The sequence below is a fragment of the Paenibacillus sp. AN1007 genome (assembly GCF_040702995.1).
Classification (GTDB): domain Bacteria; phylum Bacillota; class Bacilli; order Paenibacillales; family Paenibacillaceae; genus Paenibacillus.
Map to the genome: position 1 here is coordinate 5442501 of NZ_CP159992.1, position 115343 is coordinate 5557843.

At 48.0% G+C, this 115343-nt stretch carries 92 protein-coding genes, 17 tRNA genes, 3 rRNA genes, 1 pseudogene and 1 riboswitch (2 of these 114 cut by a window edge); of the genes and pseudogenes, 22 read left to right on the forward strand and 91 right to left on the reverse strand.

Annotation, left to right across the window (positions count from 1 at the left end; genetic code table 11):
* Together rocF and ABXS70_RS24440 are read right to left on the reverse strand one after the other, a co-directional pair.
* Positions 1–336, reverse strand: the beginning of a protein-coding gene (gene rocF, locus ABXS70_RS24435) for an arginase (protein ID WP_366291535.1). 645 nt of this gene lie to the left of the window's left edge; the window shows 336 of its 981 coding nt (coding positions 1–336); its start codon is at positions 334–336; its stop codon lies off the left edge, out of view.
* A gap of 72 nt (positions 337–408) precedes the next feature.
* The gene (locus ABXS70_RS24440; RefSeq protein WP_366291538.1) at positions 409–1611 is read right to left on the reverse strand and encodes an ornithine--oxo-acid transaminase; all 1203 of its coding nucleotides are present in this window, start codon (positions 1609–1611) and stop codon (positions 409–411) included.
* Between the two features lie 497 nt (positions 1612–2108).
* On the opposite strand from ABXS70_RS24440, the gene ABXS70_RS24445 reads away from it, so the two are divergent.
* Positions 2109–2753, forward strand: a complete 645-nt coding sequence (locus ABXS70_RS24445) for a GntR family transcriptional regulator (RefSeq protein WP_342553839.1) — start codon at positions 2109–2111, stop codon at positions 2751–2753.
* A 108-nt stretch (positions 2754–2861) separates the two neighbouring features.
* On the opposite strand, the gene ABXS70_RS24450 is transcribed toward ABXS70_RS24445, so the two are convergent.
* Positions 2862–3593 (reverse strand): class I SAM-dependent methyltransferase, encoded by a 732-nt coding sequence (locus ABXS70_RS24450; protein WP_342553838.1) that lies wholly within the window; start codon positions 3591–3593, stop codon positions 2862–2864.
* Positions 3594–3756: 163 nt separating this feature from the next.
* Between ABXS70_RS24450 and ABXS70_RS24455 the strand changes: the two genes are divergently transcribed.
* Positions 3757–4104 (forward strand): hypothetical protein, encoded by a 348-nt coding sequence (locus tag ABXS70_RS24455; RefSeq protein WP_366291542.1) that lies wholly within the window; start codon positions 3757–3759, stop codon positions 4102–4104.
* Positions 4105–4320: 216 nt separating this feature from the next.
* Here ABXS70_RS24455 and ABXS70_RS24460 read toward each other — a convergent pair whose 3' ends face one another.
* From ABXS70_RS24460 to ABXS70_RS24475, 4 genes are all read right to left on the reverse strand, one after another.
* On the reverse strand, positions 4321–4548 hold the full coding sequence (locus tag ABXS70_RS24460) for a cold-shock protein (RefSeq protein WP_111269572.1): 228 nt from the start codon (positions 4546–4548) through the stop codon (positions 4321–4323).
* A gap of 189 nt (positions 4549–4737) precedes the next feature.
* Complete coding sequence (locus ABXS70_RS24465; RefSeq protein WP_024633772.1) at positions 4738–4938, reverse strand: cold-shock protein; 201 nt, start codon at positions 4936–4938, stop codon at positions 4738–4740.
* Positions 4939–5377: 439 nt separating this feature from the next.
* Positions 5378–5614: a hypothetical protein gene (locus ABXS70_RS24470; RefSeq protein ID WP_342553836.1), complete on the reverse strand. Its 237-nt coding sequence runs from the start codon at positions 5612–5614 to the stop codon at positions 5378–5380.
* 117 nt (positions 5615–5731) lie between these two features.
* Positions 5732–6523 carry a CPBP family intramembrane glutamic endopeptidase gene (locus ABXS70_RS24475; protein WP_342553835.1) on the reverse strand — a complete coding sequence of 264 codons (792 nt, stop codon included), beginning with the start codon at positions 6521–6523 and terminating at the stop codon, positions 5732–5734.
* A gap of 310 nt (positions 6524–6833) precedes the next feature.
* Here ABXS70_RS24475 and ABXS70_RS24480 point away from each other — a divergent pair, with 310 nt between their 5' ends.
* Complete coding sequence (locus ABXS70_RS24480; RefSeq protein ID WP_342553834.1) at positions 6834–7505, forward strand: phosphatase PAP2 family protein; 672 nt, start codon at positions 6834–6836, stop codon at positions 7503–7505.
* 61 nt (positions 7506–7566) lie between these two features.
* On the opposite strand, the gene ABXS70_RS24485 is transcribed toward ABXS70_RS24480, so the two are convergent.
* Positions 7567–7971 carry a hypothetical protein gene (locus ABXS70_RS24485; protein WP_366291547.1) on the reverse strand — a complete coding sequence of 135 codons (405 nt, stop codon included), beginning with the start codon at positions 7969–7971 and terminating at the stop codon, positions 7567–7569.
* A 270-nt stretch (positions 7972–8241) separates the two neighbouring features.
* Positions 8242–9021 (reverse strand): AraC family transcriptional regulator, encoded by a 780-nt coding sequence (locus tag ABXS70_RS24490; RefSeq protein ID WP_366291550.1) that lies wholly within the window; start codon positions 9019–9021, stop codon positions 8242–8244.
* 113 nt (positions 9022–9134) lie between these two features.
* Between ABXS70_RS24490 and pyk the strand changes: the two genes are divergently transcribed.
* Positions 9135–10550, forward strand: a complete 1416-nt coding sequence (gene pyk / locus ABXS70_RS24495; protein ID WP_366291553.1) for a pyruvate kinase — start codon at positions 9135–9137, stop codon at positions 10548–10550.
* Positions 10551–10664: 114 nt separating this feature from the next.
* Here the strand turns inward: pyk and ABXS70_RS24500 are convergent, their stop codons facing one another.
* Both ABXS70_RS24500 and ABXS70_RS24505 read right to left on the reverse strand, forming a co-directional pair.
* Positions 10665–12188: a PAS domain-containing protein gene (locus ABXS70_RS24500; protein WP_366291556.1), complete on the reverse strand. Its 1524-nt coding sequence runs from the start codon at positions 12186–12188 to the stop codon at positions 10665–10667.
* Between the two features lie 177 nt (positions 12189–12365).
* Positions 12366–12815 carry an SRPBCC family protein gene (locus ABXS70_RS24505; RefSeq protein ID WP_366291559.1) on the reverse strand — a complete coding sequence of 150 codons (450 nt, stop codon included), beginning with the start codon at positions 12813–12815 and terminating at the stop codon, positions 12366–12368.
* A 175-nt stretch (positions 12816–12990) separates the two neighbouring features.
* Here ABXS70_RS24505 and ABXS70_RS24510 point away from each other — a divergent pair, with 175 nt between their 5' ends.
* Entirely contained in the window at positions 12991–13836 is an 846-nt protein-coding gene (locus tag ABXS70_RS24510; protein WP_366291562.1) for a helix-turn-helix transcriptional regulator, read from the forward strand.
* Positions 13837–13863: 27 nt separating this feature from the next.
* Here ABXS70_RS24510 and ABXS70_RS24515 read toward each other — a convergent pair whose 3' ends face one another.
* On the reverse strand, positions 13864–14397 hold the full coding sequence (locus ABXS70_RS24515) for an MOSC domain-containing protein (RefSeq protein ID WP_366291564.1): 534 nt from the start codon (positions 14395–14397) through the stop codon (positions 13864–13866).
* 264 nt (positions 14398–14661) lie between these two features.
* Here ABXS70_RS24515 and ABXS70_RS24520 point away from each other — a divergent pair, with 264 nt between their 5' ends.
* From ABXS70_RS24520 to ABXS70_RS24535, 4 genes are all read left to right on the forward strand, one after another.
* Positions 14662–15018 (forward strand): DUF1304 domain-containing protein, encoded by a 357-nt coding sequence (locus ABXS70_RS24520; protein WP_342553826.1) that lies wholly within the window; start codon positions 14662–14664, stop codon positions 15016–15018.
* Positions 15019–15079: 61 nt separating this feature from the next.
* The gene (locus ABXS70_RS24525; RefSeq protein WP_366291567.1) at positions 15080–15931 is read left to right on the forward strand and encodes a DUF4261 domain-containing protein; all 852 of its coding nucleotides are present in this window, start codon (positions 15080–15082) and stop codon (positions 15929–15931) included.
* Positions 15932–16196: 265 nt separating this feature from the next.
* Positions 16197–16556, forward strand: coding sequence for a hypothetical protein (locus ABXS70_RS24530; RefSeq protein ID WP_342553824.1), 360 nt, complete (start codon positions 16197–16199; stop codon positions 16554–16556).
* Positions 16557–17002: 446 nt separating this feature from the next.
* Positions 17003–18982, forward strand: a complete 1980-nt coding sequence (locus tag ABXS70_RS24535) for a methyl-accepting chemotaxis protein (RefSeq protein WP_366291570.1) — start codon at positions 17003–17005, stop codon at positions 18980–18982.
* A gap of 159 nt (positions 18983–19141) precedes the next feature.
* Here the strand turns inward: ABXS70_RS24535 and ABXS70_RS24540 are convergent, their stop codons facing one another.
* The 34 genes from ABXS70_RS24540 to ABXS70_RS24705 all read right to left on the reverse strand — a co-directional run bounded on the left by ABXS70_RS24540 (position 19142) and on the right by ABXS70_RS24705 (position 45843).
* Positions 19142–20170, reverse strand: coding sequence for a LacI family DNA-binding transcriptional regulator (locus ABXS70_RS24540; RefSeq protein WP_366291573.1), 1029 nt, complete (start codon positions 20168–20170; stop codon positions 19142–19144).
* Between the two features lie 115 nt (positions 20171–20285).
* The gene (gene iolB / locus ABXS70_RS24545) at positions 20286–21092 is read right to left on the reverse strand and encodes a 5-deoxy-glucuronate isomerase (protein ID WP_342553821.1); all 807 of its coding nucleotides are present in this window, start codon (positions 21090–21092) and stop codon (positions 20286–20288) included.
* A gap of 114 nt (positions 21093–21206) precedes the next feature.
* Positions 21207–22259, reverse strand: a complete 1053-nt coding sequence (gene iolG, locus ABXS70_RS24550; protein WP_366291576.1) for an inositol 2-dehydrogenase — start codon at positions 22257–22259, stop codon at positions 21207–21209.
* A gap of 92 nt (positions 22260–22351) precedes the next feature.
* A complete protein-coding gene (locus ABXS70_RS24555) occupies positions 22352–23827 on the reverse strand; it encodes a CoA-acylating methylmalonate-semialdehyde dehydrogenase (protein WP_366291579.1) in 1476 nt (491 codons plus the stop codon).
* 75 nt (positions 23828–23902) lie between these two features.
* Positions 23903–24913: a 5-dehydro-2-deoxygluconokinase gene (iolC, locus tag ABXS70_RS24560; RefSeq protein WP_366291582.1), complete on the reverse strand. Its 1011-nt coding sequence runs from the start codon at positions 24911–24913 to the stop codon at positions 23903–23905.
* A 147-nt stretch (positions 24914–25060) separates the two neighbouring features.
* A complete protein-coding gene (iolE, locus tag ABXS70_RS24565) occupies positions 25061–25960 on the reverse strand; it encodes a myo-inosose-2 dehydratase (RefSeq protein ID WP_366291585.1) in 900 nt (299 codons plus the stop codon).
* A 94-nt stretch (positions 25961–26054) separates the two neighbouring features.
* Positions 26055–27920, reverse strand: a complete 1866-nt coding sequence (gene iolD / locus ABXS70_RS24570) for a 3D-(3,5/4)-trihydroxycyclohexane-1,2-dione acylhydrolase (decyclizing) (RefSeq protein WP_366291588.1) — start codon at positions 27918–27920, stop codon at positions 26055–26057.
* A gap of 506 nt (positions 27921–28426) precedes the next feature.
* Positions 28427–28497: transfer RNA gene (locus tag ABXS70_RS24575), tRNA-Gly, on the reverse strand.
* A gap of 13 nt (positions 28498–28510) precedes the next feature.
* Positions 28511–28584: transfer RNA gene (locus ABXS70_RS24580), tRNA-Pro, on the reverse strand.
* A gap of 7 nt (positions 28585–28591) precedes the next feature.
* Positions 28592–28670, reverse strand: a tRNA-Leu gene (locus tag ABXS70_RS24585).
* Between the two features lie 21 nt (positions 28671–28691).
* Positions 28692–28768, reverse strand: a tRNA-Arg gene (locus ABXS70_RS24590).
* Positions 28769–28774: 6 nt separating this feature from the next.
* Positions 28775–28849, reverse strand: a tRNA-Gly gene (locus tag ABXS70_RS24595).
* An 11-nt stretch (positions 28850–28860) separates the two neighbouring features.
* Positions 28861–28941, reverse strand: a tRNA-Leu gene (locus ABXS70_RS24600).
* 12 nt (positions 28942–28953) lie between these two features.
* Positions 28954–29026, reverse strand: a tRNA-Lys gene (locus ABXS70_RS24605).
* A 12-nt stretch (positions 29027–29038) separates the two neighbouring features.
* Positions 29039–29124 (reverse strand) — tRNA-Tyr (locus ABXS70_RS24610).
* Between the two features lie 6 nt (positions 29125–29130).
* Positions 29131–29206, reverse strand: a tRNA-Thr gene (locus ABXS70_RS24615).
* Between the two features lie 20 nt (positions 29207–29226).
* Positions 29227–29302 (reverse strand) — tRNA-Phe (locus tag ABXS70_RS24620).
* A gap of 30 nt (positions 29303–29332) precedes the next feature.
* Positions 29333–29410, reverse strand: a tRNA-Asp gene (locus tag ABXS70_RS24625).
* A gap of 28 nt (positions 29411–29438) precedes the next feature.
* Positions 29439–29512 (reverse strand) — tRNA-Met (locus ABXS70_RS24630).
* Between the two features lie 18 nt (positions 29513–29530).
* Positions 29531–29606 (reverse strand) — tRNA-Val (locus ABXS70_RS24635).
* Positions 29607–29612: 6 nt separating this feature from the next.
* Positions 29613–29684: transfer RNA gene (locus ABXS70_RS24640), tRNA-Glu, on the reverse strand.
* Between the two features lie 4 nt (positions 29685–29688).
* Positions 29689–29764, reverse strand: a tRNA-Asn gene (locus tag ABXS70_RS24645).
* Between the two features lie 3 nt (positions 29765–29767).
* Positions 29768–29843: transfer RNA gene (locus ABXS70_RS24650), tRNA-Ala, on the reverse strand.
* A gap of 27 nt (positions 29844–29870) precedes the next feature.
* Positions 29871–29944 (reverse strand) — tRNA-Ile (locus tag ABXS70_RS24655).
* Between the two features lie 35 nt (positions 29945–29979).
* Positions 29980–30096 (reverse strand): 5S ribosomal RNA (gene rrf, locus ABXS70_RS24660).
* A 96-nt stretch (positions 30097–30192) separates the two neighbouring features.
* Positions 30193–33135, reverse strand: a 23S ribosomal RNA gene (locus ABXS70_RS24665).
* A gap of 397 nt (positions 33136–33532) precedes the next feature.
* A 16S ribosomal RNA gene (locus ABXS70_RS24670) occupies positions 33533–35084 on the reverse strand.
* Together the 16S, 23S and 5S rRNA genes with 17 tRNA genes alongside form the textbook arrangement of a ribosomal RNA operon.
* 748 nt (positions 35085–35832) lie before the next feature.
* Positions 35833–36396 (reverse strand): GNAT family N-acetyltransferase, encoded by a 564-nt coding sequence (locus tag ABXS70_RS24675; protein WP_342553815.1) that lies wholly within the window; start codon positions 36394–36396, stop codon positions 35833–35835.
* A 59-nt stretch (positions 36397–36455) separates the two neighbouring features.
* Complete coding sequence (locus ABXS70_RS24680) at positions 36456–38060, reverse strand: response regulator (RefSeq protein ID WP_342553814.1); 1605 nt, start codon at positions 38058–38060, stop codon at positions 36456–36458.
* Positions 38057–40012 (reverse strand): sensor histidine kinase, encoded by a 1956-nt coding sequence (locus ABXS70_RS24685; RefSeq protein WP_342553813.1) that lies wholly within the window; start codon positions 40010–40012, stop codon positions 38057–38059. Before ABXS70_RS24685 ends, ABXS70_RS24680 begins: the two co-directional genes overlap by 4 nt.
* Before the next feature lie 27 nt (positions 40013–40039).
* Positions 40040–40888, reverse strand: a complete 849-nt coding sequence (locus ABXS70_RS24690) for a carbohydrate ABC transporter permease (protein WP_342553812.1) — start codon at positions 40886–40888, stop codon at positions 40040–40042.
* On the reverse strand, positions 40885–41835 hold the full coding sequence (locus ABXS70_RS24695) for a sugar ABC transporter permease (protein ID WP_342553811.1): 951 nt from the start codon (positions 41833–41835) through the stop codon (positions 40885–40887). The genes ABXS70_RS24690 and ABXS70_RS24695 overlap by 4 nt, the downstream gene beginning before the upstream one ends.
* Before the next feature lie 129 nt (positions 41836–41964).
* A complete protein-coding gene (locus ABXS70_RS24700) occupies positions 41965–43296 on the reverse strand; it encodes a sugar ABC transporter substrate-binding protein (RefSeq protein WP_342553810.1) in 1332 nt (443 codons plus the stop codon).
* A gap of 207 nt (positions 43297–43503) precedes the next feature.
* Positions 43504–45843, reverse strand: coding sequence for a glycoside hydrolase family 88 protein (locus tag ABXS70_RS24705; protein WP_366291594.1), 2340 nt, complete (start codon positions 45841–45843; stop codon positions 43504–43506).
* Positions 45844–46175: 332 nt separating this feature from the next.
* On the opposite strand from ABXS70_RS24705, the gene ABXS70_RS24710 reads away from it, so the two are divergent.
* Positions 46176–47003: a methyl-accepting chemotaxis protein gene (locus ABXS70_RS24710; protein ID WP_342553808.1), complete on the forward strand. Its 828-nt coding sequence runs from the start codon at positions 46176–46178 to the stop codon at positions 47001–47003.
* Between the two features lie 224 nt (positions 47004–47227).
* On the opposite strand, the gene ABXS70_RS24715 is transcribed toward ABXS70_RS24710, so the two are convergent.
* Positions 47228–48046 carry an endonuclease/exonuclease/phosphatase family protein gene (locus tag ABXS70_RS24715; protein ID WP_366291597.1) on the reverse strand — a complete coding sequence of 273 codons (819 nt, stop codon included), beginning with the start codon at positions 48044–48046 and terminating at the stop codon, positions 47228–47230.
* A gap of 288 nt (positions 48047–48334) precedes the next feature.
* Between ABXS70_RS24715 and ABXS70_RS24720 the strand changes: the two genes are divergently transcribed.
* Together ABXS70_RS24720 and ABXS70_RS24725 are read left to right on the forward strand one after the other, a co-directional pair.
* Complete coding sequence (locus ABXS70_RS24720; RefSeq protein WP_366291600.1) at positions 48335–50203, forward strand: SWIM zinc finger family protein; 1869 nt, start codon at positions 48335–48337, stop codon at positions 50201–50203.
* A 5-nt stretch (positions 50204–50208) separates the two neighbouring features.
* A complete protein-coding gene (locus ABXS70_RS24725) occupies positions 50209–53238 on the forward strand; it encodes a DEAD/DEAH box helicase (protein ID WP_366296764.1) in 3030 nt (1009 codons plus the stop codon).
* 134 nt (positions 53239–53372) lie between these two features.
* Here ABXS70_RS24725 and ABXS70_RS24730 read toward each other — a convergent pair whose 3' ends face one another.
* Both ABXS70_RS24730 and ABXS70_RS24735 read right to left on the reverse strand, forming a co-directional pair.
* The gene (locus ABXS70_RS24730) at positions 53373–53861 is read right to left on the reverse strand and encodes a hypothetical protein (RefSeq protein ID WP_366291603.1); all 489 of its coding nucleotides are present in this window, start codon (positions 53859–53861) and stop codon (positions 53373–53375) included.
* Between the two features lie 161 nt (positions 53862–54022).
* A complete protein-coding gene (locus ABXS70_RS24735; RefSeq protein WP_366291606.1) occupies positions 54023–54670 on the reverse strand; it encodes a TetR/AcrR family transcriptional regulator in 648 nt (215 codons plus the stop codon).
* A gap of 209 nt (positions 54671–54879) precedes the next feature.
* Here ABXS70_RS24735 and ABXS70_RS24740 point away from each other — a divergent pair, with 209 nt between their 5' ends.
* The 5 genes from ABXS70_RS24740 to csaA all read left to right on the forward strand — a co-directional run bounded on the left by ABXS70_RS24740 (position 54880) and on the right by csaA (position 58965).
* Positions 54880–55566 carry a type 1 glutamine amidotransferase domain-containing protein gene (locus ABXS70_RS24740; RefSeq protein WP_366296766.1) on the forward strand — a complete coding sequence of 229 codons (687 nt, stop codon included), beginning with the start codon at positions 54880–54882 and terminating at the stop codon, positions 55564–55566.
* Between the two features lie 417 nt (positions 55567–55983).
* On the forward strand, positions 55984–56520 hold the full coding sequence (locus ABXS70_RS24745; RefSeq protein ID WP_342553804.1) for a sigma-70 family RNA polymerase sigma factor: 537 nt from the start codon (positions 55984–55986) through the stop codon (positions 56518–56520).
* A 43-nt stretch (positions 56521–56563) separates the two neighbouring features.
* Positions 56564–57646: a DUF4179 domain-containing protein gene (locus ABXS70_RS24750; RefSeq protein WP_366291609.1), complete on the forward strand. Its 1083-nt coding sequence runs from the start codon at positions 56564–56566 to the stop codon at positions 57644–57646.
* A 182-nt stretch (positions 57647–57828) separates the two neighbouring features.
* On the forward strand, positions 57829–58461 hold the full coding sequence (gene udk / locus ABXS70_RS24755) for a uridine kinase (protein ID WP_145336066.1): 633 nt from the start codon (positions 57829–57831) through the stop codon (positions 58459–58461).
* Between the two features lie 174 nt (positions 58462–58635).
* Complete coding sequence (gene csaA, locus ABXS70_RS24760; protein ID WP_366291613.1) at positions 58636–58965, forward strand: chaperone CsaA; 330 nt, start codon at positions 58636–58638, stop codon at positions 58963–58965.
* 96 nt (positions 58966–59061) lie between these two features.
* Here csaA and ABXS70_RS24765 read toward each other — a convergent pair whose 3' ends face one another.
* From ABXS70_RS24765 to ABXS70_RS24790, 6 genes are all read right to left on the reverse strand, one after another.
* Positions 59062–59901 carry a dipeptide/oligopeptide/nickel ABC transporter ATP-binding protein gene (locus ABXS70_RS24765; protein ID WP_366291616.1) on the reverse strand — a complete coding sequence of 280 codons (840 nt, stop codon included), beginning with the start codon at positions 59899–59901 and terminating at the stop codon, positions 59062–59064.
* On the reverse strand, positions 59891–60709 hold the full coding sequence (locus ABXS70_RS24770; protein ID WP_366291619.1) for an ABC transporter ATP-binding protein: 819 nt from the start codon (positions 60707–60709) through the stop codon (positions 59891–59893). The genes ABXS70_RS24765 and ABXS70_RS24770 overlap by 11 nt, the downstream gene beginning before the upstream one ends.
* The gene (locus tag ABXS70_RS24775) at positions 60709–62313 is read right to left on the reverse strand and encodes an ABC transporter substrate-binding protein (protein ID WP_366291622.1); all 1605 of its coding nucleotides are present in this window, start codon (positions 62311–62313) and stop codon (positions 60709–60711) included. Before ABXS70_RS24775 ends, ABXS70_RS24770 begins: the two co-directional genes overlap by 1 nt.
* Positions 62314–62331: 18 nt before the next feature.
* Positions 62332–63168 (reverse strand): nickel transporter permease, encoded by an 837-nt coding sequence (nikC, locus tag ABXS70_RS24780; protein WP_342553797.1) that lies wholly within the window; start codon positions 63166–63168, stop codon positions 62332–62334.
* On the reverse strand, positions 63169–64107 hold the full coding sequence (nikB, locus tag ABXS70_RS24785) for a nickel ABC transporter permease (protein WP_342553796.1): 939 nt from the start codon (positions 64105–64107) through the stop codon (positions 63169–63171).
* 157 nt (positions 64108–64264) lie between these two features.
* Positions 64265–64460, reverse strand: a riboswitch (cobalamin riboswitch).
* Between the two features lie 100 nt (positions 64461–64560).
* Positions 64561–65397, reverse strand: coding sequence for an AraC family transcriptional regulator (locus ABXS70_RS24790; RefSeq protein WP_366291626.1), 837 nt, complete (start codon positions 65395–65397; stop codon positions 64561–64563).
* 224 nt (positions 65398–65621) lie between these two features.
* Here ABXS70_RS24790 and ABXS70_RS24795 point away from each other — a divergent pair, with 224 nt between their 5' ends.
* Complete coding sequence (locus tag ABXS70_RS24795) at positions 65622–66920, forward strand: alpha-glucosidase/alpha-galactosidase (RefSeq protein ID WP_366291629.1); 1299 nt, start codon at positions 65622–65624, stop codon at positions 66918–66920.
* Between the two features lie 156 nt (positions 66921–67076).
* Here ABXS70_RS24795 and ABXS70_RS24800 read toward each other — a convergent pair whose 3' ends face one another.
* The 10 genes and pseudogenes from ABXS70_RS24800 to ytxJ all read right to left on the reverse strand — a co-directional run bounded on the left by ABXS70_RS24800 (position 67077) and on the right by ytxJ (position 79254).
* Positions 67077–67778 carry a response regulator gene (locus ABXS70_RS24800; RefSeq protein WP_366291632.1) on the reverse strand — a complete coding sequence of 234 codons (702 nt, stop codon included), beginning with the start codon at positions 67776–67778 and terminating at the stop codon, positions 67077–67079.
* Positions 67779–69389, reverse strand: a complete 1611-nt coding sequence (locus ABXS70_RS24805) for an ATP-binding protein (RefSeq protein WP_366291635.1) — start codon at positions 69387–69389, stop codon at positions 67779–67781.
* 17 nt (positions 69390–69406) lie between these two features.
* Positions 69407–71734, reverse strand: coding sequence for a histidine kinase (locus ABXS70_RS24810; protein WP_366291638.1), 2328 nt, complete (start codon positions 71732–71734; stop codon positions 69407–69409).
* Positions 71735–71798: 64 nt separating this feature from the next.
* Positions 71799–72365: a potassium-transporting ATPase subunit KdpC gene (gene kdpC / locus ABXS70_RS24815; protein ID WP_366291641.1), complete on the reverse strand. Its 567-nt coding sequence runs from the start codon at positions 72363–72365 to the stop codon at positions 71799–71801.
* A 150-nt stretch (positions 72366–72515) separates the two neighbouring features.
* A pseudogene (kdpB, locus tag ABXS70_RS24820) lies at positions 72516–74534 on the reverse strand (potassium-transporting ATPase subunit KdpB); the annotation flags it as partial.
* A gap of 116 nt (positions 74535–74650) precedes the next feature.
* Positions 74651–76324 carry a potassium-transporting ATPase subunit KdpA gene (gene kdpA, locus ABXS70_RS24825; protein ID WP_366296768.1) on the reverse strand — a complete coding sequence of 558 codons (1674 nt, stop codon included), beginning with the start codon at positions 76322–76324 and terminating at the stop codon, positions 74651–74653.
* Between the two features lie 111 nt (positions 76325–76435).
* Positions 76436–76513, reverse strand: coding sequence for a potassium-transporting ATPase subunit F (locus ABXS70_RS24830; protein WP_366296770.1), 78 nt, complete (start codon positions 76511–76513; stop codon positions 76436–76438).
* A gap of 331 nt (positions 76514–76844) precedes the next feature.
* Positions 76845–78041 (reverse strand): XRE family transcriptional regulator, encoded by a 1197-nt coding sequence (locus ABXS70_RS24835; RefSeq protein ID WP_366291644.1) that lies wholly within the window; start codon positions 78039–78041, stop codon positions 76845–76847.
* 221 nt (positions 78042–78262) lie between these two features.
* Positions 78263–78673, reverse strand: coding sequence for a hypothetical protein (locus tag ABXS70_RS24840; RefSeq protein ID WP_366291646.1), 411 nt, complete (start codon positions 78671–78673; stop codon positions 78263–78265).
* A 41-nt stretch (positions 78674–78714) separates the two neighbouring features.
* Positions 78715–79254, reverse strand: a complete 540-nt coding sequence (ytxJ, locus tag ABXS70_RS24845) for a bacillithiol system redox-active protein YtxJ (protein WP_366296772.1) — start codon at positions 79252–79254, stop codon at positions 78715–78717.
* A 228-nt stretch (positions 79255–79482) separates the two neighbouring features.
* On the opposite strand from ytxJ, the gene ABXS70_RS24850 reads away from it, so the two are divergent.
* Entirely contained in the window at positions 79483–80394 is a 912-nt protein-coding gene (locus ABXS70_RS24850; RefSeq protein ID WP_366291649.1) for a hypothetical protein, read from the forward strand.
* A 90-nt stretch (positions 80395–80484) separates the two neighbouring features.
* On the opposite strand, the gene ABXS70_RS24855 is transcribed toward ABXS70_RS24850, so the two are convergent.
* The 20 genes from ABXS70_RS24855 to ABXS70_RS24950 form a co-directional block, all read right to left on the reverse strand.
* Complete coding sequence (locus tag ABXS70_RS24855) at positions 80485–80913, reverse strand: VOC family protein (RefSeq protein WP_366291652.1); 429 nt, start codon at positions 80911–80913, stop codon at positions 80485–80487.
* A gap of 303 nt (positions 80914–81216) precedes the next feature.
* Positions 81217–81642, reverse strand: coding sequence for a hypothetical protein (locus ABXS70_RS24860; RefSeq protein WP_366291655.1), 426 nt, complete (start codon positions 81640–81642; stop codon positions 81217–81219).
* 122 nt (positions 81643–81764) lie between these two features.
* Complete coding sequence (locus ABXS70_RS24865) at positions 81765–81992, reverse strand: DNA-binding protein (RefSeq protein ID WP_342553785.1); 228 nt, start codon at positions 81990–81992, stop codon at positions 81765–81767.
* 191 nt (positions 81993–82183) lie between these two features.
* On the reverse strand, positions 82184–83056 hold the full coding sequence (locus ABXS70_RS24870; protein ID WP_366291658.1) for a sugar phosphate isomerase/epimerase family protein: 873 nt from the start codon (positions 83054–83056) through the stop codon (positions 82184–82186).
* 11 nt (positions 83057–83067) lie between these two features.
* Positions 83068–83943, reverse strand: coding sequence for a sugar phosphate isomerase/epimerase family protein (locus ABXS70_RS24875; RefSeq protein ID WP_366291661.1), 876 nt, complete (start codon positions 83941–83943; stop codon positions 83068–83070).
* 64 nt (positions 83944–84007) lie between these two features.
* A complete protein-coding gene (locus tag ABXS70_RS24880; protein WP_366291664.1) occupies positions 84008–87265 on the reverse strand; it encodes an alpha-mannosidase in 3258 nt (1085 codons plus the stop codon).
* Complete coding sequence (locus ABXS70_RS24885) at positions 87262–89577, reverse strand: glycoside hydrolase family 3 N-terminal domain-containing protein (RefSeq protein WP_366296774.1); 2316 nt, start codon at positions 89575–89577, stop codon at positions 87262–87264. Before ABXS70_RS24885 ends, ABXS70_RS24880 begins: the two co-directional genes overlap by 4 nt.
* A gap of 55 nt (positions 89578–89632) precedes the next feature.
* Positions 89633–91864 carry a helix-turn-helix domain-containing protein gene (locus tag ABXS70_RS24890; protein ID WP_366291667.1) on the reverse strand — a complete coding sequence of 744 codons (2232 nt, stop codon included), beginning with the start codon at positions 91862–91864 and terminating at the stop codon, positions 89633–89635.
* Positions 91865–92034: 170 nt separating this feature from the next.
* Positions 92035–93669 (reverse strand): ABC transporter substrate-binding protein, encoded by a 1635-nt coding sequence (locus tag ABXS70_RS24895; protein WP_366291670.1) that lies wholly within the window; start codon positions 93667–93669, stop codon positions 92035–92037.
* Between the two features lie 185 nt (positions 93670–93854).
* On the reverse strand, positions 93855–94763 hold the full coding sequence (locus ABXS70_RS24900; RefSeq protein ID WP_366291673.1) for a carbohydrate ABC transporter permease: 909 nt from the start codon (positions 94761–94763) through the stop codon (positions 93855–93857).
* Positions 94764–94778: 15 nt separating this feature from the next.
* Positions 94779–95756, reverse strand: coding sequence for an ABC transporter permease subunit (locus ABXS70_RS24905; protein WP_366291676.1), 978 nt, complete (start codon positions 95754–95756; stop codon positions 94779–94781).
* Between the two features lie 314 nt (positions 95757–96070).
* Positions 96071–97483, reverse strand: coding sequence for an alpha-L-fucosidase (locus ABXS70_RS24910; RefSeq protein ID WP_366291679.1), 1413 nt, complete (start codon positions 97481–97483; stop codon positions 96071–96073).
* A 626-nt stretch (positions 97484–98109) separates the two neighbouring features.
* Positions 98110–99168 carry a Gfo/Idh/MocA family oxidoreductase gene (locus ABXS70_RS24915; protein ID WP_366291682.1) on the reverse strand — a complete coding sequence of 353 codons (1059 nt, stop codon included), beginning with the start codon at positions 99166–99168 and terminating at the stop codon, positions 98110–98112.
* A 275-nt stretch (positions 99169–99443) separates the two neighbouring features.
* Positions 99444–100310 carry a sugar phosphate isomerase/epimerase gene (locus tag ABXS70_RS24920; RefSeq protein ID WP_366296776.1) on the reverse strand — a complete coding sequence of 289 codons (867 nt, stop codon included), beginning with the start codon at positions 100308–100310 and terminating at the stop codon, positions 99444–99446.
* A 109-nt stretch (positions 100311–100419) separates the two neighbouring features.
* Entirely contained in the window at positions 100420–102228 is a 1809-nt protein-coding gene (locus tag ABXS70_RS24925; RefSeq protein ID WP_366291685.1) for a beta-galactosidase, read from the reverse strand.
* Position 102229: 1 nt separating this feature from the next.
* The gene (locus ABXS70_RS24930) at positions 102230–103708 is read right to left on the reverse strand and encodes an alpha-L-fucosidase (RefSeq protein WP_366291688.1); all 1479 of its coding nucleotides are present in this window, start codon (positions 103706–103708) and stop codon (positions 102230–102232) included.
* A gap of 137 nt (positions 103709–103845) precedes the next feature.
* On the reverse strand, positions 103846–104754 hold the full coding sequence (locus ABXS70_RS24935) for a copper homeostasis protein CutC (protein ID WP_366291691.1): 909 nt from the start codon (positions 104752–104754) through the stop codon (positions 103846–103848).
* Positions 104755–104830: 76 nt separating this feature from the next.
* The gene (locus tag ABXS70_RS24940; protein ID WP_366291694.1) at positions 104831–105850 is read right to left on the reverse strand and encodes a sialidase family protein; all 1020 of its coding nucleotides are present in this window, start codon (positions 105848–105850) and stop codon (positions 104831–104833) included.
* A gap of 1373 nt (positions 105851–107223) precedes the next feature.
* Positions 107224–107799, reverse strand: coding sequence for a hypothetical protein (locus ABXS70_RS24945; RefSeq protein WP_366291697.1), 576 nt, complete (start codon positions 107797–107799; stop codon positions 107224–107226).
* A gap of 33 nt (positions 107800–107832) precedes the next feature.
* Positions 107833–108417, reverse strand: coding sequence for a hypothetical protein (locus ABXS70_RS24950; protein WP_366291700.1), 585 nt, complete (start codon positions 108415–108417; stop codon positions 107833–107835).
* A 197-nt stretch (positions 108418–108614) separates the two neighbouring features.
* On the opposite strand from ABXS70_RS24950, the gene ABXS70_RS24955 reads away from it, so the two are divergent.
* Positions 108615–108872, forward strand: a complete 258-nt coding sequence (locus tag ABXS70_RS24955; protein WP_366291703.1) for a hypothetical protein — start codon at positions 108615–108617, stop codon at positions 108870–108872.
* 1255 nt (positions 108873–110127) lie between these two features.
* On the opposite strand, the gene ABXS70_RS24960 is transcribed toward ABXS70_RS24955, so the two are convergent.
* The 3 genes from ABXS70_RS24960 to ABXS70_RS24970 form a co-directional block, all read right to left on the reverse strand.
* Entirely contained in the window at positions 110128–110298 is a 171-nt protein-coding gene (locus ABXS70_RS24960) for a hypothetical protein (RefSeq protein ID WP_366291706.1), read from the reverse strand.
* An 8-nt stretch (positions 110299–110306) separates the two neighbouring features.
* Entirely contained in the window at positions 110307–110678 is a 372-nt protein-coding gene (locus tag ABXS70_RS24965) for a hypothetical protein (RefSeq protein WP_366291709.1), read from the reverse strand.
* A 93-nt stretch (positions 110679–110771) separates the two neighbouring features.
* A complete protein-coding gene (locus ABXS70_RS24970; RefSeq protein WP_366291712.1) occupies positions 110772–110978 on the reverse strand; it encodes a hypothetical protein in 207 nt (68 codons plus the stop codon).
* 135 nt (positions 110979–111113) lie between these two features.
* On the opposite strand from ABXS70_RS24970, the gene ABXS70_RS24975 reads away from it, so the two are divergent.
* Positions 111114–111326, forward strand: a complete 213-nt coding sequence (locus ABXS70_RS24975) for a hypothetical protein (protein ID WP_366291715.1) — start codon at positions 111114–111116, stop codon at positions 111324–111326.
* Between the two features lie 178 nt (positions 111327–111504).
* Here ABXS70_RS24975 and ABXS70_RS24980 read toward each other — a convergent pair whose 3' ends face one another.
* Complete coding sequence (locus ABXS70_RS24980) at positions 111505–112215, reverse strand: hypothetical protein (RefSeq protein ID WP_366291718.1); 711 nt, start codon at positions 112213–112215, stop codon at positions 111505–111507.
* Positions 112216–112658: 443 nt separating this feature from the next.
* On the opposite strand from ABXS70_RS24980, the gene ABXS70_RS24985 reads away from it, so the two are divergent.
* Positions 112659–113243 carry a hypothetical protein gene (locus tag ABXS70_RS24985; RefSeq protein WP_366291721.1) on the forward strand — a complete coding sequence of 195 codons (585 nt, stop codon included), beginning with the start codon at positions 112659–112661 and terminating at the stop codon, positions 113241–113243.
* Between the two features lie 226 nt (positions 113244–113469).
* Here ABXS70_RS24985 and ABXS70_RS24990 read toward each other — a convergent pair whose 3' ends face one another.
* Complete coding sequence (locus tag ABXS70_RS24990) at positions 113470–113661, reverse strand: hypothetical protein (protein ID WP_342553766.1); 192 nt, start codon at positions 113659–113661, stop codon at positions 113470–113472.
* Between the two features lie 238 nt (positions 113662–113899).
* A protein-coding gene (locus tag ABXS70_RS24995) for a glycoside hydrolase family 3 C-terminal domain-containing protein (protein ID WP_366291724.1) crosses the window boundary here: on the reverse strand, positions 113900–115343 show its 3' portion. It continues 1340 nt past the right edge of the window; 1444 of the gene's 2784 nt are visible here — the last part of the coding sequence; its start codon lies beyond the right edge, outside the window; its stop codon occupies positions 113900–113902.

Genomic DNA, 115343 nt, shown 5'->3' on the forward strand with positions numbered 1-115343 from the left:
AGCAGCTGAAACTTCTTGACACACCTGTTCACTTACCTGCCGAACCTCATTCAGATACTTTACTGTTTTGCGCTGGGCTGGGACAGCGGACTGCGAAGGACAATCTACACGTACCTCCCTGGACAGAAGAAAACCCAAACTCGTAATTTCTCGCTTTAACCCGGCAGTCATAAGCTCATCCGGGCCTAATTCTGCTCCATTTCTTGCACCAGCTAACCCAAAAGGAACTTTAATAAGAGCTACTTCATTGTAACGAGTGGGTGCAGGCTGAGTGTGCTGCCTAGAGACATGCTGCATACCCTTCTGCCCCAAAGCCAAAACTTCCTCATTCTTCATGAGTATCCGCTCCTTCGTCATCTTTATCAAAAGATCGTTCAGTGAAGTCCTTGTGCCTTATCGTCAAAGGGCTTAAGAATCGCCATCACCCAATACCTCTGTGATCATCTTTACAGCCCAATCAATCTCGGATTCCTTAATCGTAAGCGGAGGCGCAAAGCGGATCGTTGTCTCATGGGTTTCCTTGCAAAGCAAACCTGCGGCCATCAGACGTTCACAATAGGGGCGTGCAGCAGTGTGCAGCTCAACACCAATAAACAGGCCTTTACCTCGAATATCTCGAATGGCAGAACTGCAGATCCCTCGAAGCTGTTTCATAAAATAATTCCCCAGCCGTTCTGAACGCTCCGCAAGCTTCTCATCTTCGAGAACATCGAGTGCGGCAACAGCCACCGCGCACGCGAGTGGATTGCCTCCAAACGTAGAACCGTGTGAACCCGGCTCGAATAAATCCAAGATGTCGGATTCAGCAGCAACTGCCGAGATTGGCATTACACCACCTCCAAGCGCTTTGCCCATGATCCAAATATCCGGTTCAGCTTGTTCCCAATCGGAAGCAAATCGGCGCCCTGTTCTTCCAAAGCCGGTCTGAATCTCATCTGCCATAGTCAAGACCCCCTGCTGCCTGCATATCGCAAATGCTTCTGCCAAGTATCCATCCGGTGGAATAATAATTCCCGCTTCACCTTGAATCGGTTCAACTAGAAAAGCAGCTGTATTTGGTGTAATGGCCTGTCTTAACGCCTCCAGGTCACCATAAGGAATGATTCGAAATCCAGGTGTGAACGGACCAAAATCTTTCTTATACTCCTCAGATGAAGAAAATGAAGTGACTGTCAGTGTTCTGCCATGAAAATTACCGGAACATACAATAATTTCAGCTTGATTATCGGGTACTCCCTTGCAGCGGTATGCCCATCTCCGAGCGGCTTTTACCGCTGTTTCAACCGCTTCTGCTCCCGTATTCATCGCCAATACTTTTGACTTCCCTGTAAAATCAGCTAATCTGCGATAGAAAATCGCAGCGGATTGGCTGTGGAATGCCCGGGATGTCAATGTGACCTTGTCTGCTTGATCTTTCAACGCTTGCACAATAACAGGATGCCTGTGCCCGTGATTCAGTGCAGAATATGCACTTAACATATCCATATAACGGCGGCCTTCAGGGTCCTCTACCCATACCCCTTCTGCCTGTTCAATGACAATGGGAAGTGGATGATAATTAGGCGCAGCATACGTGTCCGACCATTGAATAAACATCTCGGAATCCGGCATTCCTTCACAACCTTCCGCATAATATTGTATACAAAATACATTAACAGTGTATGCAAGCTGATCTTCATTTAAGACTTTATTCCACTTTTTCCGCTAGCGCCCTGTTAACCGTCCGGATAACTACGAACCCTGCACAATTCATAATAAATTACATATTAAACTCTTTGTAAAAGAACCGACATACGCCATATGAAAAGCAAACCAGTTTGTATACAATATACATAATATTATATATGTCATTTATACCAATAATAGTAACAAACTTGTATATCTCTGACAACGATTTTCTAAACATTTATACACTTTAATTTCATAATTTCCTCCATCTATGGGTACATAACATCCACAGGTGAGGCAGCAGGCCGAGAACGAACTTCGCTTGCCCAACTTCCCCCTCAATGGTAAGATGATAAAAACTTGCGACACCTCGAACGGCGCGTCCTGTCTAGCTTTATAACCATTCATCAACAAAATACATATAGAAGGGAGAACTTGGTATGGAAGTACCTAAATACCGTTCCTTGAAAGATCACGTCTATGATTACATTGCTCAGAAGATTCAGAACGGGACGCTTCTTCCCAACCAGAAGATTAACGAGGCTGAGATTTGCAAAAAGCTGGATATCAGCCGCACGCCAACACGCGAGGCTTTATTTCAGCTGACCTCTGATAATCTGCTGCAGTATATCCCACGCAGGGGATTTATTGTTGCTCCTTTTGATACAAGCAAGAAACTCGAATTCTCGCAAGCCATTGGTGCGCTGGAGGCACTGGCGGCCACGCTTGCAGTGGATCACCTCAAACCATCAGAACTGGCAGAAATGGAAACCCTCGTCACCCGCATGGATGAGGATATTAACCAGCTTGATCTTGCCGCTTACAGCAAAAATCAGTATTTGTTCCACCACCTCTACATCCAGCGCTGCGGCAATGCCACAGTTATCGAAATGTTGAACACGCTCAAAAACAGCTTCATTCGTCAGTCCTATGTCAGTGACAACAAAGCAAAATTATCCAAAGTTTTGCATGAAGTCAATGAAGAGCATAGACAGATACTAAGCGCTTTCCGTTCCAAGGACAAAGCGCAGCTGGAAGCACTGCTCAAACATCATTGGCGCATCATTGATAATGACATGCTGTAGCTCGTAATTCTCGTCGTATTTGATGTTATGCCCCTTTAATGAACTATTCGCCACCCTATTCAGTATAAAAGGCAGCTCACAAGATAAGTAATGTGTGCTGCCTTTTATTTATTTAGCTGCAGTTTCAGCCGGGACTCTCGCCGCAAATACAGCATAGCCCAACTTTTTGCCGTATTTCATAAGTAAACGATCATTTGTACGACTCATTCGCTGCACATTTTCATCCTCCAGCCAGTTCATATCCATCTCGCGCAGCGGATCATGATCGACACCCCACTTGCCCATCGTACGTGACTGCTCTTTTACTTCAACTTTAGAAAACCCGCTTCCCCTAAGTCTTTTCTTCCATGCTGTCGCAGTGACAAGTGTCCTTATCCCATAAAATTCCCTCAATCTTCGACTCATTAATTCAGTTTTCCTTCCCGACAAAACCATTTCCCGATCGACAAGCATTCCTCCGGGTTTCAGTACTCTTGCATACTCGGATAGCGCCTTACGCCATGGGGTAAAAATCGTAACCGATTCAACGAACACCACATCCACATAGTTATCTGGCAAAGGTATTGCAGCCGCATCAGCTTGAATAAAACGTACATCCACCCGTTCTTTTCTTGCACGTCTTACCGCTTTATCCAACATATGACGATGCAGATCGACTGCAGTTACACGGCAGCCCTGACGAGCCAGATGACATGCCGTTCTCCCCGTCCCACACCCAACCTCCAGAACATGCACTCCTGCAGGAAGTGATAACGAATCCAGCAGCTGCAGTGTCGCTGAGAATCCACCAGGATGAGCACTCCCTTCCCCTAAACGAGCCAGCAGATCATGATAATCCACGTTCCCCCTCCTTCCTCCTCTCCTCAGTCTATGAACAAACGGAAAAACGGCTCCTGACTATACGCATATCCGGGTACTCGTCCATACCAATTCACTCTATTCCTACTATGATATACAAACCGTTGATTTCAGGCGGCAAACCGCAATGACGAGGGGGATATGCATGCATAGAATTCATCCGGTATGTGAAGAAACAGTTTCACCGCATGTGGGACGCCCCGTCTGTCTCATTATGAAAGACGGCAGACATATGTATGGCACCCTGGGAGGCTGCCGGGATGGAAAGGTCTATTTGAATGGATGCTTCCAAGGCCCGCGCTTGTCTTCCGTACAATCCAATCAAAAGCTCCGCAGAGTAAGCAAAAAGAAGCACACATCAGCCAGAAAAGCTAAGTCTTCAGCCTATGGCGGTTACCCATATGGTGGTGGATACGGCGGTTACAGTTATGGAGCAGGTTACGATGTGGCACTTATCGCTACGCTCTTCCTTCTACCGTTCCTCTTCATCTAAATCCTTTAGATCTGGCAGCTCTTCCAGCTGTATCAGAAATCACCAAAAGAACCTCTTCTTGTTCAATCAAGGAACACGAAGAGGTTCTTTTGGTACAACAAAAAAGGCATTCGCTTAAACGAATGCCAGGAACTTCATATTTAATCCCGTACCTCTTGTGCCCAGGTGTCCACTTTATCTAAAAAAAAACACCTCGTGAGAGGCGGGTAAGCTGTATTAAATCCGATTTCCTTTAGACATCGTTTTCAGATTGCTATTCGAATTCTCAAGCAATGGCAGCATCCTAGTCGTACTAACCATCTCAGAAGCACATATTGGACAAGTAGGCACGCTATCAAACGCAAAATTGTCCCGCATCCATCCTTTGCACGTATCACTCGTACATTCCCAAATTGCTGCATCAGCTTGTGGGATTTCTTCCATCGGTTTTTTGCGATTATACATGACTTCTACCCCCTTTGTTATGGAAACACATCTTACTGACGTTATTTCACAAAAGCCACTGCTTAGCGGAAGTGAGACATCCGCCTAACTTCTGCCTCGACAACTGTTGGGCCAACTTCTTCATCTATTAAATCAAAAAAAAGAAGCTGCCTTTATCATTATAACATGTTAAAGGCAGCTATGCTTTAATTACAGTTTTACAACTTCTTCTGCTTGAGGACCACGGTTTCCTTGTACAATTTTAAATTGCACGCGTTGACCTTCGTCCAGCGTTTTGAAGCCTTCGCCTGTAATAGCGCTGAAGTGTACGAATACATCTTCTCCGCCTTCAACTTCGATGAAACCGAAGCCTTTATCAGCGTTGAACCATTTTACTGTTCCGTTTTGCATGTGAATTACACCTCCAAATAAAGATTAACATGTTCCTTTGTTCTTTGCAGCAAGCAAATAAAAATTCACACATTGAAAAAGGTACCAGTCATAAAATATAAGTGATCGCCCTTTACAATATGTGAATTAGGTTTTCCACTCTGCTCTGTACAACTTGATTCTTAGTATACCTCTAATCCATTCAAAAAGCAAATCTTTGTATTTTCTTTTCAAACAGCTTTGGAAATACATGTTTATTATACTTTCTCTGAAAAATGGCCTGCGATGTCTTTCCCCTTACTTCTAGAGGGCTATCGGCTCTGTTTCGGTCTTATGAAAGGATATGCAGGTTCATCCCAACTTATACATGATTTGCGAAAATGTTCAGTCCATGCATATCCACCCTATCAGACTAAAACAGCAAAACGTTTAAAAACACACGGCAAAAAGTACCTTTTACCTAAGTCCATGCCCACATAAAAGCATCACGATCCCAAGCGACTCGCCCGCCATGCAGCTTGCGAAACGCCTTTTTCACCTCTTTGGACAAAGAAGCATTACCGTTCTCATTTACAAAAACAAACTGCTCTCCAAAGTGTTCTCTTACATATTCTATGGCTGCCTCTTGGCGAAGCGTTCCCGTAAACTTGATCTCATTAACCATCCATTCGGCCACTTCCTGAGCTGTCTTATCCATTTTTTCACCTGCCGTTCTTCTGTTCCATAGCTGCCGGCCATCATTTGGCTGACTTTCCCGTCCGTCTGAGTATAACACGACCGCGTGACAGACGGAAAAAATCAGACTTACTCCATTCTACTCGGCTGCCCGATGCTGTTCCTCATTTCTTTTGACCAACGAAAGTGAAGATGGCCGTCGAAAGCTCTGTATCAGCCAGACACAGGAGGCTGCCAGAGTGATAAGGATAAACAAATCATAAGGAATCGTTCCCTTATCCTGAAGGTCATTGCTTAGAAATTGAATTAGATTATGTATAAAATGAAACAGGACCAGCGGAATAATATTTCCGTTTTTTAACATGAGTAATGCAAGTAATGCTCCCAGCAGCAGTGCATACACCAGCTGTACTATTGTATCCGTAACATTCTGGCCGGATAATGCGTTCAGAAGATGTGTGATCGAAAATAAAATGCTGGAAATAACGACTGCAGTCACCGCACTTTTCTGCAGCAGTGTTTTGAAAATAAGTCCACGATATATCGTTTCTTCAACAAATGCGACAAGCAGCGTAAAGAAAATGAAAAAAACAGCTTTGGACAAGTTAATCTCGCCAAAACCTTTCAGGGAAAGTGTACCCAGTACAAGGAGCAGCGGAATATAATATTTTGCATGAACAGCCGGAATATTCCGCAGCGAGCGAAATCCAATCATCTGCCACCTGCGGCGGATCGTCAAATAGATGATCAGTACTAAAGCAATAGGTATGAAGGAAATTAGCACTGGAGATGTATAATCCAGTTGTTTTATCGTTGCTATGGTTCCCCCAGCCAGCACAGCAAGTAAAAGAAGCAGTTCAATAATGACTACAGCCAGTACGGGTCTGCGCTCGGAAAAAGATGGTTCTGTACTCTGGTGCGAAAAAATCATATACCAAGCCTCCTCAATGTCTAACAAGATCTATTTAGACCGTTGTCATCAGAATCCATATAAATCTATGGTCATATGACATTATATCCTTTATGTAGACTCAATGGGTAAAATTATAAAAGTAACAAAAAAGAGACTTATCCAATCCTGTTATCCACTAAAATCAGGTATGGCTTATCCCTTGGTCTGTCCATTATAGTAATACTTAAGTTTTTTATCTGCAGGGGCACTATATCTTCTGAGCGTCAAATGACTATAAGCTTGATGACTATGATTGCTATATACAGTTTATTAGATCAAGGAGGATTTTATGAGAGCTTTTTTCCAACGCTGGGGACATCTCCTGGCCATCCTATGTATACCTCTTCAAGGTTCAATCTACATGTTTCTCGGCAGCAAAGCGGGAACCGATGTATTTTACAATTATGCCTGGATTGATACACAGATACCCTTTATCAAAGAATTTATTATTCCATATATAAGCTGGATGCCAATTCTATATTTAAGCTTTCTCTACCTTGGTTTAACGAATAAGCCGCTCTTTTGGCGTACACTGCTCATTTATAACGTGGGCGTGATGGCCGCCAATGTTTGTTTCGTCGTGTTCCCTTCATATGTACCTCGCCCGGAAGTGACTGGAACAGATATGAGCAGCATGCTTGTGCAGTTCATTTATTCCAACGATGCGCCTGTGAACTGTTTCCCAAGCGTACATTGTCTTACAAGCTACATGCTGTTCATCATTCTCAACCGACATACAAACCTGAAACCGAGCGTGCGAATCTTCGGCTCGATCTGGTTGTGGTTGATTATCGCTTCAACCGTGTTCGTCAAACAGCATTCCCTACTCGACGTTGTTGGCGGCATCGCGTTCGCTGAGGCAGCCTACTGGGCTGTTCATGTATTCGCCAATCGCTTGGAGCTGGCCCGAAAAAAGAACAAGCAGCCGCTTAGAGCCTCGCAGCCCAGCCGAAATGCTTAATCCATTTGATAAGGCTAATCGAACGCTCCACAGGGCGTCCGGTTAGCCTTATCATTGCTTTTCATTTGTTTTTGACGTACACACAGGAGTTATATTCCTTACCTTCCCATGTATAGGCGAGCTTCAGCTTGTTTTCCTGCGATTCAGCCATCATGTCAAAGGGCGGTACTTCCGGATTGGTCAGGGCTATGTTGATTCCGTTTGTTTGGATCGTATACGTTCCATAATACATCTGCACGAATTGACCATTCGTTGTTTCCAGAGATAAGCCCCCGTTTTTCCCAATCGGATTGGATACGAATCGCACCGTCGTAAAGCAGGCCTGTTCATTGGAAGCATCAAGCTTCCAGCGCCCATCCAGATCAGGCATCCCACGGCTTTGGTTATACCAGACATATCCGACCAGGAATGCGCCTGCTAATAGAACAACCGATAGGATGATCACCGTTTTGCGTGTCAATCTCATTGTCATCGACCTCCGTCTTTTATGTGTTTTCAGGTCTGTCCGCTTGGCGGGCAGCCCCATTATTCACAGCTTCTTAACGGGGAATCCATTGTATCTGAATATCAGGCTTACCTTGTATTCCTAAAATTCAAACGATTCCACATCAAAATGTGCAAAGAACTGCCTACTCCATCATGTCTATACAGTAATCCTCCCAGACAGCTTCTTAGATATAATGATGCAGTTCAGCGTATCTATTTTATTGAATAACTTCGTTAATAATGACGGCGGTTAGATAATAGGTGGACGCTCCTGAAGCAGATCGGATGGCGGACTTCCCATGAGCCGTTTAAATATGCGATAAAAATAAGACAAATCCCGGTAGCCCAGAAATTCTGCAATTTCCTGAATGGTGAGCTGCGACTCCGTGAGCAGGTAAAGTGCTCTTTTCATCCGCTGATCATGAACGTACTCGCTGATCGTCTGATTTGTTACATTCTTGAATAATGCGGCCGCATAGTTAGGTGACTTGCCAATCTCGTCTCCAAGATCCTCCTTCGTCACTTTCTCCCGATAATGCTGCTCAATGTATCGTTTCATCCGCTCCACGTACCGGTGCCTCTCTGGCGGAATAATGCCGCGATCCAGTTCACGATTAATATAAATTAGCACTTCCATCAATAAGGCCTGGCTCATCATGACATAATAAGAGGGTTGTTCTTCCCACTGCTGCTGAATGGCCTTCATTCGCTGCAGGATTAATTCGTAACAGCCTGGTCTGTGTCGTAGTGGTTCACGCTGTTCGAGTGCAGGTAAGGTATCAGTATCACCCTGCTTCAATATAATAACAATCTGTGTATGTGTAACGGTCGGAATACTCTTCCCGTAATACGGTATCCCGCCGGGAATAAGCAGCAGTTCGCCCTTCTCCATGATCTGTTTATCTCCGTTCACCCAATATACACATTTTCCATAAGTAACCAAGCTAAGGCGCCAAGTCCCTTGCAACTGCGCGGCTTCTTCGTACCAACCTACGCCATTCACGTGATGTACTTCAAGTGGAGTAACCATAAAACACCTCATTATTGGACTATACTCCAATCATTGTACTATAGTTCATATCTTGATTCGACAGAAAACGCTACAATATACACATAAGCACCAAATATGAGGAGGATATCAGCATGTTAAAAACCAAAATCATTTGTACAATGGGACCTGCTTGTGACTCAATCGAAACCCTGAAAATTATGATTCAGGAAGGTATGACGGTGGCCCGTTTGAATATGGCTCATGGAGAGCTGGAAGATCATGTGGGACGAATCAATAATATCCGTGCTGCAGCAGCTGAGCTGAACAAATATGTGCCGATCATGATGGACATCAAAGGACCGGAAGTACGTATCGGCAAATTAAAAGAAGCTTCGGTTCACCTGCAGGCAGGTAAAGAACTCACACTGACCACTGAGGATATTCTTGGCGACGTGGATCGCATCTCCGTAAACTATCCTGAACTGAACCTGGTTGTTAAACCGGGAGATCGTATTTTGATTGACGACGGTTTGGTCGATCTGACTGTATTGTCTGTTGAAGGTTCAGAGATTCACTGCCAAATTATTAGCGGTGGTATCTTGAAACTACGTAAAGGTGTGAACCTTCCAGGAATCAAAACGACTTTGCCGGGCGTAACTGAGCGTGACATCATGCACATCGGATTCGGAATTGAGAACAACATCGAAATTATTGCAGCTTCCTTTGTCCGTAAAGGAGATGACATCCGCGAAATCCGCAGCATACTGAAAGAACGTGGTCAGGAGCATGTACAGATTATCTCCAAAATTGAGAACCAGGAAGGTATGACCAACCTTGACGATATCATCGAAGCATCGGACGGTATTATGGTAGCTCGTGGTGATCTCGGGGTCGAAGTTCCAATCGAAGACGTACCGATGATGCAAAAAGAAATGATCGACAAATGTAACAAAGCGGGTAAACCCGTTATTGTCGCGACACACATGCTTGAGTCCATGCAGGTAAATCCTCGCCCGACTCGTTCTGAAGTAAGTGACGTGGCAAATGCTGTACTGCAAGGTGCCGACGTTGTCATGCTGTCCGGTGAATCTGCAGCTGGTAAATACCCGATCCAATCCGTTCGTACGATGGCTGCTGTTGCACGCCGTGCGGAAACGATGATTGATTATAAAGAGCAGTTTGATCAAAAATCAGCACAACAGGTGGCTGACATCACTGAAGTAATCAGTCAGGGAGCTGTAAGCTCTTCCCTCGTTCTGAATGCTAAAGCGATCATTACTTCAACAGAGAGCGGCTTTACAGCCCGCATGATCTCTAAATATCGGCCTAAAGCACCTATTATCGCCGTAACTCAGCATCAAGAAGTGCTTGCGAAAATCTGCCTGCTCTCCGGTGTAATCCCGGTTATGGGCGACAAGGTTACAACAACCGATGAAATGTTCGAATCGGCAACGCGCAATGCCATTAAAACAGGTTATATCGAAAAAGGCGATATCATTGTACTGTCCGCTGGTGTTCCAATCGGTCAATCCGGTAACACCAATCTGATTAAAGTACTGCAAGTATAATTAACGAATTGCGGCATAGCGTTCTATAAAAAGTATGAATCAAAAAATCCACCGGGATATGAAATCCGGTGGATTTTTGATATTTCTCCTTTTACTTATTCAGTTAAAATCGTTCTACAGATTGCGTGAATAGTTAACCAGATCCTGAGACATATTGTTGATCTCATCCATTGAAGCATTCACCTGCTGTGTCAGGGCTGCCTGATTCTGAGTCAGTGTGGACATATTGCCAATGTGCTCCAAAATATGGTCAATCAGTGTTTTCATCTTCTGCATGCTGTCTTCAATATTGACGGTTGCCTCCGAGCTGTGATCGGCCAATTTCCGTACTTCGCCGGCGACAACTCCGAATCCCAATCCCAAATCCCCGGCACGCGCAGCTTCAATAGCCGCATTCAAACCGAGCAGATTCGTCTGACTGGCAATCTCACGAATGAACGCTGTAATACTCTTCGTATCTTCCACGCTATCCCGAACCTGTGTTGCTGCATCAGCGGATAACTCTTGTGCGTTAACCAGTTCCTGTGCCTGGTCCGTGATTGAGTTAATGCCGTTCACCATCTCTTCGATCGATTCGGACAGCTGTTTTGTTTTTAAATTCATCGCTTCCACGATCTCTTCTTTATTCTTCTGATGAGTCACATCCCGAATCGTTCCGGCAACACGCAGCGGTACGCCGTTCTCGTCACGGACGGTTTCACCTCCGGCATGATACCAGCGATACTCACCGTTCTTCCGCTGCAAACGGTAATCGAGATCATACGGCGTTCTGCCGCTGTAGTCATTCATATGTTCAGCAAATGCATTGATGGTACGATCATGATCTTCGGGGTGGAGACGACTGCTCCAGCTGCTGAATATGTTCGGGAAATCTTCTTCATTTTTAAAGCCAAGCTCTCTGCGGAACTGCGGTGACCACCAGAATTCATTGTCCGGATTCACCACATCTCCAGCAACAACTGTCATATCCCATGGCGCCTCTACGAGTGCACGGTTGACCAGATCATAACGCGTTACAAGTGCTTCCAGTTCATCCGACTTGCTCTTCTCGTCATGAATATCGAACATGACACCGATTAATTTAATTGGAGTGCCTGCAGCATTTCTCACCAGTCGTCCTAGACATCTGAACCAGCGGGCATCCCCATTCTTTAAAACCATACGGCTTGTAACATTGTACCCTGCTCGATCACTCGGATCATTCACATGTCTCATGATCTCCTCGACTAAATGCGGTCTGTCCTCTGGATGTACAGATTTAGCCCAGCTTGCAAACTCGTTGGGGAACTCCTTCGTATTTTTATAGCCCAGCATCTCGCGGAACTCATTAGAGAATGAAACGACGTTATTGTTATCCAGCGGATCACCTGCAGCAATCTCCGACTCCCATAATCCCACGTGCAGTGCCTGATTTAGCATAGTAAGGCGCATTTGTACAGAATCATGCTGTAATTGCATCAACTGAACAGCTTCCCGGATATTTTTCAGGATTTCATTATTACCCTGCGCATCTGTGTCCTGTTCATTCCAGAACCGGCCATGCTGAGCATTTTCGAGCAGACGGCGGCTGTAATCCAGCAGCTGCTCCTGTGATTCTGCACGATTTGATTTCGTTACTTCACTACGTTTCAGAAACATCTCAATATCCCCTCTTAGTCAGGTATGTTTATATATGTATTTCGACATAAACAGACAATAAATGTAGGGCTAAAGTCACAATTGCAAAAAAAAACAAAAAACCCCGCCCTGCAGGCAGACTTTTTCGTTGTTAGATGATTTTCTAGCATGTTTATGCATTTCCATTTACGTTAAACGTTACCACCCATAATTGATCGTTCTGCCCGTCTCTGCCCACGTCTTAATGCTGCTTAGAATCATCCACCAGCTGTTCTGCGCATTGGCGAAGGATGGATGGTTGTCTGTATATTGATCGTTGATCAGTACCAGCTTCGTACACTCCCCCACCGTCTCCAACTGAAAAAACACTCTGGATTGAAGCTCGGCATGATTGGAATGATACGAGGGTCCCGGGTGCTCCCGATAACTAAGTCTGGAGAGTGGTTCGAACTCCAAAATTTCGCCGTACACGTGCACTGTTTCCGGACCATCATTACCTGGTCCGACATAAGCAAAGGGCTGTCCGGGCTGGAAATTTGAGCGAAGCTCGCTGCCAAAGAAACTGCTTCGTGTACCGTCCGGGGAAATAAGGGCATTCCATACATCTTCGCGGTTTGCATTGATATAGAACTCATATTTCAACTCCATACAATCACTCCCTTTATGTATTCGTTTATGCGATTATTCTCGCATTTCCATCCTATCGTTATATCCATCTCTCGTATTGTAAAAACACGACAACAAATAAATATAAGGTATACTGAAATAGAATGAAGTAACCAGCGTTACCCACTGACATTTGGTGTAAGGGAGGAGAAACAGGATGAACCACACTGGCAGTAATGAGACTCCTCCCATGGGAGTACTCCATCTGGAAGAAGGCACACAGCAATTTCAATTAACAAGATTGGCTCCCGCGACTGGGCTAAAACCTTTTGTCAAACACTATTGGATGGTATCCTGGGATCTTACAGGACATGAACCGTATCCTCAACATGTTGTGCCTAATCCGTGTGTCAATCTGGTAGTCGAGCGAAACAAAACGTTTTTCTACGGACCCTCCGATCAAAAATTCACCTATTCCATTCACGGCAAAGGCTGTGTGTTCGGGGTCAAATTTAAACCAGGAGGATTCTATCCCTTTTTTCAATCTCCTGTCTCTACGCTTTATGGGAAACCGCTGGAGGTCTCGGGCCTACTTGGCATTAACGCCGGGACGCTAGAAGCTGTTTTGCTGCACGATAACTCCATGGAAGAAAAGGCAAAGTATATTGACCAGCTGCTGTCCGCCTGCCTACCGGCAGAGGATATCGAAGCAAGTTTGGTCTGTGACATTGTGAATCTAATCGAGAAGGATCGAAATATGCTGCGAGTAGACCAGCTCTCCGCCTACTGGAAGCTGCATACACGCAAGCTCCAGCGCTTGTTCCATCAGTATGTGGGCATGAGCCCCAAAACGGTAATCCAATTATATCGTCTGCAAAATGCGGCAGATTGCATAGAACGCGGCCTGACCAGCGACTTGACCAAATTATCTCAAGATCTGGGCTACCATGATCAATCTCATTTTATTAAAGACTTTAAATCCATTATCGGGAGTACACCCGATGAATATTTGCAGCTGTCCTTATCTGTTCTATCGAAACCGAACGAAAGCGGTGCAGAATGACGATTCATTCTTACACCTGCCAGGATGCTATGACAGGCGTATAACTTCGATAGTGTCTCCTGTGTTGATCACACCTTCACGCTCAACGGAACAGACGATACCGCGCTTATTGCGAGCAGCTGGTACAAATTTTTTGCGCAGACCATCCTGCCCGTAAACCTGTTCAATTACTTTTCCCGGATGCACGCAGGGAAGGTTCTCCCCTTCACAGATCAAGCCTGTTCCATCAGGAAAAAGGAGCCTCGTTCCCACAGGCAGTCGAGTTAATTGTTCAATGCCCTTAACCAGTATATTGGCACCAAGCCACTCAGGGCGTACTTCAGGAATGTTCATTTTCCCGGCAATCAAAACACACTCTTCCTCGGATACAATACTGATCTGCCGGCGATTTGCTATCGGTGTACCGCGTTTGTAGATTTTCTGACGGGAATCTGCGGGTTTTAACAGACCATAGTGCCGATCCCCCGGAATCCCGGCAAGCTCAATGTCAATGAAGGGCACTACCCTTGTCACAAATGTGGATGGATCATCCGCCAGCAGCACGAATTGAACTGTTCCCATCCTTTACACCTCCCTTTTTGAATCAGTATATTTTTCCTTTTTACTTAAGCATTATTACCCTGTGTATGAATCTTTGACCATCCGCAGATGCTGATAGATATATCCTATCCATCCTTCGAAGCCGGCAGCATATCAAAAATTAAATTTATTACACATCACACAATTTGATTGCTAAAAATTAATTTGATCTTTCCTGCAATTGTGCTAATCTGTATATGACGTACGTTATGATTGAATTACATAATAGAAAGCAGGGTGTTTCTCATGATTGGAACAATCTTTGTCGCTCTTGTAGCTTTTGAACACTTCTATATTATGATGATGGAAATGTTCATGTGGACTCGTCCACGCACGATGAAAACGTTTGGGACTACTCCGGAATTTGCCAGCTCCACCAAAGCCCTTGCAGCCAACCAAGGTCTGTACAATGGCTTTCTTGCTGCCGGTCTGATCTGGGGACTTGTGTATCCTAATGCCAGTGTTGGGCAGCATATTCAGATTTTCTTCTTGGCCTGCGTAATTATTGCGGCTCTCTATGGCGGTGCAACTTCTTCGAAATCGATTATTATCAAGCAGGGCTTGCCTGCGATCATTGCACTGCTTCTTGTACTGTTCCTGTAACGCCTGCAAAACCGATGGCTCCTAGTCTCCTGCGACTCTGATATGGTAAGGTATGGAGTATATGACATGCATATTACCAGAATTAATCTGGAAGCAGGAAGGAGAACAACTGATGGGACTCTTTGACAAGCTGCGTCGGCGCAAGAAAGAGAAAGTACAATCCGCAGATACCTCCCAGCATGCAGATTACAGCCAAACGATTGTCGGATTTGTGCTGCTTGAGCGGGAAGATTGTGACTTTGACCTTTTTATCCGGAATATGAAAAGGGAATGGAATATTGAGATTGATGAACAAGCCGAGGAAGGTAATCTCTTCTTTGAAGTAGACGGTATGCAGGTCGTGTGCGCCCATATCACAGCTCCGGTACCTGGTCGGGAGGTAGAGGGAAATGCCAAGTTAAACATCCTCTGGCCTGAAGCTGAACAAGTGACCTCACGGCATCAGTCTCAGATTATTGTATCTGTTCTGAATGCAGCAAGTGCAGTAGAAGGACATGTGCTCTTTACCCGAACAGCATCAGCGTTACTGCAGCTGGATCATGCCTTGGCAATCTACATGGCCCCGCTCGTCGTTGAAGCAGATCAGTATGTGGAAGTAAGCCGAGGGTTGAAAGATGATGAATTACCCGTATCATTGTGGGTGTTTATTGGCCTGTATCAGAATGCCGAAGGTGCTTCAGCTTATACATACGGACTGCGTAACTTCGGAAAGGATGAGATGGAGATCATCGGTTCTTCCAAGCCATTAAGTGATGTCTTCGAAATGATGTTTATGACGACCACCTATGTTGTGGAGAATGATGTCACCCTGCACGATGGAGAGACGCTTGGATTTACGGCGGAACAGAAATTAAGCATTACCCGTTCGAAGGGTGTCGCAGCTGAAGGAGACAGCCTGAAGATTGGACTATAACAGCTTCTTGATCCATACCATAGTTACTGAATAAGCGAATAAGTAAAGCCGTCCAGGAATGACATTCCGGGCGGCTTTTGTAATTCAAACATGATTTAAATTCATAAATAAAGCTCCATGTAAGTGAGAGATATCTCCATACAATTATAGTTCATAAGAACTATAATTGTATGGAGATAGATTTTCATTCTATGTACAAAACGGTATAATTAATAGGCTAATAGACTTATAAACCACATAAAATGATGAATGAGGAGCTGACTATATGTCTGTCAGACGGTTAGATTCAACAAAACCAATTATTGAAATTACCTGGGAAGGGATTGTATCACCCGAGCAGGTCGAGCAGACCAATGCAGAGATTGAGATCATTGCCCCGCAGCTGGGAGACTCATTTGATGTGCTGGTAGATATGGTACATATGAAAGCTTTCCCACAGGATACCAAGGACAAAATTGTTGAGCATCAAAAACTTCTTAAAGATTTGGGTATGAAGCGCGCTAGCGTTGCTGTCGGCGGAGCTATTGCTAAAATGCAGCTGAATCGGATCTCCAAAGAATCGGAGCATCAGACTGAATATCAGTGGGAAACGTATGATGAGGCATTGGCATTTCTACTGAAATAACTACCAAGCTTGTTTCCTGTGTTATATCTACAAATCATTAAGGGTGTTTCCTTGAGGGAAGCATCCTTTTTTTATTCCCCTGATCTTTACTCTACCTATGAAAAAGGTACTCTCCATTACATAACACTTTAATTCATCTTTCAATTCTCTGACTTTTTTCGACTCTCAAACCTTATGAGAATATCGCGTTCAGGAAAAAGCGCTAAATTCAAAACGATGTGCAGAACACTATACATTTTGAATGAATAATGACGATATATTTCATATGCCAGAGCTGTTTCTTACACTATGATGATAGTTTGTAATCTGGTGGGGGATTGAGTTGTAACAGCAGTAAGCAAATTTCAACATATTTAAGGGTACGGAAAATGCAGAGGGCGAAAGGGGATCTGCGTCAAGATACGAGTTTCATACACCAGAGAACTACACACTAGGAGGAAATTTAGATGAAGCTCAAACCCAAATTAATGGCAATGTTTCTGGCCGCTGTGCTAATTACTGCACTGCCTCTTGCCCTTCTCGGACTATACCAGATCGAAAATCAAGCTTCCCGTAATGTTGACTCTCTTCTTCATGGATTAATGAATTCAGCAACTAACCAATTGGAAGGCTGGATTACCACCAATGCCAAGGTCGTGGAAACCTTAGGCTTTATTATTGAGCAAGCCGTTCCTGAAGGCACGCTTACAGAAGATTATTTTAAAATAATGAACATGGGAACTAACAAAGAGAATCTATCTGATCTTTATTTTGGCTCCGAAAAAGACGGCACTTTCCTGAATGGATCGGATTGGTCCCCGGACTCTGGCTATGATCCCCGTAAACGCCCATGGTATGAAGAAGCCAAATCGTCGTCTGATCTAATATTCTCTGATCCTTATCAGGATTTGATGACTAAAAAGGTTGCTGTTTCCATGGCTATGCCCGTGCATAACAAACAGGGTAACCTGGAAGGTGTGGTTTCAGGCGTTCTACTGCTCTCCACCCTGACAGACACGGTCAAAAAGATAAATTTGGACGGACTCGGGTACTCCTTCCTAATCGATAAAAATGGGATGCTTCTAGCCCATCCGGACGCTAATATGGTGAACACTTCTGTCAAAGATAATCCAGAACTTCGCCCTTTTCTGACAGATATGCAGAGCAGTGCTTCCGGAGAGCGTCCATTCCATTATAACGGTGAAAACTACCTGTTATTCTATAACCAGATTCCGAGTACAGGCTGGGTAATTGGTTCCGTAATTTCAGAGAAACTGGCCTACGCTGAATTTTATCAGCTGCGCAATAACTATATTTTAATCATTGGCGTGACAATATTGGCTGTACTGGCCGGGGCTTACTGGATTGCTTCGGTCTTCATCAAACCTTTGAGACAGCTTCATCATACCTCCATACAAATGTCGGAAGGTGACTTCACAGGAAGGGTTATGGTGAAGGGAAAGGATGAGTTTGCCGAACTCGGCAGAGCATTTAATCAGATGTCCGATCAACTTGGCATGCTGCTGCGGCAAGTCTCCCGCTCCGCGGATCGGGTACATTCCATCTCAGGTGAGGTGCAGGAGCACACGGAAAATACGAAACGAATCTCAGAGCAGATCTCGATTGCAGCGGATGAGCTGGCTCAAGGATCCAGTACACAGGCTGAATCGGTGTATGATGGATCTGGGCGCCTAGCGGTTATAAGTGACGGTGTTGGCGAAATTAACCACAGTGTAGAACAATCCGTCGAGATGATGCAGGATGCCGCTGAAGCCATGCTGGCAGGTCTACATGCCGTTGATCACCAGGTTGAACTGGCAGACGGCAACCGTCAATCCATCGACCGTGTAGGTGAATCCATTATGCTGCTGACAGACAAGTCTCAGAAGATTGAGGGTATCGTCGCTATGATACAGGGCATTGCTTCTCAAACAAATCTCCTCGCACTGAACGCTTCTATTGAAGCAGCCAGAGCGGGAGAACATGGACGCGGCTTCGCCGTCGTAGCGGAGGAAGTCCGTAAGCTCGCTGAGCAATCTGCTCACTCCGCTAAAGATATCATTATGCTTCTGAATGAAATTCAGACAGCCAGCAGCATGAGCGTTAATGAAGTGCATACGGCTGAACAAGGTATGGAGCAGCAGGTCGCGGCTGTTCATGAGATGCGTGAATCGTTCATACGTATTCAGCAATCGATTGAGGGGATCGAAACTCAGTTGAAACAGGTATCCTCCGCAACCACGGAACTGGATGATAATGCAGGCAAAGTGGCCGAGGTCATCTCCAGCGTTGCCGCTATGTCGGAGCAGAGCGCAGCTTCAACGGAGGAAGTCGCTTCCTCCACACAGGAACAATTCAATTACATTACCAGCATCTCTGAACGCTCGAATGAGCTGGCTGAACAGTCCAAAGCACTGGCAGCTGAAGTGAGAAAGTTCAAAGTGTAGTATGAATTGTCCTGCAGCTGAGCAGACTTGACCGAGCTAGGATAACGTTAATCAAATTGGAGTTAAAACGGAAACGGACCAGAAATCAGAATGAAGGTACAGCAAATAGACCTCAACGTCCACCACAAGGTGTGAGTTGAGGTCTATTTGCTGTAATTACTAACTCTGAACTGCGGGCGCCCGACCTGCCGAATCCCGAACTACAAGTTCAGGCTTGAGCACAATTTTCAGCGCCGCTTTCTGTTCGTCCTTCAGTCCATCCTTGAGTTCATCAATAAGCAGATCAACCGCGTAACGTCCAAGCTCCTCAATAGGCTGAGCAATCGTGGTCAGCGGCGGGCTGGTCACAGAAGCCAGGATCGTGTTGTCAAAACCGATAATGGATACATCCTCTGGAACACGCAATCCGCGCTCTTTGGCCGCTTGAATTGCTCCAATCGCTTGTATGTCATTACAGCAGAACAATCCTGTAGGACGATGCCGCTCGCCAAGCAGTCGCAGTGCCTCTAGTTTGGCAGAGCCCAGATCAGCAGCCGATTCCCGAATCTGATCAGACTCAAGTACATATCCTGCCTTGTTAAGAGCTTCGCGGAACCCGCGTACCCGCTCCTGGCTGCTGCTGACTTTGGACGGCTCGGACAAAACAGCCAGATGGGTATGCCCAAGCTCAAGCAGGTGCTGTGCGGCAAGTTCACCACCAAGCTTATCATCGATTGTGACCGTATGTACGGACAGGGCAGGCATATGGCGGGCAATCAGCGCAACAGGCATGGACTGCTGCAGCAGCGGTGATAGAATCTCTGCATTCTCGATCCCGGTTCCGATCATCATGCCGTCGACTCTTTTTTGCTGCAGCAGATTGAGATACCGCTCTACCCGCTCGTCCTTATTATCCGTACTGCAAATTACCACACTGTACCCCAACTGTCGGCTTCGATCTTCCACGGCTCGAGCCAGCTCAGCAAAATACGGATTGGATATGTCAGGTACGAGCAGACCCAGCGTGTACGTCTGTTTGCCCGTCAAGGCAGCAGCAATCGCACTCGGTTGATAATGAAGACGATCCATAATCTCCATGATCTCGGCACGCCGTTTCTCGCTGATTTTACCTTTGCCGTTAATGACCTGCGAGACGGTAGCAATCGATACCCCCGCCTCGCGTGCTATATCGTAAATGGTTGCTTTCATTGTTTTTCCCCATTTGTGCTATATATAAGTTCATTATACATAGATGATTATTCTCTTCTTATTATGAAGGGGGAATACTGCTTGCGCAATGTGAAGACAGAATTACTTTTACTTTTTACTTTTTGAATAACCACTCATGGTCAGGATCATTATGGAACTTCCAAGTCCGCGTTGGACCTGCCATCACATTCAGATAATAGACTTCATACCCCGGAGGGGCACCTACCGGGTGATACCCATTCGGCACAAGCACGACCTCACCGTTCTTCACGGCCAGCGTCTCATCCACGGAACGGTCATCGGTATAGACACGCTGAATGGCAAATCCCTGCTCCGGCTGCACGCGGAAATAATACGTTTCCTCCAGCAATGATTCATCTGGCAGCGCATCCCGATCATGTTTATGCGGCGGGTAGCTCGACCAGTGGCCGTCCGGTGTGAACACTTCAACGACCAGCAGGCTGTCTGCTTCTTTTTGCTCCGGTAAAATGTTATGGATATGACGCTCCAGATTGCCATAACCGCGGCCTTCCACACCTACATCCTCAGGGGCAATCAAACGCGATGGATACGTGCCTTTACCTGGGGCAGCACAGATCGCAATCTCAAGCTCGGTAAGTGCTGTAATCTCTACCTGATCTGCTGTGGACACATAGACCGAATACGGCGGAATTTTTTCGAAAACGCTCATCCGTTTTCCTATGTTTTCCCATACTTGATCGCGGGTGCTTACATTCGCAAGACCGCTCAGAAGCACCACACATAGCTCCTGTTCTCCGCTCTCCCGGCTCAGCTTCTCCCCTGCTGCCAGCTTCGCTACCTGAAATCCGACGTATTCCCAGCCCGCAGACTCCGGAGTCACGGTTAACAGCGTTCCATCTGCCTCCGGGTTCACAGCAGGTTTTACGATAAGTTCTGACATGCTGTCATTCACTCCTTCCGTATTCATCTAATCTAATCTGAATTGATCCTGTATGACGTGATCGCTTATTTTAACTGATCATAATCATAGAATCTGTCATGCTGCTTCTGTTTTTTATTGGGCTGCTGACTGTGTCTCGCGTGATGCACCCGGAACCTCTACCATCTTCACAGGTCTTCCCTGCTCCATAGACATCTTGGCTGCCAGCGCGATCCGCTCAGCCTGTACAGCATCGTTACCGTCTACTATGACCGGTTTATCATGAATGATGGCATCAATAAAAAGAGCGGTCTCCTGCACATATGCTTCATTGTAACGTTCCAGGAAGAAGTGCAGTGGTTTGTCTCGCATCAGTCCAGATGCTGTGCTGATCTCTGCCGTATTCGGATGATCATTATCTGCCGATGCACTGCCGAGCGAACCGAACACTTCAACACGTTGGTCATATCCGTACACTGCCTGGCGGCTGTTATCAATAACACCAATTGCCCCACTCGCAAACGTCAACGTAACGATGGCGGTATCCACATCGCCATGCTCAGCAAATACCGGATTAATGAGCACCTTACCTTTGGCGTAAACTTCCTCCACTTCACTGCCAGACAAATAACGGGCCATATCAAAATCGTGGATCATCATGTCCATGAAAATTCCACCGGACACCCGGATGTACTCCGCAGGCGGCGGGCTCGGGTCACGTGAAGTAATCTTGAGAATATGGGGATCGCCAATTGTGCCTTCCAGCACATGTGAGCGCACTCTTCTAAAATTGTGGTCAAAGCGGCGGTTAAATCCGATCTGAAGCTTCACGCCAGCCTTTGCTGCAGCCGCTACTGCCGCTTCCGTCTGGGACAAGTCCATACTTACCGGCTTCTCACAGAAAATGTGTTTACCCGCTTGGGCTGCCTGTTCAATCAAAGGTACATGTGTGTCTGTTGAAGAACAGATTAATATGGCATCAATATCTGGCATGGCAATCAATTCACTGCTGTCTTTGGTAACAACAGAGATACCACGTTCGGAAGCCCAAGCCTCCAGTTCGGGTCCTGCAAATAAATCACTGATCGCTGCAATCTCGGCATGCGGGTTGCGCAGCAGGTTGTCTGCGTGGATTTTGCCGATACGTCCAGCACCGATGATGCCAATTCTTACTTTGTCCTTGCCCATTCCGTTATCCTCCCTATTTGCATCCCTAAGGTGTCTGGGAGCTGAGCATTCACTCAGCCCCCTTTTGTGCATATGTGCTGTGCTTTAGACGATTACCAGCGAGTGGTTACCATTTTCTTGCGAGTGTAAAACTCAACACCATCGGTGCCATTAGCATGCAGATCCCCATAGAAAGATTTCTTCCAACCGGAGAATGGGAAGAAAGCCATCGGTGCAGGGACGCCCAGGTTCACTCCGAGCATGCCTGCATCAATCGTTTCACGGAACTGACGCATATTCGCACCGCTGCGCGTGAACAGACATGCTCCGTTTGCAAAGTCCGAGCGATTCGCGAGTTCTACTGCTTCTTCCAACGTTTCAACTCTTGCTATGGATAGTACTGGAGCAAAGATTTCATCTTTCCAGATTTTCATCGTGCTGTCTACATGGTCAAATACGGTTGGCCCTACAAAATAACCGGAGCCGTCTGCCGCCTGATCCTTGCGCCCATCACGAATCAATGCTGCGCCTTCCTGTTCACCCGATTCAATGTATCCCAGCGTACGCTCTTTGTGAGGACCACGGATTACCGGACCCAGGAATACGCCTTCGTCCATGCCGTTACCGATGTTGATCCGGTCAGCTGCTTCCACCAGCTTTTGCACCAGAGCATCGGCCACATCGCCAACAGCAACAACTACAGAACAAGCCATGCAGCGTTCGCCAGCTGATCCAAAGGCCGCACTTGTGATCTCTTTCACGGTCAGATCAAGGTCAGCATCCGGCATAACAATAGAGTGATTTTTCGCGCCAGCCAGTGCCTGAACACGTTTACCGTGTGCGGAAGCTGTTTTGTAGATATATTCTGCAACAGGCTGTGAGCCAACAAAGGAAATGGCAGCTACTTCTTTGTGTTCCAGCAGTCCGTTTACAACGTCATGTGCACCATGAACGATGTTAAGCACGCCGTCAGGCAGCCCTGCTTCTTTGAAAAGTTCTGCCAAACGTCCTGCCAGGAGCGGAGTACGCTCGGACGGCTTCAGAACAAATGTGTTACCACAAGCAATCGCGAGCGGGAACATCCAGCAAGGTACCATCATCGGGAAGTTGAACGGCGTGATTCCTCCGATGACCCCGATTGGGTAACGGTACATGCCTGATTCCAGTCCTGTAGCGATATCAGGCAGCTGTTTGCCCATCATGAGGTTCGGGGCACCTGCCGCGAACTCAACGCACTCAATACCGCGTAATACTTCGCCATAAGCTTCCGCATAACTTTTACCATTTTCCAATGTAACCAGTTTCGCCAGCTCTTCCCAGTGCTCTACCAGCAGCTGCTGATAACGGAATAGAATGCGGGCACGGCGAGGAACCGGTGTGGTGCTCCATGATTTGAATGCTGCCCGTGCAGCCTGCACTGCCTGATCGACATCGGCTTGTTCAGACAGCGGCACGTAGGCAATAATCTCTTCTGTTGCCGGATTAACGACTGCTTCAGTTCGTGTTGTCGTCGGGGTTACCCAAGTACCCCCGATCCAGTTCTGTACATTCGTCACTGCTGCAGATGCTTCTGAAGTTCCTTTTCCCATGTGTGCTGTCTCCCCTCGTTTATGTGCATCACTTGCTTGTAGAATGCTGTATTTTATAATTGACTGTGCAGTTCATTAAGATGGAATAATTTCGCCCCGGTCACAGCGTTCGATATAATCATTTACCTGCTCTACGGTTGGCATCGCATCCGAGCAGCTGTGGCTGGAGATAACAATACTTGCTGCCGCACTTCCGTAGCTCATACTGCGCTCAATCGTCCAGCCCTGCATTAAGCCGTAGAGGAATCCTGCAGCGTATGAATCGCCTGCACCGAACGTTTTCACAACACGAGCAGGGTAACTGTTTGCCCGATGTGAGAGCCCTTCACGTGTATATGCGATGGAGCCTTCTTTTCCGTGCTTGATGACAACAATGTTGGCTGAAAAATCAAACCATTTTTGTGCTGTCACCTGATCGCTATGATCCGGATTATTTTCAAATGTCTCCATCATGTCGAACTCTTCCCGTGTGCCCAGGATGATGTCGCATTTCTCGGCAGCAAGGTTGTAATAAACGGCTGTCTCTTCATCCGAAGTCCACGTGTATGGACGGTAGTCCAGATCAAACACGATGACCGTGCCATGTTTTTTCGCGTAGGTCAGGGCTTGAATGACGGCTTCCCGTGATGGACTCTGCGCAAGAGCCGTACCGGAGATCAGCAGCACTCTGGAATCCGCAATCAGCTGCTCCTGTACCTCGCTGGCCTGTAATAACAGGTCTGCTGCATTATCCCGGTACATCAGGATACTGCAATCTGTGGGACTCTTAATTTCGGTAAAAGCAAGTCCGGTTACTGCCCCGGTGTTGTCGGTCACTACATTGGAGGTGTCGATCCCGTTCTTCTCCAGATAGCTTTGGATGAATCTGCCCATCTGGTCACCTGCAATTTTGCCGATGAAGGCCGTTTCCATTCCAAGTCTGGACATGCCGATCGTAATATTGGCCGGAGAACCACCAACGTATTTGGTGAACGTCATTGTCTCTTCCATCGGACGGTTGATCTCATTGGCATTCAAGTCGATGCACAAGCGGCCAATGGCAGTAAAATCCTTTTTCCTCGATGCTGGAAAGGATACATAAGTCATTGTGTTTGAGCCCCTTTCTATGGTGGAATCTCGTTTGATTAGGAGATGATATCTACTCCAATGACATGAATTGATGTTGGATCATTCTTCTTTGCTGCATATAAAATCTATTTTCGCAATTATAGATGCTCGATTGGTTAACTGTCTTCAGCGCTGGTAGAGAGACTCCATGTAGCTCAGGGAACGTTTTGCATACTCATACGGATTATGAATCGCAGGGTCCTGCTCTCCTTCCAGCATCGCCCAGCCGTTATATCCACGAGTGATCAGTTCCTGCAGAATGGGTGCAAAATCAATGCATCCATCTCCTGGTACAGTGAATACCCCCCTGCGAATACAGCCAACAAAGTCTGATTGCTCCGCTCGTGCCTGATCCAGCACATCCGGGCGAATATCCTTCAGATGGATATAGGCAATCCGATCGTAATGTTTACGCAGTACCTCAAGCGGATCAGCGCCGCCATAGTAGGCGTGGCCTGTATCAAAAAGCAGGTATACTAGAGAAGGATCTGTCAGCTCCATTAAACGATCAATTTCCTCTGGTTGTTCGACAACTGTGCCCCCGTGATGGTGATAAGTGAGCTTAAGTCCGTACTCCTGAGCAATGGCTCCGGCCTGGTTCAGGCCTTCAGCAAGAATATGCCATTCGGCATCGCTGAGTCTAAGCACTTCTTTTTCATGCGGTGTCCGTCTTGGATCAAAGTGAAGTGACCCTCCTACCTCAGCTGTGCTGATCACCTTGCTGCCCATGGACTGAAGGAATTCCGCGTGTCTGCGATAGTCGTCCAGCTCTGCTTGGCGATATGCTGGATCGGAGAAGAGCACTGATTTCCACTGCGAGATCAGATTAATATTTCGCTTGCTCAGCTCCTCACGCAGTGCAGCGGGGTCGGTCGGATATTTGCGTCCCATCTCAGTACCCGTCAATCCCAAACGCTGAATATCGTCCAAAATTTGGGCGCATGTTGTATCATCACCATGTTCTTTTACATCTTCGCCGACCCAATTGATCGGATGAATCCCAAGCTGGAATGGCAGCTTGCTCATGATTCCACGGCTCCTTTTGTTGTTCAGCTTTGTTAGACCTTGTGGATCTTGTTACATAAATATGGAATAAATGCAGGATTATCTGAATAGCAGACTAAACAAGTTTTGCTTTGCCGCGATTTGTTCTCATCGCCTCATGGGCACGAACTACCTTTTCCTCAACAGATACTTCAGGTACGCCGACATTCCACCATGACTCATATCCGCCTGTATTGGTTCCAGGGACGACAGGGATCTCAATCAACGTAGTCACCGTTTCATTTTTGGCATCACGAAGTGCCTGCTCCAGCTGTTCAGCGGTTTCCGCTCGATAAGCTTTCGCTCCCATACTGCGAGCATGAGCCGCAAAATCCATCGGCATATAATCGCCAGTCAAACGTCCGCTCTCTGCATCTCTGTAGCGGAACTCGTTACCAAATCCATCACTGCCGTGTTCACGCTGCAGATTATGAATGCACTGGAAGCCGTTATTGTTAAATAAGAGGACTGTCATCTTCTTCTGTTCCTGCAAACTGGTAACCAGTTCGGAATGCAGCATCAGGTAACTGCCGTCTCCTACCATGGCGTATACTTCGCGATCGGGCTCTGCAAGCGCTGCGCCGAAGGCACCACTAACCTCGTAACCCATACAAGAGAAACCGTACTCCATGTGGTATGTTTTCGGTTCAGCCGAACGCCACAGGCGGTGTAGGTCTCCCGGCAGGCTTCCTGCCGCACATACAATCACCGATGATGGATCAATTGTCTGATTTACTATACCAATGGCTTTCGTCTGTGCCAGCCCGGCTTCATGCTCGGCAGCGTAGAGACGATCCACTTCGGTATTCCATTGATTACGAAGATCAACAACCTCAGATGAACCATATGCACTGCGGTACTGCTGTGCTTGCAATTCCTTCTGCAATGTTTGTAACCCCTCACGTGCATCTGCCAAGATGGCTTCTCCGCCTAACTTGGCGGCATCCATGCTGTTCAGGTTAATATTAATAAATTTTACTTCCGGGTGTTGAAAAGCGGCATGTGACGCCGTAGTAAAATCAGAGAATCTTGTTCCTATACCAATCACCACATCTGCTTCTTTCGCCAAGCGATTGGCTGCCAGAGATCCGGTAACCCCGATAGCCCCCACATTAAGCGGGTGGTCCCAAGATACTGCACTCTTGCCTGCCTGCGTCTCAGCAATCGGAATACCAAAGCTCTCCGCGAACTCGATCAGTTGTGCGGATGCTTCAGAGTACAGTACTCCACCGCCCGCAACGAGCAGCGGCTTTTTGCTGCTGGCAATCTGCTGCACTGCACGTTCAACAGCCGCCGGAACAGGAGGCCGGCGATCCAGGTAATGTACCTTCCGGGCGAAGAATGCCTCCGGATAATCATATGCTTCTGCCTGTACATCCTGAGGCAGTGCCAATGTGACAGCTCCTGTCTCGGCCGGGTCAGTCAGTACACGCATAGCATGTGTGACAGCAACCATGAGCTGTTCCGGACGCACGATGCGATCCCAGTATTTGCTGACCGCTTTGAACGGGTCCGTAGCGGATATCGTATAGTCGCTGCTTACTTCAAGCTGCTGCAGTACCGGGTCCGGCTCACGTGTAGCAAAGTTATCTCCAGGTAAAAGCAGTACCGGAATCCGGTTCACCGTTGCTGTCGCTGCCGCAGTGATCATATTTAATGCACCAGGGCCGATCGACGTTGTGCAGGCATAAATCTGCTTACGATTCTTTTGCTTGGCATAAGCTGCAGCTGTATGCACCATGCCCTGTTCATTTTTTCCCTGTATATAAGTCAGACTTCCAGGACTCCGCTCCAAGGCTTCACCAATCCCGGTTACGTTCCCATGTCCAAATATTCCGATAATGCCTTTAACAAACTTGGTTTCTACCCCATCTACCGAAATATACTGCTGATCCAGGTATCGAAGTAGGGCCTGAGCCATCGTTAATCGAATTGTTGTCATGAATTAATCGTCATCCTTTCCTTTACGGGTTAAGCGCTTAATCTAAGTTAAGTTTAAGCGCCTTACCCCTAAAGGTTAAGCGCTTAATTCATATGGTATTACAGGCTGGGTATTTTCGCAAGCTATTTTTGTAAGCGTTTTATTAAAATTAGTGATTATTTGCGTAAACAAGCTGGACAATATGGAGTTTTAAACACTGTTCTCTCTTTGATTGCGAAGACAAGATATAGAGTAATATGAGGAGGAGTCAACGGTTCTATTGTCTTTTGATATGCTTTCTTCCTTAGAGGTAAAAACACGCTGTTGAACAGGTGACATTCAATCATGGGTATTCATGGACTTAACACGAGGGAGTAGAAGGTATGGCTGAAGGAAAGACCTGAAGAGTTATAACGAAGGCTCCCCTATGCATAGCGGGTACACAATATAGGAATAGGGAATTAGACTTTTCCACGCAAAAAAAGAAAGAGACAGCAGATCCTGTCTCTTTCTTCTTCAATATATTAAGCGGGTGATGGGAATCGAACCCACGCTATTAGCTTGGAAGGCTAAAGTTCTACCATTGAACTACACCCGCATAAACAAAAAAATCGGGATGACACGATTTGAACATGCGACCCCCTGGTCCCAAACCAGGTGCTCTACCAAGCTGAGCTACATCCCGTTAGACATACCGGCGAGAGGACTCGAACCTCCACGGTTTCCCACTCGATTTTGAGTCGAGCGCGTCTGCCATTCCGCCACGCCGGCGTAGATTAGATTAAGTTATAATGGCGCGCCCTGAGAGATTCGAACTCCCGGCCTTTTGATTCGTAGTCAAACGCTCTATCCAGCTGAGCTAAGGGCGCAAATATTGGAGCGGAAGACGGGAATCGAACCCGCGACCCTCGCCTTGGCAAGGCGATGCTCTACCGCTGAGCCACTTCCGCAAAATAAGGGATGCGCGTGGAGGGACTTGAACCCCCACGTCAAAGACGCTAGATCCTAAGTCTAGTGCGTCTGCCAATTCCGCCACACGCGCATATAGTAAAAGTGAGTCATGAAGGATTCGAACCTTCGACACCCTGATTAAAAGTCAGGTGCTCTACCAGCTGAGCTAATGACTCATATAAGAAAACTGGTGGAGGATGATGGATTCGAACCACCGAACCCGTAAGGGAGCAGATTTACAGTCTGATGCGTTTGGCCACTTCGCTAATCCTCCATAAAGTGGTGCCGGCGAGAGGACTTGAACCCCCAACCTACTGATTACAAGTCAGTTGCTCTACCAGTTGAGCTACACCGGCGTATCAAATTGTTGTTTACATGGTGGCTCGGGACGGAATCGAACCGCCGACACGAGGATTTTCAGTCCTCTGCTCTACCGACTGAGCTACCGAGCCATATTAAAACTTACTCCAAGATACATTTAATGGCGGAACCGACGGGATTCGAACCCGCGATCTCCTGCGTGACAGGCAGGCATGTTAGGCCAACTACACCACGGTTCCAGATCACTTTCGGTTAGGAAAGCTGCAATTGCGGGGGCAGGATTTGAACCTGCGGCCTTCGGGTTATGAGCCCGACGAGCTACCGGGCTGCTCCACCCCGCGTCATTAATAAAAAATATATGGTGGAGGCTGAGGGGATCGAACCCCCGACCCTCTGCTTGTAAGGCAGATGCTCTCCCAGCTGAGCTAAGCCTCCGTAATATGACCCGTAGGGGATTCGAACCCCTGTTACCTCCGTGAAAGGGAGGTGTCTTAACCCCTTGACCAACGGGCCTTAATGGCTCCCCGAACAGGACTCGAACCTGTGACAACTCGATTAACAGTCGAGTGCTCTACCAACTGAGCTATCAGGGAAAATGGTGGAGCCAAGCGGGATCGAACCGCTGACCTCCTGCTTGCAAGGCAGGCGCTCTCCCAGCTGAGCTATGGCCCCATACATGTACTTCTTATTTAGTTACTATGGGCCTTGGTGGACTCGAACCACCGGCCTCACCCTTATCAGAGGTGCGCTCTAACCAACTGAGCTAAAGGCCCCTATCACTCGAAAAAAAATACCCCAACGGGGTTCCGCTTGGCGGCGTCCTACTCTCCCAGGACCCTGCGGTCCAAGTACCATCGGCGCTAGAGGGCTTAACGGTCGTGTTCGGGATGGGTACGTGTGGAACCCCTCCGCCATCGCCACCAAACGCGATTGGTCGAAGCATAGCTTCTTCCATTCATCAGAGTTATTGTTCTCTGAAAACTAGATTCGAAACGAAACCTACGCGACTCAAAACCTGCTATTGGATAAGCCCTCGACCGATTAGTACTGGTCAGCTCCATGCATTGCTGCACTTCCACCCCCAGCCTATCTACCTCGTCGTCTTCAAGGGGTCTTACATACTGGGAAATCTCATCTTGAGGGGGGCTTCACGCTTAGATGCTTTCAGCGCTTATCCCGTCCGTACATAGCTACCCAGCGGTGCTCCTGGCGGAACAACTGGTACACCAGCGGTACGTCCATCCCGGTCCTCTCGTACTAAGGACAGCTCCTCTCAAATTTCCTACGCCCACGACAGATAGGGACCGAACTGTCTCACGACGTTCTGAACCCAGCTCGCGTACCGCTTTAATGGGCGAACAGCCCAACCCTTGGGACCTACTTCAGCCCCAGGATGCGATGAGCCGACATCGAGGTGCCAAACCTCCCCGTCGATGTGGACTCTTGGGGGAGATAAGCCTGTTATCCCCAGGGTAGCTTTTATCCGTTGAGCGATGGCCCTTCCATGCGGTACCACCGGATCACTAAGCCCGACTTTCGTCCCTGCTCGACTTGTAGGTCTCGCAGTCAAGCTCCCTTATGCCTTTGCACTCTTCGAATGATTTCCAACCATTCTGAGGGAACCTTTGGGCGCCTCCGTTACTCTTTAGGAGGCGACCGCCCCAGTCAAACTGCCCACCTGACACTGTCCCCGTACCCGCTAAGGGCACCAGGTTAGAACCTAGATACGATCAGGGTGGTATCCCAACGGTGCCTCCACACAAGCTGGCGCTCATGCTTCAAAGGCTCCCACCTATCCTGTACAGATCGTACCCAAATTCAATATCAAGCTGCAGTAAAGCTCCATGGGGTCTTTCCGTCTTGTCGCGGGTAACCTGCATCTTCACAGGTATTAAAATTTCACCGGATCTCTCGTTGAGACAGCGCCCAAGTCGTTACGCCATTCGTGCGGGTCAGAATTTACCTGACAAGGAATTTCGCTACCTTAGGACCGTTATAGTTACGGCCGCCGTTTACTGGGGCTTCGGTTCACAGCTTCGGATTGCTCCTAACCACTCCCCTTAACCTTCCAGCACCGGGCAGGCGTCAGCCCGTATACTTCGCCTTACGGCTTCGCACAGACCTGTGTTTTTGCTAAACAGTCGCTTGGGCCTTTTCACTGCGGCCCCCTCGTGCTATTCACACTACCGGGGCACCCCTTCTCCCGAAGTTACGGGGTCATTTTGCCGAGTTCCTTAACGAGAGTTCTTCCGCGCGCCTTAGAATTCTCTTCTCGCCTACCTGTGTCGGTTTGCGGTACGGGCACCTTCATCTGGCTAGAGGCTTTTCTTGGCAGTGTGAGATCATGACCTTCGCTACTGTAATTTTCACTCCCCATCACAGCTCAGCCTTCCGATGTGCGGATTTGCCTACACATCAGCCTTACTGCTTGGACAGGCATCCATCAGCCTGCGTCACTACCCTACTGCGTCCCCCCATCGCTCGTAACGATTTACGGTGGTACAGGAATTTCGACCTGTTGTCCTTCGACTACGCCTTTCGGCCTCGCCTTAGGTCCCGACTTACCCTGAGCGGACGAGCCTTCCTCAGGAACCCTTAGGCTTTCGGCGGATCAGATTCTCACTGATCTTTTCGTTACTCATACCGGCATTCTCACTTGTATAATGTCCAGCGCTCCTTACGGTACACCTTCAACCCTTATACAACGCTCCCCTACCCCTGATGCAAGCATCAAGCCATAGCTTCGGTGGTGTGTTTAGCCCCGTTACATTTTCGGCGCAGAGTCACTCGACCAGTGAGCTATTACGCACTCTTTCAATGATGGCTGCTTCTAAGCCAACATCCTGGTTGTCTGTGCAACTCCACATCCTTTCCCACTTAACACACACTTGGGGACCTTAGCTGATGGTCTGGGCTGTTTCCCTTTTGACAATGGATCTTAGCACTCACTGTCTGACTCCCGGAAGTAAGTCTATGGCATTCGGAGTTTGACTGAGCTTGGTAACCCTTGCGGGCCCCGCACCCAATCAGTGCTCTACCTCCACGACTCTGTTTTCCGAGGCTAGCCCTAAAGCTATTTCGGGGAGAACCAGCTATCTCCGAGTTCGATTGGAATTTCTCCGCTACCCCCACCTCATCCCCGCACTTTTCAACGTGCGTGGGTTCGGGCCTCCAGTGCGTGTTACCGCACCTTCACCCTGGACAGGGGTAGATCACCCGGTTTCGGGTCTACGTCCACGTACTCATTCGCCCTATTCAGACTCGCTTTCGCTGCGGCTCCGGCTCTTCACCTTAACCTTGCACGGGAACGTAACTCGCCGGTTCATTCTACAAAAGGCACGCCATCACCCTGTTGACGAACAAGTTCGCAACATAGGGCTCTGACTTTTTGTAAGCACACGGTTTCAGGTTCTATTTCACTCCCCTTCCGGGGTGCTTTTCACCTTTCCCTCACGGTACTGCTTCACTATCGGTCGCTAGGAAGTATTTAGCCTTGGCAGATGGTCCTGCCGGATTCATACGGGGTTTCACGTGCCCCGCACTACTCGGGATCCGTCTCGGAGGGAACAGACTTTCAATTACAGGGCTTTTACCTTCTTTGGCGGGCCTTTCCAGACCTCTTCGCTTAACCGGTTCCTTTGTAACTCCATGTGAGACGTCCCACAACCCCAAAGAGCAAGCTCTCTGGTTTGGGCTTCTCCGCGTTCGCTCGCCGCTACTGACGGAATCACTATTGTTTTCTCTTCCTCAGGGTACTTAGATGTTTCAGTTCCCCTGGTATGCCTCTACACAACCTATGTATTCAGTTGTGAGTAACTGGATATTACCCCAGCTGGGTTTCCCCATTCGGACATCCCCGGATCAAAGCTTGCTTACAGCTCCCCGAGGCAGTATCGTTGTTCGCCACGTCCTTCATCGGCTCCTAGCGCCTAGGCATCCTCCGTGTGCTCTTAGCAGCTTAACCAGATTGCTCCGGTTTCGTTTGCTCGCTTCCCTTGTTTTGCTTACGCAAAGCCAAAAGTCGCTCCCACCCGATACCATCGCAATTGCATTTAACTACCGTTTTTATTGAAACTTGTTTAACACAAGTTCAGCTAAAAAGGAATGTTCTAATTCGCGTTTGTTTCGTTTCGATATCTAGTTTTCAAAGAACAAATCGGTTTCTTCGGTCCGTTCACCATCGGTGTCCGTCGAAAAAACGAGATGATTGAGAGTTTGAGCTCTCAAAACTGAGCAACGAGTGAGTAGTTTGCTCTTCATTTCATCCACACCTGAAGTGATGGACCGAAATGAATCGCTGTTGCAGGTTCAAAGAACCTGCTTATTTGAATGTCTTCATTGCAGAAGACGATTCTCCATAGAAAGGAGGTGATCCAGCCGCACCTTCCGATACGGCTACCTTGTTACGACTTCACCCCAATCATCTATCCCACCTTCGGCGGCTGGCTCCTTGCGGTTACCCCACCGACTTCGGGTGTTATAAACTCTCGTGGTGTGACGGGCGGTGTGTACAAGACCCGGGAACGTATTCACCGCGGCATGCTGATCCGCGATTACTAGCAATTCCGACTTCATGCAGGCGAGTTGCAGCCTGCAATCCGAACTGAGACCGGCTTTTTAGGATTGGTTCCACCTCGCGGCTTCACTGCCCGTTGTACCGGCCATTGTAGTACGTGTGTAGCCCAGGTCATAAGGGGCATGATGATTTGACGTCATCCCCACCTTCCTCCGGTTTGTCACCGGCAGTCACCTTAGAGTGCCCACCCGAAGTGCTGGCAACTAAGATCAAGGGTTGCGCTCGTTGCGGGACTTAACCCAACATCTCACGACACGAGCTGACGACAACCATGCACCACCTGTCTTGAATGTCCCGAAGGAAAGGCACATCTCTGCACCGGTCACTCAGATGTCAAGACCTGGTAAGGTTCTTCGCGTTGCTTCGAATTAAACCACATACTCCACTGCTTGTGCGGGTCCCCGTCAATTCCTTTGAGTTTCAGTCTTGCGACCGTACTCCCCAGGCGGAATGCTTAATGTGTTAACTTCGGCACCAAGGGTATCGAAACCCCTAACACCTAGCATTCATCGTTTACGGCGTGGACTACCAGGGTATCTAATCCTGTTTGCTCCCCACGCTTTCGCGCCTCAGCGTCAGTTACAGCCCAGAGAGTCGCCTTCGCCACTGGTGTTCCTCCACATCTCTACGCATTTCACCGCTACACGTGGAATTCCACTCTCCTCTTCTGCACTCAAGTCACGCAGTTTCCAGTGCGATCCGGGGTTGAGCCCCGGGATTAAACACCAGACTTACATGACCGCCTGCGCGCGCTTTACGCCCAATAATTCCGGACAACGCTTGCCCCCTACGTATTACCGCGGCTGCTGGCACGTAGTTAGCCGGGGCTTTCTTCTCAGGTACCGTCACCTTAAGAGCAGTTACTCTCTCAAGCGTTCTTCCCTGGCAACAGAGCTTTACGATCCGAAAACCTTCATCACTCACGCGGCATTGCTCCGTCAGGCTTTCGCCCATTGCGGAAGATTCCCTACTGCTGCCTCCCGTAGGAGTCTGGGCCGTGTCTCAGTCCCAGTGTGGCCGATCACCCTCTCAGGTCGGCTACGCATCGTCGCCTTGGTGAGCCGTTACCCCACCAACTAGCTAATGCGCCGCAGGCCCATCCCCAAGTGACAGATTGCTCCGTCTTTCCAGTTTCCTTCAGGCGAAGAAAACAAGTATTCGGTATTAGCTACCGTTTCCGGTAGTTGTCCCAAGCTTGAGGGCAGGTTGCCTACGTGTTACTCACCCGTCCGCCGCTAACCATCCGAGAAGCAAGCTTCTCTTCAAGTCCGCTCGACTTGCATGTATTAGGCATGCCGCCAGCGTTCGTCCTGAGCCAGGATCAAACTCTCCAATAAAGATGAATTTCGTCAGCGTGCTTAAACGCTGTGAAGCTCATCGGGGTATTGAAAAGAGCGATAAGCTCATTTTGAATCTGACGAGATTAAAAATCTCATTTTGCTTTCGAAATTATACAGTCCGAAGACGTGTACCGATTTCTCAGCGTCGATCTTGCAAGCAAGATCGATACTCACTCGTTGTTCAGTTTTCAAAGATCAAACTTGTTTCGCCGCCGAGTTTCTTTCGCTTCAGCAACTCTTATATCTTATCACGTCCGAACCAACTTTGCAAGCTCTTTTTTTCAAGTTTCTTTCGAAGCTTGTTTTTCATTTGCTTGCCGCACCGTGTAAACTGTGTTTTCTTGGCCGGATTTAGAATATACCATAACAGTCCGCTAGTTGACAACTTGTAAAATATACCATTTTATCTGAATCAGCATTTTACATCTCTTTCTCTTCATTTTCGCTATTAAAGCTTTTAACGGACAAGTACGTTATACTCCCCTTTTAGAGCAAACTCACTGCATAACACATAGAAGTATGAAGGTCTCATTTTTTCATATATTAATATATTCATTCTTTATTGCATCACTAATGCATGAGTTATAATCTACACTACAAAAGATATCTCACCTCACACCGCTAAAGATATCTCCACAACAAGATATCCACCCACAGCACAAGATGGAGCTTCACTCACTCCTTTTTCAGAACGGTTCTATTCATATAGTAATAAAATTGATGATATCTTCTGCTCAGCGAGAGGTCACTCATATCCATCTATCTCAGCTGCAAATCTCCCCATTACAATGGTATCGTAATATCGTCCATCAGCATGCCTGCGATCCCGCTTGAGTACACCTTCAATCTCAAAACCATTTTGCTGATACAACTTCACTGCCTTTTCATTTGTGGCAAGCACTTTTAATGCTACCTTTTCGATCCCATTTCCATCTGCCCATTGCAAAGAGTGTTTCAACAGGTTTTTACCTATACCGCATCCCCAGAAAGACTTGGCAACACATACGCCGAACTCCACTTGATGTGAGAAACGCTTCAGCTCTGATCCGGCGCATCTGCAGTACCCAGCAATGTCACCTGATACTACAGCAACCAGAAACAGGTTCGTGCTCTTTTCCGCATCCATACGTATAAGCTCTCTGAAACCAGCCGCATCAAGGTAAGCCTCTCCTGCTTCGCGATCCATATTTTCCGTTTCCCCGTCCAGCTGCACACGAAGTGGGCATAAGGCAGCAGCATCCTTTTCCTCGGCTGAACGAATGGTATAATGAATACCCCCGATAGTATACTCTTGTTGATCAATCACCATATAAGCTAATCATTCCTTTCATACTTAAGATGGAACACCTTCTAACTCCGCTTTCTATATTAACCAACCTCGGACGGGCTTTTCCCCGTTATCATCTTAAACACCTGACTAAAATACGTTGCATTGCGGAAACCCGTCATCTCACTCACTTCATATACCATATAATGTCCGGACTGCAAAAGCTCCACTGCCCGCTGGATACGGTATCCATTCAGATAGCTCACAAAATTCTCTCCAGTCACCCTTTTGAACAGCTGGCTCAAATATTTGGGATGTACAAAAAGGCTTTTCGCAATCGTCTCGAAACTGATCTCTTCCGTGTAATGCTCCTCTACATATTGTTTCACTTGTGCAATGAGTTTGTTGCTCTTCTTCTCTCCCATCTCCTTCCGGATTTGTCCCAGCCATCCCTGAATGACGCTATCCATCCAGCTTGTCAGATCATGCAGCGCGTACTTCGACTGTATTTCACGCAGGAAGTCACTCATCGTGAGCGGTGGTGTCAGCATGGGGTGCTGTCTTCTCCAACTATGCATCATTGTATCAAATAAACTAACAGCAACCACTTGGGCATCCTGAATGCTCGTACAGTTCCCTTCCTGCAGCAATTGGAGTATGTGAAGCCATACCTCTTCTGCCAAGCTGGTCCGCATGTCCGTCCAGGCCTCATTCCACTGATGAAGCAGCAAAGAATAATCCGTCACACTCCGTTCCGTCCCCTCCGCTTCCTCATATGGATACAGCTGGCTTCCACCTTGGAATTCTGCTCGCTCTACCGCTTCCCTGCTCTCCAGATATGAGTCAATCACCTCACAGGGATGATTCTTTACCCGGCCGATCCCTGCGCTAACCTCAATCTTCAGATACGTAAAGATCTGATCAATGATATCACCTGTCAGAGTCTGAAGTTCCTCCAAACAGTCTCTATCGCCCAGCATAAGCAGGACAAAGACCTGATCCGAATAATCAACTATCTCCACCCGACAGTCCAATATCCGAGATGCCTGTTCCTTTACCGTTTCCTGAATAATATCGGCTGCCCCGTAGCGCAGCAGCTGCCAGTCCCGTTCTTTCATTCTTGTCATAAAACCCGGGCGATTCAGCTGCAGACTGACGACACGAACCTGAGAGCACATGCGAAACCCAACATATTCCATCCGGGCCTCGGGTAATTCATCTGCTCGGTACCGGGTGGTGAGCAGTTCATGCAGCAGCTGTTTGCGCAGATACGGCAGCACCCGCCCTGCTTCCTGTCTATACGTTCGCTCCAGGCGCTCATGCCGCTCCCGTACATCTTGTTCCAGCAGTACCTCCCGCAGTACAGACTCAATCTCCTCCACCTCCGCCGGCTTCAGCAAAAAGTGATTCACGCCCCAGCGCATAGCTGCTCTGGCGTTCTCGAACTCGTCATATCCGCTGAGGATGATGATCGGCAGATGGGGATAGTCACGCCGCAGCGCCTGCGTCACCTCAAGTCCAGTCATACCCGGCAAGTACACATCGGTCATGACCAGATTAGGGCGCTCGCGGCGGAATAGCTCCAGCGCTTCTACCCCGTTTGCAGCTGTACCTGCAATGCTCAGTCCCAGGGAGGGCCAATCGATATGCTCGGTCAGTGCTTTGATAATATGTGGGTCGTCGTCGACAAGCATAATGGTCTTCATCCTTTTTCACCGTCCAGCCACAGATTTAATTGCTCTTCGGTCCCAATACGCGGCAGCGTAATTTTCACTTCCACGCCGCCTGAACTTGCATTACTCAACTGCACGCCATACCTGTGTCCGCAGTAGAGCTGTATGCGCTGATGCACATTGCGTACACCGATACCTCTTGAATCATCCATACTCCAACCATCCGGCAAACCTTGGCCATTATCCTTGATACGTATCATAACATCAGAAGCAGGACCATCATCTGGGTCCATGTGCACCTGAATGTGAAGCACTTCTCCTTTGGGCTGTCCGTGCATCACGGCATTTTCGATAAAAGGCTGCAAAATAATCTTGGGAATATAACATCCGCGAATACGTGGATCAATACGCTCCTCATACTGGATCGAAAACGGCAGCCGCTCGGATTGGATACTGACATAACACCGGGCATGTTCCAGTTCATCCCGCACACGGATAAACAATTTGCCCCCGCTCAGCCCGATTCGGAGCAGCTTGCTGAGCTGCACAATCATACGGCTGATGTCCTTGGCTTCATAATCGAGGGCACGCCAGTGAATCATATCAAGTGTATTGTATAAGAAATGGGGTTTGATCTGAGCTTCAAGCAGACTGGTCTGAGCTTCCCGTTTCGCACGACTCTCATCCTTCACTTGTTCCATCAGCGCTGTAAGCTGTGAAGCCATATGGTTGAATCCATAAGCCAGATGAGCGTACTCCTCCGTAAACGACAGCTGTACCCGGGTGTCGAAGTCTCCCTTTTCAAGCTGTCTCATTCGTTTGATCAACTGCCGCAAAGGTCGGATAATCTGCCGCACAAACAAATACGCCAGCACAGCCGAGCACAACAAACCAAGCAAAACGATACCAAGAATCTGCCAACCCGCCTGACGAACCGGAGACAAAAGAGTGTACACAGGGATGGTCTGCACAAGACGCCACTGCAGCATAGCAGGTCTGGAGTACAGCACCAATTGAGCACCTCCAGGCTTACCCGATACCACTTCGAAGCCGTCCTCCCCAGGCCGTGCATGCTCCTGAATCCAAGCACTGTCTATAATAGAAGAAGGAGCAGCGACAGGATCACTCGTTACCCTCATCTCTTGTCTCAAATCCCATGAATCCCCTTGACTTCTCGGATTCTCCTGATTAACCTGTTCCGTTCGTTCCAGCCCGGCGGCTGATTCATCCATAGGTAATGGATCTGACTGTTCAGCGTCCTCCGCTGCCGGATCAGCTTTCCCCATCTGCATGACTATATTGCCCGCGGTATCAACCAGCAGCACTTTGCCATCCAGCACCATCGGTACGTCAGCAAATCTGCGTACGATATCCGCTCTGCTCAGACGAATAAGCACATAAGCGACCGTCCCGCCCCGGCTGTCAAAAATCCGCTGTGCATATCCAACCAAAGATTGGCCGGATTCGTTCTCTCGAAGCGGGACCCAGGCTGCATCTGCTTTTTCCAGCGCAGCATACCACGAATCGTTCCCAATAGTATCTATAGGAAAAATACGGTCAGCCATCGTAACGTTCACTCCGTTGAAGGCATCCGTATACAGCTCAATCGAGGTTATCCCTTCACTTACCACCATCGTATGATCCAGAATTCTGGAAACCTCTCTCCGCTGATGAATCTGTGCCAGCCTGCCCGCATGGGTCGTTTCAAGCAAGCTCGACAACTCTCTGCTGCTTGCCAGTCCATAAGCTGTGCCCGTCACTCCTGTAATAAAATCAAACCCCCGCCTGGTGCTTTCATTTAAGAGAGCAAGACGCGCCTTGCTGATTTCGGTAAATGTGACTGCAGAGAAGGATTGATAGGCAAGCCAAACAATGACCGAGACGAGCATCAGATTAAACGCAATAAAGCAAGTCACCATCAATGTGGAGAGCTTGCTTTGCTGCAGCTTTTGATGAATATAGACAGACCATCTTGTTTTTCGCATACGGAATCAACTCGTTTCGTCTTGGAATTACCCTTTGAGCCCAGAAGTCGCGATTCCTTCCACGAAGTACTTTTGACACACGATAAATACGATAAAACATGGCACAAGGGATAACACAGACATTGCAAACATCGGACCCCAATCGGACTGTGAGCTGGAATCCAGGAACAGACGCAGTCCCAACGGAACGGTATACTTGCTCACGTCGCTCAGGTAGATTAACTGACTGAAGAAATCATCCCATGTCCACAGGAACGTAAAGATCATCGTCGTTACAAGTGCCGGAAAAGCGAGCGGGATAATGATTTTGGTATAGATTCTCACCGGACCGCATCCATCAATGGTCGCTGCTTCATCCAGTTCCCGAGGTAATCCCCGGAAAAACTGCACCATCAGGAAAATGAAGAATGCATCCGTTGCCAGCCATTTTGGTACAACAAGCGGTAGGTACGTATTCACCCACTCCAGCTGATTAAAGAGAATATACTGCGGAATCAAGGTGACATGGTGCGGCAGCATAATCGTCATCAGCATCAGCCCGAAGCAGATCGCTTTGAAGCGAAAGTTCAGCCGTGCGAACGCGTAAGCTGCCATCGAGCAGGAGATCACATTGCCCAGCACAGCTCCCAGCGACAGAACGACGGAGTTCGTCAGGAATTTGGAAAAGGCATTGCCCTGAGCGCCGGACCAGCCCGTCACATAATTTTGCCAATTCCACTCCTTCGGCCAGAACCAGGTCTCCGTAAAAATCATATGCCCTGGCTTGAACGAGCTGCCCAGCATCCACAGAACCGGATAAAGCATGAGAAATGCGATGCCTGAAATCAGTACATGTTTGGTGACAATCCAAGCTGCCGAGTTACGTTGTCCAATCATGATTTCCCACCATCCTCATAGTGTACCCACAGCTTGCTGCTGCGGAATACGAGCAGTGTAAATACGCCAATCAGGATCACCAGCACCCATGCCATGGCAGAAGCATACCCCATCTGGAAGAAGGAAAATCCTTTTTTGTATAGATACAAAGAGTACATTAATGTTGAATTCACCGGACCCCCACTGCCGTTACTGATGATGAAAGCCTGTGTGAAGGATTGGAAGGACGTAATCAGCTGCATGACCAGGTTAAAGAAGATGACAGGTGACAGGATCGGCAGCGTGATATAGAAAAATCTTCGCATCGGACCCGCACCATCTACGGCTGAAGCTTCATCGTACTCCGGTGGAATCTGTTTGAGTCCTGCCAGGAAAATGATCATGGATGAACCAAACTGCCATACGGACAACAATACAATGGAATACAGTGCGTACTTCGGATTGGCCACCCAGTCAGGTGCTTTAATGCCTACCATCGCCAGTACACTGTTGAGCAATCCGTCACCACCCAGCATTTTACGCCATAACATCGCGATGGCTACGCTGCCTCCCAGCAATGTCGGGATGTAGTACACGGTGCGGTATATGCCAAGTCCGCGAATACCTTTGTTAAGCAGCATGGCGACAAACAAGGCAAAAATGAGTTTAAGCGGAACAGATACCGCTACATAGGTAAATGTCACCTGAAGTGACTTGCCGAACAGTTTGTCAGAAGTAAACATCGTGACGTAGTTATCCAGACCGACCCAATTCGGGGCGGCCAGGATACTGTAGTCGGTAAAGGAAATGTATAACGAAGCAAGCATGGGACCCAGGGTCAGGAATACTAATCCGACAAGCCAGGGAGCGAGAAATAGAAGGGCGGCTCCATTATGAGCGTATCGACGTTTCACCCGCCGGGCGGCTACTTTCTCGATTCTGGCTTGACTGACCTGTGATGTCGTCATTTTCGCAACCTCCCCGCATTATTTGAAGTTAATTAGAACGGTTCCTGCCAGTTGTATCTGTAGATATGTCTACAAGACATATCTACAGATACAGGTCAAACTCATTTACAGCTGCAGGTTCTAGTCTCTTTACTGGCTTGATCCAAGCGCTGCATTGGCTCCTTCAATAAATTGGGCAATGATGTCTTCCATACTGCCTTGGCCAAAAGCAATCTGTTCGCTTGCACTTTTGAAACTCGTGTCTACTTCAGCAAATCCCTGCGGGTATGGCGGGCTGATCTCACTGGAATGCATTGATACGGTATCAATGAATTGGAAAATGACTTTCTCTCCTTCGGACAGCTTCGGCTGCAGCTGCTCACGGATGCTTGCATTGACTGGCACACCGCGCTCGGATCCGAGAATCGCCGTCGCTTCCGGGTCATTCACCATAAAATCAATGAACATAGCCACTTCTTTTGGATGTTTGGATTTGGAATAACCAGACATGAACTGACCTGGTTTCAGATACTCACCAATTCGTTTTTCGTTCACGCCATGCGGCAGCACTTGAATGCCCAGTTTATGATCCTGGTTTTTGTTCACTTGTTGGAATGTAAGCAGCTGGTTGGACCACGCAAAATCCATGGCAGCAGTACCCAAAGAAATCGGTCTGGTTTCGAGTGCATTCGTGGTGGAAGCTGCAACTTCCGCAGATGTAGCCCCTCTGTTCTCACGAAGTGCAGCCCACATCTCAAACCACTGCTTCAATTGATCATTTGTCGCTGTCATGGTGCCATTTTCAAACAATCCTTTGCCGGATTGCCGCACAAATACCTCAAACATGTTCGTGGCACCCGAAATGTCTGCCGATCCGTAGAACCCCTCTCCCTTCGCTGCCGCAATCTTGGCTGCAGTCGCTGAGAAGTCCTCCCATGTCCAGCTTTCCTTTGGCTCTTCAATGCCGAGCTGCTGGAATAATGTTGCATCATATATGACACCTGGTGCATTGACCCCCAGGGTGATGGCATATAGTTTATCGTCGATCGATCCGGCTTTGATCATGCTCTTGTCGTGATCCTCGATACGCAGCTCTTTATCTGCATATGGCGTCAGGTCAAGCAGTGCACCTCGCCGCGCAAAGTCTGTCAGAAATGCATAATCCATCTGGATGATATCCGGAGCGTTCGATCCGGCGACCTGCGTCGTCAGTTTGTCAAAATACCCATCCCAGCCTGAATATTCAGGTTTAATCGTGATGCCTGGATGTTTCTCTTCAAACAGCTTGATCACTTTGGTTGTCAGATCATGTCTGGTCTGTGATCCCCACCAGGTCATGCGCAGTTCAATTTTGTCGGAAGCACCGCCTTGGCCTGACTCACCGGAAGATGACGGTGTGCTTGAGGTTCCTCCAGAACAGGCTGTAGCGAATAATAACAGGGACAGGCAGAACAGGGTTACCCACTTTTTGGTGATGATCATGAATGAATTTCCTCCCCTTTTTGCTTATATGAAATCGCTTACAAAACTATTGTAATCGTCTGTCACTGCACATGACATAAACAAAAGTAAGCTATCCTTTCAAAAAAGTAAGGGGTTAACCGGAAAGAAAAACCACCGGAAACCACATTTCCGGTGGTAGTCATTCCTTTCAGACAAGACCTGCTTTCTTCGCACGCATATTATCTCTCAGTGTACAGCGGAAGCTGCAGAGTCAGACAAGGCAGCGTTCCCTGTACGCCCCGATAGATGCTTCTCCATCTTGGCTACCTCAGTTCCAGCCAGCATCATGATGCCAATTCCATGGTTGTCATTGGTTACGGTGCGCAGATCCTGATCGTAGTACTCTGCTGTGAATGCATATCTCGATCCGCTGCATACGCCATGCACATTCCCTTGACGATCAATAGCCTTGCTGACCAATCCCTTCCACGCCCGTTGAGCCGCTGTAACATATGCCGTATCATCTTTGAACCAGCCAAAACGTACACCACGCGCAAAACCATAAGCGAACATAGCTGTGCAGGAGGCTTCCAGATACGTCTCCGCATGATTCAACACTTGATGCCAGAGCCCACTCTCACTTTGCAGTGCCGCATAACCTTCACACAGCTCGTTGAAAAAGGCAATTAAAGCAGGACGCTCTGGATGATCTTCCGGGAGTGCCTCCAGCACTTCCGTCAGAGAGAATAGAGTCCACCCGTTGCCGCGGCCCCAAGGAATCTGGGTAGCCTGCTCGTATTTGAAATCATACACATGAGACATGATTTTGTACTCCGGCATAAACAAATATTTGCGGTATAGTGAAAATTGTCTGGCTGCTTCGTCGAGCGCTTCAGATTTACCCGTTACTCGTGCATACCGCACAAGAAACGGCGTACTCATGTAAAGATCATCTGCCCACATTGTGTTCTCGGCATACTCACCTGCACATGTACGGTAGAAAGCTCCATCTGCTCGACGTTCCAGAAGGGAGAGCATGAAGTCTGCAATCCGTTCAGCAATCGGAAGGAATGTGGGTTCCTTGCATTCTGTATATGACTCCAGCATCGCTGAACCAAAGGAACCGCAGTTATCCAGCATTTTCAGCATAATCAGCTGCTGGTTAATTGCCGGAAAACCGTACTGCTCACGATCCCACAGAGAATACTCGTACATCTGGGTGCATGCCTGCACATGTTCCGCTGCGTACCTAACAATGTCCGGTCTTTGCATGTAACGTCCCGCCTGCAGCAGTCCGTATACAGTAACCCCTAGCGGGTAATCCCATCGTCCATAGTTGGTCACGCTTCCTACCGTCCATTTATTGCTCAACATCGCATTTTCATAATAAGGTCTGATAAAGGCATCTGGCCGATCCAGCCGCCAATATGTTCGTCCTGTTTTCGCCGGACTGCTGTTCGCCTCTGTGCCCTGCTGACCTGTACCTGTCTGGTATACGCGATCCATTCGCATCAAATCTGCCAGTTCCGGTTCCGCCCCCGTTTCGAAGGGTCCTGCGTACAGCCAGCATTCATCCAAGGCTCCTTGCACCCGCTGCGGAAGCTCCAACTGCATCCGTTCCGAACCCACAGATGCATTCAGGTCAAATCCCCATGAGGCTGCGTCAGCTTGGCACTCACTGCGAACAAGCAGATCATTGCGGCCAAAGGAAACCGCTATTTCTACTTCAAACGCCCCTGCTTGCTTCACTTCAGCAGCCAGTCTGCCGCCAAGCCATATCTGCAGTGGACCGGAGGATTGTCCAGACAATTGAACTGGACGTCCGGATGCATCACGATTGTTCAGATGCGTCCAGGCATAAGCACATCTGCCAGGAAGAAGCCCATAGATTCTCTCCAAAGCTGGTTTCTTCTGTTCCGATACGGGCCACTGAACCTCTGGCAGCCACTTCAAGCCGTTCTCCCCTTCACCTGTAAGCAGGTTAGGCTGCACCTGCCCTGACGATACCGGTTCGGAATAGACCCAACCCGCTTGTCCTGAACGCTCTTGATAAGGAGCCAAAACATTCAGAATTCGTACTTTCCCTTCATCAGAACCGAACTGACATCCGAAACCGGCAGGTGTATTTTTCATCTCCAGCCATATGGTATTCCACCCAGGCTGTATGTCGATCCCCAGCTTCACGGTTGCGTCTGGTGTAATCTCATCAATGACGGTAGAACGGTAGACCAGCTCTTCGTTGAAATAAAAGCGCACAGGCCCATAGCATCGTACAAGTACATCCAGATTACGGTTCTCATCACCCCATACAAGCGCTGCAGCATACGAAATATGATCTTTGGGCGCATCGGGAAAACGTTTACCCAAATCAAGATCATAAAGTCCTTTATCATTTTGCAAAATCCCGGACTGTTGAAATGCCCTGTATACGAAGTCAGCTTGTGCATTGGCACCAATATATCTCTCGGCAAGTACCTTCAAGACCTGCTCCTGATCTTCTCCGAATCGATAATACATACTCTGCGGTTCACTGAAATAAGTTGTCATCGAATGCCACATTCCTCTCATGTTGGAGTACATCTTCATCTAATAAAGCTCCAGCCTGTATTATCAGGACATTATTCTACCACTTTAAAAATTAGATATAGCGCTTAACCTCAGTAGACTTACCCTTTGCTTCGCAGGAAACCACTCTACTTCGCCATTTCGTCTGATTAATAATCCTAGTATAACTGACAAGGTGCATGGTGGCTACAGATTTTTGTTTGCGCTTACACCCAACGTTGTGACGGGTCCCCTATCTGTCTAATTCCGCATCATTCCATCAAATAAATGTTTAAACAAAATTGGAAATAATACCGATACATATAATAGTAGTTTGAAGAATGCCCATTTTATTCTGAAAGGATAGATAAATATTGAATACTCTTGAATCTTTAGTTAATGCGATGCCTTTTGTACGTCAAATGTTCCGCGATGATATCTCCATATCGATTAATGATCATGAGAAGGTATTATATTTCTCCGAAGCAGAAAGCCTCGATATCGGAGTAAAGGCCGGCGATGAACTGCATGATGACTACAAACATTTCAAGATGCTGACGAATAAAGACACCCGCACGATTGTACGTATGCCTGGTGATCTTCAGGGAAGACCTTTCGACTCCATCCTCATTCCCGTCAAAGAGAACGGAGAAGTTGTCGGCATTCTCGGGGTCAACTATGCACTCGATAACCATCTGAAACTGGAAACACTGATCAGCCAGAATGAAACCACAATCCATACGCTGGTTGGCGGCATTCAGCAAATTGCAGCCCATTCCGAGCAGCTGTCGGCAACCTCTGAAGAGATTTTGCGTAATTCCCAGAAGGCTTCCGAGAACTCGGTTAATGTCACGAAGGTCACCAATGTGATTCGCGAGGTGTCTGAGCAGACAAACCTGCTGGGTTTAAATGCCATGATTGAAGCTGCTCGTGTCGGAGAACAGGGAGCAGGATTCGGGGTGGTAGCCAGCGAGGTCCGCAAACTCTCCGATCATACGAAACAGGCTGCGTCGGATATCGAAACCTCTCTGGGAAGTGTTCAGGATTCCATGAAACATATGGAGCAGGAGATTGGACAAGTGACGACAGCAGCAGTGGATCAGGCCAAGCTTGTAACTGAATTTATGCAGAGTGTTGAGCAGCTGAGCGAGACCAGTGCGAATTTGAAAAAGTTTGTACATGAGATGCTGGCGCTGGATTAAGCCTTTATAGTAGTGCAGGACTGCAGCTTCGGAAAAATAATTCCTGATCCACAGCATCCTCCTTCATTGAATATAGTAATTACTGTATATTATAGAAACAAACCCAAGCCAACATGCTTTACATATAAAATGGATGAATCCAAAATGAACAAGCCTCCGCTGTATCTTCCTGTTAGGAAATGAGCGGAGGCTTCGTATCATGTTTAAGCCTACTCGTTCGGTTGTTAGATTTCCACCGCAACACCGAAATGGTCGGATACGACCGGCCCTTTTTTACCGTTCAACACCACATTGGAAGACTGGGCCTGTACAGGACGATTCGAGAAAATATAATCAATCCGCAGCGGCTGTTCATTGTTGGCCCATCCGGCAATTGCTTTGACCACAGTAGCTCCATCATCTTTTTGCTTCGCTGTTGTGTACAAGTCATTCCAGCCATGCTCCATCATATAATCGTAACCTTCTCCGCGAATCTCAGCGACATTGTTGAAGTCCCCCATAAGATACAGCGGTTGATCCATATATGGTGCCAGTTTACTCTCCGTCAGATCCCACTGCCCCTTGAAAGGTTCCTGTGCATCATCCCACCAGTTAAAATGTCCATTCACAAACCATGCCGCCTCACCCTGAACGACCGTTTCGATTCCTACAATTTTGCGTGTGCGGTAGTTGTTATAATCACGCATATGAGACACATATTCTCCGAAGGAACGTTTAATTGGTGTCCGGCTTAGAATCGCCAGCCCTTCATCATATGTACGGAACCCGATATGCGTTGGAATCCAGGTCCAATAATAGGTCTCGGTCAACTGCTGCAGCAGGACATGGGCATAGTTATCTTTTTTAATCGTCACGTCAGCTTCAGTCGCTGTAAACGTCTGCAGTTCCTCATGAGGCAGCGCCATCTCCTGAATCGACTGATTTACTTCCTGCATCGAAATGACATCGAATTGATGGGTGTTGATAAAATCCGCCAGCTGACTGATCTTGTTCAGCTGATCTTCTTCCGCCCAGGCATGGACGTTTAATGTAAGAATTTTCATGTGCTCTCTCCTGTTGTTAGATATAGTCTTTATCTAGCCGCTGCGCAGCCTGCATTGCTCCTGAAAGGAATACGTATGATAAGCATACACAAAATGGAGTATTCCTGCATGTCCACGGGAAATGATCCGACAGGTGTATCTTCTGTCCTGCAGGAGTGAGATCCTACAGATTCGGATAGCCATGCACGAGCAGGCACATAACTGATATGATAGAATCATTAAAAATCTAGGTTGTGACATCCCGTGTGTCACCATTAGTGAACCCTTGTTTACCCAGGAGATGGAATAATGAATATATCTCATGATTGGATTATGGAAGACGCGCATTGGCAGTCGTTGATTCGTGAAGTTGCGGAGATTTTCAACAACCTGACGATCATGCGCGGATTCCAATATTATAAACAGAAACGTGTCGGACCTTTAACCTTTAACGAGTCCCAAAACATTATGGCCGAAGTACAGGGTACAGAATCCTACGAGGTTGTGCTCCGCATGCAGGCCTTATCCACCAGTTATTGTGCCTGTCCGGTCAACTCTCCATGCAAACACATGGCTGCCGTGCTGATGAGTTATGCCGAGCTGCAGGGGCGCCCAGTCCCTGCACTGGTTAATGCACATGCAAGTACCTCGTTGAAACAAACCAGCAGACCGGCTGGCTCTGCTTCCGGGAGAGCCTACAGTTTTAGTTTTGGAAGCACTGAAGATCAAGAAACTGCAGGCGAAGACAATAACTCTCTTGACAACAATCGGTACAGCGAAATTAAAGAGCAGGCATCAGGGTTAGCCGCAATGAGCATCCCACAATGGCATGAGCTGTTTCGTGCCAGTCTCAAACGGCTGGGAACAGGAACAGCAGCTGCGGCTTACATTCAAGAAGCGGCCGATGAACTATACGCTATCAAACCGAAGATGTCCGCTGCGATGGATCAGCTCTTTGAACTGCATGTTCAGCTTTATCTCATGCGGTACTGCATACCGCCCGCGCGTAACTCTATTACGCATACACCTGTGTATTTAAGTTATCCTGCCCAGCTCGCGGTGGATGCTCTCCAAAAAGCAATCGACTCCCTGCTTCTTCAGCCGCTGAACTTATCCGGGCTGGACAGCCAAGCTCTTGAACAAGTCTGGGCGAGACTGGACGAAACTGCAGCTTATCTGCGGGCAGAAATGCTGCCGGAGACAGCTAACATGATGTTCTTCACGCCGATTTATTCAAAGCTGTGGCTGCACTGGATCGTGCCCCAGCTTCAGGGGAAGCGGGACATGCTGGAGTCCGAGCTGACCGCTTTGGCAAGGGTTGAAGTGAATCTAATTGCCTCTACGGGTACTGCTGAGACAGCATCTTCAAACAGCAGTGTACTGAAGGCTGCAGGAAAAGATACATCCCATGATGATATCGAGAACAATGAGGACAGTGGAACCCGTACTCAGGGAACTTCACCCGTTACAGAGAAGATGGGTAGAAAGAGCAAAGGGCCTCTTCCCCTGCCGCTTGTGCTGGCTCAAAGCTGGATGTACTACCACTTGAAGCAGGATGTATCCGCCTGGCAGAAACTTGTGCACGGCAGCTCAGCGTACGGCATTCCTCCAGAACATCTGCTGTATTTTCTCCATACACTAGCCGATGAAGCTGACTGGCCACGTCTTGCTGAATGGCTGGCCCAGCTTGGCCCCCTGCTGGCCAACCGCCGTAATTCTCCTTTGCAGGACTATATGCGATTGTGGGATACCGCAATTCAGCATGTCCCGGAAGCCGAGCATCGGATGTGGGACACGCTGGTCGGCATGCTTCCACACTCCCGCCCCGCCTATGAGGATGCCATGCATTCCCGGGGGCAGTGGCGCAGATGGATTGATTTTCAGCTGAGCACAGGCACAGAACCCCTTGAATTTCGCGTGGCGGTGCTGCAGCCAATCGAGAAGGATGCCCCTGAATTGCTGCTGCCGTTCTATCATCAGGCGGTCGAACGATATATTGGGCACAAAAATAGAGATGGTTATAAAGCCGCTGTAAAGCTGCTGAAACGACTGTCTAAAATATACAAAAAAATGAAGCGGGAGGAGCCGTGGGAGCAGTTCATTACGGCACTGGCTGTTCGCTACAGCCGATTGCGCGCCCTGCAGGAAGAGCTTCGGAAAGGTAAACTGATTCCATGAGTCTAATTCATCCATACACAGAAACGATTGAAGTATACGTGGCTTTGACAGGCTATGGCGACGCGCTGTTATACGGTGCTCTGAATACACACCACTTTGTATCAGGTCAGTCGTTAAAGCAGCGCCTTTTTGCCTGGCACGCTCCTTCCTTCTATGGCACGGAGCTGGAAATCCGGCAGATTGAAGAGATCGAACTTGTGGTGCTGCCTGCCGAAGAAGTTATTCCATTCTTTGCGGAGATGCAAACCCTGATCCACATCGAATGGAAGTGGGATGAGCAGGCAGAACACCTTATTCGACTTGCACCGATATTGGCATCATCCATCGAGAATCGTAAATATGTCCCCAGTTTTGAGGCTTACCGTACTGGAGAACTTCAGTGGACATGGGACCCGGACAGCCTGAAAAAGCAGGATCTTGCTGCGCTTCACCAAGCGTTCCAGCAGACGGATGAGAGTTACGCCGAAGGGCTTGGTGCAGCTTATTCCGCCGCTGTGTTTCAGCGCTGGTACAGTTCAGAAGAAGCTGCTGCCGATCTGCGCCGGGAGTTCCCGCAGCTCTTCCCTGAGCGCGGAGCGATTCCGCGGACAGGAGGCCTGGATGCTCGGTCATGGCTGGTGTCCATCGGCTGGAAAGCCGATGCTGCGCCATTTAGACCGATGCTGCAGCTGCAGGAGCCGGATGAGGACGACTTCTCCTGGCGCCTGCGCTTGGTACTGCAGAACAAGCTGGACGCTGCTGTTCTCGTGCCGGTCATGCTGGATTCACGCGGGCGGCTGGAAGGCGAATGGCCCGAAGGCTGGACGCCATTCATTCTGGATCGCTCGGCCGGATGGCTGGACCAGCTTCGTGCACATTTGCCGCGGCTCGGCGGCTCCATCAGCGGCAGACGAGATATTCTGAGCGATCCCTTGGATGACCGGCAAGCTTGGCAGTTTCTAACCCAAGAGAGCGGTCGACTGCTGGCTGCCGGATGGCAGGTCCTGCTGCCGGGCTGGTGGGAAGCCGCCCGCAAGAAGAAACCGAAGCTGCGTGCCAAGGTAAAACCGGAGGAAGGCAGTGAGCGGGGTCAATCTTTCTTCGGATTGGACTCGATCATTCATTTTGACTGGCGCATCGCCATTGGGGATTCTGACCTTACCGAGGAGGAATTTGCGGATCTCGTCGCCCGTAACGAACGGCTCGTTCGCTTCCGCGGCGAATGGGTGCCGCTCGATCCCGATCTGCTGGAGCAGATTCGCAGAGCGATGGGCGGCGTCGATCGGGAGCAGGGACTCTCATTCCAGGATATTCTGCACCTGCATCTGCTGCATAATGAACAGCGGGAATATGCCAAGCAGAAGTGGAAAGAAGGTCAGCAGGCCGAAGCCGAGGAAGAACCTCAGCAATCTCAGACTAACGAGAGCATCAGGCTTGAGGTGGAGTTGAATGAACATCTGAATCGGGTCATTGCTCAGCTTGGAGGCGGACAAGGCGGAGCCCCCTCCCTGCCCATCCCCGATGGACTCCATGCCGAACTTCGTTCCTATCAGAAGGAGGGCTTCGCTTGGCTTGGTTTCCTGCGCAGGTTTGGCCTTGGGGCCTGTCTTGCCGATGATATGGGCCTTGGGAAAACGATCCAGTTCATTACGTATCTGCTGCACATCAAGGATCATGAACCGAGGCTGCCCGGACAGGCTCCAGCCCTTCTGATCTGTCCGACATCCGTACTGGGTAACTGGCAGAAAGAGATCAGTCGTTTTGCTCCTTCCATCCGTGTGAGTCTGCATTACGGAGCACGTCGGTTGAGCGGAGAAGAATTTCGGGAACAAGCCGAGCAATCGGATATTATCATCACCTCCTATGCTACGGCGACCCTGGATCAGGAACTGCTCGAGACCTATACCTGGTCTGCGATCTGTCTCGATGAAGCGCAGAACATCAAAAACGCTCAGACCAAGCAGTCTATGGCTGTACGCAGCTTCCCGGCCAAACACCGCATCGCACTGACAGGTACGCCGATTGAGAATCGGCTGGCTGAGCTGTGGTCGATCTATGATTTCATTAATCCCGGATATCTAGGCAGTGCTCGTGCATTCCAGACCCGATTCATCAGTGCGATTGAGAAGGACAAGGATGAGCAGCGCATGGAGGATCTGCAGCAGCTGGTCAAACCTTTTATGCTGCGCCGCAAGAAAAAAGATCCGAATATCCAGCTTGATCTGCCGGACAAAAACGAGATGAAAACGTATATTCACCTTACAGGTGAACAAAGTGCACTATATGACCAATCGGTGCAGGCACTTATGGATAAAATGAAAGAGCTGGAGGGCATCAAACGCAAAGGTGCGATTCTCTCGGCGTTAACCCAATTGAAGCAGCTGTGCGATCATCCGCTGCTGTTGACGAAGGAAACGCCGCCTGAGGAACTGCCGTCAGATCATCCGTCAGCATCGGCCTATGACGTGTACAGCCCGCAGGATATGGCGATGCTGATCAGCCGTTCGGCCAAGCTGGAACGACTGATGGAGCTTGTTCGCGAGCTGCGTGACGAGGGGGAGCGCTGCCTTATTTTTACACAATATATCGGTATGGGTCAGATGCTGCAGCAGGTGCTGCGGCAGGAATTACAGGAGCCTGTGCTGTATCTGCACGGCGGCACTTCGAAGACGGCACGGGATCGCATGATTGAGGAATTCCAGTCCCGCACACTGCCTGCGGACAAGCAGCCTTCGGTCTTCATTCTGTCCATTAAGGCTGGCGGCGTAGGACTGAATCTAACGGCGGCTAATCACGTCTTTCACTTTGACCGCTGGTGGAACCCCGCAGTGGAGAATCAGGCGACAGACCGGGCATATCGGATGGGACAGACCAAGGACGTGCAGGTGCACAAATTCATCTCCCTCGGTACACTGGAGGAACGCATCGACGAGATGCTGGAAAGCAAACAGCAGCTTAGTGACAACATCATCACCAGCTCCGAGAACTGGATTACCGAACTGTCGACTGACGAATTGAAAGATTTGTTCACTCGGCGCCGCGACTGGTCCGGTTAAGCAGGCCGGGTAAAATAAAAAAAGAGCGAAGCTTTGGAATGTTGATTCCGGCTTTGCTCTTTTTGCTTTGGTAACGCTGTGTTTGTTGATGAAAGTATGAAAGTACCATTCTAATCCTTGTTTTAAATACCGTTCTAACGCATGCTGCCGATGATGGAAGATCTGGATTCTTGCATTTTTTTAATGAAGTTAGTCATAAGATCAAAAGCTTCATTCCGTTTGTTAGACATGGACTGAAGGCGAAGCATGTCCATTTGTTGCGAATTGCTGAGGGCATCAATCTGGCCTTTCAGTGTTTGCACGGCAGCTTGATCCCCGTTTTGCTGAGCGGCCTGCAATTTTGCATTGAGATCAGCGATCTGTTGATTGCGATTCTGCACCTCTTGGATTTGCGTTTGCAGCTGCGCATCCAGCAATCTGGTGCGCTCCTGCTGCACCATCATCAATGCCGTTTCAATATCCATTGAAGAGATGTCTATGCTGGATAAAGAGATATTTAAGCCGGATGATAAAGAAATAGGCTTGACCGCTGCTAAACTTGCTGCCGAAGCAGAAGTAACCACCGATACGGCTGCGATCGCGGCAATAGCCGTTGAAGAGAGAAGCTTTGTTGACTTTTTCATAGAATAGACCTCCCCGATATGTAGAAGACATCTGGTCAAAATTGACATCTTTCGACATGATTATAACAGAGGTCCTAGGACTTTGAATCTACTTTTTTTAAAATTTTAAATAAAGCAGGAAATCCTCGGTGTTAAACACAGTCTCAAGCCATTTCCCGTCTTCACATGGTCCGTGATAGCTGTTGAATTAATTCGTTAATGTATGCTTTTACCGGCTGATCATCAAGACTCTCTATATATGAGGGGTGCAGTAGTTGATGTTTCTTTAACCTGTAAAAATCAAATAAGGCCTGCCGGATCGTCATATCATGCGTAATGGAAAACGATGGTTCAGCGATTCTGCGAATCACCGCTTCATCCTGAATCATGTACAGCACTGGACTGATTCGATTAAAGATGCCCTTCGTCATGCCCTCTTCAAAAAACGAACATAACTGTTCACTATGATGCCCCAGAGCCGAAGCAACGTCCTCGTACAATGCCGGATAGAGTTTCTTCACATCGCTCCAGAAGAACTCGGGCAGATATAACACATGGGTCATCGCATGCTCATAGGCAATCTGGAATCTGCGCTCGTACGAGATCGTATCATCTTTGATCGTAATCCGGGAATCATGAACTTCCTCAATATACACGGTCACCACGCTCTGGATAATTTCCTCTTTAGATGAGAAGTATTTATATAGGGTTGCCTTGCTGATATCCATATATTTCGCGATGTCATCCATCCGTAGTGAACTGATGGACTTTGTACGCAGAACCGGAATAATTTTGGTCAGTAGTTTTTGTGAATTCTCCAAACGCTTCAAGGGGTACCTCCTTCATGCTGCTTCAATTGCTTCTCATTGGACAATATAAGGAGTATACCACGCTTGGACAAAATAGATAGAATAAACAAACTATACGAATTTCATCTTTTTAGTTTACTTCCGAAAATGAGTGTGATATATTATCTGCATAAAGTTGTTACCAATTATATTTTACACAATTTAAATTACAGCAAAGTACAGGAGGTTTTATTATGAAAAGAATATTAGTTGTTTTGACCAATGTCGATAAATATGCAACGAAGGATGAACCTACGGGTCTATGGCTGAGTGAAGCCACTCACTTCATCGAAGAGTTCGACCATAACGAGAATGTTCAGATTGATCTGGTCAGCCCGAACGGCGGCAGTGTGCCGCTTGACCCGAAAAGTCTGGGTGACTCTCTGGATGCCAGCACCAAAGCGTACTTCGAAAATGAATCCTTCATGAACAAATTAAAAAACACGTTGAAGCCAAGCGAAGTAAACGCAAGAGACTACGATGCAATCTACTTCACGGGTGGACACGGTACAATGTGGGATTTCCCGGACAATGCCGAACTCCAAGCGCTATCACGTGATATTTATGAAAAAGGTGGCGTGGTATCCGGCGTGTGCCACGGGGTTACTGCCCTGCTCAATGTGAAGCTGTCCAATGGCCTACTGCTGATTAACGATAAAAAAGTGTCCGGCTTCACCAACGAGGAAGAAGAACTGGCTCAACAAACGAAATATGTTCCATTCCTGCTGGAGGATGCTTTACGCGAACGAGCTTCTGAGTACGTTAAATCCTCTCCGTACACTTCCTATGTGACAACAGACGGCCGTGTCGTGACAGGACAAAACCCGCAATCCAGCAAAGCTGTTGCCGAAAGCGTTAAGGAACTGCTTGGTCTGTAAATGCTGTAGATTAGCAGTGGCATAACTGAATTTGAATGAACATGGCTTATTAGTCGACTGTATTACTTGAATATACCTCAGCTCCCCCATGAGCTTTATATATATATATGAATACATCAATAAAAAGCACGTACCCGTCATGATCTGATAGGTGCGTGCTTTTTATTGATGTCATTGTGTTCTCCAGAAGCATCCCAAACTGCTTCCTCCATCCTTATACTGTTTCAACTGAAGGGTTTGCCTTTCCCGTAGACGTCTACCATACGAAGCGTCCAGCATTCACGGCACACTCGGACTTTTTTCAAACTCCCAAAATACATGTGACCATCTTCCCCAATCGGCAGTCTAATCTATGTAAAACCGGCCAAGAGATTTATCTATTCACAATATAAACCGTTACGAAAGGAGCTGTTAACTATGGATTTACCCGATCTCATTACACAAGCTATTCAGGGAGATCGTGAAGCTTTCATCAGGCTGATCCGAGAGATTGAACATTCCCTATACAATACCGCTATATCCATGCTGCGCAAAGAGGAGGATGCCGCGGACGCGATTCAGGAAACGATCCTGAAAGCCTACAAATCCATGCACACCCTCCGAGAACCGCAGTATTTCAAAACATGGATGTTCCGTATTCTCATCAATGAATGCAATACCTTGTTATCCCGCCGTTCTCTCTCCACTTCTTACGCCGAAGTACCCGCAGAACATCAGGCACAATCCAGTCCATACGATGAAGTGGATATGCGAGAAGCGGTCGATCAGCTGGAGGAAACCAAACGAATTGTAATTGTCCTGCACTACTTTGAAGATATGAGTCTGCGTCAGATTGCTGACACACTTGGGCTGTCCGAAAGCGCTGTGAAGATGAGGCTGAACCGGGCAAGGAAAGATCTTTATCAGAAATTTAAAAACTTTCGGGAGGTAAAATTACATGTCGAACCCATTTAGTCTCGATCAAAAATTAAAAGAACAAGCAAAGGAGCGTCCTATCATGTCTGAAATCGTACGCAGCCGCATTGATGCAACACTGGATTCCCTGCCTGAATCACCTGGAACAATGAACATGGAATCGCTTCAGGCTCATAAGAAGCATTCAAGACGTACTCACAAAGGACTGCGCCGTATCTCAGGAGTCGCTATCGCAGCAGCAGTGCTGGGTATGACGGTTTTTGCATCCGGTTTTGTATCCCCAGCGATGGCTGACTCGCTGCGCAGCATTCCGCTCGTAGGCAGTCTTTTCAGCTCCATTGAAGCCGATATGGGACTTCGAACGGCAGGTAACGAAGGTTTGACTACGACTGTGAACCATTCTTTTGCTTATCAGGACGTCAAATTCAAAGTATTAGAGACAGTCTATGACGGCACACGTGCGGCGTTTCTCGTTCATGTTACTGCACCTAATCTCAATCAGGGCATGTACGACAATGGCAAGGATATCGTGAAGCTGAGCAGTGGCGTTGAAAACGTATTTTTCGATGTGAATGGGTCTCGCCCAGATAGCGGTCTGTTCTATAGTTCAGCCGGAGCGAACGAGCCTGATACCCTGCTTTTTGAACAGGTCATTCCTGCGGATCAAACGGGTGCTGTTCCCGATCAGTTCGAGGCTAAGGTTAAATTAACGCTGCAAGGTATTGATCATGAATTTGAGCTGACAGTTCCTTTTACAAAATCAACAACCAACACTCACAATGTACAGCCGAATACTGCTGCGGAAAACGACCTGTATACAGCTGCGGTTACAAAAGCCGAAGTTACACCAATCACGGCTCGTCTAACTGCATCGATCGGTTTAAAAGGGAAAGAAAATCTAACTGCCAGAGAAGAAGAACAACTGCGCGAAATCAGATTTGCTGTCTATGATGATCAAGGCCGACAATTGACCGCACTGAACGGTGAAGGTATGTATGAAGCAAACCAGTTGAGCTGGGAAAGTATCTATGCCACTACAGCTAAGGATGTAAAATACCTGGTTGTAAAGCCTTTTAAGGTAAAGGATGACTTTGCGGAAGAAGTCCAAGACAATCAATTTATCAAGGGGATGGAAATGAAAATCCAGCTACCAGAGCGAAAATGAGCATCCTTCTTAAAGGCAAAACATGGTCTGTTCCTCAAGATGAAAAAGTCAACAAGCTGTGGTACAATGAAGGAATTGTGTATTCGCAGACAGACATGCAGATCGAGTTCAAAAATCAAACATTTTGGGCACTCTTCATCGATTGATCATGCTGCCACTTTAGGGAGGTTTATGGAACAACCATGCTCATTATTGGTATCGCCGGAGGAACCGGCTCCGGCAAAACAACGGTAGCCCGCTCCGTTATTGAACGTCTGGGATCAGCTAAAGTTACATTTATATCCCAAGACAATTATTACAAAGACCAGTCAGACCTCACACCTGAGCAGCGCAGACTGACGAATTATGATCACCCGTTTGCTTTTGATAATGATCTGCTGATCGAGCATCTTACCCTGTTAAAAAAGGGCCAGCCAGCGTATGCTCCCGTGTATGACTTCACCATAGATAACCGCGCTGCAGGCGAAACAATTGAGCTTGCACCGAACCACATCGTTATTGTCGAAGGGCTGCATGTGCTGATTGATGAGCATCTTCGTACACTGCTGGACATCAAGGTATTTGTAGATACGGATTCCGATGTACGTATTCTGCGCAGAGTACTGCGTGACATGGAGGAGCGTGGACGCTCGATTCAATCCGTGTACAAACAGTACCTCGAAACGGTCAAACCGATGCATGATGCGTTTATCGAGCCATCTAAAAAGTATGCCGATATCATCATCCCTGAGGGCGGACATAACGAAGTAGGGATTCAGATGCTGTCCATTCTTACCGAGAAATATCTCACTGGAGAGAACTGGAACAGATCTTAATCCGCTGCAGCATATTCTTTCGGAACATTTCTTCGGAAATGTCATCAAAGCTTCTCATCCAAACATTCCAACGAAAATCCAGATTACGATACAGCGTAATCTGGATTTTTATGTTCTTACAGCTTTACGTCATATATACTAAATACCATATTGAGTTGAAAGGAGTTTACCTTAATGGCTGCTTTTGAAGATTTTATGCAGCATGACATTCGAGTAGGTACCGTAGTGGAGGCCGAACCCTTCCTGAAAGCTCGCATTCCTGCAATCAAAATGATAATTGATTTTGGGCCGCTGGGTCTGAAGCGTTCCAGTGCCCAGATTACCGAGCGCTATACACCTGACATGATGATTGGCAAACAGGTCGTGGCTGTCGTTAATTTCCCGCCAAGACGAATTGCCGGCTTCCTCTCCGAAGTCCTTGTGCTGGGCGGTGTACCCCGCGAAGGCGATGTCGTCCTGCTTTCCCCGGATCATCCGCTGCCGAACGGAACACCCGTTGCCTGACTATCATGAAACATGCCGTAAACAAAAGGGTTATCTGGAGTGAATGAATTTGCCTGATCCACTCACTCCAGATAACCCCGTTTCCGTATAATGAACTTAGATGCTCTCCGCCAGAACCACCACACGTTCTCGCTTCTGCATTTCATCCTTCAGCTTTCGTAAGGACAACGCCGAGGACATCAGACTTCTCGTGTAGGAATGATTCGCCGAACTGCTCAACCTTGCACTGTCCACAACCTCCACTACTTTCCCTTGATGCATGACTGCAATGCGATCACTTACCTGCTGCACCACAGCAAGATCATGTGATATGAAGATGGAGGAAACTCCTGTCTCCCTGCGCAGCTCCATGAGCAGATCCAGAATCTGCTGCTGGATCGAAACGTCCAGTGCAGAGGTAGCCTCGTCAAAAATAATAATCTCGGGCCTTACACCAATTGCACGGGCGATCACAGCCCGCTGCTGCTGCCCGCCGCTTAATTCATGCGGGTATTTATCCGCATCGGATGCAGATAACCCGACTCGTTCCAAGAGCTTGCGTGTCTCCTGAACGGCCTGCGGGCCTTTCATTAATTTATAATTCAAGAGAGGTTCACAGATGAACATGCCTATCTTCATACGTGGGTTAAAGATCATCGACGGATCCTGAAAGACCATCTGAATCTGTTTACGCATCTGGCGCAGCTTCTCACCTCTCAAACGGGTGATCTCCTGCTGACGATACCAAATCTCCCCTGAATTCACATGCTCCAGCTGCGTCACACATTTGGCCAAGGAGCTTTTGCCGCTCCCGCTCTGCCCGACAATGCCCAGACATTCCCCGGGATATACTGCCAGATTCACGTTTTGCAATGCCTGAACAGCCTGCTGTCCTTTCAATTCGTACGTTTTGCATACGCTGTTCAATCTCAGAATCGGTGATTTGTCATCGGTCATGTACATTCCCCTCCAGTTCGGGTACAGCCTGCAGCAGCTTGCGCGTATACGCATGAACCGGATTCGATATGACATGCAGCGTATCATCCAGTTCCACCAATCTGCCGTCTAACATCACACCGATGCGGTCTGCCATATGGGCTGCAACAGCAATGTTATGTGTCACCAGTATCATGCTGGTTCCCTTTTCAATACAAAGCTTCTTTAATTGCTTCATGACTTCATTTTGAGTCGTAACATCCAACGCACTTGTCGGTTCATCCGCCAGCAGCAGTTCCGGCTCCAGCGCAGCAGCCATCGCAATCGCTGCCCGCTGCTTCATACCACCACTGAGCTGCGAAGCATATGAACGCATAACTTGTTCTGGATTATCCAGCCCCACATGGGCAAGCGCGCGGACAGCCAGGGCCTGAGCCGCTTTCCGGGACATTGGAAGATGGGCACGAATTGCCTCTACGTACTGACTCCCGATGCTTTGAATCGGATTCAGATAGGAACCCGTATCCTGAAATACCGTCGCAATTCGTTTCCCGCGCATCCCCTGCCAATGCTGCTGTGAGCCGCGCAGCAGCACCCGATCCCCGAAAGTAATCTCTCCTTCCTTGTACTGCCCGCCCACAGGCAGTAGGCCCAGTAAAGCCCGAATCAGGGTGGACTTCCCGCTGCCGCTTTCACCTACAATACCTATGATCTCTCCCTGCCTCATGGAAAACGATACTTCCCGCAAAGACGGAGCCGCTTCCTTGTAGCTCACAGACAGATTTTTCACTTCAAGAAGAGATGCTGTTACTGCACGCGGCGGCATCATCACTGCTCAACCTTGATATTGCGATCCAGCAGATAAAAGTCGATCGGGTACATCGCCGCGCCCTTGACATTGCTTTTGCTGACAATATTAATCGGCGTGTATGTCAAAAACATATAAGCGGCATCGTCCAAAATCAGCTGCTGGGCTTCCGCTGCTAGAGCATATCTCTTCTCCACATCAAACTCTGAGTGAAGTCCCTCAATGAGCTGATCCAACTTCGGATTGCTGTATCCACCCACATTCCACTCCGCACCTGTCTTGAAATAAAAGTCTAGAATATACTGCGGATCACCCGTGATGCCTGTGTTAATGCTCGTTAGGGCTAAATCATAATTTCCGCTCTTCTGATGATCGGTGAGATCCTCATACGAGGTCAGCTCCAGACCAACGCCAATCTCTTTCAGTTGAGACTGCATCGCAGCCGCCACAACGGAATCTGACTCGTACGCTGCATTGAGAATGAGCTGCAGCGACAGCTTTTCCCCATCTTTTTCCCGTATACTGTCTCCATCCGTATCCTTATATCCAGCTTCATCCAGCAATTGTTTGGCCTTATCCGGTTCATAATTGTATCCTTTGAGCTTGTCGTACCCAAAAGGCAAAGCAGAGGTAAATGGTCCTTTGGCTGCTTGTCCACCTACCAGCGTATTCGCATACCTCTCGCGATCGATTCCGTAAGAGATCGCACGGCGAACCTTCGGATCACTCAGCAGCGGATGGCTGGTGTTAAACCATACAAACTGAGTACGAAGACTGGGTATTTCATCAATAGTGTATTGTGATGTGTCCTGAAAAAGAGACATATTGCTGCGTCCTATATTACTTGCTGCATCAATCTCGCCTGATTGAAGTGCCAGTGCACGTGTGCTGTCATCCTTGATGTATTTCAGCGTCATCGTGTCCAGATCGGCCGCACCGCCCCAGTACCCATCGTATTTCTTAACCTGAATCTCCTGGTCAGGTGTATATCCTGTAACCATGAACGGCCCGGTAGCTATCGGCGCACTTTTGAATTTCGATGTATCTGCACTCGTATCCACAATAATGAAAAGCGGCTCAGCAATATTGCCCAGCAGTGAGGCATCCGGCTGCGTTGTTTTGATCGTCAGATCCTGCCCTTTGGCAGCCATTGATGCAATCGGCAGTGTCGATTGACCTCTCTCGTTCAGCGAGATGGATCGTTCGATTGATTTTTTCACCGCATCAGCAGTCACCGGATTGCCATTATGAAATGTTACCCCGTCACGAATATGAAAATGCCAGGTCGTATCGTCAACCCGATCCCACTTGTCTGCGAGTTTGGGCACCATCTTCATGTGTTCATCAAACTGAATCAGCGTCTCTCCTATTGCGGCCCGTGTCAGCGTCCAGCCGTTCCACTCTTCCGCAGGGTCCAGGCTGCTGCCCAGCCAGAACAAGGCAATATTTAGATGAGACTTATTCCCTGCAGCACCTGAGATGCTCGCATCTGTATCTGATGATTTTTCCGCAGCATTCGATGATGTCGAAGCCGATGAATTTTTGCCGCTGCCGCAAGCGGTGAGCACCATAATGACCATCATAGACATAAGAGCAAACAGCCACTTTCGTTGAACATTCCTCATCCTTCACAATCCCTTCAGTTAACCTGTATTTTTCTTGGGATCGAGCACATCTCGCAGACTGTCTCCCAGCAAATTAAAAATGATAACCGTACTGAATATCGCAACCCCCGGATAAATTAACAACCATGGCGCGGTCTGCAGATACCTTCTGCCTTCATTTAACATCGCTCCCCACTCCGGGTCAGGCGGCTGTGCACCAAGTCCCAGGAAAGAAAGTCCCGAGATGGACAGCATCATGCCGCCCACGTCCATCATCGCCATCACGATCAGGGGAGGCAGCATGTTAGGCAGGATCGTTCTGCCAATGATCTGAATCTTACGCGCACCGCTGAAAGCGGCAGCAGTGACGAATTCTTTTTGCTGAAGAGAAATGACCAAGCTTCGGGCCATGCGTGCATACTTTGCCCACCAGACCACCGAGAGTGCCGCTACGGTATTTAACAATCCTGGGCCCAACATGCCTACCACGGCAATTGCAAAAATCAATCCCGGAAACGCCATCAATGTATCACACAGCCGCATAAGCACCGTGTCCACCACTCCCCGGACAAAACCTGCAATTACACCAACCACTGCACCCAAACTGAAGACGATCCCAATCATCACAAACGTAAGCAGCAGTGAAGTCCTTGCTCCGTACAGAAGTCGAGACAGGACACATCGTCCGAGCTGATCCGTCCCAAGTGGATATTCGGGGCTGGACGGCTGCAGCACTTTGGCAAAATTCGTGGCGAGTGGATCATGCGGAGCCAGCAGTGGGGCAATCAGAGCCAGAATGATCCAGCTCCCGGCCAGAGACAGCACAAATACAAAGCTGCGGCGTTGTGTCAGCCATGCTCGAATTGCTGCGCTCATCTAAATGTCCACATCCAATCGAATGCGCGGATCACGCAGATGTGTCCATAGATCAACAAGCAGATTCAGCGTAACGTAGATGATCGCCATCCAGATCACATATCCCTGTATCAAAGGATAGTCTCGTGTAAAAATCGCATCCACTGCCATCTGTCCCACCCCCGGCCATACGAATAAACTTTCGACTATGGCTGCTCCGCCGAGCAGTGCACCTGTTGTCATACCCAGAAGGGTCACTATCGGCAGCAGTGAATTCGGCAAAATATGGCGCCATATGATGATTGACTCCTTCACACCTCTTGCCCTCGCCCCCATGACGTAATTCTGACTGGTCTCCTCCAGCATCGCTGCACGAATCTGCCGACTGTACTGCGCAATCAGCGGAATGGCCAGCGTGACCGCAGGCAGGATCAGACTGTTCCAGCCGGAACTGCCCATGACGGGCAGCAGCTTCAGCTGCACCCCAAACACCAGCATCAGAAGCATACCCAGCCAGAAGCTTGGCATGGACAAACCGGCAAAGGAAAATAGACGAATCATATAATCCAGCCATTGATTTCGCCGTACAGCCGAGATGATTCCCAGCGGAAAAGAGATCAATATCACCAGAAGCATGGCACTTCCCGTTAAACGGAGTGTTGCCGGAAGACGCGCCAGCAGCACCTCCATTACCGGACGGTCATACTTATATGACGTACCAAAGTCTCCGGTGACCACCTGCGCAAGCCACGTTCCATACCGAACCAGAAACGGCTTGTCCAATCCCAGTTCCACTCTCACTTGTCTGACCAACTCATCCGAAGGTGTGATTCCAGTGGACATCAGCATCAGTCTGGCGGGATCGCCAGGGGAAAGATAGGTTAATAGAAATGTCAGGAAGGTAATGCCAAACAGAACGGCAACCAGTTGTAATAATCGTTTAACGATATATCTGCCCAATGAAAAACGTCCTTCCCGATGTATTGCGCATATCTTTATGTCCATTCAATCCAAAAAGACGCCCTTCTCCGTTACACGGAATGAGGACGTCTTAAATAAACAGATTTTCAGAAAAAATCATGCTCTTTAAACACCTTCCTATCTCCCGTAGGGTACTGCTGTGTTTGTCAAACCTGGCAGGTCTCCTGGCTTCAGCATCATCACCATAGCAGCTCCTTCCCGATCTTCCCAAGATCAGTGGATATGCTGCCTGACTCCTCTGTTACAGTGGCGGGACCGCGCCGGCATCACACCGGACTTCCCTTTTAAGCTTCTGTCCAAGCGGACAGAGCACCAAGTTCCACGTATTTAATTCAGCTTAATGTTGTTATCTGCTGCACTTCTGTATCAGTATAGCGGCATACGGAATAATGTTCAAAACTTTTCTTTCAATATTGAAATTGATAAATGCGGCTAATCTCGCACTCGCGAACCCTTCGGCGATATGCCTGTCACACGTTTGAACATTTTGGAAAAGAGCAGCGGGTCGGTGTATCCAACGGAGTGGGCTACTTCACTCACGGACAGCATCGGGTTGCGCAGCAGCTCCGCTGCACGATTCATGCGATACTCCAGGAAAAAGGCCTGCAGTGACTTGCCATATCGCTCTTTGAACAATCCTGATAAATAGGTTCGATCCAGCCCGACAGCCTGTGCGATATCCAGAATTGAGGTGCGCTGGCTGTACCTGTTCTCCATAAACTGCACAGCCTGCCGAATATAAGTTTCTTTGGGCGAAAGAAGCGGGCTTTCTTCCTCTTTAATCGGTGCGGATGCAATTAACGCTGCCATAAGTCGGTATAACAAACTTTGATGCATCACATCTCCTCCTGGAAGTTGGCTCGTTCCTGCTCTAAGCATTTCATCATACAGCGCTGCCATGGTATTCGGTTCATGAGCAGTAAACACCGGATGGGCCTCGCTTAACTGTGCACGCTGCATAAAGGCTTTTGCCTGTACACCTCTGAAGCCAAACCATGAATATGTCCATGGCTCCTCTGCATCGGCCTCATAATGGATAACTGTGTCGGGTAATATGAGAAATCCTTGGCCCTCACTCAGATGATATTTCCGATCATCCATATACACCGTGCCATGGCCTTCATGAATGTAATGCACAATATAGGAATCACGTACCCCCGGTCCCCAATAATGGGCAGGATCACATGCCTCCCATCCATAAAATAATAAGACCAGCTCCATCTGTGTCCAGCCCGCAGAAACGACATTCATTTCAATTTTCCGGCTCATGTTAACCTCCTTTCGACGTTGATGATCAACTATCTTAAATGAAACCTGGATAGTCCCCACTTGTATTCACACTAAATTATAACAGGTGAAAAACGCAAATTATTCATGAAAACGAAAACATAAATGGGATTATGCCATGTTTGGGAGGGGTTGAACCATAGTGATATGAGCCTGTTCGGCCTATAGTTGGGGTACAACATTTTTTCGGGAAGGATGAACATGGGATGAATAAAATTACGTTTCTTGGTGCGGGCAGCACCGTTTTTGTTAAAAATGTATTAGGTGATGTCATGATGACGGAGGCTCTGCAGGATTTTGAACTGGCCTTGTTTGATATTGATGCCGAGCGTCTCGGCGACTCCGAGCGCTTGTTAACCAGCTTGGCCCAATCGCTGGGCAGCCGCTGTTCCGTGAAGACATATCATGACCGCAAGGAAGCGCTGCGCGGAGCCAAATATGTAATTAATGCAATTCAAGTCGGCGGATATGACCCGTGTACGATCACCGATTTTGAAATTCCGAAGAAATACGGCCTGCGTCAAACGATTGCCGATACCCTCGGCATTGGCGGCATCTTCCGCAACCTGCGCACCATCCCGGTGATGCTGGACTTCGCCAAGGATATGCAGGAAGTATGCCCGGATGCCTGGTTCCTGAACTATACGAATCCGATGGCTGTGCTTACTAATGTTATGAACGTGCATGGCGGGATCAAAACGGTAGGACTGTGCCACAGTGTGCAGGTCTGCGTACCCCATCTCTTCGATGCGCTGGGGATCGATCAGACAGGTGTTATCGCCAAGATTGCTGGTATTAACCATATGGCATGGCTGCTGGAGGTTACAAAAGATGGACAGGATCTCTATCCTGAGATCAAACGACTTGCGAGACAAAAGCAGCAGGAAACCCATGACGATATGGTACGTTATGAACTGATGCACCGTTTTGGTTACTACGTAACCGAGTCCTCCGAGCATAACGCGGAGTATCACCCGTATTTTATCAAACGTAACTACCCTGAACTGATCGAACGCTTCAACATTCCGCTGGATGAGTATCCGCGCCGCTGTGTAAACCAGATTGCAGAGTGGAAGGAGATGCGGGAGAAGCTGTTCGCAAGCGAAAATATTCAGCATACCCGCAGCCGCGAATATGCTTCACATATTATGGAAGCCATGGAGACAGATCGACCGTACAAGATCGGCGGAAATGTCATGAATAACGGACTCATCACTAATCTGCCGCGTGAAGCATGTGTCGAAGTTCCTTGTCTGGTTGATGGTTCCGGTATCAGCCCAACATACATTGGCGACCTGCCGCCGCAGCTGGCAGCACTGAACCGCACCAACATCAACACGCAACTGCTCACCATTGAAGCCGCAATGACGGGTAAAAAAGAGCATATCTACCATGCAGCTATGCTTGATCCACACACGGCAGCTGAACTTTCCATGGACGACATCGTGTCCATGTGCGACGATTTGATTGAAGCCCACGGCGACTGGCTGCCCAAATTCTCATAATATAAAAATCGAGCACCGTTCCTTTAGAATGTTAAAGGGACGGTGCTCTTTGAATTTATTTTAAGAAGACCATGAACTTTTTCGCCGTACTTTACCGAGATCCCTGAAACGTATACATCGCACTGTACTGTCCTCACTGAAACTTGTAACATACTGCTACTCCGCAGGCAGCAGAAAGCGATATCCGATGCCTGGTTCTGTCTGGATATAGATTGGGCGGGTGGGGTCTTCTTTTAACTTTTTACGCAAATGGCCCACATAAATCCGCAGATAGTGACTGTCTGATTCATGATGCTGTGCACCCCATACCTGCTGCAGAAGCTGACGCTGGGTAATAATTTTACCCGCATTGGAGGCAAGCACCTTCAGCATCTCATATTCCGTCGGCGTTAACTTGACCTGCTCCCCGTCCAGTTCAACCTGTCTGAGAGCCAAATCAATTACCAATGAACCGAAGCGCAGAACCGGTTCATCGGTTGTTTTGGCCACATGCCGCAGCGCCACCCGGATTCGGGCCACCAGTTCACCCATGCCAAACGGCTTGGTCACATAATCATCTGCGCCACCATCCAGTGCAGCAATTTTATCCGCTTCCTGATCCTTCGCTGTAAGCACAATGATCGGCACCTGTGACCATTCCCTTATCCGGTGAAGTACGTCCATGCCGGACATTCCTGGTAAACCGAGATCGAGTATGATCAAATCAGGATGCATGATGCTTGCCTGCATAATTCCGTCCTCCCCATCAGCACACTCGTAATGCTCATACTGGTGAGCCTGAAGAGTCACTTTTAACAGTTTGCGAATCTGCGGCTCATCGTCAATCACCAGAATACGAGCTCCTGATGCGTCGTTCATCTATTCTCCAACCTCTCCTTGCCCTGAACAGGAACACGGCAATTCTTCTGTTCCCTCAGGCAGTTCTATACGTATTCTCGTTCCCCCATCCGGATTTGCCTCAGCTTGAATTGTACCTCCGTGAACTTCCACGATACCTTTGCAGATGGCAAGCCCCAATCCGGTTCCCGTAATATGCTGCGTGGATGGAGAACGATAAAACTTATCGAAAATGCGAGCGCGCTCCGGCTCCGGAATGCCGATCCCCTGGTCATCTACGATGAAGGTCAGGGAAGCTTGATTTCTTTCCTTCTTAACCTGAATAGTAACCCTGCTCTCATTGGGTGAATACTTAACCGCGTTGCTGACGATGTTTACAAGCACCTGTTCCAAGAGCACTTCATCTCCGTAATAAAATACAGGTTCCTCCGGCAGCTGCACCGCAATCTCATGATGAAGGCTGAATTCCCTCACCTTCATCAGTACAATGCTGATCATATCCCCTACGTCACACCATTTGCGATTCAACTGCAGCATGCCGCTCTCCAGCCGTACCATCCCCAGCAGGTTGGTCACCAGACGATTCATACGCAGTGCGCCATCGCGGATGTTGCCAGTCAATTCTTTTCGGTCCTCTGCTGTAAAAAGGTGGTCATTCTCAATAAGTCCGGCAGCCGAGCCGATAATAGCGGTTAAAGGTGTGCGCAGTTCGTGGGAGACGGAATCCAGCAGTGCAGTTCGGATACGCTCGGATTCGGCGGTAATCTGGGAAAGGCGAGCCTCCTCAGCCAGCTTCATCCGAGCGATGGCACCTGCCGCAAGGCTTCCGCAGGCATCCAGCAGCAGATGCTGCTCCTGCTGTTTCTCCGTCTCTCCAGCGGTCATGTCTACGGCAAGTACACCGTGAATGCGATCCTCTATCCGAAGCGGAACGTACAGGCCGGAGGATTCCCCGAGTTTGGGTGATCCTCTGCCCGCAGTCTGTCCGTGTTTAAACACCCAATCCGCGATAGCCAGCTCCGAGGGACGGGTTCCCCAGACACTTCTCTCTGTATCTTGATCAGATGCATAGTTCATCCCAAGCTTTATTTCACCCTGCTGATCCGGCAGATAAATAGCCGCTGGACTCCCTATCATCAGGGATATCTGGCGAGTCATGTTATCCAGCAGGGTATCCAGATCCGTAATCGCAGTGATCTGGCGGCTCAGATCATACAAGGCATTCGCTGCTGCTTCCCGTGATTTAACCCTCTCCAGCTGATGCCGCAGCCGACCTGCAAGACTGGCCGTCATAACAGCAACTGCCAGATATACTGCGAACGAGATCAGATACTGCAAATCTTCCACAGTAAAACTGAGGTAAGGTGGAACGAAAAAGAAATCAAACATAACAATACTGAGCGCTGCCGCATACACAGCAGGTCCCATTCCACAATATACAGCACTGATCAGAATGGGAAACAAATAAACCAAGGCAGCATTCACCAAGTCACCACTCATGCGGGTGGCATGAAGTACGACAGTTAACAGAATGATGCCAAGTGTAACCCATATATAAGCAGGGGACCTTCTCCAGCGGAACGGCTCCTGTTTACTTTTCTTATGCCTGCCCTTTTTCATATGCTCCGACAAATTGAATTCCACCTGCTTTATCTATAATCATCATCTGCCACGATCAATACATCAATATGCCTCGACAGACGCACAAGCTTGTTCACCACGGAACCCGATCCGCGGTGACCATTCAGCCACCAAACTCGCTTAGCCTGCCCCACCACAAGCTGTGTCGCCTTCGCTTCCGCAGCCTTTGCAGTCAAAATACCAGGCACCTCACCCAGCTTCGAGCTGTAATGGACGTGAAAATGACCCCCGAGCCTCACAGTGAGCTGCTCCAAACCTGCCAGATGAAGCTTCATCTCACTACTCATAGCCGGACCGATGTGTACATGGTGGACATGCCAGGCTGCCTTCAAACGATAAGCCATCCGAAAACCTCTACGAATTAAACGCTCAGCGTGCCGATCGCTGCTGACACATACAAAAACGGATTCCTCACGCCGCCATGGACCCCGAAGTGTACGTGCTGATGCCTGTGATTCGAGCCGCTCATCCACATCATCTGCAAGCTCGCGCAGAGCCAGTTCACGCAGCGCAATCAGATTGCCCATTTTAAAAAAGTTCACAAGTGCCTGTTCGATTTTGGCAGCTGCATAGATTTTACCCTCTCGCATGCGCTGCCGCAAGGCCCCAGGCGCCACATCAATCAGCTGCACCTCATCTGCCGATTGAATAATTCGATCAGGCACGGTTTCCCGTACCCGCACCCCTGTGATCTGCTCCACCGCATCGTTTAAACTTTCAAGATGCTGCACATTCACGGTTGTAATGACGGATATGCCTGCGTCCAGCAGTCGAAGCACATCTTCATAGCGTTTTTTTCTCTTACTGCCCGGCACGTTCGTATGAGCCAGCTCATCCACCAGCACAACTTCCGGATGTAATTGCAGTATCGCTTCGGTATCCATTTCCTCCAGCTGCGTCCCTTGATACAAGCGCTGCTCACGCGGAATGACGGGTAACTGCCCGATCTGTTTCTCCGTATCTGCTCGACCATGTGTTTCCAGCAGCCCGATCCGTATATCGATGCCTTTTTGAAGCAGATCATTACCTTCCCGCAGCATCATGTAGGTTTTGCCCACACCTGGGGCAGCCCCGATATAGATTTTGAACGTACCACGCCGAATCAGTTCAATCTGTTCATTCATCTCCTGTTCACTCAGTCTGCGATAGGTCTTGGGCTGCATATCGTTCACCTTCGCTGGAACAACCCACTCACCCTCACGAGCTGACCGATCCGCCACAAGCAGCAGATCAACACCCTGCAGTTTGCGAAGCAGCGCATTAATGATGGAGCCCTGCCACAACTCCTGCCAGCGTGTACGCCGCGAATGCCCCATGACAATCCGGGTAATCTGCTGTTTGACAGCACACTGTGCCAATGCGGCAGGGATGTTGCGACGGTGTAAGACCGGAAGCTCCTCCATGTGTCCGCCGATTTTCTCCACCAGTTTCATCATGCTGCGGCGAAATACCGCTGCTTCCCTCGTTAGCGGCTGTTTCATTTGACGGAAGACAACGACATGCAGGCTCCCGTTCAATCGACGGGCAATCTGCTGTCCACGCTGAATGTAGATCGAACCGTTCCAGTGGTACTGCGCGGAGACAAGAATACGTTCCATAATGCCTGTTGTGGGCGGAAGACCCATTTCCTCCCGATGTTCACGCAGAGATTCATTAACCCCTTCTGCTACAAGTCTCAACGCAAGCTCACGTAAAATGCCGAGATTGCCTTCCTGAAAAACGGCTGTGCTGCCGTGACTCTCCAGGTGACCTTCAGCAAAACGAGTCAAAATGGTTTCTGGTGTAACATCGATCAGCTTCACTTCATCTGCAAGTTCCAGTGTATCTGCAGGCACGGTATATGCTGCCTTGATTCCCGTCAGCCGTCTTGCCAGTTCGGTATAACCCTCCAGTTCATATACGTTCACCGTGGTCATAACGCTGATGTTGTGGCGCAGCAGGAAACGGATATCTTCCAACCGGGTTGCATGTACTGCTCCCTTCCGGTTTCGATGAGCCAACCCATCCACCAGTACAACCTCGGGATTACGTACCAGCAATGCATCCAGATTCAAGTCTTTCATCTCTGTTCCGTCACTGCTCCGAGTCCAGTGAATGCTGGGTACGCGCTCAAGCTCACCAAGCTGTTCAACCGTTTCAGGTCTTCTCATCGTGGACACAGCACAGATCACCACATCTACGCCCTGTTCGCGTAAATGATTGCCTTCCCTGAGCATATGATAGGTTTTGCCTGAACCGCTAACCGGACCAATGTAGATTTTCAGTGTGCCTTCCTGCAGCTTCGAAATCAGGTGGAGCATTTCTTCAGGAGATTTGCGCTTAAAGCTGTCCTCCATGCTTACATCCTCCCTTCCGCAACAATAGGGAAAGCCCCCTCCAGGATGAGAAGGAGCCTCCTTTCTACTTCCGTTGTGCTGCAGTGAGTGCCAGGTTTAGCTCCATTACATTGACATGCGGCTCACCGAATATACCCAACTGGCGGCCTTGCGTATGTTCTTTAATAAGCTCGGTCAACTGCTGCTCACTTAGTCCTGTCGTTCGGCTGATCCGGAGAATCTGCGTCTCAGCCGCTTCAGGAGACAAATCCGGGTCAAGTCCTGAACCGGAGCCAGTAACCAGATCGGCAGGAATCTGATGAGGTAGAGTGGGATTTTCCTGACGGAGCACAGCTAACTTATCATTCATCTCTGCGATATATTCCGGTGAGGCAACTGCACGATTCGAACCTGCGGAAGCGGTCGGATCGTATTTAGCGCTGGATGCCCGAGGCTGAAACAGCCCCGGTGACTTCACTTCCTGCGCGAGCAGAGAGGAGCCGATGACCTTTCCGCCACGAGTGATGAGACTGCCATTCGCCTGTGAAGGAAACAGCAGCTGAGCCACCCCTGTTGTTATAAGAGGATAGGCCAGACCGCAGAGAAGCATCAGCACAACCGCCAACCGCAGCGCCGGTATAAACATCTTCATACAAATCACTTCCTGAATGGATTTAGTGTATTAAGTTAGACAAAAGACTTATAGGTACTGCCCTTTGATTAGGATGCAGCTGGTTACCGTTCAATCCGAATTTATTATTCTCGCGATACTAACGCAGTACATCTCTTCTCTATTTTCCCGTTACATCAAACCCGACAACATCAGGTCAATCAGCTTGATACCGATAAACGGTACAATCACACCGCCGATACCGTAAATAAACACATTACGGCTCAGCAGCCGTTCGGCTGACATGGCCCGATACTTCACGCCTTTCATTGCAATCGGGATGAGCAGCGGAATAATAATTGCGTTGAAAATGAGTGCCGACAGAATCGCAGATTGCGGTGAAGAGAGATTCATAATGTTCAGTGCCTGAAGCTGCGGCATGGCGAGAATGAACATGGCTGGAATAATGGCAAAATACTTGGCAATATCATTGGATATCGAAAAGGTAGTCAATGCGCCCCGCGTAATCAGAAGCTGCTTGCCTATAGAGACGACCGACAACAGCTTGGTCGGGTCAGAGTCCAGGTCGATCATGTTGGCTGCTTCTTTGGCCGCCATGGTTCCCGAATTCATCGCCAGGCCAACATCGGCCTGGGCCAGGGCAGGAGCATCGTTCGTACCGTCGCCGGTCATGGCGACAAGCTTGCCCTCCTGCTGTTCTTTTTTGATCGCCGCAATCTTGTCCTCAGGCTTCGCTTCCGCTATAAAATCATCCACACCCGCCTCGAGTGCAATCGTTGCTGCTGTTAGTGGGTTATCACCTGTGCACATAATCGTTTTGATGCCCATGGCACGCATCTCGGCAAATTTCTCCTTGAGACCGGGTTTCACGGTATCTTTCAAATAAATTACACCGTAGATCCGGTCATTAATGGCTGCCGCCAGCGGCGTACCCCCGGCCTTGGCAATACGTGCCGCAATCTCATCCAGATCGCCCGGTACACGTCCACCTTCGGCAGTTACATACCGTTTGATTGCATCTACTGCGCCTTTACGGATTTTCGTTCCATCGCTCAGATTCAGACCAGACATACGTGTCTCGGCGGTAAACTCAATAGTTTCGGCATCCATGTAACTGCTCTCCGCCCAAGTCTGTTCCTGCCTGCCTGCAAGCTCCACTACAGAGCGGCCTTCCGGCGTCTCGTCTCGCACCGAAGCTTGAAGCGCCGCCCGTGTCATCTCGGGTACAGTTACACCCTGAACAGGGATAAATTCAGAAGCCATACGGTTGCCGTATGTGATCGTGCCTGTTTTGTCCAGAATCAATGTGTCGATATCACCAGCTGCTTCAACCGCTTTCCCTGACATGGCGAGCACGTTAAACTGTGTCACCCGATCCATGCCCGCAATACCAATGGCGGACAGCAGCCCCCCGATCGTAGTCGGAATAAGGCAGACGAGCAGGGCAATCAGGGTTGCCAGATCAAGCCGAATGCCGAGATAGTTCGCCATAGGAACCATCGTCAAAATGACGATCAGGAAAATCAGCGTTAATACGGCAAGAAGTGTAGTCAAGGCAATCTCATTTGGCGTTTTCTGACGCTGTGCACCCTCCACAAGAGAGATCATTCGGTCCAGAAACGATTCGCCGGGGTCTGTCTGCACCCGCATGATGATGTAATCGGAGGTAACCCGCGTACCTCCGGTGACCGAAGAGAAATCACCGCCGGCTTCCTTGATTACCGGAGCCGATTCCCCTGTAATGGCCGATTCATCGATAGAGGCCAACCCTTCTATAATTTCGCCGTCCGTTGGAATGAGCTGCCCGGCTTCCACACGGACGAGGTCCCCTTTTTTCAACTGGGTCGAAGCAACTTGTTTCAGTGTCCCGTCCTTCTGCACTTGATTGGCCATCGTATCTGATTTAGTCCTGCGCAGCGTGTCAGCCTGTGCTTTGCCCCGCCCTTCCGCCAGCGCTTCGGCGAAGTTCGCAAACAGCAGCGTGAAAAGCAGAATGAAAAATACAGCCACATTGTACCCCCGCCCTGCATCAGATGCGGTGAACAAGTGGGGATCAAAACATAACAGCAGTGTGATAAATGTACCGACTTCTACAATGAACATGACTGGATTTTTGATCATCACCATCGGATTCAGTTTTTTGAATGCATCACGCATGGCTTGGTATACCATCTGTTTATTTAAAGACTTTTTGGATGCAGGATGATGATGAGCATGACTGCTGCTTTGATGTTTTCGTTCTTGCGTTCGTTCCACTGCATTCATCGGGAATGCCACCTCCATACGTTATGACTTGCCCTTTTTACTCATTGAACCATCGCCAGATGCTCTGCAATCGGGCCGAGTGCAAGCGACGGGAAGAATGTCAGGGCACCCACGACCATAATCATCATCACCAAAATGCCAGCAAATAGCGGTGTGTGTGTCCGAAGCGTTCCAGTAGTGACCGGAACAACCCTTTTCACGGCAAGTGAACCTGCGATCGCAAGCATGGCAATCATCGAGATATATCTTCCCAGCAGCATAACAATGCCGATCGTGATGTTGTAAAAGTCTGTATTCGCGTTCAGTCCGGCAAAAGCCGATCCGTTATTGGCAGCACCGGAGGCAAAAGCGTACAGCACCTCGGTCAGTCCATGCGTGCCGCCATTTGAGATGGATGCCGCAGTCTCAGGCCGCATTAAAGCAAGCGCAGTTGGCACGAGAATAATCAACGGATGAATCAGCAGGGCGATACAAGCCAGCTTGATCTCTTTGCCTTCAATCTTTTTGCCCAGAAACTCCGGTGTTCGTCCGACCATCAAGCCGCAAATAAATACCGCAATGATCACATACAGCAGGCCGTTCAGCAGACCTACGCCCTTTCCGCCAAATACATTGTTCAGCATCATCTGAGCAAGAGAAACCAGACCTCCAAGTGGAGTGAGTGACTCATGCATGTTGTTCACTGAACCCGTCGTTGCCGCTGTAGTCACTGCCGTAAACAATGCTGATTCGGGAATGCCAAACCTGACCTCTTTACCTTCCATATTGGTTTGTAGTCCATTTGCATCCAGCGCAGGCACTCCCCGATACTCGGATACAAACACGGTTGTAAGCATCGCCACAAATAGAAAACCCATCGCGGCGAACAGCGCCCAGCCCTGTTTCCGATTGTTTACCATCAAGCCAAATGCATAGACCAACGCCGTGGGCAGCAGCATCATACAAACGATATGCACCAGATTGCTCAGTGCCGTGGGGTTCTCAAACGGATGAGCAGCATTGGTGCCGAACCAACCCCCTCCGTTGGTTCCAATGTGTTTAATCGACTCCAGCGAAGCCACTAACCCACGGGTAATGGTCTGCTGTACTCCTTCCAATGTGGATGCGTCCACCGCACCGGCCAGCGTCTGCGGCACCCCTTGAAATACAAGGAACAAGGCCACGATGAAGCTGAGCGGTAAAAAAATACGAGTAATCGACCGAACCAGGTCGACATAAAAGTTACCCAGATCATCCCGGCGGCCTACTAATCCGCGAATAAAAGCAATCGCTACCGCAAATCCTGTTGCCGCCGAGGTGAACATCGGAAACGTTACCGCCAGCAGTTGTGACAGATACGACAGAGTGTTCTCGCCCGTATAGGACTGCCAGTTGGTATTGGTCATAAACGAGGCGGCTGTGTTAAAGGCCTGCGCTGCCGACATATTATCGATCCCATCCGGATTGAGGGGCAGGAACTTTTGCAGCCGTAACACCAGAAACATCAGGATCAGCATGACCGCATTGGAGATGAGCACGGCAGACAGATATTTTTTCCACCCCATCGTTTCATCTTCCCGTACACCCATCAGCCGATACAATAATCGCTCCGGTCCGCCAAATACACGATCAAGTCCCGTTCGCTGCCTGTCAAATACCTTCACCAAATAACTGCCTGCTGGCTTCACCAGTAACAATATGATGAGTAGCGTGACCGCTACTTGCACTACACCGATACCCATATCTGCATATCCTCCCTAATCAACTAAACGTAAACGTGTCTTTGCTTTTTGTTACTCGCTTCTGACCACGATCAGAGCAGCAGGTCAAAAATATGAATAACAGCGTCAAAACTTCTCAGGTTTGACGAGTACATACCCGAGGTAGACCATCAGAGCCAGAACAATAATGCCGATGAAGATCATCCTTTAGAACCCCCCTTTCTTCCCTCAGGCCTTCTCGCAAAACTTCACAAATCCCCAAAACACCGCAAACAACAGTACGATCAGTCCAATCATCGCTGCATCATTAACCATGCGTCCTTCATCCCTCTCTTCCACCGTTCATCTTGCTTGCTGCAGTAAAATCGTAATATGAATCGCTGTAAAAAGGGGGTAAAGAAATACAGCTATGGCTGTAAAAAAAGCGTAAAAAAGACCCGCTCTTCTCAGCAGTCAGCTGAAAGAACGGGTCCATCGTAAATGTATATCCATAATGTATATCCATCTAGGATTACATTGCGTAAGTTATCCCTTTTTAAGAACTGCGGGTAGTCTTGCCCTTCATATCACGAACCTTGGCATTCGGACTACTTTTCATATATTTGTTGAAAAACTCTGGCTTGATTCCGGTCATATGATGAAAGAAAGAGGTCTCCACTTTCCAATCCTGCTCAACCATATACCGAATATCGACAAGACCTTTATTGGCAAGAAGGTCAATGATCGTCCGAACCCGCATAGGTGTCTGCAAAGGAATCGTCTGATCAAAAGGTTCTCTCTCCAGATATCCTCTTCGATGCATGGCTGCATAAAAATTACGATGTGATTTAGCATCCATCAATCCCAGATTAGCTGCACGGTAACCTAACACCTGCAAGGATGTTTTCCATTTATTTTTCAAATCAAGATAATGATCCGGATTGGTCACCTGGGAAATGCTCTGCATATCCTGTGTAAACTCTTCTTCCGGCAATAAAAACGCACCGGCAAACAGATTGGCTTCATTTTCGATGACCTTATGCTCTTTCCGATCCAGATTCACGAACTCCAAACGATAGTGAAGCAGCAAATGACCCAGTTCATGGGCAATATCAAAATTTCTACGTACTGCCGACCGTTTAATATTGCCTAAAATGATGAAAGGGCGATCCTCTCGCGTCCACAGGCTGTATGCATCGCTTCCTTCACCAATTGCCTTTTCGAAGACATATACTCCGCTTTTTTCAATCCAGAACATCAGGTTTTCATTGGTCACCCTCTCCAGATTCAATCGCTGCCTTGCAAGCTTTGCAACATATTGGATTTGGGCTGCACGATCATCCTGTGAGTGATTCATGTACTGGATCGCTTCTTCCCTGAGCTGAATGATTTTCAAGGTGGGGAGGCTGAGCTGAGCAGTAATATAGTTTACAAAGGTATCCAGATACTCCACATGCTTGGCCTCTGTCTGCGTCTTGGAGATCACATTCATCACTTTGGATCGATACGCGATGTTCATCACATTGATGTTGGCTGCGTTATTATGTTCAGCCAGTTTGTCCTTTTCGTAAAAATACTTGCTTTTCACACTGAAAATCCGTTTCAATTCATTAACGATAGGCACTTTGGGGGAAGTGTACGCATTTTCATACTGCCAGACCGCCTGCTCGGTCACACCCAGTTTTTCGGAAAGTTCCTTTCTCGAATAACCATGCATGATGCGCAGATTGGTCAGATTTTCACCCATGAACACACGGTTCCCTCCTTAAAATATAAGTTAAACTAAGATGATTACACGGACCACTCCGATGACAGAACAACCTTCCAATCGCTGTTATCCCCAGATTTTTTTGATCCCCTTTTTTCAAAGGGAAAATCCGGTGATAAAGGCGAAGGCTTCGCTTTTTCAGGTTTTTTCTGTCCTCTCCGTTTCGGTGTAATTAAATAGTTCAACTTATAGAGGCTAGGGGTGGGTTACCCCTGCCGCTCTTCTTCTAAAATTTCGATATCATATGCTGCCGGATCAAGTATATCGTCCACGTCAGGCGCGAGAACTTCACGTTCATGATCGCTAAGTTCCGCACCTGAGATGAGATCAGACAGATCTTCTATAAAATAGGCTATATTATCATGCGGATTAGGCAAATAGTGCTTTACTTCGGATATTTGATACGCATCATCAATAGCATAGGTGAGAATGTGAAACTCATTATACAGAGATGACAGCTGTTTAAGTTCTTCTTTCACACGAGTAACCTGACTTACTTGAATAGGCAAGGAAAGCTGCACTACCTTTTCTGATTGATCTGCATCATTCAGGGGTGGCTCTATCGGAAAGTCCAAATCCACATTAATTTTGGACAGATCATGTAGATATGTGCGCATTACCCCCTTAAGGTCATCACCCGTAGGTAGTTTTGCCCAACTCACCCAAATGGATTCTCCGCCCACTGCGTCAGTCGTTTTTTGGTGATCTGTCCATGTGAAGTGTGTTTGATGACCTGCCCTTGGTCGAGCAGCAGCACCTGCGGGGATTCATGGCGAACCTCGGTCTCTTCCGCAATGTGGCGGGATAACGGACGATTCTCAATAACTTTCACCATCCGATATTCCATCGTCTGTTTGGGATCAGATGCATTCGTGCCGACAAAAGCCATAAACTCTCTATATGCTCGTGCACTGACGGGACAAGTTGTGCTGTGTTTCAGCAAAAGCACTGGATGCTCCTGCGAGCGTTGAAGGGCCTCTCCCCAGTCCTGCAGCTTGTGCAGTTCCAGAACATGCTCGCTTAACATCTCATGGGAATCAGCACCCGTCCGTTTGCTGACCACCGAACCGATGACAACGCCAAGAGCAGCACCGAAGGCAATGCCCAGTCCAATCTGCCCGGTCGCTGTACCGATACTAACCCCAAGGGCCACCCCAACTGCCAGCCAAAGGGCTTGATGATTCACCTTTTTCTCCATCAAAATCATCCTTCCTCTAAGTATGTATTTAAGCTGTATAAGTTAATTTAAAGATGATATAGATGACGCTGCGATGACAGAGTGTTCATCCGTATATTTGGTTCAAATTATAACACAGCCCCTGCACGTGAGCTTTCAGAATCTCCATCTTTCGGGTACATAATGTGATACACTGATGTTAATTTGGAAACGATGAATATAAGAGCAGCTGAAAGGCGGAAAATCGATATGACATACGCTTTTACGATTGAACCACCGGATTACTATGCACTGGACAACGAAGACGAGTTAATTGCCAAGTGTCAGGAGTGGGGCCTGATTTCGGCCAAAGCGACCAAACTCAAAACGTTCTACTATAAAGGAAACGGCCTGAACCTGCCCTGCACCATTCTCGGTTATGTGGATCACATGACGGCAGTCATCGAGCTGGATAATGGGGACAAACACTGTATACATCCATCCTATTTGAAAGAAATGCAGGCTTCCGGCTACAGCACAAGAGGATTAAGTGCAGCGGGAGCAGAAGCAGGCACAGATCGGGAAGCCGCAGAGCAAAATACGAATACGGCTGCTGCAGATGATTCCGCTGCTTCTGTGAACGGTAAATCTGCGTCTGTACAATCCGAGAGTGCCGCTGGATCATCCGTTAAAGCCGACTCCCCAGCCGAGCTGCTTGATCTGGAGGAAGACATGGACGAGTCCGATACATTCTCAGGCCTCAAAGGCGACCCTGACGGATTAGTAGAGGAATACATCGGTCCCCTGACAGGTACTGGAACCGATACAGCTTCGGAAACCAAACCAAATCCCAAGGCTGCCCCCAAGGCCAAAGCTATCAAAATCGATCTGCCGGATGGCAAAGTGAAGATGAGCGCGGTGGTCAAAGAATTTACGACGGTACCGAATCATTTCTCGGACAATGACGACGAAGTTATTATTTATGAGTCCGTAACTATCACGGAGCCTGACGTGATTGAGGTTGGTGAAGCTTGGTCCAGTCACAGTGCAACGATGAAAAAACAGGAGCTGGAGGTTGGCGACGTACTTACTTTTGAAGCCAAAATTATTAAGAAAAAGCTGACCCGCAACCCGGTGCCTTACAAAATTAACAATCCGTCCAAGATTCAGAAGGAAGATTAGTTTTTCTTCTGAAAAAGTACAAAAAACCTCCACGCTGCATTATGCAGTGACTGGAGGTTTTCATTTAACACATACGACTTATAGCTGTGTCTACGCTTGTCCAGGAGCCGCACTGATTTGGAACTGTACACCAAATTTATCAGTAACATTACCGTAAGCCGGGCTCCAGAAGGTTTCTTGAATCGGCATATTTACTTTACCGCCTACTTCAAGTTTAGCGAAAATGTCCTTTGCCTGCTCAGCTGTATCCGTATTGACCGTCACCGTGATGTTATCCCCAATGGTGTGCGGCATACCGGGGAGTGTGTCAGATAACATCAGCACCGAGCTGCCAATTTGCAGAGAAGCGTGCATAATCCAATCTTTCGCTTCTGGTGGAATTGGATGATCCGGACTGGATGGGCCTTCCCCAAAAGTCTGCATCGCGAGCACTTCCGCACCAAATGCCTCTTTGTAGAACTCGACAGCTTCACGCCCGTTACCATTGGTAACAAGGTACACATTCAAGTTAATTGCCATGGATTGTTCATCTCCCCTGAGTTCGTGTAATAGGTCAGGCCACTTGCGACAAGAGTATATAGGAATGGATTATCCTTTGACAAGCGCAAATTCCTACTCTTATCAGTGACTATCACAAAGGTATATTTCCCCAAATATTCTGTGCGCATTCTCCGTGCTTCACTTACGCCTAAACCTGCGCTTCCGGAGATAATGCACAACCGTAACCAGTAAACCCGGTACAAGAACGGCAAAACTGGCATAGATCATACACCATTTTAACAACGTAAATACAGGGGTTAATTCAGCAATAACAGGTGTTCGCTAGGGATACCGGGACATAACCAAAGACGCACCCAGATTTTCCAATATATCCAGTCCCCATCCCAGAAATGGGAGCAGATTTAACCAGCGCCAGCGGCTTGCGGCAGGAAGCACTCGATACAGGACGGATATCAAAACGACAAGCAGGAACAGATAGACCAGCGGCCAGATCATATCAAATGTAAACCTGGCCTGAATATAGGCGCTTCGCCCATCCTCTCCGTAGTTTTCAGCCATCCGATACAAATCATCTGCGCTGTATGCGAAAGACGAATCTGGTGACTCTCCACTCCCTGCAGCCTCCTTGGATTTCTCCGCCTGCCAAGGCAGGATGAATGCGATAAAACAGGCAAATAAGGCTGCTGCCGCGACTACCCATATCCAGTTTACCTTCCGATATATTCCAGATGATAACCTGCCAAGCATCCTCATTTCCCCTCTCTATTCAAGAAAAAAGCCACTCGCCCGAGTACTGCCCGGTAAAATGGCTATAGAGTTCTATTCTGTTATTACCCGTGTGATGCAAGGCTGCGCTAAATTCCCTGTAATTATTGTGCCTGCACAATGCGATCAATTTCACTTTTTAACAAAAGGTATCGATGCACACTTCTCATAATGGGTACCTTGGTGAGTTTGTTTTTATCCACGTATAACTTCATCTGGTCTTTACTCAGCCCCAGCAGGCTGCCCGCTTCAGTTACCGTCAATACCGCCTCGGGATTGGTTGCGTTAAACGTCTTCTTCACCTTTTGGTTCCAGTCTTCAAATACCTGCATAGATTCATGATCTCTCCTATCCATAGCCAGTTATTTTCAGGCTGCATATGTTCAGTATACCATACTTGTGATTATCGTCACTTATGCCTCTTTATGGCATATCGTTGTTTGTCTCCTGGTTTGTATACTGCGTATGCCAAAAAGAGCCGCGAAAACGCGGCCCTACACCAAATCTCTGCTATCGTTCCTTCCTATGCCTCATCCCAAAAACGGCGCAGATTGTGCATCGCAATTTTGGAAGCGGCTTTGCATTCCTCCATGCCTTCGAACTCCACCGTGATATTTCCATCATAACCGGAGTCTTTGATCAGCTTGACGATTTTGCGAATGGGGATATCACCCTGTCCCACGATTGCACCGCGCAGGAAGTTACCACAAGTTGTGGTGAACCATTCCCCTTCTCCCGGATGCTCATCATACGGACGGAAGTAGAAGTCTTTGAAATGAATAAGCGAAGCGTACGGCAGATTTTTCATTACACCGACAATTGGATTTTCGTCTACACACATGAAGTTGCCAATATCGAGCGTCGTTTTGAAATTGGGCCGATCTACGGCGTGCAGTACCCGCTGCACCCGATCACTAGCCTGCACACTGAAACCATGATTCTCAATCGTGGTTGTCATCCCGTACTGCGCAGCATAATCCGCAATGATCTGGCTTCCTCTGACCATGAGCGGCAGATGCTGTTCAAACCAGGCAATGGTTGTGCTCTCCTTGGGCAGCCTGAATGCGGTAACGTCGTGGCGCAAATGCCTGACTCCCATCCGGTGTGCGGTATCCACATGTCTTTTGACCCGGGCCATCTCTTCTTCAAAAGTCTCTTCCGTCTCCTGCACGAAGTTGGCCGGCATCGAGTAGTTCGACAGCTCAATGCCTGCTGCTGCGGCTCGCTCCCGAATCGCATCCGCTAGCTCATGATTATCCTCCACCGTATATCCGTAGGGAACCATCTCCATGTGCTCGCCGCCGTTCGCTGCAATCCAGTCGATGACATCCAGTACCGTCATGGCTCCCGAATTCAGATCATTCAACAAACTGTACGTGCTCAGACCTACCTTCATCTGCTCCACTCCTATCGATATTGTTTGATGAACTGCACGGCTTTGCGAATGTCTTTCTCCGGTTGGTCTCCCACTTCGCGCTCAATGGTCAGATACCCTGTATAACCAATCTCCTGCAGCGCAGTGAAGTAGGCATCAAAATCAACAGCTCCCTCACCCAATGGCACTTCACGGAAAAAGGCACCGGAAGCCACCATTTCGGCGATTTTCTCATGATCCATCGGAGCGTGCCCAACAGCACCATACACGTCTCGCGGATCGACCTCTTTCAGCCGCAAACCGTCCTTCACATGGGTGTGCACGATATAATCCTTGAGCAGCTTCACTCCCTGCACCGGATCATCCCCTGTCACCATCACCATATTCGCCGGGTCAAAGTTGACGGATACCCCGTTCGTAGAGAGGGTATCCAAAAAACCTTTCAGATCCGCAGCCGTTTCCGGACCAGTCTCGATGGCAAAGTAGGCACCGACACTTTTGGCGTACTGTCCCAACTCCTCGCAAGCCGTGTGCAGTGTTTCGTATACTTCGGAAGAAGGATCATGTGGAACAATACCGATGTGCGTGGTGACAATATCTGTACCCAGATCAAGTGCCAGATCAACAATTCGTTTAGACTTTTCCACCTTCCAAGTATTGTCTTCCTTGACCTGAAAGCCATGACCACCCAGATCACCAACCAATGCCGAAATCTCAAGGCCAAGACCTTTTATATAGCTTCGGAGCTCTTTACGTGCTGCAGGAGACAGATTCTCCGGTTCCATCTCCCCCTTCACCGCATAGATCTGCACGCCTTCTGCCCCTGCATCCTTGGCTTTCAACAGCCCTTCCCGTACGCCTACGCCAAAACTGTCTACGATCACACCGATCTTATTGGTTAATTTCATGTCGTACCTCCCATGAGATTAGATGAGTTGCGCTGTGTAAATGAATAGTTCAACTTATATCGTATCAACTTGATGGCACAAGCTTTACCGACTTGATTTCATAGGGCTTAAACGTCAGTTTAAAAGTTCCATTCTCGCAAGCGAGTGGCTCAAGCTCATCTTCCAGCAGGTTAATAATGGAGGCACTCACATTTTGCTCATTCCACTGCACCTGTACTGTCTCCCGACCCCCGGTTGATTCATAGAAACGCAGTACCGTTCCTAATCCGTCCTCTGACACCTTGATCGTATCCAAAATGACATGTTCACTGTGGAAATGGAGCCAGCTGTGTTCTGAGGGTTTTACACCCGCATGTGGTTTGGATGCAGCCACCTGTACCGGATGATTGAGTTCCATCGCACGTCGTACCACATCAGCCTGACGCCAGTCTCCTGCATGCGGCAGCACCGAATATGTGAATTCATGCTGCCCTTGATCGGCATGTACATCCGGCCATTTTGGCGCTCGCAGCAAGGACAGACGGATCATGCGATCCTTAATGTCGCAGCCATACTTGCAATCATTCAGCAAACTAATACCGCTGTTGCCCTCCGAAAGATCAGCCCAGCGATGCCCGCACACCTCGAACTGTGCCCGTTCCCAACTTGTATTGTTGTGTACCGCTCGCTCCAAGGCACCAAACGGAATCTCATAGGTTGCTTTGGCTGCCACCAGATCTGCCGGGAACGCGACCTTAAGCAGCTTGTGACTCTCATTCCAGTCTACCCGAGTTTTGAAATCAACGCGCCGCTGATGATGAAATAAAATTACATCCTGGCTAATCTCGGAATCATTCAGCTGCCAGCGAAAACGCAGTACATCCTGCACAGAGCCGCGCTGCACAATCTCGCTGGAAATCAGCTGCACACCGCCCGCACGTTGAGATTCAAACCGGGGATCTATATCCCACGCATCCCAGTACGTCGGTTTGTCATGGAAAAACTGCCACTCATTCGCTCGGTCGCCCGGCTTCAACCATTCACGCTTTACAGTCTTGTCATACCATCTTGTGATCTCGCCCAAGCCGTTGAATTCAAGCAAATAGAACTCGGTTTCCCAACGATCTGGGATCGGGGTGTCGACTTCTTCTGCTACTGCTTCCGATGCTCTATTTGCTTCCTGTTCTACGGATACTGCTATTTCTTGCTTTGTTTCGTCTTCAAGCTCTGCTTCCCCTACTAGCATTTCATCTTCTGCCTCACGCAGCCATATGGTATTGTACCCGAACGCAGGAATCGAAGGAACAAGAACATGCAGGCTAACCCTATTTTCATGCTCTTGCCGCTCTAGCTCACTAATCAAGCGATTTCCATAGCGATCATACGCCGCCAATCCAGCTAAATCGGCATCCCCGGAGATGCAGATCACTTCGTTTCGTTCCCAGCCAAGACTGTTGAATACAACGTACGGCTTACCTGGTACTTCATCTGTCTTAATGTTATCCGTTAGCGCATCGAGTGAATCCTGCAGCACTTCATCGCCAAGTGTAAACACCTTCGTATATTCTTCAGCAGACGTAACATACACTTCAGGAATGGACGTGCCCGGGATAATATCATGGAACTGGTTCAGCATGATCAGCTTCCAACCTTCATCAAGCACTTCCTTGCGATCCGACATTCGGCCGTGATTCTGATCCCACTGGCTCCAGATTTCTGCTTCGCGATAGAGCACTTCGGCCTTGCGGTTGCTGCGTTTATTGCGCGCGTGGGTGGTATACGTGCCCCGATGCAGCTCCAGATACAGGTCACCGTGCCACTTCGGCAGCGTTGGTTTACTTGCTGCAATCCCTTCAAAAAAAGCTCCCGCCGTGCTGAATTGACTGATAGGCTGCCCTGCCATCAGATGGGAACGCTCGGCAAACTCCACCATCTCACTCGTCACGCCGCCGCCACCATCCCCGTGTCCATAGAGCAGCATCTGCTCCGCATGAACGTCTTTTTGTTTGTAGGACTGCCAGTGTTCATGCACATCTTTGGGGCGCGTATGTTCGTTGACTCCATGATTCAGGTAAGACAGCACCGAGGTACCGTCAATTCCCACCCATTCAAACAGATCATACGGGAACACATTCGTATCATTCCAGTTCAATTTGGTCGTCATAAAATAAGGAATGTCGGCAAGCCTCAGTATCTGAGGCAGCGAAGCACAGTATCCAAACGTATCCGGCAGCCATTCAATATTTGAACGTTTGCCAAATTCCGACTGATAGAACTGCTGTCCGTACAAAATCTGCCGCACCAAAGACTCGCCGCTCGGAATATTCAAGTCCGGCTCCACCCACATGCCGCCGACCAGTTCCCAGCGCCCCTCGGCAATACGCGCCTTCACCCGTTCATACAGCTCGGGATAATGCTCCTTTACAAAAGCATATAGTTGCGGCTGGCTCTGGGAGTACACAAAATCCGGATACGTGTCCATTAGTGTACACATCGTAGAGAACGTCCGGCTCGATTTGCGCACGGTCTCTCGAACAGGCCAGAGCCAGGCCACATCAATGTGAGACTGCCCAACCAGATGCATAAACCCGCTTCGGTACTGCTCCGGGTCTTCCCGCTCCACGGTCTGGGCAATTCTCTGCTCCAGCTCATGCAGCCACACACCATCCTGCCAGCGTCCCGGATCATGGTACATCTCATCCATCACCTGATGGACAGCCCGAACCAGTGTTGTGCGTTTCAAATCCTTCTCCGGTAAAGCCTGCAGCGATTCTGAAAGTACCATTATGCTGTACATCAGGCTCTGCAACGGTTGATTCACATGCACCAGCGCCGCTCGTATCCCCTGAATCGGGGGCTGAATTACCGCTTGTCGATTCAAGGGATCATGTGGTTCAGGGATGGGGTCATACAGCTCGATCTCCAGCTGTGGCGAGATTCCCACACGTTCTCTTGGAAGAGGTACGAAGGTATGATTGCGATCGAGCCCGTGATACGGAACACCGTTGACCTTCATCAACCCTTCCCCACCCGCTTCAAAAATGAATCCAATAGCCTCACCCTGCCACGTCTCAGGAATCTGCACTCTTTTGCTCAGAAAATAAGTCGTTCCGTGTGTGCTGTTTAAGGGATTCAGGGAATGCTGGATCGCCATGTGCCCTTCCTGTTCAGATGCGCGCTCCTGACCATACGCATATCCCTGCTCAGGTGCATATTCTTGCTCATACTCGTATTCTCCCGGCCGAATATATCGGGCTCGCTGCATCTGCCACTCGGGAAGCTCAATGACTTCCAGCCACTGCTGCTGTTTCAAATCTTCGATAAACCGCTGGATTCGAATCATCCCTTCACCTCCACCTGCTGTACATGCAGACTGCAAGCTGTCCAGTCCGCAGAGCTGCGTCCGACCATCAGCTTGAACTCGCCCGGTTCCACTACAGATTGGAGACGGGAGTCGATCAGTGCGAGATGTTCTTTTTGCACAGGAAACGTTACCGTTCGGGTCTCTCCTGGCTCCAGATGGATTTTGCTAAAACCCTTCAGGGCAATTTCAGCCCGGGTAACGGAAGCCGATACATCGCTAATGTACAGCTGCACAACTTCTTTGCCTGCTGCGGCACCCACATTAGTCACTTCGACCTGCACCCGCGCTTCCTCGTCCGGCCCGATCACTTCCGGTGTCACTTGTACATTGTCGTACCTGAAGTCCGTGTAGCTAAGCCCATGTCCGAAAGCATATTGCGGCGTTAGATCCATCTCCAAATACCGTTTGCCGCGCGTCCGTTTCGCATGATAGTACACGGGAAGCTGACCTTCATGTTTGGGAATGGATACGGTCAGTCGCCCCGATGGATTCACATCCCCGAACAGTACATCTGCGACGGCATTTCCCCCCTCCTGCCCCGGATACCACGCTTCAAGAATGGCCGGAATATGCTCGTCGATCCAAGGTTCGGCAATAGGGCGCCCGTTAATATACACCACAACGACCGGTTTCCCCAGTTTATGTATTTCCTGCACCAGTTCCAGCTGCACACCCATCAGGTTCAACGAAGAACGGTCAATGCCTTCCCCGCACTCCATGTCATTCCACGGATCATCGGTTACCACGGATGCTCCTGTTCGCAGATCAATCGTTCCTTCGCCAAAATCACGGGCACTCGATCCACCCATCACCATAACAATGGCATCGGCCTGCTCCGCACATGCAAGCGCCTGCGCAAAGCCTTCTCTCGAATCACCCTTGATCCGGCATCCGGGTGCGTACAGCACCTGATCAGGATCCGTCCCACCGAGTTTGCGTGTGATACCATCCAGCACTGTCACAATCTGCTCTCTCGGCTGCGGTGAGGTATAATCTCCGAGCTGGTTATAAATATGGTTGGCGTTCGGCCCGATCACAGCCAGTTTGGTTCCTTGGGCAGCAAGCGGAAGCAAACGTCCTTCATTTTTCAACAGGACAATCCCCTCTTGTGCCACCTCCCGCGCGAGCTTCATATGCTCATCGCACCCGATAACCTGTTCTGCAAAATCAGGATCGACATATGGCTGCTCAAACAAACCGAGTCTGAATTTCATCTCTAACACCCGCCGTACCGCCATATCCAGCTCCTTCTCTTCAAGTAAACCTTGTTCAAGCGCCTGTGCAAGATGTTTGCGGTACATGAATCCGGACATCTCCATATCTATACCTGCCCGAAGGGACTGCGACACGGCTTGCTCTCCGTTCTCTGCCGTATTGTGTCCATTCACCAGCATCTGGATCGCCCCAAAATCGGTAATGACAAATCCGTCAAACCCCCACTCTTCCCGCAAAAGATCATGCAGCAGGTACGTACTGGATGTACACGGCACGCCATCGATCTCGTTATAGGCCGTCATGACCGAGCAGGCTCCGGCTTCTACTGCTTGTTTGAACGGTAGCAGGTCAATTTCATGCAACTCCCGCATTCCCATATGGACTGGTGCCGCGTTACGTCCTCCCTCTGAACTGCCGTACGCTGCAAAATGTTTAAGTGTCGCCACCACCGTTCGGTCTGAATCAAGCCGATCTCCCTGCAATCCATAGATGGCTTCTACAGCGAACTGACCAATCAGATAAGGGTCTTCGGCAAAACATTCCTCTGTTCGTCCCCATCTCGGGTCACGCACGACATCCAGCACTGGAGAATACGCAGCTGTGCCGCCCTGACTCCGGGTTTCCACAGCGATCGCCTCGCACATCCTGCGATATAGATCGGTATTCCATGTGCTCCCTACCGTTAACGGCACAGGAAAGACCGTTGCACCAATGGCCATATGCCCGTGGGAACATTCTTCTCCAAACAGAATCGGAATGCCTAACCGGGAATGTTCTATGGCATATTGCTGAATCACATTCGTGGCCACCGCCCCTTGCCGCGACGTCAGCCCCGTCTCCAACGTCACTTCCGTCCATGGATCAGCTCTGAGCACACCATACAACGAGCCGACTCCACCCAGCACCATGTCTGCCTTGAACTCTTCGGTTACCTTTACCGTACCGTCTGCTTCCTTCTTGTACGTCTTCCATCCCATGGGCTGAATCAACTGCCCGATCTTCTCAGCGGTGGTCATTCGTTCGAGCAGATCCTGTACCCGTTCCTGGATGGGAAGCGATGCATCTTTGTAATCCATTTGCGTTTGCATGTGCACATTCTCCTCCTGTCTGCGTGTTGGTCATACGTGGAGCTTACATCGCTTTGCGATAGTCACTTGGAGCCATGCCGACAACATTTTTAAAAGCACGGTTGAAGGAATTGTAGTTGGTATATCCCACTTCCTCACTGATCTCCTGAATGGCTTTGTCCGTCTGCTGCATGAGCTGTTTCGCTTTTTCGATCCGGTGACTGATGAGCAGATCCACGAATTTCTCTCCAATCTCATCTTTGAAAAGCTTGCTCAGATACTTCGGATTAATATCGAAGAGATCACTCAGGTAATTCAGCGACAGATCCGGATTGTTGTAGTGCTCTTCGATGTATTTGCGAATCTCCAGAATATGCGATCGATGTTTACGCGAACATTGTAATGTCTGCATCTGCTGTGCCAGTTCACGGAATCCTTCCAGACACAGCTCTCTTAGATCATCCAGCGTTTCCCAGCCCTCCAGTCTCGGCAGCAAGGGCGTAAATACAGCCGCCCACGACTCCTGATACTCCCTCGGCAGCTCGGCAAATTCCCGATTATAATGCTGGAATAACAGCTGAACCGTGTTCATAATCTCCTGACGAGACAGAACGGACTCGCGGATCTGCTCAAACAGCCGTTCAAAATGCTGTTCCCAAACCTCGTCCGACAGCCGCATCGCCTGCACGAGCAAGGAGATCGTCTTTAAAAACTCGTACACATCATTGGTCGAACTCGGTACTTCGCTGCATGGAATGATTCGATCCGTTCCAAGCACGGCTTTGAACTCCAGGGCGTGTACAGCCTCTTTGAGCGAAGCCCGAAGCCCGCGAATATCTACAGCAGCCCGGCCGACCCCGATGGTTACGGTAAAATTCAAATACTGACCAACCCGATCCAGGTAACCGCTTAGCAAGCGCTGTTCTGTCTCTTCGGACTGTTCGATCTCAGGTAACCAGAGGATGGCATACAATCGCTGACTTGAGACCCACTCCGCCCATACCTCGGTTCCTTCCTGCCGTGCACTTTCCTGCAAAATGCTCGATAACACAAATTTGAGGAGGGCTTGATCCTGCTGATGATACTCATCCACAAATACATCATAGCGATCCATCTCCACCACCATTACAGCCCAGCAATGCTCCAGTTCAGGGAGTTTGAATTTGTTCATCTCCGCAGTTAACTCATGACACGTGTAATCCCTTGTACCTTCCAGCAGTTCCTGAAAGAAGACCTTCTTCTGCAAAATCAGGTTCTCTTCATGCTCCTCCTGATACTGCCTCGTCTGATCAATCATGCGCTCCAGTGTCGTATGAATGAAGCGGAATTCATTCTCTTTGCCATAGTTCAGTGCTGACGGTTTCTGTGAAGAGACGGTTTGAATTAACGTAACGATCTGCTGGATTGGTTTATAGTTTCGTCTGGTCACGTAGATGACCCATACAACCCCGATGAGCACCACGGCGGCAGCGAATATGAACCATATATTATAAAATTGCAGTGCAAACTTGACGATCTTCCCGTTATTCAGCCCCGTCTGCACCTTCCAGCCGCTATAGCTGGACGTGAATTCAGAGAATACCTCTCCCGAAGCCGTTGATGGTTTGGACTTGGAGGCAAGCAAACCATCATCAGGTGAGCCGCTGTGCCACAGGCTTCCCCCCGATCGGTTGTAGATGTTCACAAATGTAAATTCAGGGTCATACATCTGCATAATCGATTTACGCAGCGTGTTCAACTCGACGTTAGTTACGACGAGTCCAGTGCCGTTCCCCGCACTTCGCACAATGGTAATAACCTGTTCAGCAGCCTGTGATGGAAACGCCTTAAAGGATCGTGAACCGACCCACTTCTGCTCATCTCTCGTCCGGCTGTCTGAAATAAATACTGCATCGGGGAACTCGTTGATCGGAACGGCTTTGCCATTGCTGAACACCGTGTTGTCGCTGTACCTGACCAGATACATCGAGTCAATCAGTGGATATTCTATCTTCAATTCATCGATGACCTTGACCGCCTGAATGCCGGCATAGACATCCTCACTGCCAGAACCCGAGAAATAATTTTTCAGATTAGAGTTGGTTAAAATCTCGCGCAGTACCTTGAAATCGATGGAACGCAAGGAATTGTCCAGATACTGCGTAACCTGTGAAGCCAAAAATTCATTGGCCTTGAGCGCTTCCCTTCGGTTCTGCTCATTGAATACCTGAAAGAAAATGAAAAATAAAATCGTCGTCACAATAAAAAAAATAGGCAAATACGATAACAGCAAACGTCTGAACCAATTGTTGTTCATCTCCGCGCCCCCCCACCAATTCATTTCATGCTGCATGACGACAACCACTTGCACCTTGCCCCTGTTCACAATATTTTCATAATTATGCACTGATTATATCGAATGACGTGGGGTTGTCATAGGAGAAGACTGCCCCGGTCACGGGTGACAGGCGGGACAGTCTGGAGAGATTATTTTTTCTCTATTGCGCGCTGATAAATATCCAGATAATTGCTTAATCCGAGTCCATCGAAACCTTTGACATACGAATCCCAGTCCTTCTCAATGCTCTTGCTTCCGATGATGAACTGAGCCATGTTGGTCTGCACATAATCTTTGATTGCCGTGGTCAATTGAGCTGCTGACTCGGTATCCTCCGGGCGGATAAACACGTTGGCAGGATATACTTCTTTGGGAGCGTATGGTGCATATACTTTCGTCGCTTGAGCAAGCCGTGTACCGTATCCTTCAGCAGACAGAGGATCTTGGCCTTCTGCAAACAGATTACGGAACGTGTTAGACAAGTCGTGCGCGCCAATCTGTGACCAGCTCTCGTTGACAACTACGTTTGGATCACGTTCAGGCAGGTTGTAGTAACTGTATTTGGCAGGTTCGCCATTAATGTTCTTCTCATCCGGTCCCGCCTTCTTCCATCCCTTTCCTTCCGTTGGGCCATACTCGGCGTAAAGTGCACCCTCTTCACTGAACATGTAATCTACAATTTTGATGGCTGCGATCTGCTGTGCTTCGGTCGCTTTATTGGTGATGGCAAATTCGAATTCGCCTACACTTTGCGTTGCTCCAGTCGTCTGCACACCGTCCGGCCCTTTGAGTGGAGGCACGATTTCCCAGTGCTGGTGACGGGTAATTTTTTTGTCATACGTATTCACCAGATAGCTCACCAGTGCCGTTGTAATGGAGCCAACCACTTCATCTCCTTCTTTGTTCCCCAGTTGACCAATCGCCTGGTCATTCTGTGTGAAGGAAGCCGGGTCGATCAGGCCATCCGCGTACAGCTTGTGCATATACTCCAGCCCTTTTCTCCATCCCTCCTGGTTGGCGGCAAAGCTGACCTTGCCATCGTTTACAATCAGGTACTTATCGTTATCGTTGTATATGAAGCTGTTCATCAGATAGGCGTCGATGTTGCCGTTCCACACATATTTGTTCGGTGCACCTGTGAGCGGAATTTCATCGGCCTTGCCGTTGCCGTTCGGGTCTTGGGTTTTGAACGCCTTCAGAACGGTATACAGTTCATCCGTCGTTGTTGGCATTTTCAGCCCTACCTTATCCAGCCACTCTTGGTTGATCCAATACTTCTGCGCATACGTACAGTGGTAGCATTCATTGAAAATAGGCAGAGCATAGATGTTGCCGTCCGGTGCCGTTATGGCATCCTTGAAATAAGGTTTCTCTTCCATTACTTTGGTGAGGTTCGGGCCGTACTGCTTGATCAGGTCTTGAAGCGGAAGGAACACGCCTTGTTTACCATAGGTTTGAAGATCCGAGGTAGTGAACTTGCCGTGCAGGAACACTTCAGGATAATCCCCGCTGGCTAACAGCAATTGTCTGCGATCCTGCAAAGCGTCTGTCGGGGCCAGGTCCCATTTCAAGGTCACGTTGAACTTTTTTTCAATAAATTTAGTAAATTCATTGTCTTCCATCGGCGCTTTACCCTGCGGAGCAAAAAAAGTCATCGTTACGGGGCCGCCGCTCTCGCCGCTCCCCTCGCTGCCTGTACCCGCTTTTTCGGATGAACTGCATGCGGACAATATCGTTATCGAAGCGAAGACCAGACACAAAATTGAAATCCAGGATTTTCTCAAGCTGACTCCTCCTTTTTATTCATAACGGCAAACCTTCGGTTAAGCTGTACGGGTTAATACGGTTCTATAGGTTCCAAACCCAATCCCGGAAGCCGGCGTGTGTCCCCACCTCCTTTCAAGAACCGGCTGCCGCCTGGATAGGCGAAAAGCGATCTTTCTTCTTTCCTACGGATGAAATGTGCAGACTATCCTTTAAGTGAACCGACCATGACCCCTTTGACAAAGTGTTTTTGTACAAAAGGATACATGATCAGAATCGGAATACTGGCGACCACAATCAGCGCATATTTCAGCACCTGCTCAAATCCTTGATCCCGCATCTGCTGACTTGTATTCGCAAGCATGGCCGGGTCAGCCGCATTCAGAATTAACAAGTTACGAAGCACATACTGCAGCGGGAACAGTTTCTCGGAGCGCAGATAGATGAGTGCGTCAAAGTATGCATTCCAGTGGCCTACGGCGTACATCAGGGTCATCACCGCCAGAATCGGTTTGGAGAGCGGCAGCACAACGCTGATCAGGTAGCGAATATCCCGGCACCCGTCCATCTCGGCAGCTTCACCAAGTTCCTCGGGGATCGACGACTGGAAGAAGGTGCGAGCAACGATGACCTGGAACACGGCAAGCGCTCCGGGCAGCCACATCGCCCAGCGGGTATCCAGCAGATGCAGGTCTTTCATCAGCAGGTAGGTCGGAATCAGACCCCCGTCAAAAAACATCGTAATCATCATGAAGATGATGATTGCTCCCCGTCCGTAGAACGACTTGCGGGAGAGCGGGTAGGCCAGCATAACGGTCAGAGCGACGTTGATGAACGTACCGACCACCGTGTAGATGATCGTGTTGTAAAACCCGAGCATGAGCTGCTGGCTTTTGAAAATGGAGATGTATGCCTTGATGTTGAAATCAACCGGGAACAGCCAAACCTGACCGGACGTCACGGCACGTGACGAGCTGAACGAAGAGCTGACGATGTACAAGAGCGGGTAGAACACCGTTAACAGAATGGCAATCAGAAAGATATAGTTGATGGTCATGAAAATTCGGTCGCCGATCGGGTCTTTAATTCGATTCCGATTCATCAGATTAAACATGGACATGCTCCTCCTTTACCACAAGCTGTTCTCGGATACTTTGCGGGAAATACTATTGACGATGACCAACAGTATCAGATTGATGATGGAGTTAAAGAAACCAACGGCTGCGGAGAAGCTGAAATTGGCTCCGATCAGACCGACCTTGTACACGTAGGTGGAAATGACCTCAGAGGCGCTCGTATTCAGCGGATTCTGCATCAGATATATTTTCTCGAAGCCAACGCCCATAATGCTTCCCAGACTTAGAATCAACATGATTACGGTGACCGGAACAAGGGTTGGAAGGTCGATGTGCCAGATTTTCCGCAATCTTGAGGCACCGTCCATCTTGGCTGCTTCATACAGAGACGGATCGACTCCAGCCAATGCCGCGATGTAGATAATCGAGGAGTACCCCATGCCCTGCCATACACCCGACCAGACATAGATTGATTTGAAATATTCGGGAATACCCATGAAGTTGGTCATCGGGAAACCCAGCCAGCTAAATAACTTGTCTACAACGCCTACATGTGGCGAGAGCATCAGAATGATGATGGATACCATCACAACGGTAGAGATAAAATGCGGCGCATACGTGACCATCTGTACGGTCTTTTTAAAGTAACCCGTTCGAATCTCATTCAGCGCCAAAGCGAGCAGGATCGGTATAGGGAAACCGGCCACGAGGGAATAGAAACTGATGCCAATGGTGTTCTTAATCAGCAGCCAAAAGTTCGGAGAATCAAAGAAAGCTTCAAAATGTTTAAGCCCCACCCATGGGCTGCCCCAGATGCCTTTGACCACGCTGAAATCTTTAAAGGCAATCTGCACGCCCACCATCGGAATGTATTTGAAGATCAATAGATACAACACCGGAGGCAGCACAAGCAGGTACAGCTCCCAGTGCTTTTTGAAGCTTTTGATGAACGGATGCTGCTGCTTGGGCGCTGTCTGACGTAATTGCTGCAGCTCCATGTTCCCAGGTATGCTTTCTGTACCTCGACTCATTTGCGTCACTCCTTCTCAGCCTCAAGTGTAATAATACATTACATTCACATCTCTTAATTGTTAGTAATCGATGCTCATTTGTTGATTCTAGCCCAAACAATGTTAACAATCTTATCAGGCAGCGCTTTCTTAATCTGATAGTACCTTGCCGGGTGCTTTTGGATCAATTTGCAATTTTCTCCGACCTCTCTTTATTCTAAAAACCCTTGTAGATCAAGCGTTTAAAGCCATGTGTTGTAGGTATCTGTACGTTTTATGTATAAAAAATAAAATTCCGGAGGCACTGATATCTCCCCCGGAATTGACATGTGAATTTATGATTTGGTGATCAATCTAAATGTATAAGTGATCGGCGCTTGGCTGCTTGCAGCGGATCGTGGCAGCTCCACGAGCAGCCCTTCTTCGGTCTGCTGAAACGAAAGTACGTCATTCGTACCGATGAGTTCAATACGCTCTACCTTTTCCACATAAGGAATGATCAGTCGCTCTTCCGGGGTCTCGCTCTCGTTGCGATACATGCGGAAGGCATAGACGGTGTGGATCTCTTCTTTCTGTGTGAATGCCCACTCCTTCGTGTAAAACGGTGCGCAAATGCGGGTGCCATAAATGCCCTCGCCGTGTGTGTTCAGCCATTCGCCCAGGCCCTGGATGCCTCGAATGGCCCCTTTGGGCAGACGTCCGTCCGGCTGCGGGCCGACATTCAGTGCCAGATTCCCGCCTTTGGATACCACCTCGAGCAAAATATGTGCAAGCTGCCGTCCCGATTTATACTGGTCATCGAAGCCGAAAGCAAAAGAGTGCCCGACGGTAATACAGCTCTCCCACGGGATATTCATCGGATGCTCCGGGATCGTCTGCTCCGGGGTGACGATGTTCTCATACGGCCCGCCCACAGTGCGATCTGCCGACAGAAGCCAAGGCTGCGTGCTCCTTCTCGCCCGCTCGACCACTTCACCAAGCCGGATATCCTGACCGTGGCGGCCTTCACGTACCCAGCCTGCATCGAGCCACAGACACTCGATCCGTCCGTAGTTTGTCAGCAGTTCCATGATCTGCTCATGGGTGAACTCCACGAACTTTTCCCACATCCATGGATACTTGTGTGGATCATAAGATGGCCCTCGCCACATATGCCGTCCACGCTCCATCCCAGGCGCCCAGTAATAAGGGGTATGCCAATCGGCTTTGGAAAAGTACGCCGAGATGCCCAGCCCTTTCGCTCGAAAGGCATCGAATAATACCCGGCAGATATCAGCATATTTGTGCTTGTGGAACGGCGTATCCTTGCCTGTAATCCGGTAATCGGTCGTTTTGGTATCCCACATGCAGAAGCCGTCATGGTGCTTGGTCGTAAACAGGAAATATTTAAAGCCGTTATCTGCGGCCATCTGTGCCCATTCCTCAGGCTGGAACCGAATCGGATTGAAGGTTTTGTTCAAGTCAAAATATTCACGTTTGAAATCTTCCATGTCGTCTGTCCAGTCCACATCATCCCGCGACCAGTCGCCATCCTCATCGCTAAGCGCCCACGATTCTACCAGACCCAGCTGGGAATATGGTCCCCAGTGCATCATCAAACCGAGCTTCTGATCTTTGAACCACTCCAGCCGCTCCAGCAGCAGTGGATCTTCCGGCTTTACCCATTCGTCTTCTTTGCTAAAGTTGTGTACGCCTGCTTCAACAATCTGCTCTTCCTGCTCTGGCAGGGGGGGATTGGTTTGAGTCAAAATAAAGCATCTCCTTTAGTTGAAATTTCTGACGTTGTAGAAAGATAGGATTTACACTGGGCCACTACGCGGTCAGAACAATCCTCCGAGCGCTGTTACCCCCGGATTTCTTCGAATGATTTTCCTATTGGGGAAATCCGGGGATAAAGGCGCACGCTTCGCTTCTTCGGCTTATTTCTGACCTCTCCGTTTTCGTGTAAATGAAGGTTTTTACAACGGCCTAAGACGGTTTCACCTTGTCGATGGGGCAACTTGGGTACGTCGGGTTACCTATTCCCTCCGTTTTAAGTAGAACAAATGACTTAAGATCACTGGTGAAATTTACACTGGGCCACTACGCGGTCAGAACAATCCTCCGAGCGCTGTTACCCCCGGATTTCTTCGAATGATTTCCCTATGGGGAAATCCGGGGATAAAGGCGCACGCTTCGCTTCTTCGGCTTATTTCTGACCTCTCCGTTTTCGTGTAAATGGAGGTTTTTACAACGGCCTAAGACGGTTTCACCTCGTCGATGGAGCAACTTGGGTATGTCGGGTTGCTTATCCCTCCGTTTGGGTAGAACAAATGACTTAAGATCTCTCTGACGGATTTACACTGGGCCACTCCGTTCACGTGTAAATAAACTTTTACAACGTGATCTCTTTGCCCTCGCGTGCCGATTCGTAGATGGCACACAGCATTTTCATTACCTCTACACCGTCCTCGACGGGGCTGAGGGTTTCTTTTCGGCCCTGCGTACTGTCGATAAAGTGGTTAATTTCATTGCGGAACGAGCCCATGAAGTCAAAAGATTTAAAATCGACCTGCGGTGTCATGTTCAGAATGGTATCGAACTTCTCGCTTATAATCAAAATTTCCGGCTCCAGCTCGGCTCCGCCTTTGTCACCGAACAGCTTAACCGCTGTTTCATCAGCTTTCGCATGGAGGGTGAAGCTGACATCGACCAACAGGCTTGCGCCATTTTCAAAACGGATCAATGCATTTGCCATATCTTCCACGGTGTTCTGTTCCGCATCGTAATCGGCAGCCTTATAGAACGAAAGATTGCGGATGTTCGCCCGGTTGCCGAGTCGGTTGGAGACGTTAGCGGAAACGGACTTCACCTTCGGTCTGCCCATCAGGTACCAGCAGATGTCGATGACATGTACGCCGATATCAATTAACGGGCCGCCGCCGGAGCGGCTTTTATCCGCAAACCAGCCTCCCGGATTGCCAAGACGGCGCAGACTGGAAGCTTTGGCATAATAAATTTCTCCCAGCTCACCTTCTTCGATGAACTTTTTCAGAATCTGAGCATTGTCACTATAGCGGCGAACAAAGCCCACCTGCAGCAGCTTACCGCTGCGATGAACCGCCTTTTCTACTTCTAATGCATCCTCAACGGTCTGGCAGAGCGGTTTTTCACAGAGCACGTTTTTGCCTGCATCCAGCGCCGCAATACTGATTTCGGCGTGCGAATCATTCCAAGTGCAGATGCTGACCGAATGAATTTCAGGCAGAGCAAGCAAATCTTTATAGTCCGTAAACACATGGTCTGCCCCATACTGCTTCGCTGCATCGGCAGCGCGGGTTTCGTTTAGGTCACAGATTGCATAAATCTCTACTTCCGGGTTACTGGCATAAGCCTGCAGGTGACAATCCGATATCGAACCGGCGCCAATGACAGCGACTTTTAATTTGGACATTTCAATACCCCTCCAGTGTTAAAAATGAAAATAAATACCGTTCCGCTCAGTAGAGCCATTTTAGAATAAAAGTTACACGACCCTCGAATCTTAAGGATCACATTTTGATGTATTTCATATAAAAGCGAACGGATAACAGTGTCTTCTTTCATAGCGCCTACTTTCTTACTGAACCAGCCTATAGAAGACCCACTACAATACACCTCACAGCACTAAGCAAGACGACAAGCAGGTGGGGGCGCCGGATATCGGGATGGCACTTAATGACACATTAGTCACGCCTCCTCCCACAATCGGCGCACGTTATCCATCGCAATACGCGAGGCGGTTCGGCAATCCTCCATGCCTTCGAATTCAACCGAGATATATCCGTCATACCCGGATTGCTTCAGCACACGGAACACCTCAAGCATGTCGATATCGCCATGACCCACGATGGCCCCGCGCAGATAATTGCCATGGGAAGTCTGGAACCAGCCTTCGCCGGGATTCCGGGTGGAAGGCCGCCAGTAGAAGTCTTTGGCGTGAACGATGGACGCGTGATTCATGTTATTTTTCACAGCACTCACCGGATCTTCATCCACACAGAGGAAATTGCCGATGTCCAGTGTGGTCTTGAAATTTTCCCGCCCCGTCTCATGTAACAGCCGCTGAATGCGCTCGCTTGATTGCACATAATACCCGTGGTTCTCCACACTCGTTGTAATCCCGAAGCCTGCGGCATAGTCGGCAATTCGCTGACACGCTTTAACAAGCACGGGCAAGTCGGTTTCAAACTGTGCCACCGTTCCTTCCGGCGCAGGCCGGAAGGCCACATCATGCCGCATCAGCTTCACACCCAAGGCAGCAGCCGCATCAACATGGCGCATAACGCTCTGAATTTCTTCTTCCAAAGCCTCGGCATTCTCCTGAACCGCAAAGTTGGCACCAATGGCATAGTTGGAGATGTCGATACCAACCTCCTGAGCCGCGGCTTTGATCTCTTCAATGAATGCCGGATTGTCGATCAGACTGAAGCCCATCGGCACAATCTCCACATGCTGCCCGCCTTGCTCCGCAATCCACCGAATGGCATCCGGCACCGTAAGTTCCTTACGATCCAACGCCTGCTGCAAACTGTACGTACTAAGTCCAACTTTCATCTTCCTCATCCTCTCTCTCTCCTGTGATAGGTGTCCATACCCAACGTATACCTTGTTACAGTCCATAGAGCAATTGCCAATAATCGCATGGCTCACCGATTTTCCTTTTCTAGCCCAAATCCGGCTGATCCACGAACATGACGGCGGCATCTGCCGTTCCGTGAAGCTCAAATATAATAATCTCGTTCTCCCCTTGACGGAGAAGAGGCGCAGGGACATACAACGTCTGCTGCGGGCCTTTATTCCAGTAGCGACCCAGATTGAATCCGTTTACAAATGCAACACCTTTTGTCCAGCCTTCCAGACGAAGAAAGGTATCCTTTATATCCAACACATCTTCCATATGAAGACTTCCCCGATAAAAAAATGGCTCCGCTTTAACTGTTCTTGCACTGCTCTCAAGCTCAGGTAGCAAAGCAAAGGATAAACCCGAAAGATCGTTCATCGGCAAACAATGAATCGTCCAATCATACAAAAACTGAAATCCATGCCGCACACCCTCCGTGATTCCCTTCGGATCTCTCAGGTACGGTCCATAATTGATCCGCCCCATATTTTCAACGAGAATGAGCAGATCTGCACCTTCCGCTGGCACCTCAAAAGATACCGCTGCTGCAGCATTTCCACGTTCCAGCACCCCCTGCAGCAAGCCATCTACAAACACCAGTGCCCGATCACGTACCTCCTGAACAACCAGTTCCTGTCGTTCTCTCGGCCCGGATATCCGCGTCTGATAGCTGATAAATCCGTAATCCTGCCCCAGCTTCTCCATCGGCTCCGGATTTGTACGTCGAATCTTAACAGCCAGTGCGTCCAATTGCTGAAGCAAACTAGCGTGCTGCGCCATCTCCACTCTGCCGTAAGCTGCTGTCCCCATAGGCTCTGGTAAAACTAAATCTCCCGGCTCAGAGCCACCATCCTGTTTTTTAGAAAGGCTATACCGCGAGAGAACCTCCCTTACTGCATAAAACTTTGCTGTCGGTTCACCCGATTCGCTAAGCAGAGAGTCATAGTCATAACTTGTAATGGTTGGTTCATATTGATCCTTTTGCTGACAGTTCGCCCCATTATAAAATGCAAAGTTCGTACCGCCATGGAACATGTAGAAGTTCACCGACGCGCCCGCCTCCAGCATTTCCTCCAGCACCTTCGCCACATCTGCTGCTTCTCGGGTATGATGTGACTCGCCCCAGTGATCGAACCAGCCATTCCAAAATTCCATACACATAAGTGGTTCCTTGGCTTGATATTCACGCAGCTTGGCAAACGCCCACTCTGTCCCAGAACCAAAATTAACCGTCGCCAAGTGCCCCGCCACGGAGCCAGCCTGAAGCATATGATCCGTTGGCCCATCCGACGTAAAGAGCAGTACATCCATACCCCGGCGCACCATACCATCTCGCAAATATTGCAGATAGCTCGCATCATTTCCGAAACTGCCGTATTCATTTTCAATCTGCAGTGCAATAATGGGTCCGTTAGAGGTGCTTAGAAGGGGTTTTAATCTGGGCAAAAGTACATCGTAATACCGATCCACATGTGCCAGAAACGCCGAATCGGTACAACGAAGCCGCAGATGGTCATCCGCAAGCAACCAGGAAGGCAATCCGCCAAATTCCCACTCCGCACAGATGTAAGGACTTGGACGAACGATCACATGCAGTCCTAAATCTCCAGCAAGTCGCACAAACTTCTCCACATCCGCCATGCCTTCAAAACAATACTCTCCTTGATGCGGCTCATGCATATTCCATGGCACGTAGGTCTCCACCGTGTTGAACCCGCAGGCCTTCAGCTTCAGCAGTCGATCTCTCCAATACTCGGGCACCACTCGAAAATAATGAATGGCCCCCGACAGGATTTGAATCGGTTCTCCATCCAGTATGAATTGTGACCCTTGAACTGATATTACCGCCATCTCACACGCCCTCCCGTTCACTATAAAACAAGCTGAATTGGGATAACGTTGGAAACCACCTGGACTCCTGAATGTTCAGTCGAACCCGGCTTGTAGTCACCTTTGGAAAACAGCAAATTCGCTTATATCCAACCACCGTTCCAGCATAGATGTCCTGCCACCGGCCACCCTCACCGCATACCTCCAGTGTAAACCGTTCGATCCGCTGACCTGATCGGATGTGCTCCATCAGCACCACACGGTCAAAGGTCTGTTCTTCAGGCAAAAACAATTCGATCCACGCTTGCTCTGTCCCTTCGCACGGGCACCAATAAGCTGCTTGCTCCAACTCCCCATCCGAATGTAAAACTTGTGAAGCCCCGTGTGCATCGTCCATCGTCTCCGAAGCCTCCGCCTGTGCACCTTGCGCCAAGTCTTCACTGAACGTTTTACGCAGCGTCGAACCCAGATCGCGCAATCGCTGCACATCATTTGCATGAAGCAGACCACGCTTATCTGGTGGCAGATTCAGCAAAAAGCAGGCATTGCCGCCCACGGCGCCGTAATAAACGGAGAGCAGCTCGTCAAGCGTTTTGACCTGATCATCTTCACTCGCATGATAGAACCAACCCGGACGAATTGAAGTGTTCACCTCGGCAGGATACCACACCAGCTGATCAGCATAGTCACGAATGACGCCCCGGCTCCCCAGATCACGGTCCTGTGTATTGATCTTCCTCGCAAACGTTCCGTCATCCACCTGCTGGGACTGCTCCTGAATCTTCTCATTATCCTGCATATGCGCCGGTACAACGCTCCATTCCGATTCGCGCGTATATCCCGCCTCATTACCACACCACCGTACGTCCGGGCCGCAGACCGAAATGACCGCTTCCGGCTGAAGCTCACGAATGAGCGCATAATAGGCGTCCCAGTCATAGACCTGTTTTTTCCCATTCGGCCCTTCGCCACATGCCCCATCAAACCAGACACAGAAAATTTCACCGTAGTTCGTCAGCAGTTCGCGCAGTTGATGAAGAAAAAAGGCATTATACCGCTCCGAATCCCCATAACATGCTTCATGACGATCCCAGGGAGAGAGATACACCCCAAATTTTAACCCCGCGTTACGACAGGCATCGGAAACTTCTCGAACCAGATCACCAGAACCATCCCGCCATGGACTTGCTGCAACCGTATGATCTGTATAACGGCTGGGCCACAGACAGAATCCGTCATGATGCTTGCATGTCAAAATCAGCCCTTTCATGCCTGCGTCTTTACATGCCTGCACCCATTGCCCTGCATGTAGTTCAGTAGGGTTAAAGATCGCCGGGTCTTCCTCACCCGTCCCCCACTCCCGATCTGTAAATGTGTTCACGGTAAAATGGATAAATGCATAAAACTCCATCTCCTGCCATCTCATTTGGCGCTCGGATGGACTGATTTGTGCCGCGGTTTTAATCCAATCCGCTGGTGCTGGTGAAAGCTTTGAGTTCATGGCTTCCCACTCCCTTATATGAAAAGTGCATTCTGCTTTTATTGCTTTTATCACTTTTGTTCCAGCTATTCATCCGCTTTTATAGCCGCCGCTGTGTTGGTTACATCAAGTACACACAATGACCATTATTATTGCTACTACAGCTCTTGTGCTGCGCGAATCAACGCTGCTTTGGCCTGAGCGACAAGCTGAGCATCTACAGGATGATCAAAACTCCCTCCACGCCGCACACCTGATCCCATATGAATCTCGGTGATCCCCGTTCGGCTCACGATGGTTGAAATCCCCTCAATCGTCACACCTGAACCCGCCATAACGGATATATTTAATGTCTGTCCCATCTCCTGTAACTGCTGTAGTTCGAGCAAACCTTCAGGGGCAGTAGGCTTGCCTCCCGATGTAAGCACGCGCTCAACGACACTCTCCTCGCTCTTACTCACACATGCACTCTTGCTCTCACCCTTGCTATTACTCTCACATGCACTCTTGTCCTTGCTGTTATTCTCGCTGCTGCTCCTGTCCTTACTTTCACTATCGCTCTTGCTCTTGCTCTTCATCTCCCTCTCATACTCAAACCTACCCTTACCCTCACTCCCTCCATTGATGCTACCAATGCTCTCCAGTGATCTCACCACATGTGCACTCGAATCGATGGCGCGATGAAACGTAACTCCTAGCCCCTGAGCGCTTAACAGACAAGCTTGTAAAAAGGAGCGATGTACTTCTCCCTCATGAGTGAGAGCTCCAATCACGATGCCTGCGGCACCAAGCTCACGTGCCATACGTATGTCTTGGATCATCACCTGAAGATCGTCAGCGCTATAGCAGAAGGAGCGGCTGTGAGGCCGAATCATGACATACACTGGAATCGACACCCGCGATACAACTTGTTCAATCAGCCCATAGCTGGGCGTAAGACCACCTTCGGACATAGCCGATACAAGCTCAATCCGATCTGCTCCCCCCTGCTCAGCCGCTTGGGCATCTGCCGCGTCCACCGCTATGACTTCCAAAGTCGGTTGTCTTTTAATGACCTGCCTATTCATAGGAACACCTCCTCACAAGTAACGACGACAGAAAGGACCGAATAAACGCCTGATCAGCGCTTCTGCGGTCCTTGCTTTATTCCGATGCGTGAACGTTCAGTTTCCAGAACGCGATTCGGTCTCTTTTCCATGTATACGAGATGTACAGGTTCTGCCCCTGAGATACGACGGAAGGATAAGAATACTCGCCCGGCTCATCTTCGAGCACCCATTCATCTCCCCAGCTCGCACCATTGTCATTCGAAAAGGCAGCTACCAGTGGTGTTCGGGGGCTCTCTGTCGCATATCCGCTCACGGGATTGTAAACAAGCGCAAGCAAGCCACTCTCCAGCCGTGTGACATCAATTCCGCTATTGTTGTTTGGTAGTTCTGTCGGGTAAGCTTCACACCACGTCCTGCCGCCATCCGCCGAGTCGCTGCGATAGATCTTGCCCTCTGTACTGCGAAGCAGCATATGTACATCATCCGCATTTGAGGTCCATAGAGCAGGCTGAATCAGCCCTTTCGCAATCCAATGATTTGCCCCCACATAAGCAGACAAGTTCATCGGCACGGGTTCACTTTTCCTCCATGTCGTGCCTTCATCGGTTGAAATATCAATAAAAGCTTCCCATACCTGTTTGCCTGGATTCTCCATATCCATTCGCTCAATAGAAGATGGAGCCAAAATGGTTCCATCCGTTAGCCGTAAAGGTTTATTGCGCACCGGACCACGACCACCCACATCACCGGGAACCAACTCACGAGCCTCCGTCCATGTCTGCCCGCCATCCTCCGAGCGCAAGATGCGCGTATGCCAGTCTGTAATTTCGTGTCCCACCTTGTAAAAGAGTACAAGTGAACTCCCATGTGCACACAGCACCGGGTTCCAATGGGCAATGCCTTCTTCATCCGCTACTTTGCGCGGCGCCGACCACAAGCCGTCTCGCCCCTGAATAGCCATCCAGATGGCGGTGTCGCTGGACTTTTCATACGAACCTGCGAACCAGGCAACCACAACACCACCACTTGGCAAAACAGCAACCGTAGACGCGTGACTGCTCTGAAAAAGCTGCCCTTCCCGAAAAACGTACTGTTTGTCGGCCTTAATCGTCATGTGTGAGCCTCCTGTAAGATCAATCAAATAACAGTAAATATCGTTAATCCGTTTGATCTGGTCTTGGTTTTAACGGTTTCAATACTCTTCGTGCTTCTATTGGTTTTATTGATTTAATTCGTTTGCCATCTGCCATTATTCTATTACTTTTGCGGTTTTTATCTTTTCCTCTGCGTTAATTTCTTGTTATTTTTGTTATTTAAATTGTTATTAAATTATATCTTTAGCTTAGTCTAAAACGTTAGGTTGTGAACGTCAATAATCATATTTTAGGACTTCCTCATTAACAGCTTAGCCTCCCTGGCCCTCCAATTCCTCGCAACATGCCAGCGCATCGCTGGTAGAATTTCCTTTTCATCTAAAGTTTCTGAACCCCCCAGTGTTCCTGCAATTCTTCCAAGTCGAAACCTTCTAATCGTTAATGTATTTGCTTTTCATGCTTCCTCCCTTTAAATTCAGGTTGTCGAAAGGGGATTTTTGGGGCGTTGTCTGCCGCTTGGTCGCCGTCCCCAAAATCCCCTTTTTACGTATACTCGTGAACTAGAGCAATGACAGGGGTCAGGGCATCAGTACAAAAGTTTCTCTTTCGCCCTTCCCTGCTTCCAGTTCACATATCCACGCCACGATGATACAGTGTAGGCACGTAGGGCAATTCATGATGCCATGTTGTATGCGAACTTCCCTTTAGGATGCCTGAGTATTGACCTTGCCTCCGTGCAGATTGCAAAGCGGCACAGGAACTTAGAGCGCTTAAGTCGGGTGTTTAACACCGGATTAGGCACACAAGTTACTGGGCCAAGCGATCACGTTGCGGGCTTCTTAGTTGAACGATCTTGCGCGCCTCAGAGCGGCCAGCATCAGCCTGTTAATTCTACGGCTTCTTTTCCTAACTTCCAAACCAGTGACACTTCGTCCAAATAAAAAATATCCTAGGCGAACAAGTTCCACCTAAGCTCATTTGAATTATTGACTTAATGAGTATCCCCAAACAACTGTTTGAGTACAGACAAGATTTCAGGTTTTTAAGCTGACGTAACAGAGTAAGAATTTTTGTATTCTCACTCTCTTTAACACCTTATTTTGATCATTAACCCAATTATCGGATATAATGTAAGGAGTAAAAATGTAAGTTGGAATATAAATTCAGTAAAATAGAAAGGGGAAAGCAAAATGAACAACTTCTCGATAGGGAAATGGCTTATGTATATTGGGATACTCTTGTTTGCTATAGGTCTATCCTTCATCATTATCAAAGAACTTGCTCCACATGTAATTCTGGGAATCATTTTAATGATTATTGGGGTTGTATTTAATCTTATATCAGTCATTTACAAAAAAAGAAGCCGGGACTAAGCCCGGCTTCACAATCAAAATTAGCAATCAATACCCAGTCCAACCAGACACCCTGCACAAGCTGCTGCCCCAGCTCCAGTCCAAATTGCTCCACATGCTACTGAACAAAATGCCTTTAACCAAAGTGGTAGACCCTCAAACCCTGTTTGCAAACAAGATAGATCGAAATTAGCTGTAATTTGCCCTTCCACAGGAACAGGGAGACCATTCACCTGTGTTTCAACGTATTGATTATACTGATAAACCCCCTTGACCTCATGCGTTTCTTCCGCATTAGAAAAGGCTAGTGAGAATCCATGTTCAATTTTCTCAATTGTCATCACCTTAATCTTTTTTATAATTTGTTGCACATCATAGTACACCGCAACAAATTTATTGACTGTGCCCGTCTCTTGATAGATCGGAATCAAAAGCGTTTTTGTTGCAATACCTCTAAAATAGTGCCATTCTGCTTCATTCAATTTAAGCGAATATTTAGCTGCCAGCTCTTTATACTCATTATTAGTACTCAAATGCTGAACAAAGGAGTCGTTAATTTCTACTTTTGCAGTCGTATGGAATTCCTCTTTTGGTAAAATATTTACATTTTCAATCATATCAATACCTCCAATATTAGATAATTTGAACAATTAAACACAATCAATACCAAATCCAACCAAACATCCGGCACACACTACACATGCTGGAACAATAGCACCAAAGCAACTAGCACATGAACCGCCGCAGGCTGCCGCAGCATACCAAGGTAAGTTATCCCATTGCTTCGCCAAACAATCAGCCAAGTCAAATGCAGTCACATCGCCAGTTGCTGCACGTTCATATTGGATAAGTTCATATTCACTATTAAACGTCCCCGAAGCTTTGAGATTACCTTCAAGGTCTTCATAGGTCAGCTTTAGGTTCTCGCTGTAATCCATTATGAAAAGCACTACCTTCATAATTTTTTCTTCATCGGCGCTAACTGATACGGTAACATACGACTCAATCTCACGATTCAAAACAGGAACTGAAATAGTGTAGTATGTTCCACCGCGATAAACGTGTTTATTAATGTTGGCTAAATCAAGTTGATTGAATCTCATATACTTCTTTACGTCCAACCGATCAAAGATTTTTTTAACAATAGAATCTTCTTCGGACAATAAAGTAGCCGTATGAAATCCTTCGTCATATGCCAAGTTGTTTTGAATTGCTTTAACGAATTGGTTTTGCATTCATAATCACCCATTCCTCTTATTTTTAGTAAGCAAAAATACAAAATGCTTTAGAGTTTTATTAAGGGTTGTAACAATACATATGAACCCCTCACATGCACTGTTCACTGTAAAGCTCTAACCACACAATATCATATTGCGTAACGTTACGCAATATGATATTGTGTGGTTAAGAAAATATTTTAGGAGGTTTTTTTATGGATGATCAACGATGTCAAGAAAAGTTGATGAAGTGTATACAGTCTGTTCACTACGCAATTATGTCGTATGCAAATTGCTTATGTGAAGAAAGAACTGAAACAGACAAAGAAATTTTCTTCAAGTTTGGCGAGGAGTTATCATTACAATTAAAAGAACTCCGCGGACTTTACAAAGAGCTTTATGGACCGGATCCCCTGGAAGGCCATCATCCAATTCCAACAAAATGTCAGTGTGACCGTAACAACGCTCGCTAGAACGAAGAAAGGCGCTTCTGGAATCCAGAAGCGTCTATTCTATACCCAGCCTATAGCTAATTAGGGCGTTCATGACGTTACCCTAGCCTTTTTCTTTCCTACAGGTCTTGAGATCTGTAAGAGGCGGTACAGGAAGTTAGAGAATCTAAAAACTGGCTAATATATGCTTCTATTCTTACTACAGTTCAAATTACCTCTCTCATTAGAGTCCTCTTCCATACTCCTTGTTCATATATTTAAACGGTAGAAATTGAAAAATATTGCTTTGTTGAATATTCGATGTAAAGTCTAATTCAACTTGCCTTACGATCCAGATATGACATCATAAGCGTAGTTCATTGAAGTTCAAGTTGAGAGAACTAACTAAAATCGGAACTTACTTTAACATTCTCATCTTAGGTGATTTGTTCTCGCAATATACCCACGTTTACCAAACCGTTCCTTTATTAGCACCATTGATTTCAACCACCTCCACCTGGTTAAATCAGGCAGAATATTAAAAACAAATACCTCCTAAATTAGTTCGGTTCTTTGCTTTATATTTTTTCTTCTTGGAGCTAGTAGTAAACTTGTCCTGAACTAAGTTACTTCAGCAACACAAAAAGCCCAAGCGGAATATTTCCACCAGGGCACATCAACCCTCATATATGAATTGTTATGCTCTACCCATTTTGTGGCTTTAAGTTAACTTTATAGAAATAAATACATAAGTATAGCGTTGCGTTACGCTGTATGATATTATGGTAAAGTAGATTATAATTCCAATTAATACTTGTTTTTAGTTTTAAAGACACATAATTCTTTTTATTTACAAAATATCTTAAATAAAGTCAATATTGTAACCACATAAATCGAAACATATCTCTCGTTACAAACGTAAAAATTATACTTCTGTGGAATTAACATCCTCAAAACGAGAATAAATGTTTGGTGTACAAACATGGTAAAAGAGGCGGTATTTAAATATCAAAGGGGGTCCCTTGCCTTATGTTAGTTTTTTAAAAAAAATTGCTCGATATCTCTTCCGATGTAAAGCAACATATCAAGGCGATCATGGATGCAAGTCCAACTTCTCAATTTGATTGTCATGTAACAACAGAGTTCCCTAATATCTATGTTTATCTGATTGAAGACAACCTGTCAGAAAAATATTCTATTTTTCATGCATTTTCGTATGACAATGTTGGTCTAGATTATTCCTACCAATGTTTTCCTATTAACCAAATTCACAGAATGCACGAATTTATTTTGAAGGCTAACCTTGGTTAGCCTTTTTTTCATTTATTACACGTTCATATTCTTCTTCTATTGTTTTAGAAAGTAGCTCTGTTGCTGTCATATTTAGCTTTTTAGCGGCTGTAGCTAATTGAGCTTTTATATAGACTGGTACGTCATAATGAAATTTAACCTTATTTCCATATGCCATTGATTTAATCACTCCTGTCCTATAATTTCTTGATATTTATTTTCAATGATACGAATCAGTAACTGAGTCGCTGATATTTCTTGTAATGCCGCTGCCTCAATTAGTTTTTCCTTAATTTCAGGCTGAAACTCATAAGGTAATTTTAGCTTTGGTTCAGCCATACGACCATCTAGTGTTTTTTCTGCATCCAAAGCAAGTTTTACTAAATAATCTAAAGTTGTATCATTAGATACTTCTCTCCCATACTTGGGTAATACACGTTTTAAATAATTTTTTAAAGCTTTCTGATTCTCCTCCGGTATTTCTATCCCAAACTGCTCCTCATTTATTTTAATATCACAATCGACCATCAATCCAAATAAGTTGATACTGTACTTCATATTTACCCTCCTTTTATAACTATGGATATTATATAGCGATTCGTAACCCCTCACAATATAACATTATCGCATTTTCTGTAACTAATTTCTATTTTACAGCTTTAAGCCTAGTAAATCTGAAAAAATAGCATTTCCAATTTCTTTATGATTAGCTATTAAACTATGCGTAGCCAATACAACCAGCTGGGATTGGGATAATCCTGTTTCTTTTGATATCCGCAGTAAATCTGTTCTAGCATTTTCAGGGAGATACACAGTAAGCCTAGTAGGCTTATCTTTCTTTTCCATTTCCATTTCCATTTCCTTCACCCTAACATTAATTATTATAACATATATATTAGACTATAATAACATATAATATGCGTTAAATAAATATATATAGCGTAACGTTACGATATATAATATAATAAGGTTAAAGAAGGGAGGTTTCTGCTCATGAATCTACAGGATATTATTCAGCTAATCGGAAATGTTGGATTTCCTATTGCTCTTTGTCTCATCCTTCTTCAATCTATACTGGTTAAATTTAACAAACAGATGGATGGATTAGAGAAGCGATTGGCTCAGCTTGATAAGACGATCAATATGATGGTAAGAACGTTTGATACTAACGTATCAAACACTAGTCGCCAGGAAGAAAAAGGTTGATGCAAACCTTGTCTTACGTGATTAACCGTTTTTTTCATTGTATTTATTTAAGAAAAACCAAATTACTACTTAAAAATGACAACACAAAATAAGATGGATTGATGATAAAACATCGATCCATCTTATTTTGAAATAACATAATAACATTTATCCTAACTCAAAAAAGGGAATGTGATTGTTATGCCCAAGATGAAGGTTGAACTGCAACCATACTGTACACTGAGTTAGTTTTAGTATTGACTTTAGTCGTATTTGCCTTCATTTGGGATGATGTGCCAGAATCAAGGAGAATACCATTATCACAACCCAGAGCTTTTAATACCTTTCGGCAATCCCATGCAGAACCGCTTTTCAAATATAACATAGTTACTTTTTTTGTTGAGTAATTAAAGCCAATAGCAGTACGGTTTATTTTAGCACTATTCTCAAAGGAGTTAACAGACTGGGCATGTTCAACTGCAACACACTTATCAATGTAAGCCTGTCTCTGCTGTGCTTCTGTTCCAGAAAATGTATCTGATAGATAAAGACCAATACCACCAATGGCCCAATTAATGCTTGATAATCCATAGTGAAAATCTTTGATTGCATTAAGTAGTGCAACACCACAGGTTGATCCACCGTAATTATAAGAAACTAAAGTGCTACGGCTATATAGTCCGTAGTTATTACTGGCCCCACTATCTCTAACTTGCACTCCACCTTGTTTTGCAGCAATACCTACAAGAGTTGAGCCAGAAAAAAATGTACCATTAATGCCAGAATACGATGATGCATACACTGAACCAGGAATGGATTGAACCGATACATCAGCTAAATCTGCAGTGATATAATGTACACCACTTACACCACCAGCCGTTACATTTCCACGATATACTGCTTGTCCCATATATATTCACCTTTTCTAATAATTTAATTTAAGAAGAGGGAACTATCTTAAGTTTCGTCCCTCAACGAAATTCAGATAGTTTCTTATAAACACATAATATAGTATAACGTATCGTAACGCAATATTATACTGCGAATTTACTCCTTTTTATTTTGTTTGTATTCCAGAATTAAACCAAAACGTTTAATTTTTGTTATTATTTTGAAACATATCAAGCCACATAACCGTTTATTATGTATTACTAAAGGAAGGCGGTAGTAAACTCCAGAACAATGGCTCAACTGCAACCATAATATTTATAGCTCCGGAGCTACTTCCCTTGATTGCATTAAAACTAAAATCATTGCATTCATTTATCGGAATCAAGGAAAACACCACTATCACAACCAATTCCCTTGGATATTTAATGTTATTCTGCGAAATATTTTATGGAGATGATTAAGATGAAATTTCAAAAAAGTATTATTAGTGTAATTGCGATTCTATCTGTAGCCCTCTCTTCTGGATGTGGGCAAAATGAAAGTCAAGAGAAAATTAGTAATAATCAAGAGATGGTGAATACAACAAACAACTCATCTCCGGATAAAGTAGGGAGTAAAACAATTTTATTTAACAAAGAATTTAGTCAAAAAGAAACGGAACTTTCAACTTTTAAAGAAGGTGTATTTATTGACTTATCTACTTATGTAAAAGACTTATTCACTAAGGATATAGCTGAAAAAATTCAATATAATATGAATGCTATTGTTAAACATGATCAAACAAAATTTAAAGAAAATATGCTTGATGAAGATTCTATAAAAGTCAATCTGGATTGGTTTAAATATAAATATGAAGATGGTGTTAAATTCGAATTCAACGAACTAAATGGAATCACTTATGATGAAGACGCAAAACGTATACAAGTAGTTGTAACTTTCTATAGAAATATAAAAGATGAACGAGTGGAGCAAGGAGTTCTTACCTACTCATTATTGAAAGAAAAGAATAGCGGTACATGGCTCATCGCAACATTAGATGGTAATTAATTCAAGTAATAACTAAATAAACTTTTTTTATCTATTCGGTCCTCCGCCAAAAACATATTGGCACAAAAAGACGAGGCAGAAGAATCTCTACATCGTCTTTGTATCCTGTCTTAGCGTCTTCATGACCTGTTCCAGCTTTCCATACTCCTCACCCTTTAATAAAATAAATAAAGGGCTTTCAAGTTGCTCTTTTCTACCTATTTGTCCCATTGGAGACCACACCGATCTACTTGTTACGCCGGGCTTTCGTCATTCGGTTGAACATAATCAAAGCCACAACAATCATGGCAAGCATCGCTATATTGCTGGACACCTCTTGCGACAATCCAAACAGCATACACACATTGGTCACCAGCCCTCGCACGATCAATGCTACAACAATCAGCAGAATCGGACTTAAATAATTGTATCTTTTCATCGTTTGCCACACCCCTACCCCATTGTTCTGTTTTACCATGATCCCGTAATTCGATCATAACAGCCTGTCCCTCCGGTTACAACAAAAGGACACCGCAAGCAGTGTCCTTTGTTATCATCCATGCAATCGTTTTATCGCTGCATTGTTGCACTTCTACTTAGAAAGAGACCCTAGTGCATGCATGTGCCAATCCATTTACATATCGCCTTTTATATCGCACGTACACCGTACACCTAACCTATACCTGCTTGAATTCGATCCAATCGATCTGCAGACCTGGTTTAGTAAAGTCCAGCTTGAGTTCATACAGCCCAGCTTCCAGCTGCACTTTCACCAGCTTCTGTCTGATCCATTTGCCCTCTGTGCCGTTTGTTTGAATCGTCGTAGCCAGCTGATCATTGAGCAGCACATTACATGCACTTTGCGCCAGTTCAGGCTCAGGTGACATGATCTGCACAATAATCCGGTACTGGCCTGCTTCATCCACTTTCATATATACAGGCTCAGCTGCCGCAGGTTTTACCTGTGCATTCGCAGTCAGCGACTGAGCGTCTGCTGCAGAAAGGGACGCGTTCGCTTGGAACGAAGCCACGTTCTCTACAATCTCATGCTTGCGTGAGGATACCGGCGCATTCATGATGAATTTGCAGATGTTGATCGCGGAGCGCTCGAGCTCGCCGCGGGTCAAGGTTCCATTTTCGAGCGATTCAATCGTGTTGTCGTCCCAGCCGTTGATCTCTGCGCCATAGTTTGGCACAACCATGTAGAGGTCATTCTGAGCACGAACCATCCAGTTCGTGAACTTGCGATCGGCTTCTCCGCCTTCTACCACATCGTTCATAATGGCCCACCAGTCGGTCATTACAATGCCGTCGAAGTTCCACTCTCCACGCAAAATCGTTGTGTTCAGATCGTAGTTGGATGCAGCCCAGTGTCCGTTAATCGGATTGTAAGAAGTCATGATGGAGTTCGCTCCACCCTCTTTGACTGCGATTTCGAACCCTTTCAGATAAATTTCACGCAGCGCACGTTCGGATACAACGGCATCCACTTTGCTGCGGTGTTTCTCCTGGTTATTGCAGGCAAAGTGTTTCAGTGTGGCATTAGAACCGCCCTTCATGATACCTTTTGTACAGGCTGCGGCAAATACACCCGAGATCAGCGGATCTTCAGAGAAGTACTCGAAGTTACGACCATTCAGCGGACTGCGGCGGATATTGAGTCCAGGTCCGAGCAGAGTGTCCACCTGATTGCGCAGCAGCTCTTGTCCTTCCATCACATACAGTTCTTCCACCAAGTCTGCGTTCCACGTTGCTGCCAGCAGTGTACCAATGGATACTTGTGTCGCCTTCTCCCCACTATCCATCCGGATACCGGATGGGCCGTCTGCCGTACAGGCCACCGGAATGCCATAGTTAAACAGGCTGTCACTCACACCGCCAAACGCCGATGCGGTTCCCGAAGTCACCAGCGGACTGCTCATGCCTTCGCCGCGTACAAGTGCTGCCAGATCCTGATCGCTTAGCTGAGCCACAAAAGCTTCCAGACTGACTTTACCCGCCTTCACGTCACTCAGTTTATATCCCTGATTGCCCGTTTGCTCCAACGTTTGCGGCAAATTCTGGGTAATGCGGTCTGCGATAGACACTTTGCGCTTTGGCACAGCTGCATAAGTCAGCTCA

Bases quoted from the DNA above. Each gene is read 5' to 3' on its own strand.
- ABXS70_RS24440 (WP_366291538.1), bottom strand. From the start codon at position 1,611: ATGCCGGATTCCGAGATGTTTATTCAATGGTCGGACACGTATGCTGCG.
- ABXS70_RS24445 (WP_342553839.1), top strand. From the start codon at position 2,109: ATGGAAGTACCTAAATACCGTTCCTTGAAAGATCACGTCTATGATTAC.
- ABXS70_RS24455 (WP_366291542.1), top strand. From the start codon at position 3,757: ATGCATAGAATTCATCCGGTATGTGAAGAAACAGTTTCACCGCATGTG.
- ABXS70_RS24460 (WP_111269572.1), bottom strand. From the start codon at position 4,548: ATGTATAATCGCAAAAAACCGATGGAAGAAATCCCACAAGCTGATGCA.
- ABXS70_RS24465 (WP_024633772.1), bottom strand. From the start codon at position 4,938: ATGCAAAACGGAACAGTAAAATGGTTCAACGCTGATAAAGGCTTCGGT.
- ABXS70_RS24470 (WP_342553836.1), bottom strand. From the start codon at position 5,614: ATGGATAAGACAGCTCAGGAAGTGGCCGAATGGATGGTTAATGAGATC.
- ABXS70_RS24475 (WP_342553835.1), bottom strand. From the start codon at position 6,523: ATGATTTTTTCGCACCAGAGTACAGAACCATCTTTTTCCGAGCGCAGA.
- ABXS70_RS24480 (WP_342553834.1), top strand. From the start codon at position 6,834: ATGAGAGCTTTTTTCCAACGCTGGGGACATCTCCTGGCCATCCTATGT.
- ABXS70_RS24485 (WP_366291547.1), bottom strand. From the start codon at position 7,971: ATGAGATTGACACGCAAAACGGTGATCATCCTATCGGTTGTTCTATTA.
- ABXS70_RS24490 (WP_366291550.1), bottom strand. From the start codon at position 9,021: ATGGTTACTCCACTTGAAGTACATCACGTGAATGGCGTAGGTTGGTAC.
- pyk (WP_366291553.1), top strand. From the start codon at position 9,135: ATGTTAAAAACCAAAATCATTTGTACAATGGGACCTGCTTGTGACTCA.
- ABXS70_RS24500 (WP_366291556.1), bottom strand. From the start codon at position 12,188: ATGTTTCTGAAACGTAGTGAAGTAACGAAATCAAATCGTGCAGAATCA.
- ABXS70_RS24505 (WP_366291559.1), bottom strand. From the start codon at position 12,815: ATGGAGTTGAAATATGAGTTCTATATCAATGCAAACCGCGAAGATGTA.
- ABXS70_RS24510 (WP_366291562.1), top strand. From the start codon at position 12,991: ATGAACCACACTGGCAGTAATGAGACTCCTCCCATGGGAGTACTCCAT.
- ABXS70_RS24515 (WP_366291564.1), bottom strand. From the start codon at position 14,397: ATGGGAACAGTTCAATTCGTGCTGCTGGCGGATGATCCATCCACATTT.
- ABXS70_RS24520 (WP_342553826.1), top strand. From the start codon at position 14,662: ATGATTGGAACAATCTTTGTCGCTCTTGTAGCTTTTGAACACTTCTAT.
- ABXS70_RS24525 (WP_366291567.1), top strand. From the start codon at position 15,080: ATGACATGCATATTACCAGAATTAATCTGGAAGCAGGAAGGAGAACAA.
- ABXS70_RS24530 (WP_342553824.1), top strand. From the start codon at position 16,197: ATGTCTGTCAGACGGTTAGATTCAACAAAACCAATTATTGAAATTACC.
- ABXS70_RS24535 (WP_366291570.1), top strand. From the start codon at position 17,003: ATGAAGCTCAAACCCAAATTAATGGCAATGTTTCTGGCCGCTGTGCTA.
- ABXS70_RS24540 (WP_366291573.1), bottom strand. From the start codon at position 20,170: ATGAAAGCAACCATTTACGATATAGCACGCGAGGCGGGGGTATCGATT.
- iolB (WP_342553821.1), bottom strand. From the start codon at position 21,092: ATGTCAGAACTTATCGTAAAACCTGCTGTGAACCCGGAGGCAGATGGA.
- iolG (WP_366291576.1), bottom strand. From the start codon at position 22,259: ATGGGCAAGGACAAAGTAAGAATTGGCATCATCGGTGCTGGACGTATC.
- ABXS70_RS24555 (WP_366291579.1), bottom strand. From the start codon at position 23,827: ATGGGAAAAGGAACTTCAGAAGCATCTGCAGCAGTGACGAATGTACAG.
- iolC (WP_366291582.1), bottom strand. From the start codon at position 24,913: ATGACTTATGTATCCTTTCCAGCATCGAGGAAAAAGGATTTTACTGCC.
- iolE (WP_366291585.1), bottom strand. From the start codon at position 25,960: ATGAGCAAGCTGCCATTCCAGCTTGGGATTCATCCGATCAATTGGGTC.
- iolD (WP_366291588.1), bottom strand. From the start codon at position 27,920: ATGACAACAATTCGATTAACGATGGCTCAGGCCCTACTTCGATACCTG.
- ABXS70_RS24675 (WP_342553815.1), bottom strand. From the start codon at position 36,396: ATGGTGATTGATCAACAAGAGTATACTATCGGGGGTATTCATTATACC.
- ABXS70_RS24680 (WP_342553814.1), bottom strand. From the start codon at position 38,060: ATGAAGACCATTATGCTTGTCGACGACGACCCACATATTATCAAAGCA.
- ABXS70_RS24685 (WP_342553813.1), bottom strand. From the start codon at position 40,012: ATGCGAAAAACAAGATGGTCTGTCTATATTCATCAAAAGCTGCAGCAA.
- ABXS70_RS24690 (WP_342553812.1), bottom strand. From the start codon at position 40,888: ATGATTGGACAACGTAACTCGGCAGCTTGGATTGTCACCAAACATGTA.
- ABXS70_RS24695 (WP_342553811.1), bottom strand. From the start codon at position 41,835: ATGACGACATCACAGGTCAGTCAAGCCAGAATCGAGAAAGTAGCCGCC.
- ABXS70_RS24700 (WP_342553810.1), bottom strand. From the start codon at position 43,296: ATGATCATCACCAAAAAGTGGGTAACCCTGTTCTGCCTGTCCCTGTTA.
- ABXS70_RS24705 (WP_366291594.1), bottom strand. From the start codon at position 45,843: ATGAAGATGTACTCCAACATGAGAGGAATGTGGCATTCGATGACAACT.
- ABXS70_RS24715 (WP_366291597.1), bottom strand. From the start codon at position 48,046: ATGAAAATTCTTACATTAAACGTCCATGCCTGGGCGGAAGAAGATCAG.
- ABXS70_RS24720 (WP_366291600.1), top strand. From the start codon at position 48,335: ATGAATATATCTCATGATTGGATTATGGAAGACGCGCATTGGCAGTCG.
- ABXS70_RS24730 (WP_366291603.1), bottom strand. From the start codon at position 53,861: ATGAAAAAGTCAACAAAGCTTCTCTCTTCAACGGCTATTGCCGCGATC.
- ABXS70_RS24745 (WP_342553804.1), top strand. From the start codon at position 55,984: ATGGATTTACCCGATCTCATTACACAAGCTATTCAGGGAGATCGTGAA.
- ABXS70_RS24750 (WP_366291609.1), top strand. From the start codon at position 56,564: ATGTCTGAAATCGTACGCAGCCGCATTGATGCAACACTGGATTCCCTG.
- udk (WP_145336066.1), top strand. From the start codon at position 57,829: ATGCTCATTATTGGTATCGCCGGAGGAACCGGCTCCGGCAAAACAACG.
- csaA (WP_366291613.1), top strand. From the start codon at position 58,636: ATGGCTGCTTTTGAAGATTTTATGCAGCATGACATTCGAGTAGGTACC.
- ABXS70_RS24765 (WP_366291616.1), bottom strand. From the start codon at position 59,901: ATGACCGATGACAAATCACCGATTCTGAGATTGAACAGCGTATGCAAA.
- ABXS70_RS24770 (WP_366291619.1), bottom strand. From the start codon at position 60,709: ATGATGCCGCCGCGTGCAGTAACAGCATCTCTTCTTGAAGTGAAAAAT.
- ABXS70_RS24775 (WP_366291622.1), bottom strand. From the start codon at position 62,313: ATGAGGAATGTTCAACGAAAGTGGCTGTTTGCTCTTATGTCTATGATG.
- nikC (WP_342553797.1), bottom strand. From the start codon at position 63,168: ATGAGCGCAGCAATTCGAGCATGGCTGACACAACGCCGCAGCTTTGTA.
- ABXS70_RS24790 (WP_366291626.1), bottom strand. From the start codon at position 65,397: ATGAGCCGGAAAATTGAAATGAATGTCGTTTCTGCGGGCTGGACACAG.
- ABXS70_RS24795 (WP_366291629.1), top strand. From the start codon at position 65,622: ATGAATAAAATTACGTTTCTTGGTGCGGGCAGCACCGTTTTTGTTAAA.
- ABXS70_RS24800 (WP_366291632.1), bottom strand. From the start codon at position 67,778: ATGAACGACGCATCAGGAGCTCGTATTCTGGTGATTGACGATGAGCCG.
- ABXS70_RS24810 (WP_366291638.1), bottom strand. From the start codon at position 71,734: ATGGAGGACAGCTTTAAGCGCAAATCTCCTGAAGAAATGCTCCACCTG.
- kdpC (WP_366291641.1), bottom strand. From the start codon at position 72,365: ATGAAGATGTTTATACCGGCGCTGCGGTTGGCGGTTGTGCTGATGCTT.
- ABXS70_RS24830 (WP_366296770.1), bottom strand. From the start codon at position 76,513: ATGATCTTCATCGGCATTATTGTTCTGGCTCTGATGGTCTACCTCGGG.
- ABXS70_RS24840 (WP_366291646.1), bottom strand. From the start codon at position 78,673: ATGCGCACATATCTACATGATCTGTCCAAAATTAATGTGGATTTGGAC.
- ytxJ (WP_366296772.1), bottom strand. From the start codon at position 79,254: ATGGAGAAAAAGGTGAATCATCAAGCCCTTTGGCTGGCAGTTGGGGTG.
- ABXS70_RS24850 (WP_366291649.1), top strand. From the start codon at position 79,483: ATGACATACGCTTTTACGATTGAACCACCGGATTACTATGCACTGGAC.
- ABXS70_RS24855 (WP_366291652.1), bottom strand. From the start codon at position 80,913: ATGGCAATTAACTTGAATGTGTACCTTGTTACCAATGGTAACGGGCGT.
- ABXS70_RS24860 (WP_366291655.1), bottom strand. From the start codon at position 81,642: ATGCTTGGCAGGTTATCATCTGGAATATATCGGAAGGTAAACTGGATA.
- ABXS70_RS24865 (WP_342553785.1), bottom strand. From the start codon at position 81,992: ATGCAGGTATTTGAAGACTGGAACCAAAAGGTGAAGAAGACGTTTAAC.
- ABXS70_RS24870 (WP_366291658.1), bottom strand. From the start codon at position 83,056: ATGAAGGTAGGTCTGAGCACGTACAGTTTGTTGAATGATCTGAATTCG.
- ABXS70_RS24875 (WP_366291661.1), bottom strand. From the start codon at position 83,943: ATGAAATTAACCAATAAGATCGGTGTGATCGTAGACAGTTTTGGCGTA.
- ABXS70_RS24880 (WP_366291664.1), bottom strand. From the start codon at position 87,265: ATGATTCGAATCCAGCGGTTTATCGAAGATTTGAAACAGCAGCAGTGG.
- ABXS70_RS24885 (WP_366296774.1), bottom strand. From the start codon at position 89,577: ATGGATTACAAAGATGCATCGCTTCCCATCCAGGAACGGGTACAGGAT.
- ABXS70_RS24890 (WP_366291667.1), bottom strand. From the start codon at position 91,864: ATGAACAACAATTGGTTCAGACGTTTGCTGTTATCGTATTTGCCTATT.
- ABXS70_RS24900 (WP_366291673.1), bottom strand. From the start codon at position 94,763: ATGTTTAATCTGATGAATCGGAATCGAATTAAAGACCCGATCGGCGAC.
- ABXS70_RS24905 (WP_366291676.1), bottom strand. From the start codon at position 95,756: ATGAGTCGAGGTACAGAAAGCATACCTGGGAACATGGAGCTGCAGCAA.
- ABXS70_RS24915 (WP_366291682.1), bottom strand. From the start codon at position 99,168: ATGTCCAAATTAAAAGTCGCTGTCATTGGCGCCGGTTCGATATCGGAT.
- ABXS70_RS24920 (WP_366296776.1), bottom strand. From the start codon at position 100,310: ATGAAAGTTGGACTTAGTACGTACAGTTTGCAGCAGGCGTTGGATCGT.
- ABXS70_RS24925 (WP_366291685.1), bottom strand. From the start codon at position 102,228: ATGGCGGTAATATCAGTTCAAGGGTCACAATTCATACTGGATGGAGAA.
- ABXS70_RS24930 (WP_366291688.1), bottom strand. From the start codon at position 103,708: ATGAACTCAAAGCTTTCACCAGCACCAGCGGATTGGATTAAAACCGCG.
- ABXS70_RS24935 (WP_366291691.1), bottom strand. From the start codon at position 104,754: ATGAATAGGCAGGTCATTAAAAGACAACCGACTTTGGAAGTCATAGCG.
- ABXS70_RS24940 (WP_366291694.1), bottom strand. From the start codon at position 105,850: ATGACGATTAAGGCCGACAAACAGTACGTTTTTCGGGAAGGGCAGCTT.
- ABXS70_RS24945 (WP_366291697.1), bottom strand. From the start codon at position 107,799: ATGATTGAAAATGTAAATATTTTACCAAAAGAGGAATTCCATACGACT.
- ABXS70_RS24950 (WP_366291700.1), bottom strand. From the start codon at position 108,417: ATGCAAAACCAATTCGTTAAAGCAATTCAAAACAACTTGGCATATGAC.
- ABXS70_RS24955 (WP_366291703.1), top strand. From the start codon at position 108,615: ATGGATGATCAACGATGTCAAGAAAAGTTGATGAAGTGTATACAGTCT.
- ABXS70_RS24960 (WP_366291706.1), bottom strand. From the start codon at position 110,298: ATGGCATATGGAAATAAGGTTAAATTTCATTATGACGTACCAGTCTAT.
- ABXS70_RS24965 (WP_366291709.1), bottom strand. From the start codon at position 110,678: ATGAAGTACAGTATCAACTTATTTGGATTGATGGTCGATTGTGATATT.
- ABXS70_RS24970 (WP_366291712.1), bottom strand. From the start codon at position 110,978: ATGGAAATGGAAATGGAAAAGAAAGATAAGCCTACTAGGCTTACTGTG.
- ABXS70_RS24975 (WP_366291715.1), top strand. From the start codon at position 111,114: ATGAATCTACAGGATATTATTCAGCTAATCGGAAATGTTGGATTTCCT.
- ABXS70_RS24980 (WP_366291718.1), bottom strand. From the start codon at position 112,215: ATGGGACAAGCAGTATATCGTGGAAATGTAACGGCTGGTGGTGTAAGT.
- ABXS70_RS24985 (WP_366291721.1), top strand. From the start codon at position 112,659: ATGAAATTTCAAAAAAGTATTATTAGTGTAATTGCGATTCTATCTGTA.
- ABXS70_RS24990 (WP_342553766.1), bottom strand. From the start codon at position 113,661: ATGAAAAGATACAATTATTTAAGTCCGATTCTGCTGATTGTTGTAGCA.